The sequence below is a fragment of the Lysobacter claricitrinus genome (assembly GCF_045866565.1).
GTDB lineage: Bacteria > Pseudomonadota > Gammaproteobacteria > Xanthomonadales > Xanthomonadaceae > Cognatilysobacter > Cognatilysobacter claricitrinus.
On the sequence record NZ_BAAFZV010000003.1, the window covers coordinates 278,722 to 390,331 of the forward strand.

Consider the following 111,610-nt stretch of genomic DNA (forward strand, 5'->3'; position numbering starts at 1 on the left):
ATGCCGCGGGCGACGAGCCGCGCGCGCAGGATGTCGGTGAGCTGCTTGACTTGGAACTCGCTCGGCGCGGACAGGTTGATGGTCTCGCCCTCGAGCTCCAACTTCGCCTCGACCCCCTTGAAGTCGAAGCGCGTGGTCAGTTCGCGGTTGGCCTGGTCGACGGCATTGGTGAGCTCGTGGGCATCGACTTCCGAGACGATATCGAACGAAGGCATGGCGGATTCCCGTAAAGACCGCGACAGGTTAGCGCAGCGGTCGCGCGGCGACGACGGCGGCCGCGCAATGCTCAGCGGATGACGCCGGTTTCCTCGCGATCCACGTCCCCGTGCCGCTGCTGATCGCGCTCGCGCTGCTGGTGGCGGTGATGGCGCTGGGCATCGTCCTCGGCGTCGTCAGCCTGCTGCGCCGGCCGTTCCGGCGGCCGGTGTGGCAGCCCGTGTTCGGTCCGCCCCTCACTTTGCGCGCGGTGCTTCTCGCGGTCGCGCTGCTCATCGCGTTCGCGATTGCCGGCTGGCGGCATCCCGATTCGGTCACCGCGCTCGCCATGGGGCTGGGCGTCGGCCTGGTGCTCGGCGCGGGCGCCGGCCTAACCACCGACCTTCGACGCGACGGGCGTTTCGTCGAAGCGCGCCCGCACCGGCTCTTCATGGTGCTGCTCGCGGTCGCCGTGCTGGCGCGCGCCACGTTGTCTGCCGCGGGCGGTCTGACGGTGCTGCCGACGTCGATGCACACCACCGTGCCGATGCTCGGCGGCCTGCTGGGCGGCTATCCCTTCGCGCATGCGCTGGTGCTGCGCGCGCGGTTACGGCGCTTCGCAAGGTTGCGCGGAACGACCTAGCGCTCCATCGTGGCGGCCTGATTCCGGAGCCGTCGATGTCGACCCGTCCGTCCCGCGCCGTGTTGATGATGCTCGCCGCCGTCGCCAGTTTTTCGCTGATGGACGCGGGCCTCAAGCAGCTCAGCGCGCATTACCCGGCGTTCCAGGTGGCCGCGCTGCGCGGCGCGTCGTCGTTGCCGTTCGTTCTGGCGTGGGCGCTGCATCGCGGCGGTATCGCGCCGTTGCTGCGCGTGCGCTGGCCACTGCACCTGCTGCGCGGCGCGATGGGCGTGGCGATGATGGCGTCGTTCGTCTATGCGCTGAAGACGTTGCCGTTGTCGACCGCGTATTCGATCTTCTTCGTTGCACCACTGATCGTCACCGCGCTGTCGGTGCCGATACTGCGCGAGAGGGTCGGCCCGCGACGCTGGACCGCGATCGCGATCGGCCTGCTCGGCACGCTGGTGCTGCTGCGCCCGACCGGCGACGGCCTGGTCAGCATGTCCGCGCTCGCCGTTCTGCTCGCGGCGACGATGTATGCGGTGAGCGCGATCAGCGTGCGCATCCTGTCGCGCACCGACAGCACGCAGGCGATGATGGTGTGGCTGCTCGTGTTGATGGCGCTCGGCGCGGGCGCATTCGCGTTGCCGGACTGGCATCCGGTGCGCGGCGCGGATATCGCGGTGATCATCGGCGTCGGCGTGGCCGGCAGCATCGGCCAGTACGCGGTGACCGAAGCATTCCGGCTGGGCGAAGCCTCGTTGATCGCGCCGCTCGAATACACGGCGCTGGTGTGGGGCGTGATCCTCGACGTCACCTTGTGGGGCGTGCTGCCCGATGCGATGACGTGGCTGGGCGCCGCGATCATCGTCGGCAGCGGGTTGTATCTGTTGCGGCGCGAACGCGTGCATGCCACCGAAGCGGAAATCGTTACGACCCCGTGAAGCCGACAAGCGGCCGCATGTGCGCGCCGTCACAGGTTCATCCTCCGCGCACCACAACTCACGGAGGGGATGTCCATGGTTCGCATGACGACAACGGTTTCGCTGCTGGCACTGGTACTCGCCGGCGTGCTTGCCGCGCCGCAGGCCGACGCCGCGACGCGCCGGCCATCCAACGAACGCCGCGGGCTGGACCTGCTGCCGAGCAAGCAGGCGCTGCGCATGACGCGCGGCCACAAGAGCGTCGCCACGCCGACCATGGCCGCCGCCGCGGTCACCGTCGACGACGTCGGTGACGTCGACTCGTTCGGCCGCAACCTCACCTGGCTGGGCCTGACGCAGGGCGTCGTCACCCTCGACAGCGCCTGCGATCCGGCCAGCACCGATCCGTGCCAGGTGATCAGCAGCCCGACCGTCAACACCAACTTCTCGTTCACCGACATCGCGCACATCGCGCTGCCCGGCAAGGCCACCAAGTCGTTGATGTGCTACTGGTTCTCGCCGGTGATCAATGTCACCTACAGCAATACGGGCGCGACCAACGCGGTGTCGCAGCTGCGCTACAACCCGACGCTCACCGTGGAAAACCCGGTGCTGAACGACCCGGCGCTGATCGATCCAACCACGGGCGTGCCGTTCGGTGGCCATCTCACCACCAGCATGACGTCGTCGGAAATCTTCCAGGTGCCGCTGCCGCCGGCGACGTCGATCACCGAGCGCTATCGCGATTCCGCCGTCTGCATCGCGGGCTCCGTCAACCGCCGCACGCTCACCGACACGTTCGGCCTGACCGATGCGCAGGTCAACGAGTTCTTCAAGAAGCCGACGACGATCCGCCTGAACGTCAGTGGCGCCGTGCGCGGCGTCGAGTTCGCGCAGATGATCTTCGGCCTGCGCATCATCGGCGACTGACGCGTTTAGCCGGCTTCGGGGCGGATTTCGTCGCCCGCTTCGAAGCCGGCTTCTTCGATGGTGGCACGTAGACCGTGTCGCCGTAGAGCTTCTGGCAGGTATCGCACCAGAACGCGCGGCGTTTCTTGACGCCGAGATGGCGCTCGAAGCTCAGCGGCGTGCCGTCGCGCGGGCAGGTCTTCTTCGCGTGGACCTGCCAGTGCTGGCGCAGGGTGAACTCCTTCTTCCACTCGTAGAAGTCGAAGCTGTAGTCGCGCGCCTCGCGGATCATTTCGCCGAGCTTGCGCGACGGCAGGTCGCCCACGCGCGTGACGGGATGCACGCGGATGCGATGCAGCACTTCGTTCTTGATGATGTTGCCGACGCCGGCGAACACATCCTGCTCGAGTAGCGCGTCGGCGCAGATCGTGTCCGGCATGTCCTTGAGCTTGCGACGCGCGGCTTTCGGATCCCATTCGTCCGCCATGACGTCGGCGGAGAAGTCGTAGGCCTCGTCGAGCGGCTCTTCGATGTAGCGCACCGAGCACGAATAGAAATTGAGTTCGCGCTTGCGGGTGAAGCGCAGCGTCAGGCGCGGCGACTTGTCTTCCTTGCGTTCGTCGAGCGCGTAGCTCCCGAACATCAGCAGGTGGATGCGGATCGCGAAGTCGCCGAAATCCAGCAGCAGGTGCTTGCCCCACGTACGCACCGCGCGCAGCCGCGAGCCGGGCAAACGTTCCAGCGGAAGCTTGGTGTTGCCGGTGGCTTCGAGCACCTTGAGCCCGACCAGCGACTCGATGTGCTCGCGCAGGATGCGGATGGACGGGCCTTCCGGCATCGCTCAGCCCCTCAGGTTCTGCAGGCTGCCCTGCAATGCGGCGGCGAGCGCGGCGTCGCCGCTGAGCAGCGCCGTCCATGTCAGTTCGATGCCCTGGCGGCGCCCCTTCTCGACCAGGCGCAGGCCATCGGGATCGATCGTCAGTGTGTAGGCCTGGCCATCGACGTCGAGTTCGCGACGCAACGGCCCGTCGAGTTTCGTCGTCATCGCGGCGCTCCGGCGGTCGACCTGCAGGCTAGCGACGCCGCTACCGACGACGCGTGAATCCTCGCGCCCAAAACAGAACGGGCCCCGAAGGGCCCGCTCCGTTCCCGCTGTCGAGTGTTACCAGCGCGTGCCGATGCCCACGCCGACGACGACCGGATTCGCCTTCACCTCGCCGGCCTTCACGCCATCGACGGAGAGGTCGGAATTGCCGTGCAGGTACCGCACGTCACCGCGGGCGAACCAGTGCTCGCCCAGGTTGACGTCCGCGCCCGCCGTCGCCATCGCGCCCTGCGCGGTGTCGACGCCGACACGATGACCGGCGAGCGCCGTGCCCGCCTGCGCGGATTCGTTGTCGTAGTTCATCTGGTAATAGCCGAGGCCCACGAACGGACGCACCGTCTTGTCGGGCGAGCCGAAGTGGTACTGGCCGCTCAAGGCATACGGCTGCGCATCCACGCTGCCGGCCTTGCCGGCCGACGTCGTCATGCGATAGCCCGCCTTGCTTGCGCCCCAGCCTTCGATCGCGACGTTGTCGTTGATGAACCAGCTCGCGCCGAGGGTGCCGACGGCCTCACCGTCGAGATTTGTGCGCGCACCGCCGATGTCGGCATCGCCGGTCGGATTGTTCAACGCGGCGCCGGCGACGATCGCGACGTGCTTGCCGCTGGCGGACGCGGTGCCGTTGTCCTGTGCGAAGGCGCAGGGGGCGACGGCGAGAGTGCCCAGAAGGGCGAGAGTAAGGTGCTTCATGGAGTGGCCTCCTTGTAATCGTTTGCAGGAACCGGACGGCGCCACCGACCGGGAACTCAACCTAACCTCGTGCGACTGAACCCCGCTTGCCCTGCGGACGGTCGCTTCGACACGTACGCGACATCGCGTCCGCTATTCGCACGTGCACGCGACGTCCACATCGCGCATTTGGCGCAATCGTCGCCAGAGGCGAGAATGGCGGTTTGGCAACATTGACTGCGGAGCCCTGCATGGCTGAGCTGAAGGAAGCGCGCGTCCCCGACATCGGCAACTACGACGACGTCCCCGTCATCGAGGTGCTCGTGTCCGTGGGCGACACGGTGAAAGCCGACCAGGGCCTCGTCACGCTCGAGTCCGACAAGGCGACGATGGAAGTGCCGGCGCCGTTCGCCGGCGTCGTGCGCGAGATCAAGGTCAAGATCGGCGACAAGCTGGCCGAGGGCGCGCTCGTGGCCATGATCGAGCCGGCCGATGCAGGCGCTGCCGCCGCCCCGGGTCCATCGACCGATGGCGCGCAGCCGAAGGCCGACACCGCGCAGGTCGCGACGTCGCCCGCGCAGCCGCGCCCCGCCGAAACGCCGAATCGCGTCGAACCGGTCGCGGTTTCGGCCGAGCCCGACAAGCTCACCCAGCGCGACATCGCCGCGCACGGTGGCGTCGTCGCAACGGCGCCGATGCCGGCGGCCGAGCCGCGCACGCCGCCGGTCACGTTCGACGCCGGCGAGCTGATGCCCGATGCGGTGCCGTATGCGAGCCCGGCGGTTCGCCTGTTCGCGCGCGAGCTCGGCGTCGACCTGTCGCGCGTCGCCGGTAGCGCGAAGGGTGGCCGCATCAGCAAGGAGGACGTGCAGAACCACGTCAAGCAGGTGATGACGGGTGCTGCGTCGGCGCCGTCCGCGGGCGGCGCGTCGCTCGGTGGCGGCCTCAACCTGCTGCCGTGGCCGAAGGTGGATTTCGCCAAGTTCGGCGAGATCGAAACGCGCGATCTCACGCGTATCCAGAAGCTGTCGGGCGCGAACCTCGCGCGCAACTGGGCGATGATCCCGCACGTCACGCAGCACGACGATGCCGACATCACCGGCCTCGAAGAACTGCGCGTCGCGCTCAACAAGGAAAACGAGAAGAGCGGCGTCAAGGTGACGATGCTCGCGTTCCTGATGAAGGCGGTGGTCGCGGCGCTGAGAAAGTATCCGGACTTCAACGCGTCGCTCGATGCCAGCGGCGAAAAGCTGGTGCTGAAGAAGTACTTCCACATTGGCTTCGCGGCGGACACGCCGAACGGCCTCGTGGTGCCGGTGATCCGCGACGTCGACAAAAAGGGCGTGGTCGAGCTCGCCCAGGAAACGTCGGCGCTGGCCAAGAAGGCGCGCGACGGCAAGCTGTCGCCGGCGGAGATGACCGGTGGCTGCTTCTCCATCAGCTCGCTCGGTGGCATCGGCGGTACCAGCTTCACGCCGATCGTCAACGCGCCGGAAGTCGCGATCCTCGGTGTGTCGAAGTCGGCGATGAAGCCGGTGTGGGACGGCACGCAGTTCGAGCCACGCCTGATCCTGCCGTTGTCGCTGTCCTACGACCACCGCGTGATCGACGGCGCGTCCGCCGCGCGCTTCACCGCATACCTCGCGCAGTTGATGGCGGACATGCGGCGCGTGCTGCTCTGACGATGCCGCACGCGCAGACCGCGCGCGAATTGCACGAAGCGGGCGCGCGCGTGCGCGACGCCGCGCAGGACGGCTGGCAAGGCCTGCAGCCGTTCCTCGACTACGAACTCGTGCGCGTCGCAGGGCTCGATCTCACGGTCGGCGACCTCGCGTCGTCGATCCTGTTGCTGATCGCGTTCTTTGCAGCCTCGCGCTTCGTCGGTCGCGCGCTCATGCGCTATGGCGAGCGCGAGGGCGTCAACGCCGCATCGATCTACACGATCAGCCGCGTCCTGCGCTACGCGTTGCTGTTTCTCGGCGTGCTGGTCGCGCTGGAAGTCGCCGGCATCCCGGTGTCGAAGTTCACGGTGTTCGCCGGCGCGATCGGCGTCGGCCTCGGCTTCGGCCTGCAGGCGATCTTCAACAACTTCCTGTCCGGCCTGATCCTTCTGTTCGACCGCTCGATCAAGATCGGCGACTTCGTCGAGCTCGAGTCCGGCGTGCACGGCGTGGTGCGCGACATCAAGATCCGCGCGACGCGCATCAGCACCAACGACAACCTCAACATCCTCGTGCCCAACGCGGAGTTCGTGAGCGGTCGCGTGGTGAACTGGACGCTGCTGGAGGCGTCGCGACGCATGCGGATTCCGTTCGGTGTCGCCTACGGCACCGACAAGGAAATCGTGAAGAAGGCCGCGCTGGAAGCCGCGTGCGACGTGCCGTTTACCTTCGCCAAGGACGGGCCGCGCGGGCCGCAGGTGTGGCTGGTCGAGTTCGGTGAAAGCCGCCTCGAATTCCAGCTCATCGTCTGGCTCAATGCGGAAGCCACGCGGCGGCCGTCGGCGGTCAAGGCCGCGTACAACTGGGCGCTGCACTCCGCATTGCAGCGCTACGGCATCGAGATCCCTTTCCCGCAGCGCGACCTGCACGTGCGCAGCGTGTTCGGACACGAGGGTGTCGAAGCGATCGCCATGCTCAACGGACGCGTGGTGCCGTCGGACGACGATGAAGCGCCCGATGCGCCGCGGCCCACGCCGTTTGAGCGCGCGGCCCTCGCCGAGAATGACGCGCAACGCGACGTCGAACGCGAGATCCATGAAGATCCACCGGCCGCCCCCGTGGGCGCCGCACCGAATCCTGAGGAGGAATGATGGCGACCCCGATCGAAGTGAAAGTGCCCGACATCGGCGGCCACGACGACGTGCCCGTGATCGAGCTGCTGGTCGCCGTCGGCGATCGCGTGGCGAAGGACCAGGGCCTGGTGACGCTTGAATCCGACAAGGCGACGATGGAAATTCCGTCGTCGTCCGAAGGCGTGGTGCGCGAGTTGCGCGTCAAGGTCGGCGACAAGGTGTCGGAAGGCGCGGTGATCGCGGTGCTTGATGGCGAAGGCGCTGCAGCGCCGACGGAAAAGGCGGCATCGCCTGCCCCTGCAGCCACGCCCGCGCCTGCTGCCGCGCCAGTTGCTGCCCCGGCGCCTGCGGCGACGACCGCTCAAGCGACATCGGCACCGAAGGCCGCCGCATCGAGCGGACGCAAGCCCGATGTCGAGTGCCGCATGCTGGTGCTCGGTGCCGGCCCGGGTGGCTACACCGCCGCATTCCGTGCCGCCGATCTCGGACTCGATACCGTCTTGGTCGAGCGCTATGCGTCGCTCGGCGGCGTCTGCCTCAATGTCGGCTGCATTCCGTCGAAGGCGTTGTTGCATGCCGCCGCGGTGGTCGACGAAGCGCAGCACGCGAAGGATTACGGCATCGATTTCGGCGCGCCGAAGATCCAGCTCGATGCGCTGCGCACCTACAAGGACAAGGTGGTCGGCCAGCTCACCAAGGGGCTGGCCGGCATGGCCAAGCAGCGCAAGGTGCGCGTGGTGCAGGGCACCGGTCGTTTCGTGTCGCCGAACGAAGTCGAAGTGCAGGGCGAAGCCGGCACGCAGCTGATCCGCTTCGAGCAGTGCATCATCGCCGCGGGTTCGCAGGCGGTGAAGCTGCCGAACTTCCCGTGGGACGACAAGCGCGTCATGGATTCGACCGACGCGCTCGACCTCGCCGACATTCCGAAGACGCTGCTCGTCGTCGGCGGCGGCATCATCGGCCTGGAGATGGCGACGGTGTATCGCGCGCTCGGCTCGCAGGTCACCGTCGTCGAACTTGCTTCGCAGCTGATGCCGGGCGCCGACGTCGATCTCGTCAAGCCGCTCGCCGATCGATTGAAGAAGCAGGGCGTCGCCGTGCATCTCAACGTCAAGGCCTCGAGCGTCGAGGCGACGAAGGGCGGCATCAAGGTGACGTTCGAAGGCGAGGGCGCACCGGCGCCGACGGCGTACGACCGCGTGCTCGTCGCAGTGGGTCGCTCGCCGAATGGCGCGAAGATCGGTGCGGAAGCTGCCGGCGTGCAGGTGAGCGATCGCGGCTTCATTCCGGTCGATCGCCAGATGCGCACCAACGTGCCGCACATCTTTGCGATCGGCGACGTCGTCGGTAATCCGATGCTCGCGCACAAGGCGACGCACGAAGGAAAGCTCGCCGCGGAGGTCGCGTCCGGCGAGAAGCGCGAATGGGTTGCGCGCGTGATTCCGTCGGTGGCCTATACCGATCCGGAAATCGCGTGGGTGGGCGTCACCGAAACCGAAGCGAAGGCGAAGGGGTTGAAGGTTGGCGTCGGCAAGTTCCCGTGGGCCGCGAGCGGTCGCGCGATCGGCATCGGTCGCACCGAAGGGTTCACCAAGCTGGTGTTCGACGAAGCCAGCCATCGTGTCATCGGCGGCGGCATCGTCGGCGTGCATGCCGGCGACCTGATCGCGGAGGTCGCGCTCGCGATCGAGATGGGCTGCGAGGTCGCCGACATCGGCGTGACGATCCACCCGCATCCGACGCTCAGCGAGTCGGTGGGCATGGCGGCCGAGGTGTTCGAAGGCACGATCACCGATCTCTACATTCCCAAGAAGAAGTAGAACGGTCGCGCGCAGTTCGCCGCGCGCGGCACAAATAAAAAGCCCCGGCCGGAGCCGGGGCGTTCGCGTGCCAACGTCGACGAGGAGAGGCGTCCTGGCTGGCGCGGACACAGGATCGGACCGGGTCGCGGCGGAAAGGTTCCGCGATCGTGCGCGAAGGCGATGAGCGGTCGCAGGCGGCCGTTATCGACAGTGTCGACGACCTAGTCGGACGAGTTCGGCGGCTCCGCTGCGCGGACCCTCCGGCGTCGAGGCGAAACCAGCGTCTGCACTAGACGGCGCGGCCGGCGGGGCGTCGAGATTCGAATGGGGGGCGGTCGCGTTCAACGGTCGCCCGTCGAGCGGCCGTGGCTTCCGCCGGTTGCCCGGAAAACTCACGCCCTTTATACTTTTGGGGCTCCACAGGGCGCTTTCGCGCCGTCCTCCAGACCGACGATCCCCGCGTGCACGATCCATTGTCCGCAGGCCGCCGGCTGGCGTCGCGCGCGATCGTCTGGCAAGCCGGCGCGACGGCGTTGGCCACGCTGGCCTTCCTCCCCCTCGGTGTGCGCGATGCGCTCGCGACGGCGGTGGGTGGCGGCGCGGTCGTCGCGGCGGCTCTGGTGTCGATGCTGATCGCCCTCGGCGGCGGAATCGGCACCGCCGGTCTCGCGATGGCGCGACTCCTGTTGGGCATGGCGGCCAAGTGGGCCACGGTCGCCATCGTGATTTGCCTTGGCCTCGCCGTCTGGCGCCTGCCTCCGCTCGCCCTTCTGGTGGGCGTGCTGGTGGCGACAGTGGCGGCCGTCCCGGCCCAACTTCTGAATCGATAGGTGTCTTCAGTGAGCGAGCAGACCGGTTCCGGCGGCGGCCTGAACGAGTACATCCAGCATCACCTGACCCAGAACACCATCCAGCTGGGCGGTGGCGGCTTCCACATCGATACGTGGGTCGTCTCGCTGGTGCTCGGGCTGATCTTCGTCCTGTGGTTCGGCATGGCCGCGCGCCGCGCGACCGCCGGCGTGCCGTCGAAGGGCCAGGCCTTCGTCGAACTGATCCTCGAATTCGTCGATGGCCAGGTCAAGGACACGTTCCACGGCGACCGCCGCTCGATCACGCCGCTCGCGCTCACGATCTTCATGTGGGTCGTGATGATGAACTGCATGGACCTGCTGCCGCTCGATGCGCCGGGTTTCGCGGTCAAGAGCGTCGCTGGCCTCGAAGTCGCGCACCACACCTTCTTCCGCTGGGTGCCGACCGCCGACCTCAACACCACGTTCGGCCTGTCGGTGCCGGTGTTCTTCATCATCCTTTACCACTCGATGAAGGCGAAGGGCATCGGCGGTTTCGGCAAGGAGCTGCTGACCGCGCCGTTCCACGGCCACGGCGTCATGACGTTCGTGCTCGCGCCGTTCAACCTGCTGCTCAACCTCATCGAGTACGCGGTCAAGCCGGTCAGCCTCGCGATGCGACTGTTCGGCAACATGTACGGCGGCGAGCTGGTCTTCATGCTGATCGCCGGTCTGCTTGGCGGCAGCCTCTACACCTTCCTGCCGGGCGTGGCCTTCAACGTCGCCTGGGCGCTGTTCCACATCCTGATCGTGCTGCTGCAGGCCTTCATTTTCATGATTCTCACCGTCGTCTACATCGCCGGCGCGTACGAGAGCCACTGATCCCGATTCCGCTGTCGCGGTACCGCTCCACCCTTTCGTTCCACCCTTCAAACTTCACTTAAATCCGCAGGAGAAACACCATGGAATTCATCGCTCATCTGCAGGGCATGACCGCGATCGCGATCGGCATGATGGTCGGCCTGGGCGCGATCGGCGCCTGCCTCGGCATCGCGCTGATGGGCTCGAAGTTCCTCGAGTCGGCCGCGCGCCAGCCGGAGCTCGTTCCGATGCTGCAGGGCCGTATGTTCCTGCTCGCCGGCCTGATCGACGCGGCGTTCATCATCGCGCTCGCCGTCGGCCTGCTGTTCGCGTTCGGCAACCCGCTGCTCGGCGCCGTCACGGCCGCCGCGAACGCTGGTTGATCGCACGTAGTCCTGCTTCAAGGCCGCCCGCAGTCGCGGGCGGCTGACCGGGCGTTACTGCCCGACCCGCGATCACCGGAGCTGTCATGAATATCAACATGACCTTCTTTGGCCAGATGCTCACCTTCGCGGTGCTGATCTGGGTCACCATGAAGTTCATCTGGCCGCCGTTGAACGCGGCCATCGAGGAGCGTCAGCGCAAGATCGCTGAAGGCCTCGCCGCTGCGGACAACAGCCAGAAGGCACTCGAGCAGGCGCAGCACAGCGCCGACTCGGTCGTGCGTGATGCGCGCACCAAGGCGAACGAGATCATCGAGCAGGCGCACCAGCGCGCGAACCAGATCGTCGAGCAGGCGCATTCCGAAGCGGTGGCCACGGCCAATCGCCAGAAGGACGCCGCGCAGGCCGAGATCGACGCCGCCGCGAACCGCGCCCGCGAGGAGCTGCGTTCGCAGGTCGCATCGCTTGCCGTCACGGGCGCCGAGAAGGTGCTGCGTCGCGAGATCGACGCCAACGCCCACCGCGCGCTGCTCGACGAGCTGGCCGGCCAGCTCTGACGGAGATGCTTTGATGAGCCAGGCCCTGACCCTTGCCCGTCCCTACGCCCGCGCCGCGTTCAACGCCGCGCGGGACGAAGGCCGTGTCACCGCGTGGTCGCAGGCGCTGGCGTTTGCCGCCCGCGTCGCCGCCGACCCGCAGGCGCAGGCGGTGCTGAAGCATCCGCAGCTGACGTCCGAGAAGGCGTCGCGCCTGCTCGCGATCGACGGCGCCGATGCGGCCGTGCAGCGTTTCGTCGCGATGCTCGCCGACAACCGCCGCCTCGAGCTGCTGCCCGAGATCGCCGGTCTGTTCGAGCAGCTGCGCGCCGAAGCCGATCGCGTCGTCAAGGCGCGCGTGACCTCCGCATCGCAGCTCAGCGACGCCGAGCTCGTCGCGATCCGCGACGGCCTCAAGCGCCGCTTCGGCCGCGAGGTCGAGCTGGAGTCCGCGATCGACGCGTCGCTGATCGGCGGCGCGGTGATCGACGCCGGCGACGTCGTGATCGACGGCTCGGTGAAGGGCAAGCTCGAGCGCCTGCAGTCCGCGCTCGCCGCGTAAGCCCACGAATTCATCTACTCCCGGCGCCCGCGTCGGAACCAGGGAAACTCCCATGCAGAACACGCTCAACCCGTCCGAAATCAGCGAACTGATCAAGACCCGCATCGAGCAGGTCGGTCTGGCCGCCGAAGCCCGCAATGAAGGCACGGTCACGTCGGTCTCCGACGGCATCGTCCGCATCTTCGGCCTGGCCGATGTCATGCAGGGCGAAATGATCGAGCTGCCGGGCAACACCTTCGCCCTGGCACTGAACCTCGAGCGCGACTCGGTCGGCGCCGTCGTGCTCGGCGACTACGAGCACCTGCGCGAGGGCGCCGTCGCCAAGACGACGGGCCGCATCCTCGAAGTGCCGATCGGCGACCAGCTGCTCGGTCGCGTGCTCAATGCACTCGGTGAGCCCATCGACGGCAAGGGCCCGCTGGGCGCGTCGATGTCGGCGCCGGTCGAGCGCGTCGCGCCGGGCGTGATCTGGCGCAAGTCGGTCGACCAGCCGGTGCAGACCGGCTACAAGTCGGTCGACGCGATGATTCCGATCGGCCGCGGCCAGCGCGAGCTGATCATCGGCGACCGCCAGACCGGCAAGACCGCGATGGCCGTCGACGCGATCATCGCGCAGAAGGGCACGGGCATTAAGTGCATCTACGTCGCGATCGGCCAGAAGAACTCGACCGTCGCCAACGTCGTGCGTCGCCTCGAAGAGCAGGGCGCGCTCGCGCACACGATCGTCGTCGCGGCCACCGCGTCGGAATCGGCCGCGATGCAGTACATCGCGCCGTACGCCGGCTGCGCCATGGGCGAGTACTTCCTCGACCGCGGCCAGGACGCGCTGATCATCTACGACGACCTGTCCAAGCACGCCGTCGCCTACCGCCAGATCTCGCTGCTGCTGCGCCGCCCGCCGGGCCGCGAAGCGTATCCGGGCGACGTGTTCTACCTGCACTCCCGCCTGCTCGAGCGTGCGTCGCGCGTGTCCGAGGAGTACGTCGAGAAGTTCACCAATGGCCAGGTCAAGGGCCAGACCGGTTCGCTGACCGCGCTGCCGATCATCGAGACGCAGGCGGGCGACGTGTCCGCGTTCGTCCCGACGAACGTCATCTCGATCACCGACGGCCAGATCTTCCTCGAGACCGACCTGTTCAACGCCGGCATCCGCCCGGCCGTGAACGCCGGTATCTCGGTGTCGCGCGTCGGCGGCGCCGCGCAGACCAAGATCATCAAGAAGCTCTCGGGCGGCATCCGTATCGCGCTCGCGCAGTACCGCGAACTCGCGGCGTTCGCGCAGTTCGCGTCGGACCTCGACGAGGCGACCCGCAAGCAGCTCGAGCGCGGCCAGCGCGTCACCGAGCTGATGAAGCAGAAGCAGTACGCCCCGCTGCCGATCGCGCTGCAGGCGCTGTCGATCTACGCGGTCGACAAGGGCTACATGGACGACGTGCCGGTGTCGAAGATCGGTGCGTTCGAAGCCGGCCTGCATTCGCACTTCGTCAATACGCAGGGCGAGCTGTCGAACCGCATCACGCAGACGGGCGCGTGGGACGACGCGATCGAGAACACCTTCAAGCAGGTGATCGCCGAGTTCAAGCAGACGGGCAGCTGGTAATCCCAGCCGTCACGAGGGCGCGGTCCGCCGCGCCCTGATCCCGGTAGCAGCACACAAGCGAGCGAGCAATGGCAGGCGGACGCGAAATCAAATCGAAGATCAAGAGCGTGCAGAACACCCGCAAGGTGACGCGCGCGCTTGAGATGGTCTCGGCGTCGAAGATCCGCAAGGCGCAGGACCGCATGAAGACCTCGCGTCCGTACGCGCGGGTCATGAAGCAGGTGATCGGCCACCTCGCGCAGGCGAGCGGCGACTACCGTCATCCGTACATGGTCGAGCGCAAGGACGTGAAGCGCGTCGCGTACGTGATCGTGTCGAGCGATCGCGGCCTCGCCGGCGGCCTCAACAACAACATGTTCCGCAAGCTGGTCGGCGAGTTCCGTCGCTGGCAGGAGCAGGGCGTCGAGATCGACGTGGTGACGATCGGCCAGAAGGCGTCGGTGTTCTTCCGTCGCCTCAAGGTCAACATGATCGCGTCGGTCACACACATCGGCGACCTGCCGAAGCTCGAGCAGGTGATCGGCGTGGTGAAGGTGGTGCTGGACGCGTACGAGGCCGGCTCCGTCGACCGCGTGTTCGTCTGCTACAACCACTTCGTCAACACGATGGCGCAGGTGGCGACCTTCGACCAGCTGCTGCCGCTGCCGGCGGCGACCACCAAGGTCGCGCAGCACGACTGGGACTACATCTACGAACCCGACGCGCCCACGGTGCTCGACCACGTGCTGTCCCGCTACATCGAGTCGCTGGTCTACCAGGCCGTGCTCGAGAACGTGGCGTCCGAACACGCGGCGCGCATGGTCGCGATGAAGGCCGCGTCCGACAACGCGAACAAGCTCATCGGCACGCTGCAGCTCGTCTACAACAAGGCCCGCCAGGCCGCGATCACCCAGGAAATCTCGGAGATCGTCGGCGGCGCCGCCGCAGTCTGACCCTGCTGAGCGCGTCGCCCGCGCTCGCATCCAACGAATCGATTTGCCAAGGAAACAACCATGAACGCTCAGGTCACTCCCAGCACCACGGGCACCATCGTCCAGATCATCGGCGCGGTCGTCGACGTCGAGTTCCCGCGTGATGCGGTGCCGCGCGTCTACGACGCCCTGAAGGTCGAAGGCACGGCGATCACGCTCGAAGTCCAGCAGCAGCTTGGCGACGGCGTCGTGCGCACGATCGCGCTCGGCTCGACGGACGGCCTGAAGCGCAACCTCGTCGCGGTCAACACCGGTCGCGCGATCTCGGTGCCGGTCGGCGCCGGCACGCTGGGCCGCATCATGGACGTGCTCGGTCGCCCGATCGACGAGGCCGGCGACGTGCAGGCGTCGGACCATTGGGAAATCCACCGCGCCGCGCCGTCGTACGAGGACCAGTCCTCGGGCAACGAGCTGCTGGAAACCGGCATCAAGGTCATCGACCTGATGTGTCCGTTCGCGAAGGGCGGCAAGGTCGGCCTGTTCGGCGGCGCCGGCGTCGGCAAGACCGTCAACATGATGGAACTCATCAACAACATCGCGAAGGCGCACTCGGGTCTGTCCGTGTTCGCCGGCGTGGGCGAGCGTACCCGCGAGGGCAACGACTTCTACCACGAGATGAAGGACTCGAACGTTCTCGACAAGGTCGCGATGGTCTACGGCCAGATGAACGAGCCGCCGGGCAACCGTCTGCGCGTCGCGCTGACCGGCCTGACCATGGCCGAGTACTTCCGTGACGAGAAGGACGCGTCGGGCAAGGGCAAGGACGTGCTGTTGTTCGTCGACAACATCTACCGCTACACGCTGGCCGGTACCGAAGTGTCGGCGCTGCTCGGCCGCATGCCGTCGGCCGTCGGTTACCAGCCGACGCTCGCCGAGGAAATGGGCGTGCTGCAGGAGCGCATCACCTCGACCAAGACCGGCTCGATCACCTCGATCCAGGCCGTGTACGTGCCCGCGGACGACCTGACCGACCCGTCGCCGGCGACGACGTTCGCCCACCTCGACGCCACCGTCGTGCTGTCGCGAAACATCGCCTCGCTCGGTATTTACCCGGCGGTCGACCCGCTCGACTCGACGTCGCGCCAGCTCGACCCGAACGTGATCGGCAACGAGCACTACGACGTCGCGCGCAAGGTCCAGGCGACGCTCCAGAAGTACAAGGAGCTGAAGGACATCATCGCGATCCTCGGCATGGACGAGCTGTCGGAAGAAGACAAGCAGGCCGTGTCGCGCGCCCGCAAGATCGAGCGTTTCTTCTCGCAGCCGTTCCACGTGGCCGAAGTGTTCACCGGTTCGCCGGGCAAGTACGTCTCGCTGAAGGACACGATCCGCGGCTTCAAGGGCATCGTCGAAGGCGAGTACGACCACTTGCCGGAGCAGGCGTTCTACATGGTCGGCGGCATCGAGGAAGCGGTCGAGAAGGCCAAGAAGATCGCCGGCTGAGCCGACTGATCTCCACGGCGCCGATCTGAGTCGGCGCCGTCGCCCTCCGAATCAAGCGAGAAAGACATGGCATCCACCATCCGTTGCGACATCGTCAGCGCCGAGCAGGAGATCTTTCACGGCGACGCCGAGATGGTCGTGGCTACCGGCGAGCTGGGTGAGCTCGGCATCGCGCCGAAGCACGCGCCGCTGATCACGCGCCTGAAGCCGGGTAAGGTCGTCGTGACCCTGCCGGGCGGCGAGAAGCTCGACTTCGCGATCTCCGGCGGCATCCTCGAGGTGCAGCCGAGCGTCGTGACCGTGCTGGCCGATACCGCGGTGCGCGCCGAGGACATCGACGAAGCGGCGGTGCGCGCGGCGAAGGACGAGGCCGAGCGCATCCTCGCGCAGAAGGACCCGAAGATGTCGCTCGAGGAAGCGCAGAACCAGCTCGCGATGTCGATCGCGCAGCTGTCGGCGCTGGAGCGCCTGCGCAAGAACCTCAAGCACTGAGATTCCGCGCGACGCATGCAAAAACGCCGGCCTTGGGCCGGCGTTTTTGTTTGGGCGATGCGCTGCGGGATCGCGCGTCAGTCGACTGGTTTGAGCAGTCGCTCGTAGACCGCCAGGTCGCCTGCGGAGAAGCAGCAGAACACGACGTGCTGGAGGTGCACGGGTTCGAACGCCTGCACGGTATGCACGGCGATGGCCGCGGCAGGTTCGATCGGATAGCCGTAGATGCCGGTGCTTATGCCGGGGAACGCGATGGACGTGCAGCCGGCCGCGTCGGCAAGTTCGAGGCTTCGGCGGTAGCAGGACGCGAGTGCTTCGGGCTCACCGACGCCACCGCCGCGCCAGACCGGCCCGACGGTGTGCACGACATGGCGTGCAGGCAGGCGATGGGCGCCGGTGATGCGCGCGTCGCCGACCGGGCAACGGCCGATGCGCCGGCATTCCTCCACCAGCCCGGGCCCCGCCGCGCGATGGATCGCGCCGTCGACGCCGCCACCGCCGAGCAGACTGGTGTTCGCAGCATTGACGATGGCGTCGACGTGCAACGTCGTGATGTTCGCCTGGATGGCGTCGAGTCGCATGGTGGTCAACGCGCCGGGCCTTTGAGTTCGATGGTGTTGCCGTCGGGGTCGCGCAGGTACAGCGAGGGCCCGTCGCCTTCCGCGCCGAAATTGTCGGAGGTCGGTTCGGGGACGTCGATGCCGTGCGACGCGAGATGCGCGCGGATCGCCACATCGTCGAACGGTTCAATGCGCAATGCGATGTGGTCGACGTTGCGACGCGATTCGCCGGCCGCTTGCCCACCACGTGCACCAAGGCGGCCGTCGATGTCGACGAGATCGATCATCGACGCGCCGGCACGCAGGTGGACGAGGCCAAGGTCGGCCCGCTCTCGCGCGACGATGCAGCCGAGCACATCGCGATAGAACCGCACGCTTCGGGCCGTGTCGGCGACGCGCAGGACGACATGGTCGATGCGTTGCAGGTCGAAGGGTCGCATGGCGCTGTCCGTCTTCGGGACAGCGAGCATCGCGCCATGCGCAGGGGCGGGTCGAGGCTGCGCATGGATCGCCGTGTCGCGCGAACGGTCTCGGGCGCTGCGATCGCGGCCACGCACCGTATGTGACGGCGGCCGTTGGCGCGCGGCGTGCCCTGAGACGACCGACGGCGGCACGATTACGGCCGCTCAGTTAGTAATATTGCTAACAGAATGGCCGTCTCTCACCCCCTTTCCCTGTCATCGAGCGCCTTGCCGGAGCTGGGCCCTGCGGACGTGCATGCACTCGACCGCCTGCTGAAGGAACGCCCGATCTGGCGGGGCCGCGCGCCCTCCGCGCCGGCACGCGACGGCATCCCGACCGGCTTCGCGCACCTTGATGCCGTGTTGCCTGGCCAAGGCTGGATCGCCGCCGGCCTCAACGAAGTGCTGGTGGCTGGCGACGGAGTGGGGGAGCTGGACCTGTTGTGGCCGATGCTGGCGCAGGCGTCGCAGGAAGCGCCCGTCGCACTGATTGCCCCGCCTTATATGCCGTACGCGCCGGCCTGGCATGCGGCGGGCGTGCGTCTGGATCGCCTGCACCTTGTGCAGGCTGCGACGCGCGACGCCCTGTGGGCAGCCGAACAGTGCATGCGCTCGGGCGCGTGCGCGGCGGTGCTGTGCTGGCCCCCGATGATGGCCGACGACCGACCGTTGCGTCGCCTGCAGGTGGCGGCCGAAAGCGGTCGCTGCCGTGGCGTCGCGATCCGTCCCCTGCAGGCGGCGCGCAATCCGTCGCCTGCGCCATTACGGCTGGTGATGGAGGCCGCGCCGCGGCAGATCCGCGTGCTCAAGTGCCGGGGCGCGAATCCGCCCACGCAACCCGTCCCGTTTCCGCGCGCGCTGCAGTAGGTCGGTGATGCTGCCCGTCCATCCATCGTGTCGATGCTGCCGCCCGCGGAGCGCGCGACGTGATGCGCGATGCATCGTCGAGCGTACGGCGAAATCGCGTGCATCCCTTTGCCGCACATCGGTCGGCGTGCGGCCCGCATCCGCACATCGCGTTCGGTGAGCGGCGATGGACTGGGCCTGCCTATTCCTGCCGCAACTGGCGCTCGACGCCGTCCTTCGTGACGCCGAGGACTCCGACGCACCGACCGCATTGCTCGACGGCGCGCCGAACGCGCGCGTGCTGTATGCGGTCAGTCCGTCCGCGCGCCGCGCGGGCCTGCGGCCGGGAATGAAGCTCGCCGCCGCGCAGGCGCTGGGCGTGCCCTGCCGGTTCGTCGTGCGGGATGCGGCCCAGGTGGAACGCATGCGCGAACAACTCGCCGCATGGGCCTATGGGTTCAGTTCGCAGGTCAGTCTCGATCTGCCGCACGCGATCGTGCTGGAGATCCGTCGCAGCCATCGGCTGTTCGGCGAATGGCCGACGTTCGAGGCCCGCCTGCGTGATGGCCTGCGTGCGCAGCGCATCCGCCATCGCATCGTCGCCGCACCAAATCCACATGCCGCGCGTGTGTTGGCGAACGTGCATGACCGCCTGGCGGTCGATGAGCGCGGGCTGGACCGCGCATTGCGCGACGTGCCGATCGAACGCGCCGGTCTGTCGCCCGGGACCGCGCAGGCCTTCGCACGCATGGGCCTGAAGCGGCTCGGGCACGTGCTCGCCTTGCCGCGCGCATCGCTCGGCAAGCGGTTCACGCCCGAGCTGCTGCGTCATCTCGACCGTCTGCGTGGCGGCGCCGGGCCGCTGACGATGTACCAGCCACCGAACCATTTCGAAGCGCGCATCGAATTCGAGGCCGAGATCGAATCCAGCCTTGCCTTGCTGTTCCCGTTGCGTCGTCTCACCACGGATCTCGCGGCATTCCTCGTCAGCCGGGACGATGGTGTCGAGCGCTTCTCGCTATGGCTGGAACACGAACACTGCCCTGCCAGCGAAGTGCGCGTCGGCCTGCTCGCACCCGAGCGCGAGGCGTCGATGCTGTTCGAGCTTGCGCGGGGCCGCGTCGAGCAGGCCACACTGCCTGCGCCCGTTCGCGCCGTGCGACTGGAAGCACGCGAACTGCCGCGCTTCGTACCGGCCGCGCGCGACCTGTTCGATACGCGTGCGCAGCAGTCGATGCCTTGGGTGCGTCTGCGCGAACGCCTGCGCGCACGGTTGGGCGACGACGCCGTGCAGTCGGTGGGCTGGAACGCGGATCACCGCCCTGAGCGCGTGGCCGATGCCGCGTCCGCATCGATTCCCCGGAACCCGCCCGCGCTCATGCGCCCCGGCTGGCTGCTGGCGACGCCGCGTCCATTGCGCGAATCCATTGCACAGCGCATCGCAGGCCCGGAGCGCGTGGAATCAGGTTGGTGGGACGGCGACGACGTGCGTCGCGATTACTACGTCGTCGAAACCGTGGGCGGACAGCGCGCATGGGTGTATCGGCCCCTGCGCCGGTTGGGCGATCCGGTGCCGCCGTTCGTGCTGCACGGATGGTTCGGCTGATGGACGCCGCCAACGACGATGCGCCGCCCCGTTACGCGGAACTGCACTGCCTGTCGGACTTCAGCTTCCAGCGCGGCGCGTCGACCGCGAATGAACTGTTCGCGCGTGCAAAGGAACAGGGTTACGAAGCGCTTGCGATCACAGACGAATGCACGCTGGCCGGAATCGTACGCGCGCTGATGGCGTCGGAGAAATTCGAGATTCCGTTGATCGTCGGCAGCGAGATGCGCATCGAAGACGGCCCACGCTGCGTGTTGCTGGTCGAGTCCAAGGCGGGCTACACAGCGCTGTGCGGCCTGATTACCGAGGCGCGTCGACGCGCGGACAAGGGCGCGTACCGTCTGCTTGCGAGCGACTTCGATCGACCACTCGACGGGTTGCTCGCACTTTGGCTGCCCGATGACGTACCGCACCTCACGCAGGGACGTTGGCTGGCGCAGCGTTTTCCATCGCGCTGCTGGATGGCAGTGGAACTGCATTGCGGCCCCGACGACGCAGCGCGCCTGCAGGCCGTGCGCGACGCGGCGCGTGAGCTGGGGCTGCGCTGCGTCGCCAGCGGCGACGTGCACATGCATGTGCGAAACCGGCGCGAACTTCAGGATGTGATGACCGCAATCCGCCTGCGCATGCCGTTGAAAGAGGCGGGTTATGCGTTGTTTCCCAACGGCGAGCGGCACCTGCGCAGCCGCACGATGCTGGCGGCGGTGTATCCACAGGCGATGATCGACGAAACACTGGCGATCGCCGCACGTTGCACGTTCCATTTCAAGCGCGACCTCGTCTACGAATATCCGCGCGAGCTGGTGCCGTCGTGGCATACGCCCGCCACCTGGCTGCGGCAGTTGGTGGCGATCGGCCTGCGGCGGCGCTGGAAAGAGGTGCCGCCGGCGGAAGGGCATCGCCGCCTGACCGAGAAGCTGATCGAGAAGGAACTCGAGCTGATCGAGAAGCTCGAGTTCGAAAAGTTCTTCCTAACCGTTCACGACGTGGTGCGGTTCGCGCGCGTCAACGGGATCCTCTGCCAGGGGCGCGGATCGGCCGCGAATTCCGCGGTCTGCTACGCGCTCGGAATTACCGAATTGCGTCCAGGCCAATCAAACATGCTGTTCGAGCGGTTCATTTCGGAGAACCGCAAGAATGAACCCCCTGACATCGACGTCGACTTCGAGCACGAGCGACGCGAGGAGGTGTTGCAGTACGTCTTCAACCGTTACGGGCGTCGCCGGGCCGCGCTCGCGACCGTAGTGATCTCGTACCGGGGCAGAAGCGCAGTGCGCGACGTCGGGCGCGCGCTCGGCCTGCCCGAAGATCAGGTCGGCGAACTCGCGAAAACGCTGGATCGCTGGAGCTCGGAAGCACCGCTGCCGAACTACCTGCGCGAGAACGGTTTCGACCCCGATACGCTGCTTATGCGCAAGCTGGTCGAACTCACCAGCCAACTGGTCGGCATGCCGCGACATTTGTCGCAGCACCCGGGCGGCTTCCTGATCTCCGAGCACGATCTCGCGACCATCGTTCCCGTCGAGAACGCCGCGATGGACGACCGCACCGTCGTGCAGTGGGACAAGGACGACATCGAGTATCTCGGCATGCTCAAGGTCGATTGCCTCGCGCTCGGCATGCTTACATGCATCCGCAAGACGTTCGACCTGTTGCGCGATAGCGGTCGTCGCGACATCAACATGGCGCACATCGCGCGCTGCGACCACCGCGCGCCCGAAGGCGCCAAGGTGTTCGAGATGATCCAGGCCGCCGACAGCGTGGGCGTGTTCCAGATCGAGTCGCGCGCGCAGATGGCGATGGCGCCACGCCTGCGGCCGTCGACCTTCTACGACCTGGTGATCCAGATCGCGATCGTCCGGCCCGGCCCCATCCAGGGCGACATGGTGCAGCCCTACCTGCGACGCAAGATGGGTCGTGAGCCCGTCACCTACGTCAAGGACGAGCTGCGCCCGATCCTCGAGCGCACGTTGGGTGTGCCGCTATTCCAGGAGCAGGTGATGCAGATCGCCATGACCGCGGCGCGCTACACGCCGAACGAGGCGGACGATCTGCGGCGTGCAATGGCGGCCTGGAAGCGCAACGGGCGGATCGAAGAACACCGCCTCAAGTTGACCGAAGGCCTGCGGGCCAATGGGTATTCGGGCGAATTCGCCGAGGCCATCTTCAACCAGATCAAGGGCTTCGGCAGTTACGGTTTTCCCGAATCACACGCGGCGAGCTTCGCGTTGCTCTGCTGGCAGAGCGCCTGGCTCAAATGCCACGAGCCCGCTGCATTCGCCGCGGGCCTGATCAATTCGCAGCCGATGGGTTTCTACTCGCCCAGCCAGATCGTGCAGGACCTGCGCCGTCACGGCATCGACGTTCGCCCGGTCGACATCCGCTTCAGTAACTGGGATTGCACCCTCGAATTCCGTGGCGCACCGGACGATCCCACGCAGCAACCGGCGTTGCGCCTCGGTCTACGACTGGTCGACGGCTTCAACGAAGCCTGTGCGCATCGCATTGTCGACGCCCGCAACGAGCGCGCATTCACCGATGCCGCCGATCTCTGCAAACGTGCATCGCTCAATGCGCGCGAGCGCAACGTGCTGGCCGACGCCGGCGCACTGCGCGGACTTCTCGGTCATCGCCACAAGGCGCGCTGGCTGATGACGGGGGTGGAATCGAGAACGCCGCTGCTCGACGAAACCCTCGGCGCCCACGAAGCGCAGGTCGCGCTGCCGATGCCGCGCGTAGAGGATGACATCCGCACCGACTACGCGACGCTGGGCCTCACGCTCGGCCGGCATCCCTTGGCACTGTTGCGCAGCACGCTGACCAAGCGCGGCCTGCTGCGGTCTCGCGATCTGAAAGCGTTGCCGAACGCGACAAACGTGTCATTCGCCGGCATCGTCACCCTGCGCCAGCGCCCGGCTACTGCGAGTGGAGTCACGTTCCTCACGCTGGAGGACGAGGACGGGCTGACCAACATAGTGGTCTGGAAGCGCATCGCCGATCGCGATCGACGTGCACTGCTGGGCTCGCGCTTGCTTCTGGTACGTGGGCACATGGAGTCGGGCGATGGCGTGCAACATCTCATCGCCGGGCGACTGGAAAACCTCGACGCGCTACTTGGGCCGCTGTCGACCAGCTCGCGCGACTTCCACTGAGCAATTCGCTCCTGTGTCGAATCACGCTACAGCACGTGGCGCTACAGATTGACCTTTGTCATGCCATCCGCAGGATAGCGCGTACCCGCCGTCGGATGCGCGTCCAGCACCGCATCGATGCGCGCCACTTCGTTCGCGTCGAGTGCGATGTACGCCGCCTGTGCGTTTTCGTCGAGGCGCCCGACTTTGCGCGTCCCCGGGATCGGCACGATGTCGTCGCCCTGTGCGAGTAGCCACGCGAGCGCGAGTTGCGCGGGCGTGCAGCCACGCGCCTGCGCGAGGTCCTTGACCGCGTCCACCAGCGCCTGGTTGCGCGCAGCATTGGCCTCCTGGAAGCGCGGATGATTACGACGCGTGTCGTTCGGCGCGAGGTCCTGCGCGTTCGGTAAGGCGCCAGTGAGGAAGCCGCGGCCGAGCGGGCTGTACGGCACGATGCCGATCCCCAGTTCCCGACAGGTCGGCACGATGTCCGTCTCGATGTCGCGCGTCCACAGCGAGTATTCGCTTTGCAACGCGCTGATCGGATGCACGGCATGTGCGCGACGGATCGTCGCGGCCGAGGCTTCCGAAAGGCCGAGGTGCCGCACCTTGCCTGCTTCGACCAGTCGCGCCATCGCACCGACTGTTTCCTCAATGGGGACGTTCGGATCCACACGATGCTGGTAGTAGAGATCGATCGTGTCGACGCCGAGCCGGGCCAAGCTTGCGTCGCAGGCACTGGCGACGTAGTCGGGTCGACCGTTGACGCCCAGGTGCGCACCGTCCGGCGCGCGCATGTTGCCGAACTTCGTCGCCAACACCACCTCGTCTCGCCGCGACTTCAATACCTTGGACAGCAGCCGCTCGTTCTCGCCGACACCGTACATGTCCGCCGTGTCGAGGAAGCAGATGCCGCGATCGAGCGCATGATTCAGCACCGCGATGTTGGCGGCTTCTTCGCTCGGCCCATAGAAATCGGACATGCCCATGCAGCCCAGGCCGATCGCGGAAACGGTCAGGTCGTGGCCGAGGGTGCGGCGTGGAAAGGTGGCGGTCATGGCGTCCTCCAAACGTGGGAAAAGACTAGCGAGGCGCGCGACATGCGTTCGCGCATCGACCAAGCCTGTCCACCTATGACGCGGCTACTCCACCGTCACCGACTTGGCGAGGTTGCGCGGCTTGTCGACGTCGGTGCCGCGCGCGAGCGCTGCGTGGTACGCCAGCAGCTGCACCGGGATCGCGTGGACGATCGGCGACAGCACGCCGACATTGCGGGGCGTGCGGATCACGTGCACCTGTTCGGACTCGCCGAAGTGGCTGTCGGCATCGGCGAACACGAACATCTCGCCGCCACGCGCGCGCACTTCCTGGATGTTCGACTTCACCTTCTCAAGCAGTGAATCGTTCGGTGCGATGACGACCACTGGCATCGCCTCGTCGACCAGCGCGAGCGGGCCGTGCTTGAGCTCGCCGGCCGGATACGCCTCGGCGTGGATGTACGAGATTTCCTTGAGCTTGAGCGCGCCTTCCAGCGCGATCGGGTAGTGCATGCCGCGGCCGAGGAACAGCGCGTGCTGCTTCGGCGCGAAACGCTCGGACCACACTGCGACCTGCGGCTCCAGGTTGAGAGCGTGTTGCACGGTGCCCGGAAGCTGGCGCAGCGCATCGATGTACGCCGCTTCCTGCGTGGCATCGAGTTCGCCGCGCAGCTTGGCGAGCGTGCAAGTCAGCGTGAACAACGCCACCAGCTGCGTCGTGAACGCCTTGGTCGACGCGACACCGATCTCCGCACCTGCGCGCGTGTAATACACAAGGCGGCTCGCACGCGGGATCGCACTCTCGGGCACGTTGCAGATCGATAGCGTCTTGTCGTGTCCCAGGCTCTTCGCGTACTTCAGCGCCTCCATCGTGTCGAGCGTTTCGCCCGACTGCGAAATGGTGACGATCAGGTTCTTCGGGTTCGCGTAGGCCTCGCGATAACGGTATTCGCTGGCGATCTCGACGGTGCACGGCACCTTGGCGATCGCCTCGATCCAGTAACGCGCGGTCAGGCCGGCGTAATAGCTGGTGCCGCAGGCGAGGATCTGCACGCCTTCGACGTCGCGCAGCACATCCGCGGCGTCGCTGCCGAACAGCTCGGCGGTGAACGCGCCGTTGTCCATCAATGCTTCGATGGTGTCGGCCACAGCGCGCGGCTGCTCGTGGATTTCCTTCTGCATGAAGTGGCGGTACGGGCCGAGCTCCAGCGACGCCAGCGACACGTCCGACACGTGCACGCCACGGTCGACCGGCGTGCCGTTCGCATCGAACACGTGCACGGATTCGCGCGTGACGTCGGCCGTGTCGCCCTCCTCGAGGAAGATCACGCGCCGCGTGGCCTGGATGATTGCGGAGACATCGCTGGCGACGAAGTTCTCGCCGTCGCCAAGGCCGACCAGCAGCGGGCAGCCCATGCGCGCGGCGACCAGGCGGCCCGGCTCGCGCTTGCTCACCACCGCGATCGCGTACGCGCCTTCGAGTTCGCGCACGGCCGTCTGCGTCGCGGCGAGCAGGTCCAGGCCGCTTTGCTGGTGGAAATGGATCAGGTGCGCGATGACCTCCGTATCGGTCTGCGACTCGAACACGTAGCCGGCCGCGCGCAGGCGATCGCGCTGCTGCTCGTGGTTCTCGATGATGCCGTTGTGCACCACCGCGAGCTCGCCGAACGAGATGTGCGGGTGCGCGTTGGTCTCGGTGACGCCGCCATGCGTCGCCCAGCGCGTGTGGCCGATGCCGAGGCGCGCGTGGAAGTTCTCCTGCGCGGCCGCGTTCTCCATTTCGGCCACGCGACCGGTACGGCGCACGCGACGCACGTCGCCGCCGTCGATCACCGCGATGCCCGCGGAGTCATACCCGCGGTATTCGAGCCGCTTCAGGCCGTCGATCAGGACCGGGACCACATCGCGATCCGCGATCGCGCCGACGATGCCGCACATGGGGAAGCTCCTCGAAGAAGGCGCCTAGTGTAGCGGCCGGGTGTCCGTCCGGCGGACGCGGACGCTGTCCGCGGACGGCGTCCGTTCGGAATCCAGCGTTTCAAATCAAGACGTTACGGTTGGCACGATGCCTGCTTAAAGCCGCTGGCAAAGCCCCTCCCATTTCCCTGATCCCATGGCCATCCGCGATACCTCTGCACAGGACGTCCAGGTTTCCACCACCGAGCCCGGCCGTGGCCGTCGCCGGCTTTACCTGATCGGTGGCGTGGCGGCGGTCGCGCTGCTGCTCGCGTTCGGTGTCGCCGCGCGCTTCAGCGGCTCGCGGTCGGTCGACGGACAGCGGCTGCGCATCGCGGAAGTCACGCGCGGGACGCTGGTGCGGGACGCGCAGGTCAATGGCCGCGTCGTCGCGGCGGTCAGCCCCACGCTTTACGCGCCGGTCGCGTCGACCGTGGTGTTCGAGAAGCACGCCGGCGACACCGTGAAGAAGGGCGACGTGCTCGCCCGGCTGGTGTCGCCCGAACTCGAGAGCGAACTGGCGCGCGAGCGCTCGACGCTGCAGCAGCTCGAATCGCAGACCGGCACGGCGCGCATCGCCGCGTCGCGTTCGCGGCTCGACGCGCGCAAGGAGGCCGACGAAGCGCAGATCAACCTTCAGTCCGCCGAACGCGACCTGCAGCGCAACGAGCGCGGCTTCAAGGGCGGCGCGCTGGCCGAGATCGACTACCTGCGCGCGCAGGACGCGCTCAAGACCGCGCAGATCCGTTATCGCAACGCGGTGCAGGCCGCGCAGCTCACCGGAACCAGCGCCGGCTTCAGCGTGCAGACCAGCTCGGAAGAAGCGCAGCGCCAGCGGCTCGTCGTCGCCGAGGCGCAGCGTCGCGTCGACGAGCTCGAAGTGCGCGCGCCGATCGACGGCGTGATCGGCACCACGCTCGTCGCCGATCGCGCCGTCGTGCCGGCGAATGCCGCGCTGCTGACCGTGGTCGACCTGTCGCGCCTGGAAGTCGAACTCGAAGTGCCCGAGACGTACGCCGAAGACCTCGGCCTGGGCATGACCGCACAGGTGCAGGTCGGCGCGAACAGTGCGAACGCGACGATCTCGTCGATCTCGCCGGAAGTCGTCAATCGCGAAGTGCTTGCGCGCGTGCGCTTCGCCGGTGGCAAGCAGCCGCCGGGGCTGCGCCAGAACCAGCGCGTCACTGCGCGCGTGCTGATCGAAGAACGCCCGAATGTGGTGATGGTCGAGCGCGGTCCGTTCGTCGATGCCGCGGGTGGCCGTTACGCGTACTTCGTCGACGGCAGCAGCGCGACCAAGCGCCCGATCCGCGTCGGTGCCACCAGCATTTCCGCCGTCGAAATCCTCGATGGCGCCAAGCCGGGCGATCGCATCGTCGTCGCCGGAAGCGACCTGTTCGGCGACGCCGAAAAAGTCTCGATTTCCAGGTAATCCCTTTCCCGACATCCCGTAGCCCGAGGACATCCCGATGCTTCGCATGAGCCAGCTCAGCAAGGTCTACCGCACCCACATGATCGAGACGCATGCGCTGCGCGGACTCGACATCCACGTCCGCGAGGGCGAATTCGTCGCGGTGACCGGGCCGTCGGGTTCGGGCAAGACAACCTTCCTCAACATCGCCGGCCTGCTCGAGGATTTCACCGGCGGCGATTACAAGCTCGACGGCGTGGATACGCGCGGCCTCAACGACGGCCAGCGTTCGAAGCTGCGCAACGAGAAGATCGGTTTCATCTTCCAGGGCTTCAACCTGATTCCCGACCTGAACCTGTTCGACAACGTCGATGTGCCGTTGCGGTATCGCAGGTTGTCGTCGGCGGATCGCAAGAAGCGCATCGAGGATGCGCTTGCACAGGTCGGCCTGTCGTCGCGCATGAAGCACTTCCCGGCCGAGCTGTCGGGCGGCCAGCAGCAGCGCGTCGCGATCGCGCGCGCACTCGCCGGCAGCCCGCGCCTGCTGCTCGCCGACGAACCGACCGGCAACCTCGATTCGCAGATGGCGCGCGGTGTGATGGAGCTGCTCGAGGACATCAATGCCAAGGGCACGACGATCGTGATGGTCACGCACGATCCGGAGCTTGCCGCGCGTGCGCAGCGCAATATCCACATCATGGACGGACTGGTCACCGACATCAGCGCGGCATCCGCGCTGCATGCGGTGACGCATCCGGACGTGCAGGCTTCGGCTTGAGGACGCCGCCATGTTCAGCTACTACCTGAAGCTCGGCGTCCGCAACCTGCGGCGCAATCCCGTGCTCACTGCGTTGATGGTGCTGACGCTCGCCGTCGGCGTCGCCGCGAGCATGTCCTCGCTCACGTTGCTGTACGCAATGAGTGGCGATCCGATTCCGCAAAAGTCCACGCGCCTGATCGTGCCGCTGCTCGACAACGCACCGATCCACCAGCCCAACCCCAGCAAGGACCCGCCGACGCAGCTGACCTATCGCGACGCGACCGCGTTGCGCGCATCCGGCAAGAGCGCGCATTCGACCGAGATCCTCGGCATCGGCGGCGCGGTGAGCAGCAACAAGCCCGACGCACGTCCGGAACTGGTCGAAGGCGTCGCGGTCAACAACGACTTCTTCGGCATGTTCGACGTGCCCTTCGCCAGCGGCGGCGCATGGAGCGCGACCGACGACTCGCGCGGCGGCAACGTCGCTGTGATTTCCAAGGCGCTGGCCGGCCGGGTGTTCGGCGACACCAACCCCGTCGGGCGCACGATCCGCTTCGAGAACCGCGACTACCGCGTCACCGGCGTGATCGATCGCTGGAACCCGCTGCCGAAGTTCTATCGACTGGTGGGCGGCAACACGCTGGCGTTCGAGGACGTGTTCATCCCGTTCAACAACGCGATCGCCAACGAGATGGACCCGAACGGCAGCGTCGAGTGCAACACGAATGGCGAGATCAAGCCCGGCTACCAGGGCCTGATGGATTCGGAATGCGTCTGGGTGCAGTTCTGGGCGGAACTTGCCAGCCCCGCCGATCGCGCGAGCTACGCGCAATACCTCGACGACTACACCAACGAACAGAAGAAGCTCGGCCGTTTCGAGCGCCCGCTCAACAACCGCACCTACAACGTCATGGAGTGGCTGGACAAGCAGGAAGTGGTCGGCGACGACAGCCGCCTGCAGACCTGGCTGGCGTTCGGGTTCCTGCTGGTCTGCCTGGTCAACGTGATCGGCCTGCTGCTGGCCAAGTTCACCGCGCGCAGCGGCGAGATCGGCGTGCGTCGCGCACTCGGTGCACCCCGCATCGAAGTGTTCAAGCAGTACCTGACCGAATCAGGCGTCGTCGGCCTGGTCGGCGGCGGGCTCGGTGTCGCGCTGACGTTCGGCATCCTCGCGCTGATGGCGCACCAGTCGGCGCAGATCAAGGCGATCGCACACATGGACTGGGTGATGTTCGCCACCGCGATCGGCCTGTCGCTGCTCGCCAGCCTGCTCGCGGGCCTGCTGCCCACGTGGCGCGCCTGCCAGGTGCGTCCGGCCGTCCAGCTCAAGTCGCAGTAAGCGGAGAACATCATGGAAATCCGTCCCATTCTGTCCGCGCTGTTGCGCAGCAAGACCGGCGCCGTGCTGATCGCCGCGCAGATCGCGCTCACGCTCGCCATCATCGCCAACGCGCTGTACATCGTGAACGACCGCGTGGCGCGCGCGAACCGTCCCACCGGCCTCGACGAAGCCAACACGTTCTTCATCGACTTCACCGGCATCGGCAAGATGACCGACAAGGAAGCGATGCAGAAGCGCGACGTCGAGGTGCTGCGCTCGATCCCGGGCGTGGTCGACGCGGCGTGGATCAACCAGTACCCGATGACGCAGAGCGGTTGGGGCCTGGGTCTCACCACCACGCCGCAGGATGCGTCCTCGGGCACCGCCGGCGCCGCGTATTTCACGCCCGACTCGATCACCAGGACGCTGGGCGTCAAGATCGTCGAAGGCCACGACTTCAACGCGGATGACGTGCGCACCATCGATCCCGACGCGGGCCAGCTCTCGGCCGACAGCGTGCTGCTCACCAGGGCGATGGCGAAGAAGCTGTGGCCGGACGCGACCTCGTACGTTGGCCGCCCGGTATCGCTGGGCAGCGGCGCCGATGCGCAGCCGATGCGGGTGGTCGGCGTGATCGACCAGCTGATGTCGCCGTTCGCGCAGCGCTCCGACAACGCCTATAGCGGCTTCGTACTGCCCGTACGCTACATCGTCAGCGAAGGCAGTTACGCCGTGCGCACCGCGCCAGGGCAGCGCGACCGGGTGATGCGAGCTGCCGAAGACGCGCTGGTGAAGCTGCGCAACGACCGCGTGCTGACCAGCAACCGCTCGACGGACGAATATCGCGCGCGCCGCTACCAGGGCGAACGCTCCGTCGCCGGCATGCTGATCGCGGTGACGATCGGCTTGCTGCTCGTGACCGGCAGCGGCATCGTCGGCCTCGCCAGCCTGTGGGTGACGCAGCGTCGCAAGCAGATCGGCGTGCGCCGTGCGCTGGGTGCGACGAAGGTCGACATCCTGCGTTACTTCCTCGTCGAGAACGCGATGATCACGACGATCGGCGTCGTCATCGGCGTCGCCTTGGCGCTCGCGCTCAACCAGGTGCTGGTCAGCAAGCTCGAACTGCCGCGCCTGCCGCTGCAGTATCTCGGCTACGGCATGCTGACGCTGTGGGGCTTGGGCATACTGGCGGTGTACGGGCCGGCGTCGCGCGCGGCCGCGGTCCCGCCGGCGATCGCCACGCGCAGCGCCTGACGATCGCCGGGGCCACCCTGTCGACCACAATCGCCGCGCCCAATCCGGGCGCGGCCTACCGGGAAACGATGCACTGATGGCCCGTGTTCTCGTCATCGATGACAACCCGGCGGTGGCGACCGCGCTCGACGTCCTGTTCTCGCTGCACGACATCGACACCATGGGCGTGTCGTCGCCCGAGGAAGGCCTTGCGCTGCTCGATCGCGAGACGGTCGACCTGGTCGTGCAGGACATGAACTTCCATGCCGATACCACCTCCGGCGAGGAAGGCCGCGCGCTGTTCGCCGAGATCCGCGCGCGGCATCCCGACCTGCCAGTGATCCTGCTCACCGCGTGGACGCATCTGGATGCGGCGGTTGACCTGGTGCGTGCCGGCGCCGCCGACTATCTGGGCAAGCCGTGGGACGACCGCCGCCTGATGGCGTCGGTCAACAACCTGCTGGAGCTTTCGCAGGCGCGGCAGGAGATCGGGCGGCGACTGTCGTCGGAACGCCGCCGTCGCGAAGCACTGACGCGCGAGTTCGACCTGCGCGACGTCGTATTCGCCGACGCGATGACCGAGGCCGCGTTGTCGCTGGCCTGCCAGGTCGCGCGTTCCGAGTTGCCGGTGCTGATCACCGGGCCCAACGGTGCCGGCAAGGAAAAATTCGCCGAGATCGTGCACGCGAATTCCGCAGTCAAGGAGGGCCCGTTCGTCGCGCTCAACTGCGGCGCACTGCCGAGCGAACTGATCGAAGCCGAACTGTTCGGTGCGGAGGCCGGCGCCTACACGGGCGCGAATCGTGCGCGCGAAGGCAAGTTCGAAGCCGCGGACGGCGGCACGCTGTTCCTCGACGAGATCGGCACGCTGCCGCCGGCTGGGCAGGTGAAGCTGCTGCGTGTGCTGGAAACCGGGCGCTTCGAGCGACTTGGTGGCAATCGCGAACGCACGGTCAAGGTCCGCGTGGTCAGCGCGACGAATGCCGACCTGCACGCGATGATCGCCGCCGGCCAGTTCCGCCAGGACCTGTTCTATCGCCTCAACGCGGTCGAAGTGCGCGTACCCGCGCTCGCCGAACGCGCCGACGACATCATTCCGCTCGCGCGCCACTTCCTGCCTCGCGGAAAGCGCCTCGCCGCGGACGCCGAACGTGCACTGGTCGCGCATGCGTGGCCCGGCAACGTGCGTGAACTGCGCAATGTCGTGCAGCGTGCGGCCCTGTTGTCGCGCGGCGATGCGATCGAGGCGCGCGACCTCGGGCTTCCCGCGCCGGTCGCGGTCGCCGGTGCCGACGAACCGGATCGCGGCAGCATCGAAGCCGCGCTGACGCGGCATGCCGGCGTCGTGGCGCAGGCAGCCGCCGATCTCGGCCTGAGTCGCCAGGCGCTGTATCGCCGCATGGAACGGCTGGGGATCGCACGGCCGTGACGTGCACCCGCCACGTCCACCCGGAGAGCGCACGATGCGCCGGCGTCGCCTCCCGCTGACCGCCAGCTTCACGCTGACCGCGGCGCTGCATGCGCTGCTGGCGTCGACGATCGCGCTGGTGCTGTATCGCTTCGTGTTCCACCACTTCGGCGCGTCGATGCTGCTCGGCGTGCTGCTCGATATTCCGCTGCTGGCGTATCACGTACGCCGCCTGTTCGCGCCGATGCATTCGCTGTTCCGCGCGCTCGCCGGCACGGTCGCGAGCTATCGCGATGGCGACTTCAGCTTCGGCATCATCTGGAGCGGCGAGGGGGAACTGCAGGAGCTGGTCGACAGCCACAACGCACTCGGTGACGTGCTGCGCGAGCAACGCGTGGCACTCGTGCAACGCGAACTGCTGCTCGACACCATGGTGCAGAACACGCCGGTCTCGATGGTGCTGGTGGGTCCATCCGGCCACGTCGTGCACGCGAACCTCGCCGCGCGACGCATGCTGGGCGAAGGCAAGCGCCTGGAAGGTCGCACGTTCGTCGAGTTGCTGGACGATGCGCCCGAAGCGCTGCGCGACGCATTCGAGCGCGGCGGCGACGCGATGTTCACCGTTGGTGATGAAGACGACGAGGACATCTACCACCTCTCGCGCCGCCACTTCCGCCTCAACGGTCGTCGCCACGAGCTCGTGCTGCTGCGCCAGCTCACCGCCGAGCTGCGACGCCAGGAAGTGCAGACCTGGAAGAAGGTGATCCGCGTGATCTCGCACGAGCTCAACAATTCGCTCGCGCCGATCGCCTCGCTCGCGCATTCGGGCGCGGAGCTCGTCAGGCGCGGCCAGTACGAGCGCTTGCCGGTCGCGCTGTCGACGATCGAGGAACGCGCACGCCACCTCGAAGGTTTCATCCGCGACTATGCGCGCTTTGCCAAGTTGCCGGCGCCGCGTACGGAAGCCGTCGAGTGGTCGCGCTTCCTCGCGCAGCTGCACGCGCAGGTTCCGTTCAAGGGCGAGACGGATGTCGACGGCGTGGTGCGCATCGACCTCGCGCAGATGGAGCAGGCGCTGCTCAACCTGCTGAAGAACGCGCATGAGTCGGGTTCCGCGCACGAGGACGTCGAACTCGTACTGCGACGCCTGCCCGAAGCATGGCGCGTCGACGTGCTCGATCGTGGGCAGGGCATGAACGAAGCGGTGCTCGCCAACGCGCTGCTGCCTTTCTATTCGACCAAGCGCAACGGCACGGGCCTCGGGTTGGCGCTGGTGCGCGAGATCGCCGAAGCGCATGGAGGCCGGGTGTCGCTGGCGAATCGCAATGGTGGCGGGCTGTGCGTGTCGATGACGCTGCCGGCCTGATCGCGGTCTACGTCGCGCCGTAAACGTCCGGCGCGTAACGCTCCATCAGCGAGGCTGGTTTCACCGGCGGCGTGAAGCCGTAACGTGCGTACAGTGCATGCGCATCACGCGTGGCGAGCATGAAGCGGCGCAGACCCTGCAGATCGGGATGCGCGACGATCGCGTCCATCAGGCGCGTGCCGTAGCCGTGGCCCTGCAACTCATCGAGGACGAATACGTCGGCGAGATAGGCGAACGTCGCGCGGTCGGTGACCACGCGGGCGAACGCGACCTGCCGACCATCAAGAAGCCCGGCGAAGCAGAGTGAATTCGCGATCGAGCGTTCGACTGTCTCGCGCGGAACTCCCGCCGCCCAGTACGACTGCGTCGACAGCCAGCGATGCACGAGATCGACGTCGACCGACGCAGGATCGGTGCTGACGAGGAAATCGTCGCTCACTTCGGCGTCTTCGTCGGACGATGCCAGCCCTCGAGCGTGGCCTGCCGTGCGCGGCCGATGGTGAGTTCGCCCGCCGGCGCGTCCTTGGTGATCACCGAGCCCGCGCCGATGGTCGCGCCGGCGCCGATGGTCACCGGCGCCACCAGCGACGAGTTCGAGCCGATGAATGCGCCGTCCTCGATCGTGGTGCGGTGCTTGTTCGCGCCGTCGTAATTGCAGGTGATCGTGCCCGCGCCGATGTTGACGCCGCTGCCGACGACCGAGTCGCCAACGTAGGCGAGGTGGTTGGCCTTGCTGCCCACGCCCATCGCGGTCGCCTTGGTCTCGACGAAGTTGCCGATGTGCACGCCGTCGGCGAGCACCGTGCCGGGCCGCAGTCGCGCGTACGGGCCGATCTGCGCGGCGCCTTGCACCACCACGCCTTCGAGGTCGCAATGCGCGCGTACCACGGTGCCCGCACCGAGCTTGACGTCCTTCAATCGCGTGAACGGACCGATGCGCACGCCGTCGCCCAATTCCACTTCGCCTTCGAGGATCACGTCGACATCGATCGATACGTCCATGCCGACGCGCACGGTCCCGCGCTGGTCGAAGCGATTCGGGTCGGCCAGCGTCGCGCCGGCCACGCACAGCGCATGTGCGCAGCGTCGCTGCAGCGCGCGTTCGAGCTGCGCCAGCTGCCAGCGATCGTTCGCGCCTTCCACTTCGATCGGATCCTCGACGCGCACGATCTCCGCTGCGCCGAATTCGTCCGCCGCGGCGGCGAACACGTCGGTGAGGTAGTACTCGCCCTGCGCGTTGTCGTTGGTGAGGTGCGTCAACCAGCGGTGCAGCGGCGCGGCATCGGCGACGAGGATGCCCGTGTTGATCGTGGTGATCTCGCGTTCGTCGTCGGTGGCGTCCTTCTGCTCGACGATGCGCGCGACCTTGCCGGCGGCGTCGCGAATCACGCGCCCGTAGCCGTTCGGGTTGTCGAGTTCCGCCGCGAGCATCGCGATACGGCCCTCGGCTTCCAGCAGCTGTTGCAGCGTATGCGTGCGGATCAGCGGGACGTCGCCGTACAGCACCAGCACGCGCGCGTCCTGGTCGATTTCCGGCATCGCCTGCAGCACGGCGTGGCCGGTGCCGAGGCGTTCGGGCTGCTCGATCCAGTCGAGATCGGCCTGGCCGTCGAACGCCGCGCGTACCTGCTCGCCATGGTGGCCGTAGACCACATGGATGCCCGCCGGCTCCAGCACGCGCGCGGTGTCGACCACGTGCTGCAGCATCGGAATGCCCGCGACGGGCTGCAGCACCTTCGGCTTGGCGGACTTCATGCGCTTGCCTTCACCGGCGGCGAGGATGACGACGTGCAGGGGCGCGGACATGGCGGTCACTAACGGCGGGGTGGATGCCTGATTCTAGCCGCCGCGACGATGCCGCCTCGCACGTGCGGCTGCCCAATCGCGCAACGAGCCTCTACGATGCCGGCCGTGCCCGTATCGCTTTCGCCCCCGACGCCTGGTATTCGTTTCGGCGATGCGTTCGTCGCGGGAGCGCCGGACGATCATGGGCGTTGCCGCGCTGGGAATTCGTCCCCGGTGGAAGCTGACCGCGGCGCAACAGGCGTAGCGTCGGCGCGCCTGCTGCGCGTTGCCCGCACTGTCGCCCACCCGATCCTGACCATCGGCCCGGTACAGTGCTGGCGCCTTCCCGAACCCGGTCCCCGATGAGCCTCAGCCGACAAAGCCGCGCCTACCTCACCATCGGCCTGATCCAGTGGCTGGTCGACTGGGGCGTGGTCGTGGCGCTCAGCCACGCCGGCATGGGCATCGAGATCGCGAACGTGATCGGCCGCATCGCCGGCGCGCTGCTGGGTTTTCGCATGAACGGGCGTTTCACCTTCGGCGATGGCGACACCGCGCCGGGCGGCCCGCAATTCACGCGTTACCTCGTGATGTGGCTGTCGACGACCGTGGTCAGCACCTGGTCGCTGGGCGCGATCGACAACGTCGTCGGCCTGCATTGGGCGTGGCTGGCCAAGCCGGCGGTCGAATTCGTGCTCGGCGTCATCGGCTTCCTGCTGTCGCGGCACTGGGTCTATCGACCCTGACGCGCGTCGCGCTTTCGCCGCGTTCATCGGCGGCCGCGTAATCCTCGTCTCCAGTCGGCGCCGCGCGCGCCGATAGCCCGGTTGTGGGTCGTGGCGACGGAGGTGGGGGATGGTCGAGCTGCGTCGGGGTGCGCCTGCCGAGCTGTGGCAGTCGCTGGTGCACGAAGCGGGCGAGCGCGCCGGTTGCGCGCTCGACGAATCGCGCGAGAGCTACCTGGTCTTCGTGCTGTTGCGGCACCAGAACGACGGCCACCTGCTCGCGCGAACGCAGGCGATCGAATGGCTGCATGCGCAATCGCTTACCGGCCGCGGACGCGAGGATTCGTTGCGCGACGTCGGTGATCGCTGCCTGCTGATCGCCGGCCTCTATCCGACCCTGGCAGAGCGGCGAAGCGTGGACGTGCGCTACTTCATCGACATCGGCCGCAGCGCCTATGCCGGCATTGCCGAGGCCGGGCGCACCGCGTACGCGACGTTGTTCGCGCAGCTCGCCGACAGCTACGGCGAACTGGTGTGCACGTTGCGCGCGGTGCGGCCCGACATGACCGGGCTGTCGATCGACTACGCGAAACTCGCGCGACTCGTGCCCGCACCCGGCCGGCATTGACGCGACCGCCGGCACGCGCCGGCGGCCGCGTCGCGATCACGGCGTCGGGGCGTAGCGCAGGGTCACGAACAGGCCGCGGCCGGGCTGGCGGTAGTACTCGACCGTCTCGTAGGTGCGATCGAACACGTTCTCCAGTCGCGCCTGCAGTCGAAGCGCCGGCGTGAACGCGTATTCGGCGCGCAGGTCGAAGGTGGCGAACGCACCGAGTCGACGCGTGTTGCCGAGGTCGTCGTAACGCGCACCTTCGCCCGCTGCGGTGACGCCGAACCGGAATGCGCCGAAGTCGTGATCGAGGTCCAGCCGCGCGCTTTCGCGTGCGCGGCGCGGCAGCAGCAGGCCGTCGGCACCGTCGCTGTGGTTCTTGGCATCGACCCAGCTCACGCTACCGGACGCGACCCAGCCTGCGAGCGTCGTGTTGCCACTCAGTTCGGCGCCGCGCAGGCGCGCGCGCGAGATGTTCTCGGGGCGGAACGTGGCCGCGCTGTACGAGATCAGGTCGTCGACGTTGGTCTGGTACAGGTCCAGGCGCGCACCAGCGTTCGGCGAGTTCCACGCCAGGCCGGCTTCGATGCTGCGCGAGCTTTCCGGCTGCAGGTCGGGGTTGCCGAAGCCGAATGGGTAGTAGAGCTCGTTGAACGTCGGCGCCTTGAATGCGGTGCCCGCGCCGAGCGTGGCCCGCCACTGCGACGCGAACTCGAAGCCGACCGCGAGGTTGCCGGTCGAGTGGCCGCCGAACTGCTCATTGTCGTCATGACGTGCGCTCGCCTGGACGTCGAACGCACCGAAGTCGCCCTGGTACTGCAGGAAACCGGCGCGGTCGATGCGCTGCTTGAGGACGTAGTCGGTCGTGCTCTGCACTTCGTCGCGCTGCCATTCGACGCCCGCGCTCATGCGCTGGCCGGTCGCGACGGTGAAGTCGCCCTGCAACGACGCGGTGTCGCGGTTGCTGGCGAAGTCGCCGAGGAACACGTCGTTCGAGAAGTTGTCCGAGGCGTCGCGGTTGCGGCCGGCCTGCAGGTGCAGCGATGCATTCGTCGACGGCGTCCACGTCACGCCGCCGCCGACGACCTGCTGCACGACCTTCGAGCGGTTGTAGAAGCCGTCGTATTCGTTGTCGCCTTCGGCGCGGAGCGCGCTGGCATCGGCCTTCCAGGCGTCGTTGATGTCGACGCCGCCACGCAGCGACATCGAATCGCGTGTGTAGCCGTCGCGATCCGGTTCGTTCGCGAAGCAACCCGCGCCGTCGAACGTGACCGGATCAAGGAAGCCGCGGCACGAATCGAAGCCTCGCGTCTCCTGATGCGAATAATCCGCGCCGAACCAGCCGCGGCCGACGCGACCGCCGAACCCCGCGCTCGCTTCGTACGTATCGCGACTGCCCGCGCCGATCGACATGCGCGGCGTCGGCGCGCCGGCATCGCGCTTGGTGAAGATCTGGATGACGCCGCCGATCGCCTCGCTGCCGTACAGGCTCGAGCGCGGGCCGCGCACGATCTCGATGCGGTCGATCAGCTCGACCGGGATGTCCTGGAATGCGACGAGGCCGGACGTGGCCGATCCCATGCGCGCGCCGTCGACCAGCACCAGCACATGGTCGGACTCGGAGCCGCGCATGAAGATCGTGGTGAGCTTGCCGAGGCCGCCCTGGTTGCCGATCGAAATGCCGGCGCGGCCGCGCAGCAGGTCGGGCAGCGAACGCGCCTGGCTGCGTTCGATGTCGGCGCGATCGATGACTTCGACCGGCGCGAGCACGTCGCGCACGGCGACCGGCGCGCGGTTGGCGGTCACGACGACCTGGTCGAGCGTGGTCGCGTCGTCGGCGAATGCGGGCGTCGCCAGCGACGCGGCGATGGCGAGGGTGATGAGGCGGTACGTCATTGCGGTACTTCTCCTGCGTGCACGACCCCACGTCGTGCGGTCATAAGGAAGTCGCGAGGAGAAGTGCGCGGGACGACGACGCGGCGACGCCGCGGGCCGCCGCAATGCCCTCCGCATCGCAACCAGTCGACGATCGGGCCGGTCTCCGGACTCGCGAGTGGATGCGAAGCTCGCATCCCTCCTTGGCGCCTTCCCGTGACCTCACGTCACAGTGGCCGATGCCGCGGATCGACTCGCTTACCGTTGCGGGGGCAGTGCCGGGCTGGCGCAGGGCGCGTCACCGGCTTCCCGTTTCAACCCGCGATGCAAATCGCAGGTCACCCGAAAGCGGCGCGAAGTCTACGGGAAAGCGGGATTCGGCGCGCGGGATCGCTCAGAACGAAAGCGCATCAGGCGCTTCGACATCCACTTCGGGCTCGTGTGCGTCGCCCATGGTGGTCGTGACCTCGGATGCGGGAGGCCCACGCCGCGACGACGGCAGCAGCGCGACGCCGGCCTGCGCCTGCGCGGCCAGTTCCGCGCGGCGGTTGATGTCGACCTGCTGCCAATGGCAACCGGTCAGCGCGCCTTCCAGCGCATACAGAAGATTGAGGCTGGGCTTGAAGCCCGCACGCTTGACGCGCAGGTAGGCGTCGACCGCACCGATCGCGTTGACGTCGTCCCAGGTGCGCAAACCGACCTGTCGCAGCCACGCCGCGGACTTGCCGCCGATGTTGAGGAGTTTCGGCGCGTCGGTCATGGCTCAGCCCAGCGAGTCGACGAAGGCGTGCGCGATCGCTTCGAGACCGCGCTGGTCGTCGACGTCGAAACGATCGGGTTCCGGGCTGTCGAGATCGAACACGCCGATCAGCGAACCGTCGCGCGCGATCAGCGGGACGACGACTTCCGAACGCGACGCCGAATCGCAGGCGATGTGGCCGGGGAAGGCGTGCACGTCGGGCACGCGCTGCGTTTCGCGCGTCGATGCAGCCGCGCCGCACACGCCCTTGTCCAGCGGAATGCGCACGCAGGCCGGCAGGCCCTGGAACGGACCGACCACCAGTTCAGTGCCGTCGAAGAAATAGAAGCCGACCCAGTTGAGCGACGGCAACGCGTTGTAGACCAGCGCGGACAGGTTGGCCGCGTTGGCGATGCGGTCGCGCTCGCCATGCAGAAGGCCGTGCGCCTGCTCGAGCAGTTGCGCGTACTGTTCGGGCTTGGTGCCGTCGAGTCTGGAAGCGGTAAACGTCATACGCGAAGTCTAGCGCGCAGGCCCGCGGCCGAACGCGTCGCCTTCGTGCGTTGACTGTTTCGCATGCGTGCAACAACAGCGACCGTGCGTCGCCGCGCCCGATCGCGCATGACTTTTCGCCCGGGCAGCCGCTTCGTGCATAGCTATACTCCGCGGTGCACAAATTGGCCCTGCCGCCTGCGACCTCGTCGCCCCCACGACCCGGAGCCCTCCCGCATGACCTCCACCACGCGCCTCATCGTCGCGGCCGGCGTTCTGTCGCTTGGACTCGCTGCCTGCAAGGGTGGCGACGCATCGCAGCAGGGCGGCCCGGGCGGCGCGATGCCGCCCGCCGAAGTCGGCGTCGTCGCCGTGAGCCCGCAGTCCTTGCCGCTGGCGAAGGACCTGGTCGGTCGCCTTGCGCCGTTCCGTAGCGCCGATGTGCGTGCGCGCGTGCCGGGTATCGTCCAGCGTCGCCTGTACGAGGAAGGCGCGGACGTTCGCGAAGGGCAGGCGTTGTTCGAGATCGATCCGGCCGAACTGCGCGCGGCCACCGGACAGTCGCAGGCGGCCGTCGCGCAGGCCGAAGCCACGTACGCCAATGCCCGCGCGACCGCCGAACGCGCGCGTCGACTGGGCACCACGCAGTACATCTCCAAGTCCGACCTGGACAACGCACTCGCGGCCGAACGGTCCGCCGCGGCCGCCGTGCAGCAGGCGCGTGCGGCTCTCGCGAGCACGCGCATCAATCTTGGCTATTCGACGGTGCGTGCGCCGATCTCGGGTCGCGCGGGTCGCGCGCAGGTCACCGAAGGCGCGCTGGTGGGGCAGGGCGCCGCAACGCTGCTCACCACCGTCGACCAGATCGATCCGCTGTACGCCAACTTCTCGATCTCGGTAGCCGAGCTCGACCAGCTGCGTCGTGCGCAGACCAGCGGCGAACCCGCCGACCGCGACGTACAGATCGTGCTGCCCGACGGCAGCGTGAACGCGCAACGCGGCACGCTCGACTTCGAAGGCAGCGTCGTCGATCCGACTACGGGCGCGGTGTCGCTGCGCGCCCGCGTTCCGAATCCCGATCGCCGCCTGCTGCCGGGCACCTACGTCGGCGTGCGCGCCACGCTGGGCCTGCAGGACGCGGTGTATCTCGTGCCGCAGGCCGGCGTGCTGCGCGATGCGCAGGGCGCGTACGTCTATGTCGTTGGCGCGGACAACAAGGTGGTGCGCAAGGACGTCGCGGCCGATCGCCAGCAGGACGGCAAGTGGATCGTCGACCACGGCCTCGCACCGGGCGATCGCGTGATCGTCTCGGGCCTGCAGCGGGCGCAGCCCGGCGCGCAGGTCAAGGCGACGCCCTGGACCGAGGGCCCGGGCGGCGCGCCGGCCGCCGCCGCTCCCACGCCGCGCAAGGGCTGATCCGCCATGTCCCGCTACTTCATCAACCACCCCGTGTTTGCGTGGGTGATCGCGATCATGGTGGTGCTCGCGGGCCTGCTGTCGATCCGCGGCCTCGGCGTCGAGTCGTATCCGAACATCGCACCGCCGCAGGTCGGCGTGTCGGCGAGCTATCCGGGTGCGGACGCGCAGACCGTCGAACGCGCGGTCACGCAGATCATCGAGCAGCAGCTCACCGGTATCGACGGGCTTGATTACTTCAGCGCGTCGTCGAGCCAGGGTTCGGCGTCGCTCAATCTGACGTTCAAGCCCGGCACCGATCCCGACATCGCGCAGATGCAGGTGCAGAACAAGGTCTCGCAGGCCACGCCGCGCCTGCCGGGCGACGTCACGCAGCAGGGCATCGTGGTCGCGAAGGCGAACTCGGGCTTCCTGTCGGTAGTGGCGCTGAAGTCGAGCGATCCCGCGATCGGCAAGGACCAGCTGTCCGACCTGCTCGCGTCGAACGTGCTCGACCAGATCTCGCGCGTTCCCGGCGTCGGCGGTACGCAGTTGTTCGGCGGCGAATACGCGATGCACATCTGGCTCAACCCGGACAAGCTGCAGGCCTATGGTCTGTCGGCGTCGCAGGTGTTGCAGGCGGTGCGTGCGCAGAACGTGCAGTTCTCGGCCGGCCAGGTCGGCGGCGAGCCGTCGCCGGAAACGCAGATGTTTACGGCGACGGTGGCGGCTGAAGGGCGTTTCTCGTCGCCGCAGGAATTCGAGAACATCCTGCTGCGCGCCGATCCCAACGGCGCCGCGGTGCGGTTGCGTGACGTCGCGCGCGTCGAGATCCTCGGTTCCGCGCACGGCTTCGAACTGAAGTGGGACGGCCAGCCGGCCGCCGGCTTCGCCGTGCAGCTGGCGCCGGGCGAGAACGCGCTCGCCGTCGCCGCGGCGGTCAAGAAGCGCATGGACGAATTGCAGCCCAGCTTCCCGAAGGGCGTGCAGTGGTTCTCGCCGTACGACAGCTCGGACTTCGTGCAGATCTCGGTCGACGAAGTCATCAAGACGCTGATGGAAGCGATGGTGCTCGTCTTCCTCGTGATGCTGCTGTTCCTGCAGAACATCCGCGCGACGATCATCCCGACGCTGGTCATCCCGGTCGCGCTGCTCGGCACGTTCCTGGGCATGAAGATCCTCGGCTTCACCATCAACCAGCTGTCGCTGTTCGGCATGGTGCTGGCGATCGGCATCGTCGTCGACGACGCGATCGTGGTGATCGAGAACGTCGAACGCATAATGACCGAGGAAGGCCTGCCGCCGCGCGAAGCGACGTACAAGGCGATGCAGCAGATCACCGGCGCGGTCATCGCGATCACGCTGGTGCTGGCCGCGGTATTCGTGCCGTCGGCGCTGCAGTCGGGTTCGGCGGGCGCGGTGTATCGCCAGTTCGCGTTGACCATCGCGATGGCGATGCTGTTCTCGGCATTCCTCGCGCTGGGCTTCACGCCTGCGTTGTGCGCGAACCTGCTGAAGCCGAGCGCGCATCACGACAAGCGCAATCCGATCTTCCGCGGCTTCAACCGCGTGTACGACCGGATGGCGACGACCTACGTCGGCCATATCCGCAGCGCCGTGCAGCATGCGCCGCGCTGGATGGTGGTGTTCGCCGCGCTCGCGCTGCTGACCGGCTTCCTGTTCTGGAAGATGCCGGGCTCGTTCCTGCCGGAAGAAGACCAAGGCTACGCGCTCGCCATCGTGCAGCTGCCGCCAGGCGCCACGCTGCGTCGCACCGAAGCCGTGTTCGAGCAGATGCGCGAGCAGGTCAACAAGATCGACGGCTACGAAGGGATGATGCAGGTCGCCGGTTTCTCGTTCATCGGCCAGGGCGAGAACGTCGGCATGGCGTTCATCAAGCTCAAGCCGTGGAGCGAGCGAAAGATCACCGCGACCGAGTACATCCAGCAGGCCAACATGCGCCTGTTCCCGATCCGCGACGCGCAGATCTTCGTGATCAACCTGCCGACGGTGAACGGGCTCGGCGCCTTCGGCGGCTTCGACATGTACCTGCAGGATCGCAGTGGCCAGGGTCGCGAGGCGCTGCAGCAGGCCATGGGCACGCTGCTGGCGAAGGCGGGACAGGACAAGACGCTGGTGGGCGTGCGTCCGAACACGCTGGAGCCGTCACCGCAGTTGAAGCTCGACGTCGATCGCGTGCAGGCGCAGGCGATGGGCCTGTCCGTCGGCGACATCTACAGCGCGATCCAGATCATGCTCGCGCCGGTGTACGTCAACGACTTCGTGCAGGGCGGTCGCGTCAAGCGCGTGACGATGCAGGCCGACGCGCCGTATCGCACCGGTCCCGAATCGCTGTCGCACTTCTACACGCCCGCCCCGAACATGACCGCCGCCGACGGCACGCACACGATGGTGCCGCTGTCGAACGTGGTGCATTCGAAGTGGACGGTCGCGCAGCCCTCGCTGACCCGATACAACGGCTTCGCCGCGGTGGAAATCGTCGGTTCGCAGGCGCCGGGCAAGAGTTCGGGTGAAGCGATGAAGGCGATGGAGCACATCGTCAGCAACGACCTGCCGCCCGGTTTCGGTTATGACTGGGCGGGCCAGTCGCACCAGGAAATCCTGTCGGGCAGCCAGGCCACCATGCTGATGGTGCTGTCGATCGTCGTGGTGTTCCTGTGCCTCGCGGGCCTGTACGAGAGCTGGTCGGTGCCGGTGGCGGTGCTGCTGGTGGTGCCGCTGGGCGTGCTCGGTGCGATCGTGCTGTCGATGATGCGCGGCCTGCCGAACGACATCTATTTCAAGATCGGCCTGATCACCGTCATCGGCCTCGCCGCGAAGAACGCGATCCTGATCATCGAGTTCGCGATCGCCGAACGCGAGCACGGCAAGCCGCTTCGACAGGCAGTGGTCGAAGCGTCGAAGCTGCGACTGCGACCGATCCTGATGACGTCGTTCGCCTTCATCATGGGCGTGACGCCGCTGGCGATCTCCACCGGTGCCGGCGCGAACTCGCGGCATGCGATCGGTACCGGCGTCATTGGCGGCATGCTGTTCGCGACGTTCCTCGGTCTGCTGCTGATCCCGGTGTTCTACGTCGCGGTGCGACGACTGCTCGGCGACACGCTGGACGATCCGCCGAAGCTCGACCCCAACGAGATCCATCGCCAGATCCCGCTCTGACCCCACGTCACGGGAGCCCGGAAGCCTCCGCATTGCGGGGGCTTCTTTTTTTTTTGCGTCACGGGAATTGCGCCGTTACGCGTGTCGCCCCGGATGGTGAAACGAAGTCGCGGCATTGCGCGTCAACGGCGGGGCGTGACGTCGACCCGTTCCGTTACCCCGGCCCGTCGTTGCGGGTGACGCGCGATGCGGCCGCCGGTTTTCCCGGGCACAAAAAAACCCGGCAGCCTGAGCTGCCGGGTTCGGTTCCAGTGGGAGCTGGAGAGAGAGACTTACTTCGCAGCCTTGCCGGTCGCCGCAGCGGCGGCCTGCTCGGTCGCCTTCACGGCGCCGTTGGTGGCCTGCGTGAACTGGTCCTGCGCCTGGCGGACGGTGTCGTTGGCGCTGCGCGTCACGGCCTCGAGCTGGCCCTTGGCGATCTGCGCGACCGATTCCTGCACCTTGGCGACGCGGCCGAGGACGTCCTGGCCGGTGGTCAGCGTGCGCTCGATGTTCTCGCGGGCGATCTGCGCGCCGCGCGGCCAAAGGTTCTTGGCGCCGTCGAAGTCGCGGACCTGAGCAGCCTCGCCGAGGAAGGCGAAGGTCGCGGTGGTGCGCTCCTCGATGGCCGCCAGCTGCAGGCCGACGATGGCCTCGGCGTTCTCGAGGGTGAGGCGGTTGATGCGGGCGGCCGTGTCGGCGAACTGACGGGTGGCCGCGGCGAACTGCTCGTTGAACTGTGCGTACATGGCGGGCTCCTAGGCCTGGATGGCCGATACAGCGGGATGGTGCGATGCAGCATAGCCCTGGCCATGGTGCAGTGCAACAACCGCTGGTCGGCCGTTGTCAGCCCGTCAGGGACGTGAGCGGCTGTCGCCGGGCGCGCGGCGGTAGACGGAGAGGTGCGACTCCGGCGGCGCGATCCGACGCCGCGTGGCTTCAGCCCGCGGGCCCGCGGTACCGGCAGCCCGAGGTGCACGTCTCGTGGACGACGACCTCCGACAGCAGCGGCAACTCCGGGCTCAACCGCTCCCAGATCCAGGCGGCGAGTCGCTCGCTGGTCGGGTTGTCCAGCCCCTCGATGTCGTTGAGGTAGTTGTGGTCGAGCCGGTCGTAGAGCGGCTGGAACGCGGCCTTGAGGTCGGCGAAGTCCATCACCCAGCCGGTGTCCGCACCAGGCTCGCCCGACACGTGGATCTCCACGCGGAACGAATGGCCGTGCAGGCGCGAGCACTTGTGGCCCGGCGGCACGTTCGGCAGGCGGTGCGCCGCCTCCAACGTGAAGGCTTTAAAGATGTCCATCACAACCATTGTACGGGCGGCGTCCGGGCTGGCGGACTGCCCGGGACCCTCTGCTACCGTAAAGCCGTTGCGGCTTCGACCGGCTCCCGTGTCCGATTCCGTCCCGACCCCTGCTGCGCTCGACCGCACCCCGGCCCGCCGGGATCGCGGGGTCTGGACGACGCTCGCCGGCATCCTCGCGCTCGCCGCCGTCTACGCGCCGCTGGCGTTCATGGGCCTGCGCTGGGGGATGACGCGCGGCGTTGCATCGCCGTTGTGGCCCGCCGCCGGTGTCGCGCTGGCGGTATTCGTCCTGTGCGGGCGGCGGCTCTGGCCGGGCGTCGTGCTCGGCTATCTCGGCGGTGCGCTGCTCAATGGGTCGCCGAATCCGCCGTGGGTGCTGCTGCTGGTCGCGCTCGGCAACGCGCTCGCGACGTACAGCGGCCACGTCGCACTGGAGCGCACGCGCTTCAACCCCGCATTCGAATCGTTCCGCGACTTCCTGCTGTTCGCTCTGGTATCCGCATCGATCGCCGCGATCGCGTCGACGATCGGTTCGCTCTCGATCGCCCTGCCGCTGCATCTGGACGCCGACCGCGTCTGGCTGATGTGGAGTCACTGGTATCTGGGCGACGTCACCGGCGTGTTGATCGTCGGCACCATGGTGCTGGCCTGGGCGCGCAGCGGCTGGCCACGCACCGCGCAGTGGTGGGGCGAGTTCGTGGCCTGCCTGGCCATCTCCGCAGCGATCGCCGCGTACGTCTTCCTGCGCCACGACGAGCGCATGTACACGTTCATCGCGTACTGCCCGTTGATCTGGGCCGCATTGTCGTTGCGTCTGCGCGGCGCGAGCGCGGCGTGCTTCCTGATCACGATGATCGCCGTCGCCGGCACCACGCTCGGCTACGGGCCGTTCGCGATCGCCGACATCCACGCGCGCTACGTCGACCTGCAGGTGTTCATCACGGTCATGGCGGCATCGACGCTGGTGCTGGCGGTGGTGGCCGACGAGCGACGCGCGCAGCACGCATTGCGCATGAGCGAGACGCGACTCCGGCTCGCGCTCGAAGCGTCGGACACCGGTCTGTGGAAGATCGACCTCGGCACCGGCGCGATGGCGTTCTCGCCGGAATGCTCGCGCGTCACCGGCATCCCGGAAACGGCAATCGAACACACGCGTGCGGGCGCGGCGACGCTGCTGCATCCGGAAGACCTGCTGCGCGTGCGCACCACGCTGGTCGAGGCGATCGAACGCCACACGCTGTTCGAAAGCCAGTTCCGCGTACGCCGACCCGATGGCAGCGAACTGTGGGTGGAAGCCCGCGGGCGTGCGCTGTACGAGGACGGGATCCCGACCTCGGTGCTCGGAACGATCAGCGACATCACCGCGCAACGTCGCAACGAACGCCGCCTCGCCGAACAGGCGCGCCTGCTCGACCTCACCAGCGATGCGATCCTCATCCGCGACCTCGACGGCCGCATCACCTACTGGAACGACAGTTGCGCGCGGCTGTACGGCTATACGCAGGCCGAAGCGATCGGCCGCATCGCGCGTGACCTGCTCGATTCGCGCTTTCCGATGCCGCTCGTCGAAATCAGCGCCGCGCTGCTGGAGCGCGAACGCTGGGAAGGCGAAGTGGTGCATCACCGCAAGGACGGCGAGCCGCGCGTGATCCACGCACGCTGGGTGCTGACGCGCGACGCGACCGGCCAGCCACAGTCTGTCATGCAGACGCACACCGACATCACCGATCGCAAGCGCGCCGACATCGCCGCGGCGTTCCTCGCCGAGCTCGATCGCCACATCGGTCGCGCATCCAGCGCCGATGACGTCGCCGACACCGGTCTTCGCCTGCTCGGCAAGCACCTCGGCCTGCTGCGTTGCACGCTGTCGGACATCGACGTCGAACAGTGGCGCATCCGCACGCTGCACGAATGGACGAACGGCGCGCCGCGCGTATCGGGCAGCTTCGACGCACGCGAGTTCTTCACCAGCGAACTCGGCGCGACGCTCGCATCGGGCGAGGCGGTCGCGGTCCGCGACCTGCGCAGCGACCCGCTCACCGCACCGTTCGCGCTCAACTACCTGCCATACGGCACGGCCGCGCTCGCCGCAGCGTCGTATGTCATCGAAGGCCGGCTAGCGGGCACACTCACCGTCGCCGCCGGCGAACCGCGCGACTGGCGCGCCGACGAGATGCAGCTGCTGCGCGAAGTCGTCGCCCGACTGTGGCCTGCGATCGAACGTGCGAAGTCGCTGGTCGCGCTGCGTGAGTCGGAAGCGCGTTTCCGCCAGCTCGCGGACACCGCGCCGATCATGATCTGGGTCGCCGAGGCTGACGGACGTTGCAGCTACGTCAGCCGGCGCTGGACCGAGTTCACCGGGCGCTCGTACGAGGACGAGCTGGGCTACAGCTGGAAGGCCGTCGTGCATCCCGACGACCTGTACGGCTACTCGACCGCGTTCGAGGAGGCCGCGCGCGAGCAGCGTGCGTTTTCCGACGAGTACCGCGCGCTGCGCGGCGACGGCGTGTACCGCTGGCTGCACGTGTCGGCGCGTCCGCGTCTCGGGCCCGGTGACGAATTCCTCGGCTACATCGGCGCGGTGATGGACGTCACCGAACGTCGCGAAGCCGAAGAAGCGCTGCGCGAAGCCGATCGTCGCAAGGATGAATTCCTCGCCACGCTCGCGCACGAGTTGCGCAATCCGCTGTCGCCGATCCGGACGGGCCTGCAGGTCCTCAACCTCACCGAGGACGCCGAGACCGCGCGGCGCACGCGGAAAATGATGGAGCGCCAGCTCGGCCACATGGTGCGGCTGATCGACGACCTGCTCGACGTATCGCGCATCACGAGCGGCAAGGTCGTGCTGCAGCGCGATCGCATTTCGCTGCAGGACGCCGCGCTTGCCGCGATCGAATCGGCGCGGCCGCAGATCGAAGGCGCGCGGCATCGCCTGCACCTCGAGCTGCCGAACGCGCCGCTCTGGATCGACGCCGATCCAACACGCATCGCGCAGGTCATGGGCAACCTGCTCACGAACGCGGCGAAGTACACGCCGGACGGCGGCGACATCACCCTGCGCGTCTACGACTGCGACGAATGCGCCTGCGTCTCGGTGTCCGACACCGGCCTCGGGATTCCGCCGGATGCATTGGGCGCGGTGTTCGGCATGTTCGCGCAGGTCAACCGCACGCTGGACCGTGCGCAGGGCGGGCTCGGTATCGGGCTGGCGCTGGCGCGCCGACTGGTCGACATGCACGGCGGCACCGTCACCGCGCACAGCGAGGGCCTCGGGCGTGGCAGCACGTTCGTCGTGCGCCTGCCGCTGGCGCCGGATTTCGCCGCAATCGAAGCGGCGCCCGCGATGTCGACCGGCGCCCAGGCACGGCGTCGCGTCCTGGTCGTCGACGACAACCAGGACGCCGCGGAAACGCTCGGCATGATGCTGGAGCTCGACGGGCACGCCACGTGCGTCGCGTATTCGGCGCTGGATGGCCTTCGACTGGTCGACGAATTCCAGCCGGAGATCGCCTTCCTCGACATCGGCATGCCGGTGATGAACGGCTACGAGCTCGCGCGCCGCCTGCGCGCACGCGAGGGCGGTGAGTCGATGATGCTGGTGGCGGTGAGCGGGTGGGGCGGCGAGGCCGACAAACAACAGGCCGCCGCGGCAGGGTTCGACCTGCACCTGACCAAGCCGGTGAGCGCGGAAGCGGTGCAGGCCGCGGTGGACCGCATTCATCGCTACGCGTCCGCCGTGTCCTGACGGATTCCATAACGCTGCATTGATGTCGATTTCATGGCGCGCTGCGTAGAAGGGCATGGTCTCCGTGGAGTTGCGTGCCATGTCCGCCACGATGTCGTCCGACTGGACCCTCGATCTCGCCCACGCGACCGCGACGCACGTCTCCGGCGTCACGGTCGTCGCCCTCCGCGGTGGCGGACGCGGACGCTATCGCGCGGTGCCGCTGACGGACACCCTGCCCGCGCCGGGGCCGGGACTGTCGGACGATGACTGCGAGTTCGTGGCGCGCATCGTGGGCGAACGTGTCCGCGAAGGCGCCCGGCTCCTGCTGGAGCGCATGCGCCGCCGCCGCGTCGAGGGCGTGACCCTGCACTAGGGATCGCGACACAGCGCACCCCGCGCGCGGCGAAGATCGGTATACACTCGAGACTGTGCGCGCCATCACGGTCCGCGCCGGCATGCGGGAAGCGCCCGCCCGTCGGTCGTGCGATCGCGCGACCCAGGAGTCGAAGTGACGCCCCACCTGCTCCAGACCGCGACCGAGGCGATCGAGGGGAGCGACCAGGACCCGGCGGGTCGGGTCGATCGGGAGATCATCTGTCAGGTCGACCTCGATCGCGCGACCGCACTCATCGAACGCCGCAGCGCCTCCGGCCTGCTCGACGAGCTGGGCGCGATCGTGCAGGCCCTCGAGGTCGCCGATTCGCGCACCGCGCCACGCCGCGGCACGATCGTCGGACGCCTGCTCGGGCGTGACCTCTCCGCACAGGCGCGCGCGCGCCAGGCGCACGAGCATGTCCGCATCCGCCTGCAGCTCGCCGAGCGCCGCGCGCTCGACGTGCTTGCCCACGTCCGTGAACTCGACGAAGCCAGCGCGCATATCGCGCGCCAGCGCGCCCGTCTGGCGGAGATCGCCGAGCGCGGGCGCGAGGCCTACGACGCGTTCGCGGTCGACGCCAGCACGCGCCCGGACGCGATGGGGCGTCGGCTCGATCACCTCACCATGCTGGTCAGTTCGTGGGACGTCGCGATCGCGCACATGCGGCTGGTACGCCAGTACGACGAACTGCTGCTTGCCCGCTACGCGCATGTCCGTGACGTGGTCGTGCCGCAGTGGCTGCGTCGCGCCGATGCCGCGCTTGCGGTCGAGGACAACGCCGACGAGTACGACGGCCCGCAGCTCGGCGAACCGCTGCGCGAAGCGCTGGCCGTGCTGCTTCAGGTGACCGCGCCCGAGCCCGCGGTATTCCCGCGCGCCGAGGACGTGCGCGTCTGAATCAACGTGTCGGGCGGTCGAGCGTGTCCCGCGACTCGCGCGGTCCGCGCGGGTGGCGATTGCCTTCGAGCGGCTGATCGGCGACCACCGGCGGAGCCACCGTGCCGGGCGTAGCCTGCTTCCAAACCTGCGTTTCCAGCGCACCGAGCCCGACCAGGTCCGGCACGAGCGCGAGCAGCGGCGACCCGTCGCTTCGCGGCGCCGGCATCACGCGGCTGCCGAGCACGGCCGCGGTCGCGGCAGCGAGCAGGCCGTACATCATCAGCGTTCGCGTATTGCGGACCATGCCGACCTCCCGCTCCGGAGACCCGAGGCTCGCACGCAGCCACTGCACGTCGCGTCGACGCGACCGCCGAATCCGCGCCCTGTTCATCCCGGGTGCGGCTCAGTGACGCCGCGGTGACCTTGGTGGTCCCGACTGGAGCTTCAAGCGGCTGTAACCCCGGCGGCTCTTCGGCTACGTTGGAGTCGGGGACTTTCAACGGATCAGCCGCTCATGCGATCGCTCATCGCCGTACTCGCCTGCGCTTTCGCCGCCTTGCCGTGCACCGCACTGGCGCAACGCGACATCACCGCGCCACTCATCTCGACCGCGGACGCCGATGCGCCCGTCCGGCTGGAGCGGGCGTCGATCGCCGTGGAGCACGCGGGTGGCACGGTGCGCACCACGCTCGACATGACCTTCCGCAACCCGTCGGCGCGAACGCTGGAAGGCAATCTCGATTTCCCGTTGCAACCCGGCCAGCAGGTCGTCGCGTTCGCCCTCGACATCGACGGCCACATGCGCGCGGCGGTGCCGATCGAGAAGCAGCGCGGTCGGCAGGTGCTCGAGGCGATCGAACGTCGCGGTGCGGATCCGGGGCTGCTCGAGCAGTCGCAGGGCGAACATTTCCGCCTGCGCATCTATCCGTTCGCGCCGCATGGAACGCGCAGCGTTCGCGTCGTGTTGTCGGAAGCGCTGCCGGCGAACGGCACGTCGGTGCGGCTGCCGACCGCATTCGCCGCCGGTCTGGACGCGGTCCCGCTGCTGGTCCGCGCCACCGACGCGCCGCGCATCGAAGGTGCCGTACGCACGCTGGTGTTCGAACGCCGTGGGCGCGGTCGCTATGAAACGACCCTGCGCGCGGGTGACATCGCGCGCGGTCGCGCCGTGCGCGTTGTGTTCCCTGCCGTCGCAGCGCCGTTGGCGCAGGTGCAGACATGGCGCGGCGAGCGCTACTTCGCCGCGGATGTGCCGGTGGCATTGCAACCCGAATCGCGCGCGTTTCCGTCGAAGATGGTGCTGTTGTGGGACAGCTCGGCGTCCGGCGCGCATCGTGCGCACGACCTCGAGTTCGCGCTGCTCGACGAGTATTTCCACGGAACCCGATCGATCGACGTCGACCTCGTGCGCTTCCGCGACACCGTCGAGCCGGCCACGCACTTCACCATCCGCACCGGCGACTGGAGCGCGCTCCGCAAGGCGCTGGAAACGACGATCTACGACGGTGCGACCGCTCTGCGCGGCTGGACGCCGCCTGCTGATGCGGGGGACGTGCTGCTCTTCAGCGACGGCCTGTTCAACTACGGTGACGCGACATTCCCGGCATTTGGTGCACGCCAGCGCCTCTACACCGTGCAGGCGGGCGTTGCCGGCGATGCGGCGCGACTCAAGGCGTTGGCCGAGGCGCGTGGCGGCGTCGCGATTCGGCTCGACAACGTTGCGGACGTGCGGACCGCGCACGATGAGCTGCTGCAGGACCTGCCGCGCATCGTCGGCATCGACGCTGTCGGTGCGGGTGATGTGATCGCCGAGTCCGCGATCGTTCGCAACGGTATGCTGCGCATCGCCGGTCGCCTTACCGACGCGAATCCGCGAATCACGCTCGACGTCGCCCGTGGGTATGAGCACGCGCGCATAGACGTCCCGCTGAGCGACGCGGTCGAAGGCGAAGCCGCTGCGCCTTTGTGGGCGAACTACGACGTCGCGAAGCTGATGGAAGCACCCGAGCGCAACCGGGCCGCGATCGCTCGCGTCGGCAGCGACTTCGGAATCGTCACGCCGGGCAGTTCGCTGATCGTCCTCGAAAATGTCGACGACTACGTGCGCTACGCGATCACGCCGCCGGACGAACTCCGCGACGATTACGCGCGCCTCATGCGCGCGAACGCGACGCGACGCGACGAAGCGCGCAGCAAGCAGCTCGACACCGTGCGACGCCAGTGGAACGAGCGCATCGAATGGTGGTCGACGCCGTTCCCGAAGGGCGCGCCGCCGAAGCCGAAGCGCGAGGAGATGCGCGGCGCCGTTGGCTTCGCGCCGCCGCCGGCTCCCGCACCGTCCGCACCGCCGCCGCCTGCCGCGATGGAAATGGCACAGGCGGCCGACGCCGCGTCTGCGGCGCAAGCGGCGCAGGCGGAGCAGCGGGAGCGTTCGCAGCAGTCCGCGCGTCGCGCGGAGTCGCTGGATCGCGTGCAGGTCACCGGAAGCCGCATGAGCGACGCCGAACGTGCCGAGGCCGGCACCGAAATCGGCGTGCAATTGCAGCCGTGGACGCCCGATTCCCCGTTCGCGCGTCGCCTGCGCGGGCTGGATGCGGACGCCGCGTACGCCGCGTATCTCGACGAACGCGCGCGCGCCGAGCCGGGCACGGCGTTCTACCTCGACGTCGCGGACGTGCTGCTGGACCGCAAGCGCGACGACCTCGCATTGCGCGTGCTGTCGAACGTCGCCGAGATGGATCTCGATAACCGACACGTGCTGCGCGTGCTCGGCTACCGGCTGATGCAGGCGGGCCGCGCCGACCTCGCGGTGCCCGTGCTCGAACAGGTGCTTGCCATGAGCGACGACGAGCCGCAGAGCTACCGCGACCTCGCGCATGCCTACGCGGCGATCGGCGACCGGCAGAAGGCGATCGACCTGCTGTACGAAGTTGTCGCCGGAACCTGGGACGGCCGCTTCCCCGGCATCGAGGTGACCGCGCTTGCCGAACTCAACGCGCTGATCGCGACGTCGCCGAAGTCCTTGGATACGCATCGCATTCCGGCCGACCTGGTTCGCAACATGCCGCTCGACCTGCGCGCGGTGCTCAGCTGGGACGCCGACGACAGCGACATGGACCTGTGGGTCACGGATCCGAACGGCGAGAAGGCCTACTACGCGCACCGGCTGACGTACCAGGGCGGCCACATGTCGCTGGACTTCACCGGCGGCTATGGTCCCGAAGAATTCGCGCTGCGGACCGCCAAGCCCGGCCGCTACAAGATCGAAGCCAACTATTTCGGCGACCGCCAGCAGGTCGTGACCGGTGCGACCACGCTGCAACTCTGGCTGAGCACGCACTTCGGCACGTCGAAGCAGAAGGACCAGCGCGTCACGCTGCGCCTGCGCGACCAGAAGGAAACGATCTTCGTCGGCGAGTTCGAGGTGAAGTAGCGGACGGCGGCAGACCGGCCCGACGCGTTACGAGCGCGTCGGGCCGATAGCGCTGTTGTCGGAGTGCGCAGATTTTCGCGGGCGTCGCCATCGACAAACCGTCGCCGGGTGCATCGCATCGATGCCGTTCGGCGGCGCGCGCTCAGCGAATCGCGAGCAGCACGGCACCGACAAGGTTCGCCAACGCGAACGCGATCCCCAGCGAAGTCAGCAGGGCGGTGCGATTGCGGCGTAGGCGATGGGTGGACATCGGGTTTCTCCAGGGACGCCCCGGCACCGGCACGCTGCTCCTGCGTCCGTCGCCGTGTTCCCGGTCGGCTCGATCGCAGGCGCCGGGGCGAGGCTCATGCTCGGCCTCGCGTGGCGTCGTCGCTATCCGGCTATGCCGCGCCTGCGGGTAGGAAAAGTCCGAAGCCCGCACATGCGCGGAGCACGGTCTCGCTGCAGGCGTTGCCCGCGATCGTCACCCATCCCAGACCACGACGCTCGAACGCACACTGATGAGCGCAAGCGCGATGCCGCGTGTCGCCAACGGATCGTCATACCGTCGCGCCCGCTGCCGGCATCAGCGAATCGACCGGCCCGGCTAGTGGTACAGCGGATTGTCCAGCAGCAAGGCGCGCGGGACGCGGTTGCGCTTCACCCACAGCAGTGCGTCGACCGGGTCCTCGAACACGTGCGCCTGCAGCCCAAGTCGCGACGCCATGATCTGGCCGATGCGATCGCGATCCAGCAACTCTTCGCGGGCGGCGATGGCGATCGTGAACGAGGCGGGTGCGGCATCGGCCCATTCGCGCACGATCTCGAAACGTTCGGCCAGCGTGGGGATGGGTGTCACCTCCGCATCGCTGAAGTCGAACAGCACGCGCCGCACATCGAGCGACTTCGCCTCCCCGATCGCGTCGAGCGCGATGTGGCGTGCTTCGACCAACGTGAGCGGCCCGGCCGCGTGCACGACCAGGCAGTCGTCTTCGATGTGGTGGACGGTATCCATGCGGAGCCTCAGGAGTGCGTTGATTGCGCTGACGGTTGTTCGAGCCACCGTTTCGCTTCGGCACGGCCGGTGAATACGCGCGCGTCGAGGCCGAGGTGCGACGCGACGTAAAGTCCCGCGCGATCCGGTCGAAGCAGTGCTTCCGGCGCGGCCAGGCCGATGGAAAATCCGTCTGGCGCCGCTTCCGCCCATTCCTGCACGATGTCGATGCGCTGTACGAGCACTGGCGGTTGGTCGATACGCGCATCGAGCACATCGATCAGCAGCCGACGCAGGCCGCGATCGCGGCACGTCAACACGGCATCGAACGCGGCGGCGCGCACTTGCGCCAGCGATGCGTCGCCTTCGACGCGAAGAACGAGGGCATCGTCCTCGACACGGACATCGACGTTCATAGCGGCCTCCCGCGTCGAGGGTAGAGCTGCAGCCACGACGGCACCGACCGCCGGTCGCACATGCACCTTCGTGCAGCACAGCGCCACGCGTGTCCGTACAGCGCTTTAGCTGCAACGCATGCTGGTTAGACGGTGCATTGCGCTCGTTACACCGTGCCGATGTAAGCGCTGCTCGCCGCCCATTTCACCTGCGCGATCACTTCCTTCACGCGTCCACGGTCGATGAGCTCCGCGGGTGATGCATCGTCGCGCTTGGTGCATAGCCATCGCGCCACGGCGGCTTCGTCATGCCTCCAGAAGTCGAGAAGCAGCAAGGCGAGTTCCGGCGAGCGCGCCTTCACGAGTTCCCAGACGCGTTGCTCGGCTTCGCGGCACTGCGACTGCGCATGCCGCAGCAGCTCGAGTTCGAGGAACAGGTCGTCGGTGGTCCGCGGGCGGCCGGCCATGGGGCAATGCTCGCACGCTCGGCTAGTGGCACTGCTGAATCCAACGGCAATGACCGCGTGGGCCGATCGAGTGCCCGTGGGCACGATGCCGTGCGTGGCAGCGTGCTCCCGACGAACGGTCGCCGCGTCCGTGTCGACGCGTGTCGTATTGCAAGTCGGCGCCGCATTCGCCAGTGCAGCGTCATGCAACCCGAGCCCGCCATGCCCCCGACGCTCGACGACATCGACGCGCGGTATCGCTACCGGCTTCGTGCATGGATCGGTTGGATGTTCGTCGTCGAGCTGCTGCTCGTCGGGCGACTGCACGGGTGGGCCGGCCACGAGGCCATCGTTCTGATCGACGCGGGCTGGGTCGCATGCCTGCTCGCGGTGCTGGTCGCGGTCCACCGCTTTCACGCAAGCGCGGGGCCCGGCGACGCGCTGGTGCTGGTCAATGCGGTGTTCGCGTCGATCAACATGCACGTGGCCGGGATCAATGGCCTCGGCTGGGTGTTCCCGATCATCATCACCGCGTTCGCGATCAGTCGCCCGCGACTGGCGCTCGTCGTCTCGATCGCGATGCTGGTCAATGCGTTCGCGTTCACCGGGCCGTTCGGTGCTCCCGACGCCAAACTCGCGTTCGGTCTCTGCGGCGCGCTCATCACCGTGCTGTCGTACGTCGTGGCCAGGCATGTCGAAACGCTGAGGCACCTGCTCGGACGCCTGGCGACGCGCGATCCCTTGACCGACTCCGGCAACCGGCGCGCGATGGACGATGCACTGCGTAGCGCCATTCGCGCGCGGCATGCGCCGAGTGTTCTCGCCGTGCTGGATCTTGATCACTGCAAGAAGATCAACGATGCGTACGGCCACGCCGCGGGCGATCGCGTGCTTCGCGAGACCGCCGCGGCCATCCGTTCGCATCTCGGCGACAGCGGCCGTGTGTATCGGCTCGGCGGCGAGGAGTTCGTCGTGCTGTTGCCTGCGACGTCGCGTGGTGATGCCGGGACGCGGCTGCGCGCTCTCGGGGCCGCCATCCGCCGCGACGTTCGCCTGCGCGAAGTGCAGATCACCTGCTCGATAGGCTATGCAGCGAAGCGGCCGATCGACGATGCGGCCACGTGGCTCGCCCGCGCCGACAGCGCGATGCACCGCGCGAAGACGTCCGGCCGCGATCGGGTGGTGGATGTCGACGATCCGCTCGAAACGAACGTCGAGGGCGCCGCAGCGGGGTAGCGCGCACGAGCGAGAGAGCCCGCATCCGAAACGCGACCGCCAGGCAACAAAAAACCCCGCGTTCGCGGGGTTTTGCCGATCGACCGCTGGTGGCTATGGGTGGACTCGAACCACCGACCCCAGCATTATGAGTGCTGTGCTCTAACCGGCTGAGCTACATAGCCATGCGGTGAACCGCGAATTCTTCCGGTTCGGCCGCTGGCTGTCAATGACCGGTGTCGCGCTACGGCGTTCGCTTGTTGTCCACTGGCCCGCGTGGCAGAGTCGATCGCAATGGCTTAGTGCCTAAGCAATCGAGGTCCGCATCGTGATCGATCCGGACGGCTACCGCCCCAACGTGGGCATCGTGATCATGAACGCCGATGGGCGCGTGTTCTGGGCGCGTCGGGTGCATCGCGACGGCTGGCAGTTCCCGCAGGGCGGCATGAACACCGACGAGACGCCGCTCGAGGCGATGTATCGCGAGCTGCGTGAAGAGACCGGCCTGCTGCCGGAGCACGTCGACGTGCTCGCCGCCACGCCCGGCTGGCTGCGTTACCGGCTGCCGCAGCGCGCGATCCGGCGTCGCGATCGCCTGGTCTGCATCGGCCAGAAGCAGGTGTGGTTCCTGCTGCACCTCAAGTGCGAGGAATCGAACGTCTGCCTCGACCTCACCGACAAGCCCGAGTTCGACCACTGGCGCTGGGTCGACTTCTGGTATCCGCTCGATCACGTGGTGACGTTCAAGCGCGGCGTGTACTCGCGGGCGCTTCGGCACCTGGCGCCGTCGGCCCGGCAGATTGCCGGGGCATCCGCGATTCCGACACCGATGCCGGATCCGTACGACCCCCGCAACGCCCGCCCGCTGAGACGCCAGCGGCCGAGGTCGGGCGGCTACGGGCCGCTCCAGGCCGGGGCGCCCGAGCCCGCTTCCAATTGACAATCATTCTCATTCGTGTTGGACTTGTGGCGTCCCAACAGCGCTTCCGGCCCTCATGTACGTGTGCCTCTGCAACGGCGTCACCGACCGCGACATCCGCCAGGCGGCGGAAGCCGGGTGCCGCAGCATGCCGGAGCTGACCATGCGCACCGGCGCCGGCGCGACCTGCGGCAGCTGTGTCGAGATGGCGACCGCGATCCTCGACGAAACCACGGCACGTGCGCACGCCCTGCCGCTTCCCGTGCTCCAGGTCGCTGCCTGAGCCAACGCGGGCGATTCGCATTACGCCGCGGCCCGTCGCGCGGGTTTAGAGTTCGCGCTCCGCGTCGTGGAGCCTGCCCATGAAGGGCGATGCCAAAGTCATCGAATTCCTCAATCGCGCGCTCTACAACGAGCTGACCGCGATCAACCAGTACTTCCTGCACGCCAAGATGCTGAAGAACTGGGGGCTGAAGGAACTCGCCGATCACGAGTACCACGAGTCGATCGACGAGATGAAGCATGCGGACAAGCTGTCCGAGCGCATCCTCTTCCTCGACGGCCTGCCGAATTTCCAGGCGCTGGGCAAGCTGAAAATCGGCGAGAACCCACGCGAACTGCTGGGCTGCGACCTCGCACTCGAGTACGAAGCGCTACCCGTGCTGCGCGAGGCGATCGCGTACTGCGAGCAGGTCAGCGATTACGTCAGCCGTCAGTTGTTCGCGGACATCCTCGAGTCCGAGGAAGAACACATCGACTGGATCGAAACGCAGCTCGCGCTGATGGATCGACTCGGCGACGCGCTGTATCTGCAGTCGAAAATCGAGAGCTGATCAGGCGACGGGCCGCGGCGCTGCCGCTCCCCGCCGCATGACGCTGCGCACGCGGCGCCACAACCACGCGATCGCCAGGCCGACCAGCAGGCTGATCGCGAGCACCGCCACCAGCGCGGCCACCGGATGCGCGATGAGCAGCGCGAGCAGTCCGACGGTCGCGGCGTCCTCGCCGACCGAGGCGCCCCAGTTGGTGACCGGCTCCGGCGACAGGTTGAGCAACGCGCGTGTGCCGGACTTGAGGCCGTGGCTGGCCAGCGCGACGCCCGCGCCCGTGGCGAGTGCGCCCGCGCCGAGATGCCCGTCGGGCGACAGCGCGGCCGCCGCCAGGAACGCACCGACCGGTATGCGCAGCAGCGTGTGGACGAGGTCCCATGCCGAATCGACGCCCGGGATTTTGTCGGCGAAGAACTCGACGAGCGCGAGCGCGCCCGACACCCCGAGCACCCACGGCGACTGCGCGGCCTGCAGCGCGGGCGGCAGGTCGAGCCAGCCGAGCGCGCCGGCGACGCCGATACCGAACACGGTGAGATAGACGCGGATTCCCGCGAGCCAGGCGAGCACGAGACCAAGCGCGAACAGCGGGGCAGCAGGCATGACGGGCTCTCCGGGTCGCCACCGTCCATGGGACGTCGGGCGACGTGCAGGCGGCGTGGGCATACTGCAGCCACTGCCGCTTCGCCGAGGCCGCCATGTCGCCACGTCCGACGTCGTCCGCCGTCGCCCGCACCGGGGTCGGGCTGGTCGCCGCGCTGTTCGTCTTCCTGCTCGCGCTGCTGTTCGGCGCCTGGGGCGTGTGGCAGGTCGCGCGCGGCGGACGGCCACCGTCCGACGCCGGCGGGTCCAACGCCCTCGCGCAACGCGTCGCCACGCTCACCCGGTCGGACCAGGTAAGCCGCGAGGCCAATGCGCGCTTGCAGTCCACCTTGGCCGACCGCGAGGAGCAGATCGCGCAGCTCAAGGCCGATGTCGACTTCTACGAGCGGCTGGTCGGCGCCACCGGACAGCGCCACGGGCTGAGCGTCCACGACCTGCGCCTGCACCGGCAGCCGGGCGGGGCATGGCATTTCAGCGCCGTGCTGACGCAGAACCTCGACCGCGCCGCCGTCAGCAGCGGCACGCTGACACTTGCGATCGAAGGCAGCCAGCAGGGCCGGTTGCGCACGCTCGACTGGGCGTCGCTGCGCCAGCAGCCGCAGGCGCCCGGCGCGCCGTACTCGTTCCGCTACTTCCAGCAGGTCGACGGCGATGTCTTCCTGCCCGCGGGATTCACGCCGTCGCGGGTGACCGTGCACCTGCAGCCGCGCGGAGGCGCCGCCGTGGAACGGGCACTGACCTGGGACGAATCGACCGCCGCGGACACCGGCGTCGCCCGTTGAACGCAGCGTCGCTCCGCGTTGGCCGGGCGTTGCGACCGGCGCTGGTATCCTGAGCGCATGGAAATGATCGACCTGCCGACGGCGCCGGGCTATCAGTCGCTCGAGCGGCCGCTGGCGTTCACCTCCGCTGCGGCCGCGAAAGTGCGGCAGCTCATCGATGAGGAAGGCAACGAGTCGCTGAACCTGCGTGTGTACATCCAGGGCGGCGGTTGTTCGGGCTTCCAGTACGGTTTCGAATTCGACGAAGAACGCGGCGAGGACGACCTCGCGGTGGAAACCGACGGCGTCACCCTCGTCGTCGACCCGCTGAGCCTGCAGTACCTGATGGGCGCGGAAGTCGACTACACGGAAAGCCTGCACGGCGCGCAGTTCGTGATCCGCAATCCGAACGCGAAGACCACCTGCGGCTGCGGATCCTCGTTCTCGGCATGACGCCCCTGTCCGGCGCGCCGTACTCGCTCGTCGGAGAGAACCCTTGTGTCGCGCCGCTGGATCGCGCCGAGCATCTGCGCGGCGATGCGAGCGCGCTGGCAGCGCTCTGGCGCGATGGCCACGTGCTGCGCCTGGATGGCGAGGGACGCGCCGCCATCGATGCATCGGGCAGTGCGGCGGTAACGCGTGGCGATGCATTGCGTACGTCGCACGACGGCGCGTACTTCCTCGGGCTGGACGCGCGCGGCGAAGGATGGTTTGCGCAGACGCACGCCGATCTCGGCGATGCGCGCGTCGACCTGCGCACCGCGGCGGCGACATGGCCACTCACCGAAGCCAGCGCGTTCGCGACTGCGCATGCCCTGCACCACTGGCATCTGCGCCATCGCTATTGCGGAAGCTGTGGCGGGGACGTGGACTTCGTGCGCGCCGGTTGGCTCGGCCGCTGCCTGCGGTGCACACGCGAGCATTACCCGCGCACCGATCCCGCGGTCATCGTGGCGGTCGGCGAGGGCACGCGGCTGTTACTCGGTCGACAGGCGAGCTGGCCGGCGAAGCGCCATTCGTTGATCGCCGGTTTCGTCGAGCCGGGCGAAACGTTGGAGCAGGCCGTCGTACGCGAAGTGATGGAAGAGACCGGCGTGCACGTGCTCGCCTGTCGTTATCTTGGCTCGCAGCCGTGGCCGTTCCCGACGTCGCTGATGATCGGCTTCATCGCGGTGGCGCGCGCCGGCGAAGTACGCGTCAGCGATGAGCTCGAGCATGCGCGCTGGTTCGAGCGCGATGAGATCGTCGAAGCGCTTGCCGCCGAAGCGCGCGGCGACACCGAGAGCGCGCTGCTGATGCCGCCCGCGCGCTTGTCGATCGCGCACTGGCTGCTGCGCGAATGGCTGGAAGCGACGGCCTGATCAGCCCGGTGCGAGCGCCGTGAACGGCGCACACGGCAGATTGCGCAACACACCGAAGACGAGCGCGGCCGCGATCCACAGCCGGCCATCGAACGCGATGCGACGTGTCGCACCCTGCAGAACACGCCGATGCGTGGCCTGCTCGAACGCGAACAGCGCCAGCACGGGCAAGCCGATCAGAGCGAGCACGTTCATCGACGCCGCGGTCGCGATGTCGCCATGCACCACTGCATGCAGCATGCGCGTCATGCCGCAGCCCGGGCAGTAGAGGCCGGTGACTGCGTGGAAGAGGCAGCCCGGGAACGGGCTCGTCGCGGCGTTCGGATCGAAGCGGTAGAGCAGCCCGACGCCCGCGACCGCCGCCGCGCCGAGCGCGGTTACGGTCATGGTGCGTCGGGCGTCGATCGCGTTCATCGATGCTGCATGGACTGCAGTTGCTGCATCGTTTCCATGTAATGGGCGGCGCCACCGGTGATCACCCAGATCAGGTTGCAGATGATGCCGACTGCAACCAGGCCGGTGCCGATCCAGCACCACAGCTTGGCGGCGTCCGAATTACGCTTGGCTTCCGCAAAGTCGCCACGGTCGAGCGCGCTGTTGACCTTGCTGGCGAACACGATGCCGACGATGCCCGGAATCGAGCCGACGATGCAGCACAGGCAGAGGCCGAGGATCGTCACGACGATCGACCACGCCATGTAATTCGGCGTCGGAACGCCACCCGCCTGCGGCGGCATCGGCGACGGGGGCGGCATTACGGGCGGTGGTGTACTCATTGCGGGTCGTCCTTATCGGTGCGGGTCGGAACTGCGATATCGAGGTCGATGCTAGCAGGCGGGCCGATCAGGCCGCGCTGCCGCGAAGCATGCGGACACGCGCTTCGAGCGAATCGGCCGTCGCCACGGCGCCGTCGACCGGTGCATCGGCGACGACATCCACATGCGCGCGGAAACGGCGCGGCAGGCGTGCGCGGCCTAGGCGATCATCCCGACGGCTCCACATGCTCGACCACATGCCACGCAGCGCCATCGGCACCACCGGCACCGGCCGGCGTTCGAGGATCTTCTCGACGCCCGACTTGAACGCGGCGATCTCGCCATCCTTGGTCAACCCACCTTCGGGAAAGATGCCGACCAGCTCGCCCTCGGCAAGCGCGGCATCGATCTCGTCGAAGGCCTTCTGCATCAACGCGGGATCCTCGCGCGCGCCAGCGATTGGAATCGCCTTCGCGGTGCGAAAGATCCAGCGCAGCAGTGGCGCGTTGAAGATGCGGTAGTACATGACGAAGCGCACCGGCCTCGGAATGCTGCCGGCCAGGATCAGCGCGTCCATGAAACTCACGTGGTTGCAGACGATCAGCGCCGCGCCTTCATCGGGAATGCGCTCGATGCCGGTTGCGCGCAAGCGGTACAGCGAGCGCACCAGCACCCAGCTGAGGAAGCGCATCGCGAATTCCGGAACGATCGTGAGGATCCAGATCATCACCAGCGCATTCGCAATGGCGAGCGCGAGGAACAGCTGCGGGATCGTCCAGGCCAGCCAGCGCTGCAGCGCGATCGCGCTCAACGCGGCAATCACAATGAACACCGAGTTCTGGATGTTCATCGCCGCGATCACGCGCGACAGCTCGGCCTTCGGCGTGCGGCTCTGGATCAGTGCGAACAGCGGCACCACGAAGATGCCGGCCGACAGACCGACGCCGGCCAGTGCGATCGCAATGCGCACGCCGCCCGGCGCGGCGAGGAACTCGCGCAAGCCCAAGCCGGCAACGGGCGGCGCACCGGTGCGCGCGAAATAAAGATCGAGCAGGAAGGCCGTGATGCCGAACGCACCCACCGGCACGAGTCCGATTTCGACCGTGCGCGCCGACAGTTTTTCGCACAGCACCGAACCCACGCCGGTGCCGACCGAGAACAAAGCGAGCGCGAACAGGTACAGCGCGCCGTTGCCGAGGTTCACGTCCGCATACGCCGGCAATTGCGACGTGAGCATCGTACCGACGAACCAGAACCACGACACGCCGAGGATGGAGTTGCGCACCGCGAGCTGCTTGCGCGCCATGCGGATGATGCGCAGCGATTCGGGGAACGGATTGAAGCTGATGCGCAGGTCCGGCGCGTTGGCGTCGGAACGCGGAATCGAACGGCTCGTCACGTAGCCGAGCGCCGCGAGCAGCAACACCGCACCGGCCGCGATCATCGGTGCTTGCGCATGGCCCATCGCGAAGATGCCGCCACCTGCGAGCATGCCGAGCAGGATCGCCACCGACGTGCCCATCTCCACAAGGCCATTGCCGCCGGTGAGCTCCTGCGGTTCGAGCACCGCGGGCAGGATCGAATACTTCACCGGCCCGAACAGCGTGGCGTGCACGCCGGTGAGGAACAGCGCGGCCATCAGCACCGGCAGGCTCTTGAGCGCGAAGCCGGTCGCCGCTACCGCCATCACCGCGATGCCGAACAGGTTGACCGCCCGGATCAGTCGCGACTTCTCGTACTTCTCCGCGATCTGCCCCGCGAGTGCGGAGAACAGGAAGAACGGGACGATGAAGATCGCCGGCGCGAGGTTGGCGTACAGCGTGGTCTGCGCCGTGCCGACTGCGAGGAACGCGAGCAGCCCGATGATCGCCTGGCGGTACACGTTGTCGTTGAACGCGCCGATCGCCTGCGTCGCGAAGAACGGTGCGAACCGTCGCTGGCCGAGAAGCTCGAACTGCGAATGCTGTTTGACGTCAGGCGCCATGCGACGTGGTCTCCCCGGGACGCCGGGAGCCTAGCAGAGCGGCTGCGGCATGCGGCCGCGCGCGTTGCCATCACGCCCCAGCGCCTAGCGTGCGCATCCGCGGCGTCTTGCCGACACAGGAGTTCACGATGGCGACTAAGAAGACCGCCGGCCGCAAGCCGACCCGCACCGCCTCCGGCAAGGCCGCCGCCACCGGCGGCAAGGCCGCGTCGCGCAAGACCGACAGCGGGAGCGCGAAGGGCACGCCCAGCGGCACCGGCGACGCGCTCGCGGAAAAAATGGCGCAGACGCAGAAGGCCGCTGCGGCAATGCCGACGAACGCCACCAAGCCCGCGGAATTCGCCAAGCGCGGCGCGATGCCGGACGCGCCGGAGGGCGCGCACGTCGACATCGATCCCGCGGTGGGCGGCAGCACGCTCAGCGAACTGAACGTCAACGACAAGGTCGGCGCACCGGCGGGACTGGGTGAGAACCCGACGGTCGATCCGCTCGATCGCGTGCGCGTCGATTCGTCCGGCCAGGTGCTCACCACCAATCAGGGCGTGCCGGTTTCGGACAACCAGAGTTCGCTGAAGGCCGGCGTGCGCGGGCCGTCGCTGCTGAAGGATTTCATCCTCCGCGAGAAGATCACCCACTTCGACCACGAGCGCATTCCCGAGCGCATCGTGCACGCGCGTGGCTCCGGCGCGCACGGTTTCTTCGAGTGCTACGAGCCGCTTACCGATCTCACCATGGCCGCGCCGTTCCAGGGCAAGGGCAAGCGCACGCCGGTGTTCGTGCGCTTCTCCACCGTCGCCGGCGAACGCGGCAGCAAGGACACCGCGCGCGACGTTCGCGGTTTCGCGGTGAAGTTCTATACCGAGCAGGGCAACTGGGATCTCGTCGGCAACAATATCCCGGTATTCTTCATCCAGGACGCGATGAAGTTCCCCGACCTCGTGCACGCGGTGAAGCCCGAGCCGCACCACGCGATGCCACAGGCCGCGAGCGCACACGACACGTTCTGGGATTTCGTGTCGCTGATGCCCGAATCCACGCACATGCTGATGTGGGCGATGAGCGACCGCGCGATTCCGCGCAGCTATCGCACCATGCAGGGCTTCGGCGTGCACACCTTCCGCATGGTCAATGCGAAGGGACGCGCGGTGTTCGTGAAGTTCCACTGGACGCCTGTACTCGGCACGCATTCGCTGGTATGGGACGAGGCCGTCAAGATTTCGGGCGCCGATCCCGACTTCCACCGTCGGGATCTGTGGGAAGCGATCGAAGCCGGGCAATACCCGGAATACGAGCTCGGCCTGCAGGTGTTCACCGAAGCGCAGGCGGAGGAATTCAGCTTCGACGTGCTCGACGCCACCAAGCTCATTCCCGAGGAACTCGTTCCCGTGCAACCGGTCGGTCGCCTCGTGCTCGATCGCAATCCGGACAACTTCTTCGCCGAGACCGAACAGGTCGCGTTCTGCACGGCGCACGTCGTGCCCGGTATCGACTTCAGCAACGATCCGCTGCTGGCCGGCCGCATCCATTCGTATGTCGATACGCAGATCACGCGACTCGGCGGGCCGAACTTCCACGAGATCCCGATCAATTCGCCGATCGCGCCGGTGCACAACAACCAGCGCGACGGCATGCATCGCCAGGCCATCCATCGCGGGCGCGTGTCGTACGAACCCAACAGCCTTGGCGGCGGTTGCCCGTTCCAGGCGGGTGCGGCGGGCTTCGTCGCATTCCCCGAACCGATCGAAGCCAACGAAGTGCGCGGCAAGCCGGAGAAGTTCGCGGAACACTTCAACCAGGCGCGGCTGTTCTTCGACAGCCAGACGCCGGTCGAACAGGCGCACATCATCGCGGCGTTCCGTTTCGAGCTGTCCAAGGTCGGCGTGCCCGCGATCCGCGAGCGCGTGGTGTCGATGCTGGCGAATGTTTCGGACGCGCTAGCAGAAGGCGTCGCGGAAGGTCTCGGCATGGACGTGCCGGCGCCGATGCCACGCGTGCTCGCCAAGCCGCCGAAGCCGGAAGTCGCGTCGTCCGATGCGTTGTCGCTGCTCGCGCGCCCGGGCGACGGCAGCATCCGCACGCGACAGATCGCGCTGGTGGTGGCGGACGGCGTGGACGGCGCGACGATCAGTGCGCTGCAGGCCGGCCTGCTCGACGAAGGCGCGGTGCCGCGTCTGGTCGCGCCCCGCATCGGACCGGTGCGCACGTCCGACGGCGTAGCGCTGGATGCCGACGCCTCGCTCGAGAACGAACCCGCGTTCCTGTTCGATGCGATCGTGCTGCCGGACGGCGCGACGGCGGTCGACACGCTGCTCGCCAACGGCCACGCGCTCGCCGGCCTGAAGGACCAGTACCGCCACTGCAAGACCATCCTCGCGCTCGGCGATTCGCGCCGGCTGATCGACGCCGCCGGCCTGCCGACCGACCTGCCCGACGGCACGCCCGACCCGGGCCTGTTGCTGATGGACAGCGGCGACGTCGACGATGCGCTCGAGGCGTTCGTGCAGGCCGTGGCCATGCATCGCCACTGGGATCGCGAGACCGACCCGCCGCGGGTGTAAGCGCCACGTTCGCGTTGAACTGCCGACGCGAACCCGGCGAACGACGCGCTCACCGTGACCCGCGGGCGCGCGTCGCATCCCGCGTGCCGATGGACGGCATCCGCCGCTGTCGTCGCCATCGGATGATCCCCGGCGCGCGATCCGCGCATCCAGGGGACTTCCATGAAGGGCACGCTATTCCTGCGCACCGGCATCCTGCTCCTGCTGGGCGGCGTCGTGATGGGCATGGTCATGGGCATGCGCGAAGACTTCACCTACGCGCCGGTGCACGCCCACCTCAACCTCGTCGGCGGCGTGCTGATGATGGTGGCCGGCCTGTTCTACAACGCGCGGCCGGACCTCGCCGGCCGCATGGTCACCGCGCACTACGTCACCCACACGTTGGGCGCGGTGCTGCTGCCGATCGGCATCTACGGTTCGATCGCCGGCCGCGCGTGGGCAGGCCCGGTCGTGGGTCCGGGTTCGCTGCTGGTTCTGCTGGCGCTGATCCTGTTCGCGGTGAACCTGTTCAGGCGCGTGCCGCAGGCGGTAGCCGCCGGCACGCTCGATAGCGCGCGCGTTCCGTAGGGCAGCCCGATCGACGCGCCCGGCCGCCCGCAGCGGCCGGGCGTAACACTCCTTACACCGGCCGACGGGTATCCATGCTCCCCATGCGCTTTCTCGACGCCGAACTCCGCCCCATCGCCCCCACCGACGCCCTGTCGCCGCTGGTGACCGCCGCCGCGATCAGCGGCATGACCGCGCTGCTCAGCCTCGCGGTCGGCAGCGGCATGGCGATCGCACTTCAGCTGTTCCCCGGTGTGTTCATCGGTGCCTTGCTGGCGCAGGCCGGCGTGTCGCCCATGCGCACGCCGCGCGCGATGCTCGTCTGCCTGCCGGTGATCGGTTTGCTGATGGCCGGAAGCGCGGAGCTCGCCGGCGCGCTGGTGCCCTGACGGGGTAGCCGCACCATCACGGTCGGCGTCGACCCACCACCGCGCCGCGCGTCATCAGCGACGTCGCGCCAACCAGCGATCAATGCCCGCCGCGAACGCCTGCCGGTCGCGCGCATGGAACGGCGCCGGCCCACCGGTCTGCAGCCCGGCACCGCGCAACTCGTCCATGAAGTTCCGCATCGACAGCCGCTCGGCGATCGTGTCCTTCGTGTACGCCTCGCCACGCGGATTGATCGCGGTGGCGCCGGCCTCGATCACGCGCGCCGCCAGCGGAATGTCCTGCGTCACCACCAGATCGCCGGCACGTACCTGCGATGCGATCTCGGTATCGGCCACGTCCGGCCCCTGCGGCACCTGGATCGCGCGCAGCCATGGCGACGTCGGCAGCCTGATCCATTGATTCGCGACGAACACCACGTGCACCTGCGCGCGATTCGCCGCACGTACCAGGATGTCGCGGATCGGGCCCGGACACGCGTCCGCGTCCACCCAGATGCGCGCTGCGTCGCTCACATGCGGCGCACGCGGAAGCGGCGTGCCTTGATGCGGCCTTCCTGCAGGCGCGACAGCGCGCGCGCGGCGTGCTCGCGCTTCACCGCCACGTAGCTGCGCGTCGGGAACACATCGATCTTGCCGATCGCATCGCCGGGCAGGCCGGCGTCGCCGGTCAACGCACCGACGATGTCGCCCGGCCGCAGCTTGTCGGTGCGGCCGCCGTCGATGCGTAGCGTGTTCATTCCCGCGCGCCGGCCGGTGCCACCACGCAGCGGCGCGAGCGACGGTTTGCGCAGCACGGCATCAATGCCGAGTGCGGTTTCAATAGCGGCCAGCCGCGAACGCTCGCGCCCGGTGCACAACGTGAGCGCGACGCCGCCACGCCCCGCACGCCCGGTACGACCGATGCGATGCGTGTAGGTGTCCGGATCGCTCGGCACATCAAAGTTCACCACCAGCCCGAGATCGTCGATGTCCAGCCCGCGCGCGGCGACATCGCTGGCCACCAGCACGTCGCAACTGCCGTTGGCGAAGCGCACGAGCACTTCCTCGCGGTCGCGCTGTTCGATGTCGCCGTGCAACGCGAGCGCGTCGAAGCCCAGGTGCGCCAGCGACGACGCCACTTCATCCGCATCGCGCCGCATGTTGCAGAACACCACGGCGCGGCCGTCGGGCTGCGCGAGCAATGCGCCGGCCAGTGCAGCGACCTTCTGTGCGGGTCCCACTTCGACGAAGCGTTGATCGATCGCCGGTGCATCGGCCTCGCCCTGCACGTGCACTTCCACCGGCTCGCGCATGGTCGCCTGCGCCACCTCGCGGATCGCATCGGGAAACGTCGCCGAGAACAGCAGCGTCTGCCGCGTGCGTGGCGTGGCCTTCACGATCTCGCGAATCTGCTCTTCGAAGCCCATGTCGAGCATGCGGTCCGCCTCGTCTAGCACCAGCACGCTGACATCGCGCAGCTTCAGCGCCTTCTTGCGCAGCAACTCCTGCACGCGGCCGGGCGTGCCGACGATCACGTGCGGCGCGTGCTGATCCAGCGACGCCAGCTGCGGCGCCAGCGCCACGCCGCCGGTGAGCGTGAGCAGCTTGAGGTTGGGCACGCCTGTGGCGAGCTTGCGCAGCTGCCGCGCCACCTGGTCGGCCAGCTCGCGCGTGGGGCAGAGCACCAGCGCCTGCACCGCGATGCGCGAGGCGTCGATGCGGTGCAGCAGCCCCAGCCCGAACGCGACCGTCTTGCCGCTGCCCGTCGGCGCCTGCGCGATCACGTCGCGCCCCTCGATCAGCGCCGGCAGGCTCTGCGCCTGCACGGGCGTCATCTGCACGTGGCCGAGGGCGTCGAGGCCGGCGAAGAGGCTGGGGTCGAGGGGGAGGTCGGAGAATTCAACGGCGTCGGTCATGCCACATGATACGGGGCGGGGTCAGCGGGCCCGGCCGGCGGGCGTCGGCACCTGCGGCACAGGCGGCTGTGGGCGCGAGCGGCAGCAGTAGCGCCGGGCGCGGCATGCGTGCCGCGGCGAGCGGCAGTCGACGCGCTCCGCGCGACAGCGGCGGCGGGTTACACCTCAACGTTGACAAAAAAAGCGCCACGCATGCGGCCCGATTACGTGAGGTGTCTCTCGTGGGACGACCACAGCATCGCGAGTGCCGCGCAGCACCCGCAATCAGAACACTGAGATTACATCTGCTCATCCAAGCTGTTGGTCATGGCCGAGAAGATCAGCCCTGAGACGCGTTCGCGAATGATGTCTCGCATCCGGGGCGCCAACACCAAGCCGGAACTGCTGGTGCGCCGCTACCTGCACCGGGCTGGCTTCCGTTTTCGGCTCTTCGCGAAAGATCTGCCAGGGCGGCCTGACGTAGTCCTGCCCAAGTGGAAGACTGTGGTACCGGTCCACGGTTGCTTCTGGCATGGCCATAGGGGCTGCCGCTACTTCCGGCTGCCCAAGACACGCGCAGAATGGTGGTCGGCCAAGATTGAGCACAATGCCGCGCGTGACGCTCGTGCGGAAGCCCAGCTGCTCGATGCAGGATGGCGCGTAGCGGTGGTGTGGGAATGTTCATTGCGGGCACATCCTGATCAAACGCTTGCAGCGCTGGAGGCTTTCATCCGCAGTGATGAGCCAAAAGCCGAGTTTGCGGAAGGCGCGGCTACGCAAGAGCCTCGTGAATGACCGACGCGATCTGCTGAGCCAAATAGGGCGGGACGGCATTGCCCACTTGTTTGCGCTGGCTTACCGCCGGCCCTTCGAACAAGTAGTTGTCCGGGAAGGTCTGCAACCGTGCAGCTTCGCGCACGCTCAGGCTACGCAGCTGGGCAGGGTCGGGATGGATGAAGTAGTGCCCGTCTTTCGCCAGATGGCTGGTAATGGTTGAGGAGGGCGCCTCCGCTCGCTGCACCTTGAAGCGATCGACGAAGTGGCTGCTCTTCTTCCAGCTCTCGTGGTTGGGGTGGAGCGCAACCGGGAATTCGGCCGCACCACGTGGCGAGCGACCATGCTTGCTTGCATAGGCTGCCGCGAAGCCATAGCGCATGAGGTCCGACTGCATCTGCCCGCGGGTGAAGTGCTGCAGCACACCTTTCAGGCGCGGGTCGTGCATCAGGGGCTTCAAGTGAGCGGGAAGGGGCGTGGAAGGCTTGCCCGGCACCCAGCGGCCGCCGGTGCCTGCGTCTGGAGAGGACACTGCGCGCTCAGCCAAGTCCGCCAGCAACTCACTGGTAGCCGCATCGGTCTTGGCGGCGGCCTTGGCCGTCTTGGCCAGCAGTTTCGAGGCAAAGGTCGGCCAGTCCCGGGGCGTTGCGTCGGTGAGCGAACTGCGCAAGGGCGGCAGCCCGCCAATCATGTCGGCGACCGTTGCGGACGCGTCCGACGGGGTGAGCGGCTTGATGCGCGGGAACTCCGGGTCCAGGACACCGATGAGAATGACCCGGTGTCGCGTCTGGGGCAGGCCAAGCGCCTCGCCGAACACTAAGAAGTCGCTTGCCTCCCAGACCAGCCCGGGCACCTCGGGCACCACAAGCGGCTCGATGCGATAGCGCGGCCCTTTGGGCCCACCCGGACGCTGTAGCTGGCGGAAGATGTCGTCGAACAACAGCTCGCCCCAGATGCGGGAGGACAGCATGCCGCGCACGTTTTCCAGCACGAACGCCGCTGGGCGATAGCGGGAGAGCAGTCGCAAGTAATGGCGGTAGAGGAAATGCCGCTCGTCGTGCTCAGGGATATAGCCTTCGTTGCCAAGGTTCCGGGCTCGGCCTGCCAGCGAAAACGCTTGGCACGGCGGCCCGCCGACCAAGACCCAAGGCGTGCCGTTCTGCTTGGCCTGCTCCGCAACGTCAGCAATTCGGGCATCAAGAAGCGCATCGTCGCGCTTGTTCCCCAGCTCGACCTGAATGACTTCGCGTTGCGCGGCGTCCCACTGGAGTTTAGTGGCGTCCGTCCAAGGGAAATCGCCTTTGCCCGCGGCATAGGCGTAATAGCTCTCCGGCGCTTCGCCACGCGGAAACTGGTGAAAGAACGCACGTGTCCGCAGGGTGCGCACGGCGCTGGCGTCCATTTCCGCGGACAGTGTGACGCGGAACGGGCCTTGGGCCGCGCCTCGCGGCCGGTATGCTGCGAAACCCTCACCCAATCCGCCGGCGCCGGCAAAGATGTCTACGACGGAAATTGCAGGCACAGCAGAAAGTCCCGGGCCGGAGCGGCCTTCAAGCAAGGCCGCCAGGATGGCAAGGCGCCATGCCTGTTGTCAAAATAAGCGAGGCGCATTGTGGCGCCGAGAATGGCATCGGCCGAGCCCGCTCCTATAGCTGCGGGGGAGGCTCTACGTTCGAGTTGGAGCGCAGTTGCCACTGCACCCGGGGAGCGGTGCCTTGAGGTACGAGGCCGAAGAGGTGCTTCGGTCAAGCGCGGCCCGCTGGAGGCGATGCGGGGCATCGGCTATTCCCTTGACAGCGTCTCGGCCGACATCGTCGACAACAGTATCTCGGCCGGTACCACACACATCGCTATCGTCAACGATTGGATGACGAAGCGCAGCCCTACTTCGACATTCGCGACGAAGATGCGGCATGGACCCCGAGGCATTGACCGAGGCAGTGCGCCACGGCCGTCGCCGCCAGCGTGACGTCCAAGGGCGGCGCACCTTGACTGCTTTGGTCTAGCGCAACCCCTCATGAGCCCGGTTGCGGGTCGCGGCTCAGTCAAACGTCAGGCCCTGTTCCGCCATTCGTTCGAGGACGCCGATCGCATGCTTGCATTGCAACTCACTTGGGATCAGGCGTGGCACGGACGCACACACCGTGAGAATCTGATGATCCTTCGCAGTTAATTGGCGTGCCTCAGATCCCTTGGAAATCACGGTCTGCCAAAATTCGGCACCGCGCTTGACGACCTCTGACTGGGCGGTAATCCCGTCAATTTCGCGTTTCTTCTTGCGCTCGTCGCGTTCGCTTGTTTTCGCAGCTTCTTTCAATGTCAGGCAGCTGTCGAACTCGGCTCCGTACTCGACGTAGCGTTCCGCCAATGCGTTCCAGCACGCCTGCTGCTTCGCCCATTCCGACATGTTCCGCATGCCTGCTGCCGGATGCGTAATGACCTCATGAGCTTCTGCCGCCGCGCGCAGCAGGGCGCGTAGAAGAGGAGGGGACACGCTCTGCCTTCTTGCAATCGTGTCGAGGTCAAGCACTTCATTTTCGGTCGTCGCGTCATGGAACACCTTAGCCATGGCGTAGGTCACGATGTTGGCGCGGTAGCCGCCCTCGTACCAAGATTGCCTCGGAACCTCGGCCTCGAGTGTCCGAAAGATGATCGCTTTTGAAACAAGCCGCCGAAACCAGAGTTCGTCGAATTTTCCTTCGCTCTTCGACCATGCGTCGCCAATTTCCCTCGCAAATTCGGCGAAGTTCTTCTGTGCTCCGCGCGACACGATATGCGGCCTAGCTGTCGCCGAGAACTCGAACTTCGCAAGGTCGGTCTTGCTGAACAGTTGTACCTTGGGGAATTCTAGGTCGAACCTCTTCTGCTGCGCTGACGTGAGGCCGCTCCGCGCATTGATGTACTGGCCGCGGGAGCGTTCGTAGAACCACTTGCTGTCATGGCGAACGCCTTCACGCGCGGCGAAGATGACCCTGCGCGAGAACTGTTCCATCCGGATGTGGAACGGGTGGTTCGAAAAGAAGTCGGCGGCGTTTACTTTGTTCTGTGTGTTCGCATATTCCGAGATCTTTGGCACGATCGTCTCGGAACGTTCGCTGGGTACGACCGTTAGCTTCATCTGGACAAAAACGCGGGAGAGTTGCTCTTTTGCTCCTTTGAGCCCCGCGTGGATCGACCCCGTGGTCTGCGCGCCGTTTACGATCTGCAGGTTGCTGATCGCGGATATGGCGAGACCGTCGTTCGTGCGAACGCACGTCACCCCTTCAGCGGTTGCGGAAAGACCGTTGTTGTACGGGAAGAAGAGCTCAGGTTCTTCCTTGATTGTTTTCTGGATTCCCTTGTTCGTTTTCGCCCGCGCTTGGAGGAAAGAACGGACATTAGCCTCCAGAAGGCGCGCGCCCCATCGGTCGTATATGGCCGCCAACTGCTCACCCGGGGCAATGACGAGATAGCTGTCCAGACCGGCACCGGCTTGGGACGCCTTGAGTGCCGGCAGAGCCGCCCCGAATTCGTTCGCGAGATCAATCACGATGTCCTCGCGTGCCTGCCCAGAGCGATCGAATCGTTCGAACCGTGCAAGATCCCATACGGACCAAGTGACCGGCACGTCGCCCAGCTCGGCGAGCCGGACAGTGTCATCGCGGCCGATGTAATGCCGGTTTGAGATCAGGATCAGCTTTACTTTTGTCACCTGCGACCAAGTGCCGATGATCAGGTCGGAAATCTGGAATGCGGGGTTGACCTCGTTCAGGGAGTCGCGGAACTCTTCCGTCCGGGCCTTCTTTAGAAATCGGACCAGCGGATTGAGAATGGGCGGAACGTCGCCCTTGCCGAACGACTGAACTTCGCCGCCTTCAACGAAGTCACAGACGATGAGGCCTAGTACGCCCTCGCTCGAGCGGGGATCGCCCGCGTAGCCATCGATGCGCAGCTTCTGGGCTCCGTCGCCGCCTTGGAAGTACGCCCGGTCGGCGACCTCGAGCTCGCCCGCTTCGGTCAGTCTCTCGGTCATCCGCTCGAAGAACGCCTCAACCATCATGATGCCGCTCGTATCCGCTTCCCGGCGGATATCTGCCATCAGGTCCTGGTGGTACGCGTGCAGGTCGCTCATGACTTTTCCTGACTGAAGAGATGGGGACGCACAGCTTCCCAGGAGGTTCGGAAGGGCGCACAGGCGGATAGCGAGAGGGCATACGTGACGCTTGCGACACCAAGGGGAAGCGGAGCTACGACCCGCGGAAAGCCGTCTGTAACGGCATGGAACTCCGGGGCTCCCACAAGCCAGTGCCAAGCGGAGTAGTCGTGCTCGCCGTCGAAGCCTGCCTCCGTGAGGTGCAGCTCCCAGTCCATGAGCGCCGAGGGTTCGATTTGCTCGAGGAGTGTGGTGACCTCGCGGACATGTTCCGTCAGCGTCAGCCCATGCGGCGGCTGCACCTGGTCCACAGCCAATACCGCAAGCCAGAGCCGGCGGCCGGGCACGTCCGCGAGCTGGTATTCGCTGGAAATCTTCACGAACGGCTGCGAGGCGCCGCGTCGTGCTTTGACCTCGATGCAATCCTGTGTCAACTCGAAATCCTTCGGCGCGCCTGACGGTCCCGTCCAAGCACCGAGTGCGGCCTTCGCACCGAACGCCTCGATAAGTAGTTTCAGCACGTGGATCTCACCCGCCAAGCCCTTTTGCGCTTCCTCCGTCAACGCTTCGGGCTGCGCTCCCTTCAGCAGCGAGTGCCAGCGGAAGGTACGCCGGATCGCTCGATTGAGGGCTTCACACTCGCTTGTCGCAACCTCGCCCGCGGCCATCACATCACGGCACAGAGTTTCAAATAGTTCTAGGTGCGCAAGGTCCTTGAGTCGGATGTACAGAATCGGGCCACCGGGAAGCGTCTGGAACCGGATTTCGAGGTTTCGAAGTCGTGGCAAGTCGGCGACAGGATCCGGAAGCTCCGAGAGCTTGAGGACAAGTGCAACGTCATGTCGCGGCAAGACCGCCCAGAACCAGTCCCATGTGGCCGACGCATCGACCCGGCGCGTGTCAACCTTGCCGGCCTCCAAGCCCGACCAAGGCGTGTCATTCGGTATCACCCAAGGCCTCCTCTTCCATTTCGTCTTCCCCGAACATCTCGCGCAAGCGAATGGTGTTGACGACGTACTCAACCGTGCCGCCTTCAACGTCTGAAGGTGGGAAGCAGATGCTCCATGCGAGTACGGGGTCCGGCAGCCTGCTCTTCAGTTGCTCGTCTTTTACAACCGGGGTAACGAACCGCAGGATTGCAAGCGGCCTACGCCCACGGACTTCGCAGAAGATCCGGGGTGGAAGCGTCTGCGGCAGGGCTTTGCCGTCACGCTCGCGCTCTTGTTTGAACGCGTCGGTGGCACTCTCTATCTGCGAGGCGCTCAGGCCAACCTTCTCGTCACCCGGAGAGCCGACGCGTCTGCTGGTGCCGCTAATGGCGAGGATGCCGTTCCGCAGAGCCTCTTCCCCAACCGACCGGACATACGAATTCATGCGGTGCGCTGCGAGTGTTTGTGGCAGCCCCTCACCTTTCTGCGCGCTTGCAAGAAGCACATCCCACTCTTTCAGCTCGCTGTCGGCACGCGCGGCGATGTAATCGCCCATAAGACGGGGATCCGTCAGCGGGTCCGCCAAATCGGCGCGGTAATTCCGCAGAAAATCACGTATCAGCTCAACGGGTGCCTTCTTGTAAAGGGTGCCACGGGTCGGGTGCTCTGCCTCGATACCGCTCGCCACGATTGATTTAACGAGCGCCTCTCCGGCTCTCACGTTCCGATCGAGCTGTTCGACGTCGACAGGGATCCTCGTCGTCTCAACGAGTTTCCCGGCGAGTCCGACTTTGACGGGTAGTGACTTGCCCGAGCCCATCTTGTTTCGGGCGGTCACGATCAGCGACTCGGGATGGCTTCGCACCGCGAGGCCGAATTGCTCCGGTGTCGCCTTCGCCAGCTCCATCCGCTTGAGCTGCGCCTGCAGGTCGTCCGTCGCCTCGTGGATATGGGTGTACCAGCCGACGCCGTCGGCTGGCATCCAGACGCGGCACAGATCCTGATAATCGCGCCTGTAACCGAACCAGCGGCCCATCTGCATCAGCGTGTCGTACATCACCGAGTTTCGGAGAAAGTAGCTGACTGTCAGTCCTTCCAACGTCAGGCCTCGGGACAGTGAGAAGCCGCCGACGGCGATGACGGTAACGCCGTAGTCGCCGCTCTGATCGTAATCAAGCGGCTCGGAACGTTTCGACGCGTTCACCTCCACTACCCGGGTCCCTGCCAGCACCTCGTACAGGCGCGCCTGTACGGCCGGCCAGTCGCCTTTCTCAGCGTCTGAGTATTCCTGCTGCCACGCGGCGTGGAGAGCCTTGATTTCAGTATTACGGAGCGCGCCAGCCCCTTTGGCCCCGTCCACGGCCACGGCATCGCGTACGCGACTGACGAGGTCCGACACCTGTGCACGCAGGCGCCCCTGCACGTCTGTGAAACGTGACGCGTTAATCAACATCGAAGCGTGCGCCGAGCGCTGCCCGCGTGCGTTGCGGATGGCGCGCGCGACGATGAAGGCGCGCACAGCGCGAACAAGACTGTCCGGCAGCCGGTCGACCGGATGATCGATCTTGTGCTTCATCGGCAAATCGTCTTCGTTATCGTCGATCAGCCGGACGTGACGGTCCTGGGCGTCAAGAAATACAGTCTGCGCGCCGAAATAGTTTGAAGGTGCGTCGAGTCCGATAATGAAGTGACGGGGAAACAGGTCCTGCTTCAGCGCATCGTCGTCGGTGTCCGGGTCGATGAAGATATTGGCGAACGGCGTCGCGGTGTAGCCGACGTAGCAGCTGCGATGGAACAGCGAAAGCAACTCGCGGATCTGACCGTTGATGCGCGTGACCTCATCCCGGGCATACGCCGTGTTGATCGACGCATTGTCGGCCTCGTCGTCGATCAGGAGCATGGGCTGGCTGACCATCTGCGTGCCTTGGTGGACGGAGTGCTCCTTCAGCCATTCGAGCAGGTTCTTGAGGGTGCTCGAGTTCTTCTTGATCACCAGAACCACCGGCACGTTGTACTGCCCGATCTGGCTCGTGTTCGTGGTTGCCGTCGCCTTGTTGAAGTCGCGAAGCGTATTGGTAAGCGAAACTGGGAACTCCCGCTGGTCAAACGTGCCGACCCCGATGATTTTTTGCCTCTGCGCCTTGTTGGCGTGTCCGAGCCGCCCAGTGTCGCGCCCGATAAAGCCCTCGTCGATCCGTGCCTGGGTCTGATTCCGAAGGTTGTTGTGGATCCCCGCGATCACCACGATGAGGCGGTAGCCCGCATCGGCCGCTTTGCAGATGAGCCCGGTGTAATTTGCCGTCTTTCCGCTCTGGACGTGGCCCACGACCATGCCCCTTCGGCTCCACGGGCTGTTGTTCCCGGGATTGCCTAGACGGTCAAGAATGCGGTCGGTCACGTTATCCGTGGCATCCACTACCGACTTTGGCAACCCTTTCAGGCTGAGCAGCCTGCGATAGCGGCTCCAGTAAAAATCGCCCATCTCGCCGTTAATGCGGGCCGCGCTCAGCCACGGCCGGAAGTCTTCCGCATCCACAACTGCACCGAGCCCCATGCTGATGCCGTGCTTTTCCTCGATCAGTCGCGCGAGTGCCTCGGCCTCGTTTTCGTCGATCTTCCCTGAAAACATCGGCGTAGCGCGAAGCTGCGCGACAATCTGACGGATCGACTCGGCGGTATGAGGCCCGGGTTGCGACGCCATATACATCGACGTCATACCTTCCAGGCTGCTGAGCATTGGGTTCACGGCTGTCCCTCGTTCTCGAGTGTGCTAGCGACGATCCGCTGAGTGTCCTCCCAAGCTGACCGGAACGGATCGACGTCCTTCATCAGCGCCATGATCTCTGGGAGATTCTTTCGCGCCGCCAGAAGTACAGAAAGGGTCGACTGCACCGCTTGAGCCAGCGTGTCTTCATCTACCTGGTCCGCCACAATCTGCTCGGGCACGCCGGCGAGGTCCGCGTGGAGAGTCTCGATCGGAAGTGACGCTCCGACGAGCGCAATGCAATTGAAGAATCCACGCTGTAAGTCGGGTGGGAGTCGCGCGGCAAAGTCGGCAAACGCGGGGTGCTCGGTGTTTGGGCGGTACGAGATCTGGCCCTCCGCACGTATGCGGTTCCACATAGGCAGTCTTTCTTGGTCGACCAGTTTCTGCCCGCGCTTCCGATAGGTACGCTTCGACCCGTCCTGGATGCGCTCGATCACCTTTTTCAACCGATCGCGAACCACCGGCGGCAGCTGCGCGGACGACTTCTTGACGTCGATCTTCCAGTCCGCGTCCATGCTGTTGGGGATGTCAATTCTGACGCGCGAGAGTTTGGTCAGCTCCGACTGTCGACAGAGCCCGAACCAGGTTCCGTGAAGGATGAGCCGCCTGCCACGGTAGAGATAAAACCCTTGCGACTTAAGATGACCCTCGGGGCCGGCGATGTCCTCCCAGTCCACGGTACTCATCTGCTTATGGTGGGGTAGGGTAAAGCTCTGGATCTCGAGGTTTCCGCCAGTGAGAGGAAGTTTCTCTTCGGGGTCGGGAATGGTTGCCGGATTTGTTCGCCCGAAGGGATCCAAAGGTCGTAGCAGACGCCCGTTCAACAGGATCCGAAGGGGTTTGGCGTCGTCCATGAAGCGATGGAAGACAAGGCGGAGGTGCCGTTCCGTTTCGGCAACCCGATGATTTATGACTTCGGCGCGTTTTACGGGATTGTCCGCAATGCCTCCGGTCAGTCGGTCGAGCTTTTGCCAGAGCACAAGTGTGCCCACCGGCCCGAGGCGGTTGACATGAGGGATTCCGGCGAGGTCATTGGGCAACTCGACGGCCCACTCATTGCGCGCGGCAACATCATCGAGATCCCAGACTGCCGCACTGGTCTTGCCGTACTTCCGAGACACGACTGTAAGACGCCGGCATTGCGAAAAGCTGGCGCTTTTCAAACCGAGGCCGAAACGCCCGAGATCCGGCGCGTCGCGCGTGGCGAGCGGGTTCCGGCTGCCCGGACGCATGGCCGCGATCAGTTCGTCCTCGGTCATCCCTTTCCCGTCATCGACGACAGCGATCAATGGCTGATCCGCACATGCGTCGGTAATGATCTGGATATGCCGCGCTTCAGCGGTAATCGAGTTGTCGATAATGTCCGAGATAGCGGTCTCGAACGAATAGCCGATGTCTCTCAGGCCCTCGATCAGCGAGGCTGCATGTGGGGTTGCGTCGGCTCTTCTCGGGCCAGGGTGCGTGGACATGGCGTCGCTCGATATTTCTACCGAGTCTAACCAGGGCGAGTGTCCTCCGTGCCGGCTGCCGTAGAGCTGAGCAGCATGGCCGCGGCGCTCGCTTTAAGACTCTTCCCCGGACTGGCAATAAGCATGCGATTCATTCGACGCAAGACGCGGAAGCTGCGCTATTCGGCCTGCCATCGGAGTGAGGGCTTCAAGATCAAATTACGTTCGGGGAATGGGTGCGCACGAGCAGTACGGTTAAGGCCCCCAATTCATCTGGCAGGAAATGGGGTCAAGTTGCATTTCTGCTGGGATTGACCTGACGGCCGCTAGGGCGCCCCTGCATGGCAAGTACCGTGCTCACGGTTTTGCGCCTGGCATGCCCCGCGGTAATCGATGAGGTTGCTAGGCTCGTGCGATGACGCCCGAAGCCGACCCCCGCGTCACCGCACTCCAACGCCGCAAGCGCTTCGCCGCCGCGCTGCTCATCTTCGCCGCGCTCGTCCTGCTCGCAGCCCGCATTGCCCAGCAGCACGCGCCCCACTGGTCACTCAGCCTCCTCGCCGCCATGGCCGAAGCCGCCCTCGTCGGTGGGCTCGCCGACTGGTTCGCCGTCGTCGCGTTGTTCCGCCATCCGCTCGGCCAGCACTGGATTCCGCACACGGCGATCATCCCGACGCGCAAGGACGCCATCGGCGAGAGCCTGGCGGACTTCATCGCGAATCATTTCCTCGGGCGCGAGCAGGTGGCGGAGAAGTTGCGCGAGGTCGACATCGGTGCGGCGCTCGCGCGTCGATTGACGGATGCGGATACGTCGCGCGCAGTGGGGCGGGCGATGGCGCGCGGGTTGGCGCGGGTGCTCGACGTGCTGTCCGACGAGCGCCTGCTGCGCTTCGCGCACGACATGTCGCGTGAGCGGTTGCGGGGCCTCGATCTCTCGGGCCTGGCGGCGCTCGGCATCGAGCGGTTCACCGCGGACGGCCGCCACCAGGCGCTGGTCACCGACGTGCTGCGGTTCCTGTCCGACAAGCTGCAGTCGCCGTCGGTCCAGGACGAGGTGAAGCGTCGCGTGGGCCGCGAGGTGGGCCGCGTGCTGCGCTGGCTGGGCGCGGACGAGTACGCGTCGAACCGGCTGATTTCGGCGGGCATCGAGCTGATCGGCGAGATGGCGGAAGACCCCGACCACGAGCTGCGCCAGTACGTCGAAGGGCAGGTGCAGGCGTTCGCCGCGCGCCTGCGCACCGACGAGCGCCTGCGCGCCGAGGTCGAGGCGTTCCGCGATCGCCTGCTCGACAGCGACGATTTCCGCGCCTACGTGCGTTCGCTGCTGGGCGACCTGGTGCGCTGGGTCGACGAGGACGCGGCGCGCGACGACTCGGTGATCGCGTCACGCGTCGCACAGGGCCTGCAGGCCGTCGGCGAGCGCTTGCTCGAGGATGCCGATCTGCGCGACTGGGTGTCGTCCAGCGTGCGCGATACCGTCGAGCCGTTGATCGACGAACATCGCGATGCGATCCGGCGCTTCATCGTCGACCGCATCCATCGCTGGAACGCCGAGGAGATGACGCGCGAGCTGGAGCTGGCGGTCGGCAGCGACCTGCAGTTCATCCGCTACAACGGCACGGCGGTGGGCGCGTTGATCGGCGGGCTGATCTTCGGCGTGACGCAGCTGATCGCGCGCATCGCCTGACGCTCAGTCGCGGTCGGCGTCGCCCGTTGCCGCGGTGCCGAGCAGCGCGTGGTACTGCGCCGGTGAGAGCTTCGGTACCGTTTTGAGGAACGCGACCAGCGACCAGATCTTCGCGTCGTCGTGCGTGCGGCCCCACGCGGGCATCGCGCTCATCTTGATGCCGTGCTTGATGATCCAGAACGCCTCGGCATCGTTGTCGATGCCGTCCTCGGCGAGGTTCGGCGGCTGCGGGTACAGGCCGGCGCGCAGTTCGCTCGAGGTCTTGCCCGGTGCGAGGTGGCAACCCGTGCATTCCTCGGCATATTCGTGCGCGCCGGCGGCGATGCGGGACGGGTCGGCGAGGTCGTTGGGCACGGTCACGTCCTTCGCTGCGCGTTCGGTCGATGCGTCGCGCAGGCGATCGATCATGTGCAGCGTCATCGGCGTATGCGCGACATCGGCGCCGATCGGATACAGCCCGGAGCCGGCGTAGGCGAAGCCACCAATGGCGACGACCAGCAGCGTGACGAGGACGCCGAGCAGGAAAGCGCGAACGGACGGGCTCATGGCTGGACTCGCGTATTGGGGTCGGCCGAGTCTCCGGCGGCTGCCGTGGCGGGTGCGTCATGACGGGTGCCGCGCCCGGACGCCGGTCTCGGCACGCACGCGCGGGGCCGTCTACGCTTGGGCGATCGTTTCCCGAGGCTCCCGCCATGCGCCGCACGCTCCCCGTACTCGCCTTGATGCTCGCCACCCCGGTCTTCGCGGCCGACGCGCCGCAGCCGCCCGCCGGCAACCCGAAGCTCTACGACATCGGCTCGGCGCCCTCCGCCGCCCGCATCGAAGCCGATGTCCGCAAGCTCGTCTCGTTCGGCACCCGGCACACGCTGTCGGACCAGACCTCCGACACGCGCGGCATCGGCGCGGCGACGCGCTGGATCTACGCGGAGTTCCAGAAGATCTCGAAGGATTGCGGCGGTTGCCTCGACGTGCGCTATGTCGAAGGCACGGTGCAGGGCGAGCCGCGCATCCCGGGGCCGCTGAAGGTGATCAGCGTGATCGCGATCCAGCGCGGTACGAGCGATCCGAATCGTTACGTGATGATGAGTGGCGACATCGATTCGCGCGTGAGCGACGTGATGAACGCGACGGCCGATGCGCCGGGCGCGAACGACAACGCTTCGGGGATGGCCGGCACCATCGAAGCCGCACGCGTGCTGACGAAGTACAGGTTCCCGGCGTCGATCGTGTACGGCGCGCTGTCGGGTGAGGAGCAGGGCCTGTTCGGCGGCAAGTTCGTCGCGGCCGAGGCGAAGAAGAACGGCTGGCGCCTGGAAGCCGAACTCAACAACGACATGATCGGCAACTCGTCGGGCATCAATGGCGTGGTCGATAACACCACGGCGCGCGTGTTCTCCGAAGGCGTGCGCATCGTCGAGACGGCGGATGAAGCCAAGCAGCGCCGCTTCGAAGGCGGCGAGGACGATTCGCCGTCGCGCAACCTCGGGCGTTACATCGACCGCATGGCCGACTACGTGCCCAACCTCGACGTGATGATGGTCTACCGCCTCGACCGCTTCGGTCGCGGCGGCCACCACCGCCCGTTCAACGAGGCGGGCTATCCGGGCGTGCGCGTCATGGAGACGAACGAGAACTACGATCGTCAGCACCAGGACCTGCGCACCGAGAACGGTCGCAAGTACGGCGACGTGATCGAAGGTGTCGACTTCGCTTATGCGGCCAAGCTGACCGCTCTCGATGCGGTGAGTCTCGCGGGCATGGCGTGGGCACCGCCACCGCCGGCAGGCGTCAAGATCGAAGGCGCGGTGACCGCCGACACCACGCTGAAGTGGACGCGCCCGGATGCGAAGCAGGCGCCGAATCTCGCGGGCTACAAGGTGTACTGGCGCCTCACCACGGATTCGCAGTGGACGCATTCGCGCTACGTCGGCGACGTCACGGCGTACACGCTGAAGAACGTGGTGATCGACAACTACTTCTTCGGGGTGGCCGCGGTTGCGAAGGACGGCACCGAAAGCCCGGTGGTGTTTCCCGGCGCGGCCGGAAGCTTCGGCGCGTATTGAGCGCCCATCGCCCGGTAACCGCCCGCGGTGACGGCGCATCTGTGCGCGGCCGCGGGTGGTCGGCGACGCGCGTTTTTACGAGCGTTCGCCGAACGGTCCGGGTTGGCGCAGCGCGATGTCGATCATCGCGTCGTCCATGTCGCTGGCGACGCCGAAACCTGTGAGCGCGATCGACTGCGACAGCTCCGGCGAGAGCGCCGAGAACGCGAGCACGATGCCGCCGAGCGAGCTCAGCGGACCCTCGCGTGCGAGCGCGTGCGGTTGCGGCAGGATCGCGGGCACGAGCAGCCGCAATCCGTCGGCCCGTCCGTAGATATCGAAGTGCATGCAACCTCCCACGGCGGGCACGCCGGTGTTCGTGCAGATGGCAAAAAGCCCCGCGTCGCGACCGGGGCTTCCGTTCTGCCTTCTCCCTTTTGGCACCTTTTCGCAGGTGCTGCGGCCAGGAGGACGCCGCATCCCCACCCTCTGCGCCTTGCTGTTACTTGAGCGTGACGCCACGCCGCCGTTGATGCGCCTTGCGTGAATTGCGAACCGTCGCGTGCACGTAACGCGCGCAGGTCGACGGTGGGATGCGCGCACCGCGCGCGCGATCCGATGAGCGTGCCATGACCAGCGATCCACCCGGCATGGACGCCGCCGACCCGGGCCAGCAGGGCCTCGACGACATCCAGTGGCATTGCGCCACCAACGAGGGATGGCGACATCCGCCCGAGTGCGCTGCGCCGCTTCCCGCACCGCCTGCACGCGTGGCGCCTCGCGCGGCATTGGCCGTGCCCGGTCGCGTGGTCGACATGGCCACGTGGCGCGAACGGCGCGGCGACCGGCAGGGCGCGCGCGGCGCGCAGGCATCGCCATGATCGAGATCAGTGGGCACTGCATCAACACGCGGCACGTGGCGGTGGTGGGCGCGGTCACGCGTACGCGCGGCATGCGTTACGCGTTCGAGGTGATGTTCGCCGGCAACGAAACGCCACTTCGCTTCGTGTTCGACAGGGATGACGACGCAGCGCTTGCGCGCGAATCGCTGATCGCACGCACCGAGTCGGACGACGACGCGCTTACCGCGATAAGCGCGCCACGCGTCGGGGTCGCAACGCCCAGGACCGCCGATGCGGATCGCCCGATCTCGGTGATTCGACGGTCGACCGATGCGTCGGCAGAAGGTGCGCGCGTAATGTGATCTGACTATGCGTTCGGTGCTGCTCGCGCGTGCACGAACGCCGTCGCTGTCACGCCCTCGTCCCGCGGCGGCGCGCACTCTGCGCCTGCACCGATTCGCCAGCAACGATCCCGGCAGCACCCGACACGTCGCAAACGCGGCATCGGGTCTCGAACGCTTCCATCGAAGCGCCGGCCCATTGGCCATCTACGGCAACTGCCGTCACCGGGACACTTCCTATGAATGCTCCAAACGACACCAGCACCCAGAAGCGCGACAACTCGAACCTTACGGACAAGTCCGGCACTGTCGGCGCGCGCGTCGATGCACCGAGCAAGGACGCGAACGCGAAGGACGCGTCGACCGTCAAGTCGGGTTCGCCCGCTACCCCGCAAACCGGTTCCGCGTCAGCAACCGGCAAGTTCGGCGCCAGCGATCATTCCAAGCGCTGATTCCGTGTTCCATCGATGACGAAGGCGGGGCGAAAGCCCCGCTTTTTTCGTGTCCCGCACGCGGCTGCGAGCTCTTTTTCGGTCTCATTCGACGAGCTCCGATCCCCCGAAGTGGTATCGAGGTACCGGGGCCCACCGCATCGCCCGATGCCTGAACGAATCAGTCCGCCCGACTGGCGGGCGACGCTTTCCGGCAAGGCGGGCGCGCCCCGTTCATACTGTGCGCGGTCCGCCATAGGGTGCGTTCGTGTCCGTCCGTTTCGATGCGCTGTTCCAGCACTCGCCCAACGCCTACATGGTCGTTGATCGCGAACTGCGCTTTCTCGACGCCAACCAGGCCTACGAGCTGCTGACCGGCCTGTCGCGCGAGCAGCTGCTGGGCCGTGGCCTGTTCGACGTGTTCCCGGGCGCGACCAACGATGACGGCAGCTCGCAGTCGGCAATCCTGCGGCGCTCGCTGCAGCGCGTGTTCGACACTGGCGAGCGCGACACGCTGGCCCTGATCCCCTACGCGATCACGATCGACACGGCCGACGGCCCGGTCACCGACATGCGCTACTGGAGCGCGACGCATACGCCCATCGTCGACTCCGATGGCCATGTGGCCGCGGTGATGCAGCACACGATGGACGTGACCGAAATGCACCGCCTGCGCGAGGAGCTGCAGCGTGCGCGCGCGGCGACCGGCGTGACGCAGGAGCAACTCGAGGAAGGCGTGCTGTCGCGCGCGGCGGCGGTGCAGCGCGACAACCAGCGGCTCACCGCGCGCCACGCGTTCCTCACCGACCTGTTCGCGCAGGCGCCCGGTTTCATGGCGGTGCTGCGCGGGCCGGATTACATCTTCGAACTCGCCAACGAAGCGTACGAGCGCCTGGTGTCCCGTTCGGACTTCGTCGGCCGGCCGTTGCGCGAGGTGCTGCCGGAAGTCGCCGACCAGGGCTTCGTGCAGCTGCTCGACCATGTCCGCATCACCGGCGAGCCCTTCGTGGGGCGCGGCATGCCGGCGGCATTGCGCGATGCGGAAGGCGTCGAGCGCACGCGCTTCGTCGATTTCGTGTACCAGCCGGTGCGCGACGCGAACGGGCAGATCGATGCGGTCTTCGTGCAGGGCGCGGACGTCACCGATCGCGAGGTCGCGCTGGCCGACGCGCGCAACAGCGAGGCGCGCTTCCGCACCATCGCGGACCTGGTGCCGCAGATGATCTGGTCGACGCTGCCCGACGGCTATCACGACTATTACAACCGGCGCTGGTACGACTTCACCGGCATGCCGGTCGGTTCCACGGACGGGGAAGCCTGGGCCGGCATGTTCCATACCGAGGACCAGCCGCGCGCCTGGGCGCGCTGGCGTCACAGCCTCGAGACCGGTGAGCCGTACGAAGTTGAATACCGGCTGCGCGATCGCAATGGCGACTACCAGTGGGTGCTCGGCCGCGCGTTGCCGGTGCGCGACGCGACGGGCGCCATCGTTCGCTGGATGGGCACGTGCACCGAGATCGACGACATCAAGCGCACGCAGCAGATGCTCGAGCGCAGCGAAAACGCGTTGCGCGCCGCGGACCGGCAGAAGGACCAGTTCCTCGCCACGCTCGCCCACGAATTGCGCAACCCGCTCGCGCCGATCGTCACTGCCGTGCAGCTGCTGCGCATGGCGCCGGAGCGTGAGGCCACGGTGCGGCAGGCGACCGAGATCATCGATCGCCAGGCCGTGCACCTGCGCAACCTGGTCGAGGACCTGATCGACGTGTCGCGCGTCACGCGCGGCCTGTCGCGGCTGCAGACACGCGAGGTGCGGCTGTCCGACAGCGTCGCCGGTGCGATCGAGCAGACGCAGGCGCTGATCACGCGTCGCGGCCATCACTTGCAGGTCGATGACACCGGTCCCGGCGTGACGCTCGATGCGGACCCCGTGCGGCTCACGCAGATCCTCACCAACCTGCTCAACAACGCCGCCAAGTACACGCCGCCCGGCGGCACGATCACGGTCGAAGTCGCTGTCGAGAACCACGATGCCGTGGTGCGCGTGCGCGACACCGGCGTCGGCATGGACGAGGCGTTGCTGGCCCGCGTGTTCGAGCTGTTCGCGCAGGCGGAGGAAACGCCGGAACGCGGGCATGGCGGGCTCGGTATCGGCCTGTCGCTCGCGCGCAGCCTGGCGCAGCTGCATGGCGGCGACCTGACCGCGTGGAGCGCCGGCCCCGGCATGGGTTCGACGTTCGAACTGCGCATTCCGTTGCAGCCGGCCGTCGCGCTCAACGTCTGAGCTCGCCTGCGCGCCGCCCACCGCCGCTTCATGGGCGCTACACACCCGCGCCCCGAAGGTGGCGGCTCGTTTCCCGCGCGAAACCGCCATGCCGTCGCCGAGTCCCGCGTCCACCGGCCCGCTCGAAGTACGCCTTGCGCGATCGGCTGACGAGATCCGTGCCGCGCAACAGCTGCGCCACGTGGTGTTCCGCGGCGCCACTGCGCGTACACGCGCAGGCGCGCTCGATCGCGACGACTACGACGCGCGCATGGAGCACATCGTGGTGGTCGACCCGGCGTATGCAGGCAATGACGCCGGCGTGGTCGGCACGTACCGCGTCGCCACGCACGCCAACGCGGTCGCCGCGTTGCAGGGCTACGCCAGCCAGGAATTCGACCTCGCGCCGTTGGCGAACGTCGACGGGCCGCTGATGGAGCTCGGCCGCTCGTGCGTGCTGCCGCCGTATCGCACGCGTGGCGTGTTGAACCTGCTCTGGCGTGCGATCGGCGACTACGTGGCTGCCAATCGCATCGCGCTGATGTTCGGCTGCGCGAGCATTCCCGGCACCGATCCGGATGCAGCACGTCGACAACTCGCGTACCTGCACCGCCACCACCTCGCGCCCGCGGCGATCCGCCCGCGCGCCCGCGGCGACGGCGCGATTCCGCTGCCGGCCAGTTCGTCCACCACGCTCGACGACCACCGCACGCTGTTCTCGCTCGAGCCGTTGATCAAGGGCTACATCCGGCTCGGCGCGCATATCGGCGATGGCGCCTACGTCGATCACGACTTCGGCACCATCGACGTCTGCATCGTTCTGCCCACGGCCGCGCTATCGGCGCGTTCCGTGCGTCGCTACCGCCCGCACGCGCAGGCGGCGGCACGCGCGGCCTGCATCGGCGACGACTGACGCATGCGTCGCCTGGCGCGACTGGTCGCGTTGCTGGCCTGCGCGCTGGTATTGGGCATCGCGCAGGCGGTCGTGCTGTGTGTCGTGCGCGGCGACCACCGCGTCGCGACCGTGCTGCCGATGCGGTTCCATCGCGCGGTGGTTCACCTGCTGGGGCTGCACGTGTGCGTCGACGGCGTCGCCAGCGATGCACCGCGTACCGCGTGGGTGGCGAACCATTTGTCCTATCTCGACGTGCCGGTGCTGGGCGCGCGGCTGCCGGCGCGTTTCGTCGCGAAGGACGAGGTGCGTGGCTGGCCATTGTTCGGCGTGCTTTCACGCCTGCAGCGCACGGTATTCATCGGCCGCCGCCGCACCGACGCGGCCGCCGCGCTCGACGCGATGTCGCGCGCGCTCGTAGACGGCCCCGGGCTCGTGCTGTTCGCCGAAGGCACCACCAGCGACGGCCGCGACGTGCGTGCGTTCCGTTCGCCGGTGTTCGCCACGCTCGCCGCAGTGGGCGACGTCATGGTGCAACCGGTCACGCTGGCCGTGGCGGGGCCAGATGCGGCCGCACGACGGGCGTATGCCTACATCGAGGACGACATGATCGCCTCGCACCTGTGGCGATTCCTCGGTCGCGCACGCACCGAGCTACGCCTGACGCTGCACCCGCCGGTGCGAGCGGACGCGTTGGGCAGCGACCGCAAGGCGGCTGCGGCACATGTGCGCTCGATCGTCGCCGCGGCGCTGACCGCGCACGATCCATGACGCCACGCCTGCTCCGTGGCATCGGCATCGCCGCCGCCACGTTCGTGGCGGCATGGACGCTTCGCGAGCTCGTCATGCAGTTGCGCATGCTGGACGCGCATGCAATCCGCGCGGCGATAGCGCTATTGCCGATGCGCGACGTACTCGCGAGCGTCGCGTTCACCGCATGCAGCTTAGGCGCGCTCGCCGTGGTGGAGCTGCTGGCCTGCCGCGCGGCCTGCGGCGACCGCGTGCCCGCACGACGGGCATTGCGCGCGGGCGCCATGGCACACGCGCTGTGCAACACGCTCGGCTTCCACGCCGTGCTGGCGCCGACGCTGCGCGTCGCGCTGTACCGCCGCGATGGCGTGGATGCATGGGCCGTCGCCAGAATCGTCGTCATCGTCGGCGCGGCGCTGGTGGCGGGTACGGTGATCGCGGTCCTGCTCGCTGCGGCGATGCAGTGGGGCGGCGCGGTGGCGCTGGTCGTCGCCGTGATCACGGCGGTCGCCGTGCTGGCGTCGTTGCGACGGTTGCCGCGTGTCGTGACCGGCCGCATGCCGACGTCGAACACCGCATTGGCGCCGCCGCTGGCTACCGTCGCCTTCGTCGAGGCCATGTTCGCGATGGCTGCGCTATTCGTGCTGATGCCCGAGCAGATCCGTGCGATGCCGGCGCATTTCGTGCTTGCCTTCGTCGGGTCCGCCACGCTCGGCGTGGTCAGCCACGCGCCGGGCGGGGTCGGGGTGTTCGAGGCGGGGATGCTGGCGTCGTTGCCCGGCGATCGCGCGCGCATCCTCGCGGCGCTCCTTGTGTTCCGCGTGGTCTACAACCTGCTGCCGGCGAGCGTTGCGGGACTCGCGTTCGTCGTGCAGCTGCGCGGTCGCGGAATCAGTTCGACGGCGGATACGCGCGGATTGCACGCTGCTGCGCGAGATACAGGCGCGCCAGTGCGAACGCGCCGATCGGCCGACGTCCACGCCGGCGGTTCGCATCGCTGATACGGAACAGCAAGCGCTGCTTGGCGAACACGATGCGATAGACGTCGCGGATCGAGTACTTAGGGTCCCACGCATGTACGGCCTCCGAGCCCGCGCCGTTGACTTCCATGATGGTGAAGCGGCCCTCGCGGAGCGCGTCGAGCGAGTCGTAGCGCACGTCGAAGCGACCCACGTGGAATTCGCCCATGTCCTGCGCGATGGCGTCGACGCGTGCGAGCAGCGTGGACGTCGCATGCTGGCTGCCGTCCTCGTAGGCGCCGCCGACGCGCGTCGATGCCACGGTCGACAGGCGCACGTGCTCGCCGGGGGCAGGCACGCGCGAGGGGTCGACGCGCAGCTCGTGGCCTGGCGCGCGCAGCGCGCGTTGCAGGCGCGCGTCGCGTTGCACGAGGGTGGTGATGCTGTCGCGACCGTTACCGGTGATCGCCGGATAGTGGCGCAGCAGGATCCCGAGCAGGCGCCCGTTCGCGGCGCCGGGTTCGCGCACGTAGAACAGGCCCGCTTCGCCCGGCGCAGGCAGGTAACGCTGCAGCAGGAAGCGATGGCCGGCGGGGAAACGCGCCAGGTAGTCGTCGAGATCGGCGATACCGTGCAGCAGTCGCACGCCGTAGCCGCACCAGCCGACGTCGGGCTTGGCGACGATGGGGAACGCCAGCCCGGCCGCGTCCATCCGGGCGACGACGTCAGCGCGCGTGCACCGTCCCGCGACGACGTCGATGCAGTCCGCCGTCGCGGCGCGCGCGAGCGGGCCCATCGCCGCGAAATATTCGAGCTTGCCTTCGCCGACCAGCCCGCCGGACGTGATGCCGGGATTCGCGCACGAAGGCAGCGTCACGCTGCGGTAGCGCAGGCCCAACCACAGCCACTGCGCGACCATCGGCACCAGGTTCAGCGATTTCGGCAGCTGCTCGAACCGCCCCGTCGCGGCGGGCGCGGCACGTGCGGCGGCGGGTTCAACCGCGTCCACGTTCGATCCGGTAATCGATCGGCTTGTAGCGGAAGTTGTTGGATTGCCCCGCCGAGCATGCGGTCATGCCGACCACCAGCGGCATGCGCGCGCGCAGGCGCAAATGATCGCCAGCGCGACTGCGCGGCGGCAGCACGCGGATCACGCCGTTGTCGGCATCGACCGCCACATGCATGAACACGTTGAACGCGATCGGGATGCGGTCGACCTCGATGCCGTAGGGCGCGAGCGCGCCCGCGAGGTTGCCTTCGCAGCCGGGGCGGCCCTCGGTTTCGCCATAGATGATCGAGAACGTGTCCTTCGAACACGGCGTCAGCGTGAAGTCGTGCCGGCCGCAGGTGTCCTCGACGATGTCGAACATCGGCCGGCTGCGATTGGAATACAGCACGTCGCCGGTGGTGAGGAACAACCGCGACGCATAGTCGATGGAGCGGCCCGACGAGAGGTATTCGCGGGTGTCGTCGCGTGCGAACGCGACGAGGTCGCTGACCTGCTGGCCTTCCGGGTCGATCACGATGAGCTCGTCGCCGGCATCGAGCTCGAACGCCTGCGCGGAACACGCGTCGATGCGATGGGTCTGCGCCATCAGTGCGGCTTCCCGGTACGGATGTGCAGCGGGCAGCGCCAGTCCGGTTCGACCGCGCGGCCGCTGTACTGGCGGGTTTCCGCGGCGGTGCCAAAGTCGGCGAGGTTGGGGTTGGTCGAGCCCTGCAACGCGACATCGCGCGCACGCGTGGCCGCCTGCATGCGCGCATAGCGGCCATCGGCGCGCAGGCGGTCGAACTGGCGATGCGAGTTGAACACCAGCGCCGGGCGCTCGAAGCGACGCGCGATGCGCGACGCACCCGGATGCAGGCCGATCACGAAGAACGGATGCCCGGCGATGCTCAGGCTGAAGCGCGGATCATCGGGATCGGTCGCGACGTCGTCGGCCCACGCATTGCCGCGTGCGCGATCGATGTCGTGCAGCTGCTGCAGATGCGCCCACAGCAGGCGGTCGAACGTGGCTTCGTCGGTGCGTTCGGGTGTTTCGAACACGGCGACGAAGGTGCGCAGCGTGCTGTCGTCATCGGTGGCGTCGACGACATCGGCGAACGATGCGAGCGCATCCACCAGCTGCGCCGCGTCGCGTGGACAGCCGAGCGCGCGGAATTCGCGGATGCGCATGGCGCCGCGGTTCAGCGCGGCCTTGGCGCCGACGCAGGGAAACGCGGCGTCGGCGACGTGATCGAGGAAGCGCGCGGCGAGGCCGTCCTCCACGTCGGTCGGGAAGGCGTCGATCGCGTCGACAGGTTGGAGAGGCTGGAAGTCCATGAGGTCCCGGGCGGCAGTTCGATCGCCACCCTACGGACCGCCGTGCATGGACACCGTGGACACCGGCGGCGGCCGGCGTCACCCGCTACGGGCGGGTTCAGCCGATGGCAGCGCGCTCGCGTTCGATCGCGCGCCAGCCGATGTCGTGGCGATGGAATTCGCCGTCCCAGGAGATGCCGGCGACCAGCGCATATGCGCGTTGCTGCGCCTCCGCGACGGTATCGCCCAGCGCGCAGGCGCACAGCACGCGGCCGCCCGCGGTTTCGACGTGTTCGCCGACCAGTCGCGTGCCCGCGTGGAAGACCTTCGCACCCGGCTCTTCATCCGGCACGTCCCACTGGTTGATGACGTCGCCCAGGCGCGGCGCGTCGGGGTAGTTGGCGGCGGCCATCACCACGCCGAGCGAGGCGCGCGGGTCCCACTCGGCCTGCACAGCGTCGAGCTTGCCGGCGATCGCCGCTTCGACGAGATCCACCATGTCCGACTGCAGGCGCAGCATCACCGGCTGCGTTTCCGGATCGCCGAAGCGCACGTTGAATTCGATCACCTTGGGCGCGCCGCTGCGGTCGATCATCAGGCCCGCGTAAAGGAAGCCGGTGAACGGCACGCCGTCGGCCGCCATGCCGCGCACGGTGGGCTCGACGACTTCACGCATCACGCGCGCATGCACCTCGCGCGTCACCACGGGCGCGGGCGAATACGCGCCCATGCCGCCGGTGTTCGGGCCGGTGTCGCCGTCGCCGACGCGCTTGTGATCCTGGCTGGTCGCCATCGGCAGCGCGACGCGGCCGTCGACCATCGAGATGAAGCTGGCTTCCTCGCCGTCGAGGAATTCCTCGATCACCACGCGCGAGCCGGCCGCGCCGAACGCGTTGCCGGCGAGCATGTCGCGCACCGCGTCCTCGGCTTCGGCCAGCGTCATCGCCACGATCACGCCCTTGCCGGCTGCAAGCCCGTCGGCCTTGATGACGATCGGCGCGCCGTTCGCGCGCACGTGGGCGAGTGCGGCGTCGACGTCGGTGTGCACCGCATAGTGCGCGGTCGGGATGCCGTGGCGTGCAAGGAAATCCTTGGCGAACGCCTTGCTGCCTTCGAGCTGCGCGGCCGCGGCGGTGGGGCCGAAGATGCGGTGGTTGGCCGCGCGGAAGCGGTCGACCACGCCGGCTACCAGCGGCGCTTCAGGCCCGACGACCGTGACCGAGATGCCTTCGCGCTCGACCAGCGAGAGCAGCGCGTCGATATCGGTGGCGCGCACGTCGACGTTGCGGCACTTGGCCTCGCGCGCCGTGCCGGCGTTGCCGGGCGCGACCAGCACCTCGGAAACGCGCGCGGACTGCGCGATCTTCCACGCAAGCGCGTGCTCGCGGCCGCCGGAACCGATAACGAGGATCTTCATGCGTGCGCGTTCGGTTTGCGGGGGAGGCCGCATTTTACGGGACGCGCTATGGCCGGCGGGCGGTGCGGCTCATTCGGTGGCGTCGCAACCGCGCGATTTCAGGTCGCGCGCCGACACGCGGTAGCCGTAGGCGTCGCGCGGGATGTCGATGGTGCGCTCGACGATGTCGCCGCGCCGCGTGCCGGTGACCTGCAACTGCAACAGGTAGAAGCCGTTGTCGATGTGCGAAGCATTGGCCTGCAGCGTGCATTCGAGTTCGAGCAGGCGCTTGCTGCAGTGGCGCGAGGTCATTGGCGTGCACGCGCCGCGATTGGTCACGACCGACGTCACCGCCAGCATCTCGCGCAGCTCGCCGGCGACTTCGGCGTACAACGACTGGATCGCGCGCTGCGGCGTCGCGTTCGGATTGTGGCGCGTGATGACGAAGCCGGTGTCGGCGGGGCCGAGCGCGAGGAAACCGACGTCGCCCGACTTCGCATCCACGCCACGCGCGTCGATGCCACGGAAACGCGTGCGCAATTCGGCGGGGTCGCGACGCGTGGCGCCCGCGCGGATCACGAACAGGTCGATGCGCGACGCGCCGCCCGGGTTCGTGGCCGCGGGCGACGTACACACCGCGATGCGCCGCTCGCGTGGTTGCGCGCCGGAGTCGGCGCAGACGCGGCGCGTCGAGGCGGCATCGCCTGCGGCTTTCCAGTCGCCCTTGATGCGCGCGGTCTCGTGCTCGTACTCCGACGACAGCACGCGCGCGGCCTCGCGATCGGACACGACGACGTCGACCGGCGCGGGCGGCGGCGTGCGGGCCGACGCCGCGGAGGCGACGACCAGGAGGAGCAGGGGCGTGCGGGGCATGCGCGCAGTGTCCGTAGACCGCGCGAAGCCGGCGTCAGTGGCGGAAGTGGCGGATTCCGGTGAACACCATCGCCAGTCCGTGTTCGTCGGCCGCGGCGATCACCTCCGCGTCGCGCATCGAACCGCCCGGCTGGATCACCGCCTTGATGCCCGCGGCCGCGGCGGCGTCGATTCCGTCGCGGAACGGGAAGAACGCGTCCGACGCCATCACCGACCCCGGCACGACCAGCCCGGCCTCGTCGGCCTTGAGGGCGGCGATCTTCGCGCTGACCACGCGGCTCATCTGGCCGGCGCCGACGCCGACGGTGCGGTGGTCCTTCGCATAGACGATCGCGTTGGACTTCACGTACTTGGCGACGCGCCATGCGAACAGCAGGTCGGCCATCTGCGCGTCGGTCGGCGCGAGCTTCGTCACGATCTTCAGTTCGTCGCGCGTGACTTCGCGGATGTCGGCGGTCTGCATCAGCAGGCCCGAGCCCACGCGCTTGACGTCGACGTTGTTGCGGCCTTCGCCGTGCGGGATGCGCAACACGCGCACGTTCGCCTTCTTCTTCGCATAGGCGAGCGCCTCGTCGTCGTAATCCGGCGCGATGAGCACTTCGACGAACTGGCGGTCGAGGATGGCTTTCGCGGTCGCGCCGTCGAGCGTGCGGTTGAAGGCGAGGATGCCGCCGAACGCGGAGGTGGGGTCGGTCGCGTAGGCGAGTTCGTAGGCGTCGCCGCAGCCCGTGCCTTCGGCCACGCCACACGGGTTCGCATGCTTGACGATCACGCAGGCCGGGCGCTCGAACTGGCGCACGCATTCCCACGCGGCATCGGCGTCGGCCAGGTTGTTGTAGCTGAGTTCCTTGCCCTGCAGCTGCGTGAACGTGGCCAGCGTGCCCGGCACGGGATACAGGTCGCGATAGAACGCGCCCTGCTGGTGCGGGTTCTCGCCGTAGCGCAGGTCCATCACCTTGATGAAATTGCTGTTCTGTTGCGTGGGGAACACGGCGCGCGCACCGTCGTCCTGCAGCGACGACAGATGGTTGCCGATCGCGGCGTCGTACTGCGCCACGCGGTCGAACGCGGCGACGGCGAGCCTGAAGCGCGTTGCGCCGGACAGCGCACCGTCGTTGCCGTCGAGTTCCGCGACGAGCGCGCCGTACTGCGCGGGATCGGTCGCCACCGCGACGCGCGCGAAGTTCTTCGCGGCCGAGCGCAGCATTGCCGGGCCGCCGATGTCGATGTTCTCGATGACGTCGTCGAACGAACTCGACGGATCGGCCGACACCTTCTCGAACGGATAGAGATTCAGCACCAGCAGGTCGATCGCGCCGATGCCGTGCTGCGCCATCACCGCGTCGTCCGTGCCCGCGCGACCGAGCAGGCCGCCGTGCACGATCGGGTGCAGCGTCTTGACCCGGCCGTCCATCATTTCGGGGAAACCGGTGAGCTCGCTGACGTCGCGCACGGCGAGGCCGGCGTCGCGCAGGGCTTTGGCAGTGCCGCCGGTGGAAACGAGTTCGACGCCGTGGCGCGCGAGCGCCTGTGCGAGCGGCAGCAGCCCCGCCTTGTCGGAGACGGACAACAGGGCGCGGCGGAGCTTCACCGACGGGCCGTTCAGGGCTGCAGTCATGGCGATTGGGCACGACGTGGGGAAGCGCGAATTATAGCGGCGCGCTGCCGGCCGGCCGGGACTGCGGTAGGGTCGCCATGCCGCGCAACGCAGCGACGCGAGGACCGGCCCCGGCAGTTGCGCCAGACCGCCGCGCTAGACAAACGAACCGGCGACAGCGTCGCCAAGGGACGTCCGATGATCTTTCGCCAGCTGTTCGATCCGGTGTCGTCGACGTACACCTATCTCGTCGGCTGCGAGGAAACCGGCGATGCGGTGCTGATCGATCCGGTGCTGCCACAGTGGCAGCGCGACCTGCAGGTCGTGAACGCGCTCGGCCTGCGCCTGGCGATGACGATCGACACGCACATCCACGCCGACCACATCACCGCGGCGCTGACGCTCAAGCGCGAAACCGGCAGCCGCATGGCGTTCCCGGGAATGGACACGCTGCCGTTGACCGACGTGCCGCTGGCCGAAGGCGTTCCGCTGCGGATCGGTTCGCTGCAGCTGCAGCCGATCCATACCCCGGGCCATACCGACAGCCACTTCGCGATCGCGGCGGGCGACCGCGTATTCAGCGGCGACGCGCTGCTCATCGACGGCTGCGGACGTACCGATTTCCAGAACGGCGATGCGCGTGTTCTGTATGCGAGCGTGCACGACAAGCTGTTCCCGCTCGGCGACGACGTGCTCGTCTATCCCGCGCACGACTACCAGGGGCGTCGCGTGTCCAGCATCGGACAGGAGCGCGCGCGCAATCCGCGGCTGGGCGGCGGGCGTGGCATCGATGAGTTCGTGCAGATCATGGCCGGGCTCAACCTGCCGTACCCGAAATTCATCGACTACGCGGTGCCGGGCAACCGCGCCTGCGGCGTATGCCCGTCCGATATTCCGGATGAATTGGCCGATTACTGCCGCGTTGCGGAGCCGATGCCGACCGTTTGATCGGCCGGCGCAACAGCGCGCTTCTCAGCCCTGCGCGAGGCCGTATTCGCGCAGCTTCTTGCGCAACGTCGCGCGATGGATGCCGAGCAGCTGCGCGGCGCGGCTCTGGTTGCCGTCGCAATGGCGCAGCACTTCCTGGAACAGCGGAATCTCGAGTTCGCGCAACGCGACTTCGTACAGGTCACACGTGTCGCAGCCGTCCAGGTCACGCAGGAAGCGGCGGATCGAAACGGCAACGTGATCACGCAGCGGCGTGCGTGCGCCGGGGCGGATGTCGGTGACGACGGAGGGGGCGAGATCGGATGCAGCGGCGCTCATGGCAGTTCGACAACCCGCGGTCTGCGCGGGCGGACGCGGAGTCTAGCCCGACCACGTCGCGCACAACGGGGCGACACACGCCCGTCCGTCGCCATGCGGACGAACGGCCGTAAGCCCGGCGGACGAACGGCGTTATTGCAGCTGGAAGTCGTACGACTCGACGCGCGCACCCGGCTCGCGCACGTCGAATGCGACGTCCAGGCTGTCGCCCGGCGCGACCAGCGAGACCACGCGCTGGCCATAGTCGCGCGGCGTGACCTGGCGCGCGCCGACGAGGCGGCCGTCGAGGTCGGACAGGCTCAGCACGATGACCGGCGCCGGCTGCGCCCATCGCGCATCGTTGCGTACAGTGGCGGTGACGTGCAGCACGCCGGGCTTGCGCGGATTGGGTCGCACGTTGCGCGTCACCATGCGATACGCCTGCGGCTCGCGCCATGCGGGCACGTTGCAGCCGAGCACGCCGCACGCGTTCAACACCAGCGGCCGCCAGCGTGCATCGGCCGCCAGTTCGGTGCGTTGTGCGAGCACCAGCTGCACCGCGAACAGCAGGGCGAGGGTGCAGATCGCGGCGAAGATCGGCCAACGTCGGCCGGTCGGGTGCGTCGTGCGACGACGCACGAAGCTCGGCCCGTCGTGCGTCGCGCGGCGTTCGTCGACGGCGGCGTCGAGTGGGGCGGGTGCGACGTCATCGTCGATGTGCCTGGCGTCCTCCACATCGACGATCGGCGACTCGTCCACTACGTCGGAAGGCGGTGTGCGGGTCGATTGCGCGCCGTGCACCGGCAGCGCGTTGATCGCGACGTCGCGCGTATCCCCGTCGGAGTTGGGCGTCGGCGCGTCCATCGACGCGGTGTCCCGGGCCGGCTCGCCGCGCGCGGCATCCATGCGTCGGCGCTGCGGCTGGTCATCGGCCGCCTCGAGCGGTTCGTTCTCGGCAACGAGCGCGCCGCCGCAGCGTGGGCAGCGTTGGCTGGCTTCGCGTCCCGCGATCAGGGCGACGAGGAATCCGCAGGTCGGGCAGGGCTTGAACATGGGCCTATTCCACCATGCCTCGCGCCCGGAATGCGACGTGGTTCACAGGCGGCGCGCGCTCAGCGGCGACGCCCGCTCACCCGCATCCAGTCCTCGAGCTGTTCGACGCGGATGTCGTCCAGCACGTCGGTATAGGCCGCGGCGACTTCGCCTTCCTGCCCGGCGAGGATGCCGGACATCGCGAGCACCGCGCCAGGCGCGCAGCGCGCGGCGACCACGTCGCGCAGCTCGATCAGCGCGGACGCGAGGATATTGGCGACGACGACCGGATACGTCGCGACCGGTTCGTCCTGCGGCAGGAACACCGACAGGCGATCGGCCACGCCATTGCGCTCGGCGTTGTCGAGCGTCGCGGTGACCGCCTGCGGGTCGTTGTCGACGCCGACCGCCGACGCCGCGCCGAGCTTCAGCGCGGCGAGCGCGAGGATGCCGGAGCCGCACCCGAAGTCGAGCACGCGCGCGCCGTCGAGCATGCCGCCTGAGGCGAGCGCGTCGAGCCATTGCAGGCACAGCGCGGTGGTGGGATGGGTGCCGCTGCCGAACGCGAGCCCGGGATCGAGGCGCACCACCGCCGCATCCGGCGCGTCGGCGCCGTCAGGCAGCTCGTGATTCCACGGCACGATCCAGGTCCGCGCGCCGAATTTCAGCGGCTCGTACTGGTCCATCCATGCGCGTTCCCAGTCCTGGTCCTCGACGTCGCGGAATTCGGTGCGCGACCAGTCGAGCCCTTCGTCCTGCGCGGCGAGCGCATGCAGCAGGGGTTCGCGCGGGGTACCGGCCTCGAACAGCGCAGTCAGCACCATGTCGTGCCAGAGCGGTGTTTCGCCGACGCCAGGCTCGAAGATGGCCTGTTCGTCCGGCGCATCCGCGTGCGCGTCGACCAGCGTCACCGCCAGCGCGCCGACATCCTCGAGCGCCCGTTCGTAGCGCGGCTGCAGCGCTTCCGTGCAGGGCAGGGAGAGTTCGAGGAACGGCATGGGCTCAATCCTGGGCGAAGGTGAACGGCACGCGCGCGGCGATGCCCTGCTGGGCGCCCTCGGGCATCGATACCCACCAGCGGCGCGCGGTGTCGACGGCCGAGCGGTCGATGTCGCGATTGCCCGAGGACTCGTACACGACCGCTTCGCGAACCCGTCCGCAGGGATTGGTGTGGATCTGCAGCACGACGCGTCCGTGCGCCTCCTGACGCAGTGCCGATGGCGGATACGGCGGCGCGGGCATCGACCGGGCGTGCGGCGTACACGATTCGCGTGCGACCACCTCCAGCCATCCACGGTAGCGCGCGTCGTTTCCGGTATCGCCCGTGACGATCGGACGCGGCGCCGGCGTCGCGACGACCGTCGCGCGATAGGCGTCGCACGTCGCCGGCGTGTCCGAGCACAGCACGCGCGCCACCATGCCGTACGCGTCGCCGGGCGCATTGCGCCAGACGGTCGCGCGGGTTGGCCAGGACCCCGTGGTGGGCTCGTCGAACGACCAGCGCTCGATGACGCCGTCGGCACCGGCGATGTCGGCAAGAGCAACCGGAACGAAGTCGTGCTGCGCGATGTGCTCGCGCATCTGCGACTGCGTGATGCGCGGCGTAAACGCCGACTCCTGCCGCAGGCGCAGCTCGAGATACCGCGACGCGATCTGGTCCGCGTCGACGTGCTCCGTCGAAACGGAGAGCCAGGCTGTCGAGGGCGCGGAATGCGGCGAGGCGACCGGCGACGTGGACGGCGCCGTTGCCGTCTGCATCATGGCCGCCGTCGCGAGCATGGCGACCAGCATCGGATTACTTGCCGACCAGCTGCACGGCGTCGACGGTCTTGTAGCCCGACGACACGTTGTTGGCGAAGGTCAGCTTGACCGACTTCACCGGGTACGGCGTGGCGTCGAACGTGCGCACGAACCAGGTGCGCGACCCGCGTTCGTCGCGGCCGGTGTCACTGACGCCGCTCCACACGGTGTGCGCCGCACCGTCGACGCCGATCAGTTCGACCTTGGTGATCGACTTCACCGCGTTCTCGTCGAGCACCGCGCGCACCGCTGTCGCCGACACCGGGCGTTCGTAGTCGAGCTGCAGCCAGTCGAAGCCAATGTCCTGGTTGTCATTGGTCCACTCGTCGCCGTTGACGGCGCCGGTGGCCTGCCAGGGCGTGTTGGAGTCGTGCGAATCGGGCGGCTGCTTGCCGGCGTCGCCGAACGAGGAACTGGCCTTCGCCGCGATCGCCCACTGCGCGTTCGCATCGTTGATGTAGCCGTCTTCCATCGTCGCGTAGTCGAGCTTCGCCTGCGCTTCGGACTTCTCGCCATCGGCGGGCGCGGATGGCGCGGCGGGCGCAGGCGTCGTAGTCGCGGCGGGTGCCGGTGCCTGCGCGGCGGTGGTGTCGGCCGGCGCCTCGGCGTCGTGCTTCTTGCAGCCGGCCAGCGCGGCGAGCGCGATCAGCGAAGCGGTCGCAATTCCCTTGTGCATCGTGGACTCCTGTAGTGAAAACCGTTGGCAACGCACGATGCGGCGATCGGATGACCGCCGTGCGCCGCGATGTGGACGGGTGCAGCGATCAACCGATCGCAATCGCCTTTTCCTTCTGCTCTTTCAGGCGCTTTTCCAGGTAATGGATGTTCTGCCCGCCCTGCTGGAAGCCGGCGTCGGACAGGATGCGCTGCTGCAGCGGGATGTTCGTCTTGATGCCGTCGACGACCATCTCGTTGAGCGCCACGCGCATGCGCGCAATCGCAATTTCGCGCGTCGGGCCGTGCACGATCAGCTTGCCGATCATCGAGTCGTAGTTCGGCGGCACGCGATAGCCCTCGTAGATGTGGCTGTCGACGCGCACGCCGGGGCCGCCCGGCGCATGGAAATGCTGGATCAGGCCGGGGCAGGGCATGAACGTGTCGGGATCTTCCGCGTTGATGCGGCACTCGATCGCATGGCCTTCGAGGACGATGTCCTCCTGTTTCAGGCGCAGCTTCTCGCCCGACGCGATGCGCAGCTGCTCGGTCACGAGGTCGATGCCGGTGACGAGCTCGGTCACCGGATGCTCGACCTGGATGCGGGTGTTCATTTCGATGAAATAGAACCGCCCGTTCTCGAACAGGAATTCGAACGTGCCCGCGCCGCGATAGCCGATGCGGACGCACGCTTCCACGCAGACCTTGCCGATCTCCGCGCGCAGTTCCGGCGTGATGCCCGGCGCCGGCGCTTCCTCGACCACCTTCTGGTGGCGGCGCTGCATGGAGCAGTCGCGCTCGCCGAGGTGGATCGCATTGCCCTGGCCGTCGGCGAGCACCTGGATCTCCACGTGGCGCGGGTTTTCCAGGAACTTCTCCATGTAGACCATGTCGTTGCCGAACGCGGCCTTGGCTTCCTGCTTGGTCGTCTGGATCGCGGTCACCAGCGCGGCTTCGGTGTGCACGACGCGCATGCCGCGACCGCCGCCACCGCCCGCGGCTTTCACGATGATCGGATAGCCGATGTCGCGCGCGATGCGCACGTTCTCGGCAGCGTCATCGCCGAGCGGTCCGCCACTGCCGGGGACGCAGGGAACGCCCGCGGCCTTCATCGCGCGGATCGCTTCGACCTTGTCGCCCATCAGGCGGATCGTGTCGGCCTTCGGTCCGATGAAGATGAAGCCGGACTGCTCGACGCGTTCGGCGAAGTCCGCGTTCTCGCTGAGGAAGCCGTAGCCCGGATGGATCGCCTGCGCGTCGGTGACCTCGGCGGCTGCGATGATCTGCGCCATGTTGAGGTAGCTCTGCGCGCTCGGCGCCGGCCCGATGCAGACGGACTCGTCCGCCATCGCGACGTGCTTGAGGTTGCGGTCGACGGTGGAATGCACCGCGACCGTGCGGATGCCGAGCGCGTGGCACGCGCGCAGGATGCGCAGCGCGATTTCGCCCCGGTTTGCGATTACGACTTTGTCGAGCATGGGTGGTTCCAAGGCGGCTGGGAGCGTGGGAGCGTCCTGCCCTTGGGCCGCGCGGCCGAAGGGCGTTCGCAGGCCGGCGGCAGTGCCGCCGGAAAGCTCCTGCTCACCCAATAACAAACAACGGCTGGTCGAACTCGATCGGCTGGCCGTTCTCGACGAGCACCTTGAGCACGGTGCCGGAGACGTCGGCTTCGATCGGGTTGAACATCTTCATGGCTTCGATGATCGCGAGCGTGTCGCCGGCCTTGACCGACTGGCCGACGCTGACGAACGCCGGCTTGTCCGGGCTGGGCGACGCATAGAACGTGCCCACCATCGGAGCGCGCATGACGTGGCCTTCGGGCAGGTCGGCGCCAGCCTTGGCGCTGCCACCGGACGCGGCCTCGGTCGGGCTCTGCATCGGCATAGGGCGCTCGGCCTGCGGCGGCGGGGGCATCGCGTAGGTCGGCGCCGGCGCGTAGGCGATCTCGCGGGTCGGCGTGCGCGCCAGGCGCACGGTTTCCTCGCCTTCCTTGATCTCGATCTCGGAGAGATTGCTCGCCTCGAGCAGGTCGATCAGTTTCTTGATTTTCCGCAGGTCCATGTCGGGCCTCGTGGTGGGATGCAGGGTCGATCGCGGCGAAGTCGCCGACGATTCCGAAAATGTCAGGAACGGTTGGCGTGCGCTGCCGCGCGCTTGTCGAGCCAGGTGATCGCGGCGTCCATCGCGAACCGGTAGCTGTCCGCGCCGAAGCCGCAGATCACGCCCATCGCGAGGTCGCTGAAATAGCTCTGCTTGCGGAACGGCTCGCGGGCGTGCGGGTTCGACAGGTGCACTTCGATGAAGGGCAGGTCCACCGCGGCGACCGCGTCACGCAGCGACACGCTGGTGTGGGTGAGCCCGGCGGGATTGATGATCAGGAAGTCGGTGCCGTCGGCGCGCGCGGTATGCAGGCGGTCGATGAGCTCGTGCTCGGCGTTCGACTGCATGGAGTCGAGCGTGTGCCCGTGCGATTCGGCATCGAGCTTGAGTGCGCGGTCGATCGCGGCGAGCGAGGTGCGCCCGTAGATCGTGGGCTCGCGCTCGCCGAGCAGGTTGAGGTTGGGGCCATGCAGGACCAGGAGCTTCGCCATGGCGTACCCGTTGCGACGTCGTGGCCGGGCAGTCTGCGCCTCGCGACGAAGGCTGTCCAGACGTTCGCTACCGTATCGCCGACGTTGGACGAAATTCAATCGCGCGTTCGAGGCGCGGCCGCGGCCCAGTTGGTCAGGTCCGCCGGCTTCAGCGGGCCGGCCCACCGGCGAACGATCCGGCCGTCCGCGCCGATCAACACGCTGTAGGGCAGGACGCCGCGGGCGTTGCCGAGACGCGCGCCGGCGTCGCCCGCGCCCGGAGTGTCGATCAGGATGGGATAGGCGACCGGATGCGCCTTCAGGAACGCGCCCACGGCGTCGGCGTCGTCCAGCGCGATCCCGACCACTTGCACGCCGTTCGAACCCTGTTGCCGGGCGAACCGGTCGAGCGCCGGCATCTCTTCGAGGCAGGGACCGCACCAGCTGGCCCACAGGTTGACGAGCAGCGGCCGGCCGCGGGCGAGGTCGGCCAGCGCATGACGGCGGCCGTCGGGGCCGGGGAGTTCGATGCGCGGGGCGGACTGGCCGAGCGCGCCGGACGTCGACGTCGCCCGCTCCACGGTCCGGCCAAGGCGGGTGCTCGTGCGCCAGTCGCGATTTGTCGCCAGGTTCGCCGCGATGCCGAGCGCACCGGCGAGTAAGGCGACGATGACGACCGTTCGCGTCCTCATCGCGCCGCGCTGGCCAGGGCGTCCGCCACCATGTCCGGCGTCAGCAGCGTCGGCAGCACCTTCGGTTCGCCGCGCGGCGGATAGACGACGTAGAGCGGCACGCCGACCGCGCCGTGGCTTTGCAGGAAGGCGGTCAGGGCGGGGTCGACGTCGGTGTAGTCGCCGACCAGGTAGGTGGCGTTCGCGGCGCGCAGCGCCTCGCCGAAGGCCGGGCGGCCGAACACGGTGCGTTCGTTGGCCTTGCAGCTGACGCACCAGTCGGCGGTGATGTTCACGAAGACCACGCGGCCCTCGGCGCGCAGCGCGGCGAGGCGCGCGTCGCTGAATGCTTCGTGGGCGGCATCTGCGGCGGGCGCCGCGGTGGGCCGCGGCAGGCGATGCACGGTCGCCAGCGCCATGCCTGCACCCACGAGTGCGACGACGAGCGCCGCAACGCCCCACGCCCGGCCACGGTGATGCGTGCGGTTCCATGCCCAGGCCGCGAACGCCACGGCGACTGCTGCGGCGAGCGTCCATGCGATCGCATCCGGCCCACGCTGGCGGCCAAGCACCCACAACAACCACGCACAGGTCAGGTAGAGCGGGAAGGCGAGTGCCTGTTTCAGCGTTTCCATCCACGCGCCTGGCCGCGGCAGCAGCGCGGCGAGCCCGGGCAGCAGCCCGATCAGGATGAAGGGCAGCGCCAGCCCGAGGCCGAGCGCGACGAACACCGCCAGCGCGAGCATCGTCGGCGCCACGAACGCCCACGCCAGCGCGGCGCCCATGAAGGGCGCGGTGCACGGCGTGGCGACGACCACCGCGAGCACGCCGGTGAAAAAATCGCCGGCGATGCCGCTGCGCTGCGTCAGCGAATGGCCGGCGCCCGTCCAGCGCCCGCCCGCATGCCACACGCCGGACAGGCTCAGGCCCAGCGCGAACATCACCAGCGCCAGCACCGCGACTACCACCGGCTCCTGCAGCTGGAAGCCCCAACCCAAGGCGCGCCCGGCATGGCGCAGCGCGAGCGCGAGCCCGCCCAGCGCGAGGAAACTCAACACGACGCCGGCGGTGTAGGCGAACGCATGGCGGCGCGCGACGGTCGGCGAATGGCTTTCGGCCAGCGACAACGCCTTCAGCGACAGCACCGGCAGCACGCAGGGCATCAGGTTGAGCACGAGACCGCCGAGCAGCGCGAGCAGCAACGCCGACATCGCGCCGCTTGCGGCGACCGTGCGTGCCGCGGGTGGCGCCTGACGCGCGGGCAGCAGGGTCGGTGCCTCGGTTTTTACGGGTGTGGCAGCGTTGGTGACGTCCGTCGATACGGCCGACGTGGTCGCGACAGCGTCGCCCGCTGTCGCGACTGTCGTGGACGTCGATGTATCGGACGTCGGCGCAGGACCGTCTCCCTCCGCCGGCAGCTCGACGTAGACCGTGCGCTGCATCGGCGGATAGCAGATGCCGTCGGTCTGGCAGCCCTGGAAACGTGCGGTGATCCTGATCGTGCGTGCGTTCGAGGCGGTGCGCGTCACCGGCAGCGCGAGGTCGACCGGATCGAAGTAGACCGACACGTCGCCGAAGTGCTCGTCGTGATGCGCGCGCGCCGGCGGCCAGCGCGGCGCGCCGAGCGCGAATCCGGCGGCGCGCGACGCGGTGTCCAGGCGGAACGTCGTGCGGTCCCGATAGAGGTAGTAGCCGGGCGCCGGTGAGAAACGTGCCAGCACTGTGTTCGACGTGCCGGGAATCGCTTCGAAGCGGAACGCGGCGTCCGCCGGCAACGGCGCCGCATCTACGCCGGCTGCCGCCCCGCGCGCAAGCGCGAACGGCGAACGCCCGAGCGCAGTCGCCGACGGCGACGTCGCGGCAGGCAGGTCGACGGTCAATCGACGCGTCTGCGGCGGGTAGCAGACGCCGGCGTCGGCGCAGCCCTGGTACTTGATCGTCACCACCGTGCTCGCGGCGGATGGCGTCCCGGGCAGCGTAGCGACGAGTGCGTCGCGATAGGTTTCGACGTCGCCGAAGAATTCGTCGTGGTGCGCATCGCCCTTGGGCAGGCGCACCGCGCCCGCGTCGAAACCGGCGTCCGCCTGCACGCCGATGCGGTGGCGGTAGAGGTAGTAGCCCTTTGCGATCGTCCAGCGCACTTCGATCGCGCCGTCCGTGTAGCGCGCGCTCGGCACGAATACGCTGTCGACCGGCGGAAGCTGGTCGGGCGTGATCGCATGCGCGCGCGGCGCCCATGCGGCGAGCAGGAGAAGGCAGGTGCCGGCGATCCGGCGCAAGGTGTCAGGCATCGGGACGGCTCTGGGCAACGACCCAGTCGAGGTAGGCGGGCGCGCCGTCGCTGGCGTCGAGCGCTAGCAGTTCCGGCACGTCGTAGGGGTGCAGCGCCTGTACGCGGGCGATGGCGGCGGGGATGCGGTCATGCGCGGTCTTGATCAGCAGCAGGACTTCGTCGGCACGCTCTACACGGCCTTCCCACCGATACGTCGAGCCCACGCCCCGCAGCTGCTGCACGCAGGCGGCGAGGCGTTCGTCGACCAGTGCGGTCGCGATGCGATCGGCGCTCGCCGCGTCCGGACAGGTGCAATGAAGGACGACGACGTGCATCCGGCGATTGTAGCGAGCGGCTGCGCCGGGCCCTCAGACCTCGCGACGCGCGCTTCGCGAACGCCCGGTGCGCAAGGCGGCCATCTGCTCCATCAATTCCACGAGCGGCGCCTGGCTCCGCGGCGGCAGGCTGCGGAACGCGTTGAGCATCCGCAGCTCGAGCGGCTCGTCGACCATCGTGGCGTCGACCGCGGCTACGCCGTCCATGGTGTCTTCATGCGACAGCGCCATCCGTCCGCGGCCCGTCGCCAGCCATTCGAACTGCACGCCGGTAACGGTGGCGACGCGCCGCAGGTTGGACATGCTGGGGCTCTTGCCCTGCACGGCCTCCCAGTGGCTCACGGCGCTGCGCTGGACGCCGACGGTTTCGGCCAGTGCCGACTGCGACAGGCCGGCGTGGCGTCGGGCGAGGCGTATCCGCTGCTGCGAATTCATCGGAAGTGACGCTCCGCGTCAGTTGAAATGACGCTGCAAGGCCGAGTCTACCGGTTTTCACCTCGCTACCAATAAAACCTTCATGAGGTGCGCTTCAGGTCACAGTCTTGGATGAAGAGTCGATGAAATCGGGTAATGAATACGATTTCATAAGTGTCCGGTTTCCATCCGCTACCGGAATCGGACGTTTCTATCGGTAGCGGCGGGGTAGCGCGGGTGACGTGAACCGCCCACAATCGCCCCACGTCGACACGGACCGTCGACTGACATGGGGTCACGGGTTCTTGGGGAGACGCGCCGGATTGCGCGAGCTTGGATGGCCGTCCTCAAAAACCGAGAGCGCGTTTCTTCGGGACGCGCTCTTTTTTTGCCTGCGCGTTTCGTGCGCCCGCGGCCGCTGCCCGGCGCCGCCACTCGATCTTTTTCGCGCCGCCGCCCTTGAAAGCCGCGCCGCGCATCCCATATCCCGCCCCGTCCGCGATGCGGGCGCAGTACGCCGCGGGTTTGGCACTCGCGACGGTCGACTGCTAAAATTCCCCGTCTTTCGCTGTTATTTCAACCACTTAAACCCTCAGCCGGAGGTTCGTGCATGAACATCAAGCCGCTCTACGACCGCGTGGTCATCAAGCGCATGGAAGAAGAAAAGGTCTCGGCCGGTGGCATCGTCATCCCCGATTCGGCCACCGAAAAGCCGATCAAGGGTGAGGTTGTCGCGGTCGGCGAAGGCAAGGCCTTCGACAACGGCAACGTGCGCGCGCCCAAGGTCAAGGTCGGCGACAAGGTGCTCTTCGGAAAGTACAGCGGCACGGAAGTGAAGCTGGACGGCACCGAGTACCTGGTGGTGAAGGAAGACGACATCTTCGCGGTCCTCGGCTGATCGCGGCCTTTCTTCGAATCACCGCATTCCCTTCTGAATTTTTCTTTTTGAGGTAACTGCTAATGGCTGCCAAGGAAATCCGTTTCGGTGAGGACGCGCGCGCCAAGATGCTGCGCGGCGTCAACGTGCTCGCCAATGCCGTCAAGGCAACGCTCGGCCCGAAGGGCCGCAACGTCGTGCTCGAGAAGAGCTTCGGCGCGCCGACGATCACCAAGGACGGCGTGTCGGTCGCGAAGGAGATCGAGCTCGCCGACAAGTTCGAGAACATGGGCGCGCAGATGGTGAAGGAAGTCGCGTCGCGCACGTCCGACAACGCCGGTGACGGCACCACCACCGCGACCGTTCTCGCGCAGGCGCTGATCCGCGAGGGCATGAAGGCGGTCGCCGCCGGCATGAACCCGATGGACCTCAAGCGCGGTATCGACAAGGCGGTCACCGCCGCCGTCGCCGAGCTGAAGAACATCTCCAAGCCGTCGTCGACGAGCAAGGAAATCGCGCAGGTCGGTGCGATCTCGGCCAACTCCGACCAGAACATCGGCGACCTCATCGCGCAGGCGATGGACAAGGTCGGCAAGGAAGGCGTGATCACCGTTGAAGACGGTTCGGGCCTGGAGAACGAGCTCGACGTCGTCGAGGGCATGCAGTTCGACCGCGGCTACCTGTCGCCGTACTTCATCAACAACCAGCAGTCGATGCAGGCCGAACTGGACGACCCGTTCATCCTGCTGCACGACAAGAAGATCTCGAACGTGCGTGACCTGCTGCCCGTCCTCGAGGGCGTGGCCAAGGCCGGCAAGCCGCTGCTGATCATCGCCGAGGAAGTCGAAGGCGAAGCGCTGGCGACACTCGTCGTCAACACGCTGCGCGGCATCGTCAAGGTGTGCGCGGTCAAGGCGCCGGGCTTCGGTGATCGTCGCAAGGCGATGCTCGAGGACATGGCGATCCTCACCGGCGGCACCGTGATCTCCGAGGAAGTCGGCCTGCAGCTCGAGAAGGCGACGATCAAGGATCTCGGCCGCGCGAAGAAGGTGCAGGTCTCGAAGGAGAACACCACGATCATCGACGGCGCCGGCGAAACCGGTGGCATCGAAGGCCGCATCAAGCAGATCAAGGCGCAGATCGAAGAGACCTCTTCGGACTACGACCGCGAGAAGCTGCAGGAGCGCGTGGCCAAGCTGGCCGGCGGCGTTGCGGTGATCAAGGTCGGCGCGTCGACCGAGATCGAGATGAAGGAAAAGAAGGCACGCGTTGAAGACGCGCTGCACGCGACCCGCGCTGCGGTCGAGGAAGGCATCGTTCCGGGCGGCGGCGTTGCGCTGCTGCGCGCCAAGGCTGCGATCAAGGGCCTGACCGGCGCCAACGAAGACCAGAACCACGGCATCCAGATCGCCCTGCGCGCGATGGAAGCGCCGCTGCGCGAGATCGTGACGAACGCCGGTGAAGAGCCGTCGGTCATCGTCAACAAGGTCGTCGAGGGCAATGGTTCGTTCGGCTACAACGCCGCGACCGGCGAGTACGTCGACATGATCGAGGCCGGCATCCTGGATCCGACCAAGGTCACCCGCACCGCGCTGCAGAACGCCGCGTCGATCGCCGGCCTGATGATCACGACCGAAGCGATGGTCGGCGAGCTGCCGAAGAAGGACGAGCCGGCCATGGGCGGCGGCGGTGGCATGGGCGGCATGGGCGGCATGGATTTCTGATCGCTGCCGGGCCGCGGTCACGCTCGCTTTCGGGTTACTCCAGCGCGCCGCCGCGCGCCACGGGAACCCGCTTGCGATCACGACTGTCCCGCAAGACGAAAAGCCCCGCTTCGGCGGGGCTTTTTCTTTGCGCGAATCGCCGGGGGGATCGACGCCGTTGCCGACCGATGACGACCGCTGGCGCCGGCTCGGCGCGCCCGCCGGAAGTTGGCCTCCGCGCGCTCATGAACCTGTCCGACCGTTCGTCGCAGGGCGACAGGAATGTGACCCAAGTCGCGTTTCGTGAAGATAGGCTAAATCTCGGCCCCCACCCCGTCCTGTCCCGGCAGGGGGCTGCGTTCAACCACCGTCCAGTGGCTCCTATCCCCCCGAACTGACGAGGTTTGCCGTGAAGAAGTCTTCCACCCTGGCTCTATCCGTCCTAGCGTGTGCCTGCATGGCAGCGCTCGCCGCGGACGGTCTCCCGGTCACGTTCCTCCAGCCCGACGCGCCGTCGCCGACCGTCGACCCCAACGCCGCTCCGGTCGACGAGTCGCCGCAGCGCTGGTTCGTCGAACTCAGCAACGCGCCGCTGGCCGACCGCGGCTCCGCGGCGATGCTTGCGAGCGAGAAGCAGACGTTCCGCACCGCCGCGCGCAACGCGGGCGTCAAGTACGTCGAGAACTACGCGTTCGACAACCTGTTCAACGGCTTCTCGGTGACGGTGTCGCGCGCGCAGCTGAGCACGATCGCGCACATGCCAGGCGTCAAGGCGATCTATCCGGTCGAGACGATCGCGATGCCCGAGACCACGCCGGGTTCCACGTCGGATCCGGACCTCTACACCGCGCTGCAGATGACAGGCGCAGATGTCGCGCAGAGCAGCCTGGGCCTCGATGGCACCGGCGTGCGCGTGGCGGTGATGGACACCGGCATCGACATCGACCACCCGGCGTTCGGCGGTGGCGGCGTCAATGGCGGCACCGCATTCCCGAGCGCGCGCGTGGTCGCCGGCTGGGACTTCGTGGGTGATGCGTACGACGCGGGCACGAACCCGGTCCCGGTGCCGGATGCACGTCCGGACGACTGCGCGGGCCACGGCACGCACGTCGCCGGCATCATCGGCGCGAACGGCCAGGTCAAGGGCGTCGCACCCAAGGTGTCGTTTGGCGCGTACCGCGTGTTCGGCTGCGCGGGTTCGACGTCCGCGGACATCATGCTTGCCGCGATGGAACGCGCGCAGGCCGACCACATGCAGGTGCTCAACATGAGCATCGGCTCGGCCTACCAGTGGCCGCAGTATCCGACGGCGCAGGCTGCGTCGCGCCTCGTCGACCGCGGCGTCGTGGTCGTCGCGTCGGCCGGCAACGACGGCGCGACCGGCATGTACTCGCTCGGCGCGCCCAGCGTCGGCGACAAAGTCATCGGCGTCGCGTCGTACGACAACATCGGCATCGCGCAGCCCGCGTTCGCAATCTCGCCGGACGCCACCAAGGTCGGCTTCAACGCCGCCACCGGCGCGCCGCCGCCGCCGACGTCGGGCAGTGCGCCGCTCGCGCGCACGGGCACGACGTCCACGCCCGACGATGGCTGCGCGGCGCTGCCCGCCAACAGCCTCGCAGGCAAGGTCGCGCTGATCCGTCGCGGCACGTGCTCGTTCTACATCAAGGCGTCCAATGCACAGGCCGCCGGCGCGATCGGCGTGCTGCTCTACAACAACGCCGCGGGCGCGCTGAATCCGACCGTCGCCGG

General features: G+C 67.6%; 106 protein-coding genes, 1 tRNA gene and 1 riboswitch (2 of these 108 running past the window's edge). Of the genes, 56 read left to right on the plus strand and 51 right to left on the minus strand.

The window, feature by feature from the left end; translation table 11 throughout:
* On the minus strand, positions 1 to 215 hold the beginning of the coding sequence (locus tag ACKTTN_RS13185; RefSeq protein ID WP_407910357.1) for a YajQ family cyclic di-GMP-binding protein. The gene continues 268 nt to the left of window position 1, outside the view; only the first 215 of its 483 coding nucleotides appear in the window; it begins with the start codon at positions 213 to 215; its stop codon lies off the left edge, out of view.
* A gap of 110 nt (positions 216 to 325) precedes the next feature.
* Here ACKTTN_RS13185 and ACKTTN_RS13190 point away from each other — a divergent pair, with 110 nt between their 5' ends.
* The 3 genes from ACKTTN_RS13190 (at position 326) to ACKTTN_RS13200 (ending at position 2,670) form a co-directional block, all read left to right on the plus strand.
* A complete protein-coding gene (locus tag ACKTTN_RS13190) occupies positions 326 to 838 on the plus strand; it encodes a hypothetical protein (RefSeq protein ID WP_407910358.1) in 513 nt (170 codons plus the stop codon).
* A gap of 35 nt (positions 839 to 873) precedes the next feature.
* Positions 874 to 1,761 carry a DMT family transporter gene (locus tag ACKTTN_RS13195; protein WP_407910359.1) on the plus strand — a complete coding sequence of 296 codons (888 nt, stop codon included), beginning with the start codon at positions 874 to 876 and terminating at the stop codon, positions 1,759 to 1,761.
* A gap of 84 nt (positions 1,762 to 1,845) precedes the next feature.
* A complete protein-coding gene (locus ACKTTN_RS13200; protein ID WP_407910360.1) occupies positions 1,846 to 2,670 on the plus strand; it encodes a hypothetical protein in 825 nt (274 codons plus the stop codon).
* On the opposite strand, the gene ACKTTN_RS13205 is transcribed toward ACKTTN_RS13200, so the two are convergent.
* From ACKTTN_RS13205 to ACKTTN_RS13215, 3 genes are all read right to left on the minus strand, one after another.
* Positions 2,657 to 3,487 (minus strand): DNA-formamidopyrimidine glycosylase family protein, encoded by an 831-nt coding sequence (locus ACKTTN_RS13205; RefSeq protein WP_407910361.1) that lies wholly within the window; start codon positions 3,485 to 3,487, stop codon positions 2,657 to 2,659. The genes ACKTTN_RS13200 and ACKTTN_RS13205 overlap by 14 nt on opposite strands.
* Positions 3,488 to 3,490: 3 nt before the next feature.
* Positions 3,491 to 3,694 carry a hypothetical protein gene (locus ACKTTN_RS13210; RefSeq protein ID WP_407910362.1) on the minus strand — a complete coding sequence of 68 codons (204 nt, stop codon included), beginning with the start codon at positions 3,692 to 3,694 and terminating at the stop codon, positions 3,491 to 3,493.
* Positions 3,695 to 3,811: 117 nt separating this feature from the next.
* The gene (locus tag ACKTTN_RS13215) at positions 3,812 to 4,444 is read right to left on the minus strand and encodes an OmpW/AlkL family protein (RefSeq protein ID WP_407910363.1); all 633 of its coding nucleotides are present in this window, start codon (positions 4,442 to 4,444) and stop codon (positions 3,812 to 3,814) included.
* A gap of 122 nt (positions 4,445 to 4,566) precedes the next feature.
* On the opposite strand from ACKTTN_RS13215, the gene ACKTTN_RS13220 reads away from it, so the two are divergent.
* The 12 genes from ACKTTN_RS13220 to ACKTTN_RS13275 all read left to right on the plus strand — a co-directional run bounded on the left by ACKTTN_RS13220 (position 4,567) and on the right by ACKTTN_RS13275 (position 16,655).
* Complete coding sequence (locus ACKTTN_RS13220) at positions 4,567 to 6,105, plus strand: dihydrolipoyllysine-residue acetyltransferase (protein ID WP_407910508.1); 1,539 nt, start codon at positions 4,567 to 4,569, stop codon at positions 6,103 to 6,105.
* A gap of 2 nt (positions 6,106 to 6,107) precedes the next feature.
* A complete protein-coding gene (locus tag ACKTTN_RS13225) occupies positions 6,108 to 7,235 on the plus strand; it encodes a mechanosensitive ion channel family protein (RefSeq protein ID WP_407910364.1) in 1,128 nt (375 codons plus the stop codon).
* Entirely contained in the window at positions 7,235 to 9,037 is a 1,803-nt protein-coding gene (gene lpdA, locus ACKTTN_RS13230; protein ID WP_407910365.1) for a dihydrolipoyl dehydrogenase, read from the plus strand. The genes ACKTTN_RS13225 and lpdA overlap by 1 nt, the downstream gene beginning before the upstream one ends.
* Before the next feature lie 443 nt (positions 9,038 to 9,480).
* Complete coding sequence (locus tag ACKTTN_RS13235) at positions 9,481 to 9,849, plus strand: hypothetical protein (RefSeq protein WP_407910366.1); 369 nt, start codon at positions 9,481 to 9,483, stop codon at positions 9,847 to 9,849.
* A 9-nt stretch (positions 9,850 to 9,858) separates the two neighbouring features.
* Positions 9,859 to 10,689 (plus strand): F0F1 ATP synthase subunit A, encoded by an 831-nt coding sequence (atpB, locus tag ACKTTN_RS13240; protein ID WP_407910367.1) that lies wholly within the window; start codon positions 9,859 to 9,861, stop codon positions 10,687 to 10,689.
* A gap of 80 nt (positions 10,690 to 10,769) precedes the next feature.
* Positions 10,770 to 11,051: a F0F1 ATP synthase subunit C gene (gene atpE / locus ACKTTN_RS13245; protein ID WP_115647218.1), complete on the plus strand. Its 282-nt coding sequence runs from the start codon at positions 10,770 to 10,772 to the stop codon at positions 11,049 to 11,051.
* Between the two features lie 86 nt (positions 11,052 to 11,137).
* On the plus strand, positions 11,138 to 11,608 hold the full coding sequence (locus ACKTTN_RS13250; protein ID WP_407910368.1) for a F0F1 ATP synthase subunit B: 471 nt from the start codon (positions 11,138 to 11,140) through the stop codon (positions 11,606 to 11,608).
* Positions 11,609 to 11,621: 13 nt separating this feature from the next.
* On the plus strand, positions 11,622 to 12,149 hold the full coding sequence (locus ACKTTN_RS13255; RefSeq protein ID WP_407910369.1) for a F0F1 ATP synthase subunit delta: 528 nt from the start codon (positions 11,622 to 11,624) through the stop codon (positions 12,147 to 12,149).
* A gap of 52 nt (positions 12,150 to 12,201) precedes the next feature.
* The gene (atpA, locus tag ACKTTN_RS13260) at positions 12,202 to 13,749 is read left to right on the plus strand and encodes a F0F1 ATP synthase subunit alpha (RefSeq protein ID WP_407910370.1); all 1,548 of its coding nucleotides are present in this window, start codon (positions 12,202 to 12,204) and stop codon (positions 13,747 to 13,749) included.
* A gap of 68 nt (positions 13,750 to 13,817) precedes the next feature.
* Positions 13,818 to 14,681, plus strand: coding sequence for a F0F1 ATP synthase subunit gamma (atpG, locus tag ACKTTN_RS13265; protein ID WP_407910371.1), 864 nt, complete (start codon positions 13,818 to 13,820; stop codon positions 14,679 to 14,681).
* A 60-nt stretch (positions 14,682 to 14,741) separates the two neighbouring features.
* Positions 14,742 to 16,163: a F0F1 ATP synthase subunit beta gene (gene atpD, locus ACKTTN_RS13270; protein WP_407910372.1), complete on the plus strand. Its 1,422-nt coding sequence runs from the start codon at positions 14,742 to 14,744 to the stop codon at positions 16,161 to 16,163.
* A 66-nt stretch (positions 16,164 to 16,229) separates the two neighbouring features.
* Positions 16,230 to 16,655 (plus strand): F0F1 ATP synthase subunit epsilon, encoded by a 426-nt coding sequence (locus tag ACKTTN_RS13275; protein ID WP_407910373.1) that lies wholly within the window; start codon positions 16,230 to 16,232, stop codon positions 16,653 to 16,655.
* Positions 16,656 to 16,732: 77 nt separating this feature from the next.
* On the opposite strand, the gene ACKTTN_RS13280 is transcribed toward ACKTTN_RS13275, so the two are convergent.
* Together ACKTTN_RS13280 and ACKTTN_RS13285 are read right to left on the minus strand one after the other, a co-directional pair.
* Positions 16,733 to 17,236, minus strand: a complete 504-nt coding sequence (locus ACKTTN_RS13280) for an O-acetyl-ADP-ribose deacetylase (protein ID WP_407910374.1) — start codon at positions 17,234 to 17,236, stop codon at positions 16,733 to 16,735.
* A 5-nt stretch (positions 17,237 to 17,241) separates the two neighbouring features.
* Entirely contained in the window at positions 17,242 to 17,655 is a 414-nt protein-coding gene (locus tag ACKTTN_RS13285; RefSeq protein WP_407910375.1) for a VOC family protein, read from the minus strand.
* A 210-nt stretch (positions 17,656 to 17,865) separates the two neighbouring features.
* Between ACKTTN_RS13285 and imuA the strand changes: the two genes are divergently transcribed.
* The 3 genes from imuA (at position 17,866) to ACKTTN_RS13300 (ending at position 23,280) form a co-directional block, all read left to right on the plus strand.
* Complete coding sequence (gene imuA / locus ACKTTN_RS13290) at positions 17,866 to 18,543, plus strand: translesion DNA synthesis-associated protein ImuA (protein ID WP_407910376.1); 678 nt, start codon at positions 17,866 to 17,868, stop codon at positions 18,541 to 18,543.
* A gap of 166 nt (positions 18,544 to 18,709) precedes the next feature.
* Complete coding sequence (locus ACKTTN_RS13295) at positions 18,710 to 20,128, plus strand: Y-family DNA polymerase (protein WP_407910377.1); 1,419 nt, start codon at positions 18,710 to 18,712, stop codon at positions 20,126 to 20,128.
* On the plus strand, positions 20,056 to 23,280 hold the full coding sequence (locus tag ACKTTN_RS13300) for an error-prone DNA polymerase (RefSeq protein ID WP_407910378.1): 3,225 nt from the start codon (positions 20,056 to 20,058) through the stop codon (positions 23,278 to 23,280). The genes ACKTTN_RS13295 and ACKTTN_RS13300 overlap by 73 nt, the downstream gene beginning before the upstream one ends.
* Positions 23,281 to 23,321: 41 nt before the next feature.
* Here the strand turns inward: ACKTTN_RS13300 and ACKTTN_RS13305 are convergent, their stop codons facing one another.
* The gene (locus ACKTTN_RS13305) at positions 23,322 to 24,317 is read right to left on the minus strand and encodes an aldo/keto reductase (RefSeq protein WP_407910379.1); all 996 of its coding nucleotides are present in this window, start codon (positions 24,315 to 24,317) and stop codon (positions 23,322 to 23,324) included.
* 84 nt (positions 24,318 to 24,401) lie between these two features.
* Positions 24,402 to 26,234 (minus strand): glutamine--fructose-6-phosphate transaminase (isomerizing), encoded by a 1,833-nt coding sequence (glmS, locus tag ACKTTN_RS13310; protein ID WP_407910380.1) that lies wholly within the window; start codon positions 26,232 to 26,234, stop codon positions 24,402 to 24,404.
* A gap of 175 nt (positions 26,235 to 26,409) precedes the next feature.
* Here glmS and ACKTTN_RS13315 point away from each other — a divergent pair, with 175 nt between their 5' ends.
* The 6 genes from ACKTTN_RS13315 to ACKTTN_RS13340 all read left to right on the plus strand — a co-directional run bounded on the left by ACKTTN_RS13315 (position 26,410) and on the right by ACKTTN_RS13340 (position 33,751).
* Entirely contained in the window at positions 26,410 to 27,684 is a 1,275-nt protein-coding gene (locus ACKTTN_RS13315) for an efflux RND transporter periplasmic adaptor subunit (RefSeq protein ID WP_407910381.1), read from the plus strand.
* Between the two features lie 37 nt (positions 27,685 to 27,721).
* Complete coding sequence (locus ACKTTN_RS13320) at positions 27,722 to 28,441, plus strand: ABC transporter ATP-binding protein (protein WP_407910382.1); 720 nt, start codon at positions 27,722 to 27,724, stop codon at positions 28,439 to 28,441.
* A gap of 10 nt (positions 28,442 to 28,451) precedes the next feature.
* The gene (locus ACKTTN_RS13325; RefSeq protein WP_407910383.1) at positions 28,452 to 29,762 is read left to right on the plus strand and encodes an ABC transporter permease; all 1,311 of its coding nucleotides are present in this window, start codon (positions 28,452 to 28,454) and stop codon (positions 29,760 to 29,762) included.
* Between the two features lie 12 nt (positions 29,763 to 29,774).
* A complete protein-coding gene (locus ACKTTN_RS13330) occupies positions 29,775 to 30,998 on the plus strand; it encodes an ABC transporter permease (RefSeq protein WP_407910384.1) in 1,224 nt (407 codons plus the stop codon).
* Positions 30,999 to 31,074: 76 nt separating this feature from the next.
* A complete protein-coding gene (locus ACKTTN_RS13335) occupies positions 31,075 to 32,406 on the plus strand; it encodes a sigma-54-dependent transcriptional regulator (protein WP_407910385.1) in 1,332 nt (443 codons plus the stop codon).
* A 34-nt stretch (positions 32,407 to 32,440) separates the two neighbouring features.
* Positions 32,441 to 33,751, plus strand: coding sequence for a sensor histidine kinase (locus tag ACKTTN_RS13340; RefSeq protein WP_407910386.1), 1,311 nt, complete (start codon positions 32,441 to 32,443; stop codon positions 33,749 to 33,751).
* A gap of 7 nt (positions 33,752 to 33,758) precedes the next feature.
* Here the strand turns inward: ACKTTN_RS13340 and ACKTTN_RS13345 are convergent, their stop codons facing one another.
* Entirely contained in the window at positions 33,759 to 34,190 is a 432-nt protein-coding gene (locus ACKTTN_RS13345) for a GNAT family N-acetyltransferase (RefSeq protein ID WP_407910387.1), read from the minus strand.
* Positions 34,187 to 35,557, minus strand: a complete 1,371-nt coding sequence (gene glmU, locus ACKTTN_RS13350) for a bifunctional UDP-N-acetylglucosamine diphosphorylase/glucosamine-1-phosphate N-acetyltransferase GlmU (RefSeq protein WP_407910388.1) — start codon at positions 35,555 to 35,557, stop codon at positions 34,187 to 34,189. The genes ACKTTN_RS13345 and glmU overlap by 4 nt, the downstream gene beginning before the upstream one ends.
* 341 nt (positions 35,558 to 35,898) lie before the next feature.
* Here glmU and ACKTTN_RS13355 point away from each other — a divergent pair, with 341 nt between their 5' ends.
* Complete coding sequence (locus ACKTTN_RS13355) at positions 35,899 to 36,282, plus strand: GtrA family protein (RefSeq protein WP_407910389.1); 384 nt, start codon at positions 35,899 to 35,901, stop codon at positions 36,280 to 36,282.
* 109 nt (positions 36,283 to 36,391) lie between these two features.
* Entirely contained in the window at positions 36,392 to 36,889 is a 498-nt protein-coding gene (locus ACKTTN_RS13360; protein ID WP_407910390.1) for a hypothetical protein, read from the plus strand.
* 36 nt (positions 36,890 to 36,925) lie between these two features.
* On the opposite strand, the gene btuB is transcribed toward ACKTTN_RS13360, so the two are convergent.
* From btuB to ACKTTN_RS13375, 3 genes are all read right to left on the minus strand, one after another.
* A complete protein-coding gene (gene btuB, locus ACKTTN_RS13365; RefSeq protein ID WP_407910391.1) occupies positions 36,926 to 38,767 on the minus strand; it encodes a TonB-dependent vitamin B12 receptor in 1,842 nt (613 codons plus the stop codon).
* A gap of 119 nt (positions 38,768 to 38,886) precedes the next feature.
* A riboswitch (cobalamin riboswitch) is annotated at positions 38,887 to 39,107 on the minus strand.
* Between the two features lie 33 nt (positions 39,108 to 39,140).
* Complete coding sequence (locus tag ACKTTN_RS13370; RefSeq protein ID WP_407910392.1) at positions 39,141 to 39,506, minus strand: TfoX/Sxy family protein; 366 nt, start codon at positions 39,504 to 39,506, stop codon at positions 39,141 to 39,143.
* 3 nt (positions 39,507 to 39,509) lie between these two features.
* Entirely contained in the window at positions 39,510 to 39,998 is a 489-nt protein-coding gene (locus ACKTTN_RS13375) for a GAF domain-containing protein (protein WP_407910393.1), read from the minus strand.
* Between the two features lie 216 nt (positions 39,999 to 40,214).
* On the opposite strand from ACKTTN_RS13375, the gene ACKTTN_RS13380 reads away from it, so the two are divergent.
* Both ACKTTN_RS13380 and ACKTTN_RS13385 read left to right on the plus strand, forming a co-directional pair.
* Entirely contained in the window at positions 40,215 to 41,393 is a 1,179-nt protein-coding gene (locus ACKTTN_RS13380; protein ID WP_407910394.1) for an efflux RND transporter periplasmic adaptor subunit, read from the plus strand.
* Between the two features lie 6 nt (positions 41,394 to 41,399).
* Complete coding sequence (locus ACKTTN_RS13385; protein WP_407910395.1) at positions 41,400 to 44,555, plus strand: multidrug efflux RND transporter permease subunit; 3,156 nt, start codon at positions 41,400 to 41,402, stop codon at positions 44,553 to 44,555.
* Between the two features lie 272 nt (positions 44,556 to 44,827).
* Here the strand turns inward: ACKTTN_RS13385 and ACKTTN_RS13390 are convergent, their stop codons facing one another.
* Complete coding sequence (locus ACKTTN_RS13390; RefSeq protein ID WP_407910396.1) at positions 44,828 to 45,283, minus strand: phasin family protein; 456 nt, start codon at positions 45,281 to 45,283, stop codon at positions 44,828 to 44,830.
* A 190-nt stretch (positions 45,284 to 45,473) separates the two neighbouring features.
* Positions 45,474 to 45,836, minus strand: coding sequence for a 6-carboxytetrahydropterin synthase QueD (queD, locus tag ACKTTN_RS13395; protein ID WP_407910397.1), 363 nt, complete (start codon positions 45,834 to 45,836; stop codon positions 45,474 to 45,476).
* 88 nt (positions 45,837 to 45,924) lie between these two features.
* On the opposite strand from queD, the gene ACKTTN_RS13400 reads away from it, so the two are divergent.
* The 3 genes from ACKTTN_RS13400 (at position 45,925) to ACKTTN_RS13410 (ending at position 50,839) form a co-directional block, all read left to right on the plus strand.
* Entirely contained in the window at positions 45,925 to 49,584 is a 3,660-nt protein-coding gene (locus ACKTTN_RS13400; protein WP_407910398.1) for a PAS domain S-box protein, read from the plus strand.
* A gap of 79 nt (positions 49,585 to 49,663) precedes the next feature.
* A complete protein-coding gene (locus tag ACKTTN_RS13405) occupies positions 49,664 to 49,939 on the plus strand; it encodes a hypothetical protein (protein ID WP_407910399.1) in 276 nt (91 codons plus the stop codon).
* Positions 49,940 to 50,074: 135 nt separating this feature from the next.
* Positions 50,075 to 50,839, plus strand: a complete 765-nt coding sequence (locus ACKTTN_RS13410) for a hypothetical protein (RefSeq protein ID WP_407910400.1) — start codon at positions 50,075 to 50,077, stop codon at positions 50,837 to 50,839.
* 1 nt (position 50,840) lies between these two features.
* Here ACKTTN_RS13410 and ACKTTN_RS13415 read toward each other — a convergent pair whose 3' ends face one another.
* Complete coding sequence (locus ACKTTN_RS13415; protein WP_407910401.1) at positions 50,841 to 51,125, minus strand: hypothetical protein; 285 nt, start codon at positions 51,123 to 51,125, stop codon at positions 50,841 to 50,843.
* A 210-nt stretch (positions 51,126 to 51,335) separates the two neighbouring features.
* Here ACKTTN_RS13415 and ACKTTN_RS13420 point away from each other — a divergent pair, with 210 nt between their 5' ends.
* Positions 51,336 to 54,254 (plus strand): VIT domain-containing protein, encoded by a 2,919-nt coding sequence (locus tag ACKTTN_RS13420; RefSeq protein ID WP_407910402.1) that lies wholly within the window; start codon positions 51,336 to 51,338, stop codon positions 54,252 to 54,254.
* A gap of 586 nt (positions 54,255 to 54,840) precedes the next feature.
* On the opposite strand, the gene ACKTTN_RS13425 is transcribed toward ACKTTN_RS13420, so the two are convergent.
* The 3 genes from ACKTTN_RS13425 to ACKTTN_RS13435 all read right to left on the minus strand — a co-directional run bounded on the left by ACKTTN_RS13425 (position 54,841) and on the right by ACKTTN_RS13435 (position 56,089).
* Positions 54,841 to 55,248: a hypothetical protein gene (locus ACKTTN_RS13425; protein ID WP_407910403.1), complete on the minus strand. Its 408-nt coding sequence runs from the start codon at positions 55,246 to 55,248 to the stop codon at positions 54,841 to 54,843.
* An 8-nt stretch (positions 55,249 to 55,256) separates the two neighbouring features.
* Positions 55,257 to 55,643, minus strand: coding sequence for a hypothetical protein (locus tag ACKTTN_RS13430; protein WP_407910404.1), 387 nt, complete (start codon positions 55,641 to 55,643; stop codon positions 55,257 to 55,259).
* A gap of 146 nt (positions 55,644 to 55,789) precedes the next feature.
* Positions 55,790 to 56,089, minus strand: a complete 300-nt coding sequence (locus ACKTTN_RS13435) for a hypothetical protein (RefSeq protein ID WP_407910405.1) — start codon at positions 56,087 to 56,089, stop codon at positions 55,790 to 55,792.
* Positions 56,090 to 56,290: 201 nt separating this feature from the next.
* Between ACKTTN_RS13435 and ACKTTN_RS13440 the strand changes: the two genes are divergently transcribed.
* Complete coding sequence (locus ACKTTN_RS13440; RefSeq protein WP_407910406.1) at positions 56,291 to 57,304, plus strand: GGDEF domain-containing protein; 1,014 nt, start codon at positions 56,291 to 56,293, stop codon at positions 57,302 to 57,304.
* 87 nt (positions 57,305 to 57,391) lie between these two features.
* Here the strand turns inward: ACKTTN_RS13440 and ACKTTN_RS13445 are convergent.
* A tRNA-Met gene (locus tag ACKTTN_RS13445) sits at positions 57,392 to 57,468 on the minus strand.
* A 143-nt stretch (positions 57,469 to 57,611) separates the two neighbouring features.
* Here ACKTTN_RS13445 and ACKTTN_RS13450 point away from each other — a divergent pair.
* The 3 genes from ACKTTN_RS13450 to bfr all read left to right on the plus strand — a co-directional run bounded on the left by ACKTTN_RS13450 (position 57,612) and on the right by bfr (position 59,035).
* Positions 57,612 to 58,223 carry an RNA pyrophosphohydrolase gene (locus ACKTTN_RS13450; protein ID WP_407910407.1) on the plus strand — a complete coding sequence of 204 codons (612 nt, stop codon included), beginning with the start codon at positions 57,612 to 57,614 and terminating at the stop codon, positions 58,221 to 58,223.
* Positions 58,224 to 58,278: 55 nt separating this feature from the next.
* A complete protein-coding gene (locus tag ACKTTN_RS13455; protein ID WP_407910408.1) occupies positions 58,279 to 58,485 on the plus strand; it encodes a bacterioferritin-associated ferredoxin in 207 nt (68 codons plus the stop codon).
* A 79-nt stretch (positions 58,486 to 58,564) separates the two neighbouring features.
* A complete protein-coding gene (bfr, locus tag ACKTTN_RS13460; RefSeq protein ID WP_407910409.1) occupies positions 58,565 to 59,035 on the plus strand; it encodes a bacterioferritin in 471 nt (156 codons plus the stop codon).
* On the opposite strand, the gene ACKTTN_RS13465 is transcribed toward bfr, so the two are convergent.
* Positions 59,036 to 59,632 carry a DUF4126 domain-containing protein gene (locus ACKTTN_RS13465; RefSeq protein ID WP_407910410.1) on the minus strand — a complete coding sequence of 199 codons (597 nt, stop codon included), beginning with the start codon at positions 59,630 to 59,632 and terminating at the stop codon, positions 59,036 to 59,038.
* A gap of 95 nt (positions 59,633 to 59,727) precedes the next feature.
* On the opposite strand from ACKTTN_RS13465, the gene ACKTTN_RS13470 reads away from it, so the two are divergent.
* The 3 genes from ACKTTN_RS13470 to nudC all read left to right on the plus strand — a co-directional run bounded on the left by ACKTTN_RS13470 (position 59,728) and on the right by nudC (position 61,754).
* The gene (locus ACKTTN_RS13470; RefSeq protein WP_407910411.1) at positions 59,728 to 60,414 is read left to right on the plus strand and encodes a DUF6776 family protein; all 687 of its coding nucleotides are present in this window, start codon (positions 59,728 to 59,730) and stop codon (positions 60,412 to 60,414) included.
* A 63-nt stretch (positions 60,415 to 60,477) separates the two neighbouring features.
* Complete coding sequence (gene erpA, locus ACKTTN_RS13475) at positions 60,478 to 60,846, plus strand: iron-sulfur cluster insertion protein ErpA (protein ID WP_407910509.1); 369 nt, start codon at positions 60,478 to 60,480, stop codon at positions 60,844 to 60,846.
* Entirely contained in the window at positions 60,843 to 61,754 is a 912-nt protein-coding gene (nudC, locus tag ACKTTN_RS13480) for an NAD(+) diphosphatase (protein ID WP_407910412.1), read from the plus strand. The genes erpA and nudC overlap by 4 nt, the downstream gene beginning before the upstream one ends.
* Here the strand turns inward: nudC and ACKTTN_RS13485 are convergent, their stop codons facing one another.
* From ACKTTN_RS13485 to ACKTTN_RS13495, 3 genes are all read right to left on the minus strand, one after another.
* The gene (locus ACKTTN_RS13485) at positions 61,755 to 62,141 is read right to left on the minus strand and encodes a DUF2752 domain-containing protein (protein ID WP_407910413.1); all 387 of its coding nucleotides are present in this window, start codon (positions 62,139 to 62,141) and stop codon (positions 61,755 to 61,757) included.
* Positions 62,142 to 62,164: 23 nt separating this feature from the next.
* Complete coding sequence (locus ACKTTN_RS13490) at positions 62,165 to 62,530, minus strand: CD225/dispanin family protein (protein WP_407910414.1); 366 nt, start codon at positions 62,528 to 62,530, stop codon at positions 62,165 to 62,167.
* Positions 62,531 to 62,597: 67 nt separating this feature from the next.
* The gene (locus ACKTTN_RS13495; protein WP_407910415.1) at positions 62,598 to 64,493 is read right to left on the minus strand and encodes an MFS transporter; all 1,896 of its coding nucleotides are present in this window, start codon (positions 64,491 to 64,493) and stop codon (positions 62,598 to 62,600) included.
* Between the two features lie 128 nt (positions 64,494 to 64,621).
* Here ACKTTN_RS13495 and ACKTTN_RS13500 point away from each other — a divergent pair, with 128 nt between their 5' ends.
* The 3 genes from ACKTTN_RS13500 (at position 64,622) to ACKTTN_RS13510 (ending at position 67,986) form a co-directional block, all read left to right on the plus strand.
* Complete coding sequence (locus ACKTTN_RS13500) at positions 64,622 to 67,051, plus strand: catalase (RefSeq protein WP_407910416.1); 2,430 nt, start codon at positions 64,622 to 64,624, stop codon at positions 67,049 to 67,051.
* A gap of 162 nt (positions 67,052 to 67,213) precedes the next feature.
* Positions 67,214 to 67,618: a hypothetical protein gene (locus ACKTTN_RS13505; RefSeq protein ID WP_407910417.1), complete on the plus strand. Its 405-nt coding sequence runs from the start codon at positions 67,214 to 67,216 to the stop codon at positions 67,616 to 67,618.
* An 83-nt stretch (positions 67,619 to 67,701) separates the two neighbouring features.
* Positions 67,702 to 67,986, plus strand: a complete 285-nt coding sequence (locus tag ACKTTN_RS13510; RefSeq protein WP_407910418.1) for a hypothetical protein — start codon at positions 67,702 to 67,704, stop codon at positions 67,984 to 67,986.
* 54 nt (positions 67,987 to 68,040) lie between these two features.
* Here the strand turns inward: ACKTTN_RS13510 and ACKTTN_RS13515 are convergent, their stop codons facing one another.
* Both ACKTTN_RS13515 and dbpA read right to left on the minus strand, forming a co-directional pair.
* Complete coding sequence (locus ACKTTN_RS13515) at positions 68,041 to 68,499, minus strand: YaiI/YqxD family protein (protein ID WP_407910419.1); 459 nt, start codon at positions 68,497 to 68,499, stop codon at positions 68,041 to 68,043.
* Positions 68,496 to 69,881, minus strand: a complete 1,386-nt coding sequence (gene dbpA / locus ACKTTN_RS13520; RefSeq protein ID WP_407910420.1) for an ATP-dependent RNA helicase DbpA — start codon at positions 69,879 to 69,881, stop codon at positions 68,496 to 68,498. The genes ACKTTN_RS13515 and dbpA overlap by 4 nt, the downstream gene beginning before the upstream one ends.
* Before the next feature lie 306 nt (positions 69,882 to 70,187).
* On the opposite strand from dbpA, the gene ACKTTN_RS13525 reads away from it, so the two are divergent.
* On the plus strand, positions 70,188 to 70,655 hold the full coding sequence (locus ACKTTN_RS13525) for a very short patch repair endonuclease (RefSeq protein ID WP_407910421.1): 468 nt from the start codon (positions 70,188 to 70,190) through the stop codon (positions 70,653 to 70,655).
* Here ACKTTN_RS13525 and ACKTTN_RS13530 read toward each other — a convergent pair.
* The 5 genes from ACKTTN_RS13530 to ACKTTN_RS13550 form a co-directional block, all read right to left on the minus strand.
* Positions 70,633 to 72,036, minus strand: a complete 1,404-nt coding sequence (locus ACKTTN_RS13530; RefSeq protein WP_407910422.1) for a DNA cytosine methyltransferase — start codon at positions 72,034 to 72,036, stop codon at positions 70,633 to 70,635. The genes ACKTTN_RS13525 and ACKTTN_RS13530 overlap by 23 nt on opposite strands.
* A gap of 639 nt (positions 72,037 to 72,675) precedes the next feature.
* Positions 72,676 to 74,745: an AIPR family protein gene (locus ACKTTN_RS13535; RefSeq protein WP_407910423.1), complete on the minus strand. Its 2,070-nt coding sequence runs from the start codon at positions 74,743 to 74,745 to the stop codon at positions 72,676 to 72,678.
* Complete coding sequence (locus ACKTTN_RS13540) at positions 74,742 to 75,716, minus strand: PD-(D/E)XK motif protein (protein WP_407910424.1); 975 nt, start codon at positions 75,714 to 75,716, stop codon at positions 74,742 to 74,744. The genes ACKTTN_RS13535 and ACKTTN_RS13540 overlap by 4 nt, the downstream gene beginning before the upstream one ends.
* Positions 75,703 to 78,432, minus strand: coding sequence for a Z1 domain-containing protein (locus tag ACKTTN_RS13545; protein ID WP_407910510.1), 2,730 nt, complete (start codon positions 78,430 to 78,432; stop codon positions 75,703 to 75,705). The genes ACKTTN_RS13540 and ACKTTN_RS13545 overlap by 14 nt, the downstream gene beginning before the upstream one ends.
* A gap of 5 nt (positions 78,433 to 78,437) precedes the next feature.
* Positions 78,438 to 79,931: an ATP-binding protein gene (locus tag ACKTTN_RS13550; RefSeq protein WP_407910425.1), complete on the minus strand. Its 1,494-nt coding sequence runs from the start codon at positions 79,929 to 79,931 to the stop codon at positions 78,438 to 78,440.
* Between the two features lie 394 nt (positions 79,932 to 80,325).
* Between ACKTTN_RS13550 and ACKTTN_RS13555 the strand changes: the two genes are divergently transcribed.
* Positions 80,326 to 81,597 carry a DUF445 domain-containing protein gene (locus ACKTTN_RS13555; RefSeq protein WP_407910426.1) on the plus strand — a complete coding sequence of 424 codons (1,272 nt, stop codon included), beginning with the start codon at positions 80,326 to 80,328 and terminating at the stop codon, positions 81,595 to 81,597.
* 3 nt (positions 81,598 to 81,600) lie between these two features.
* Here ACKTTN_RS13555 and ACKTTN_RS13560 read toward each other — a convergent pair whose 3' ends face one another.
* Complete coding sequence (locus ACKTTN_RS13560) at positions 81,601 to 82,143, minus strand: c-type cytochrome (RefSeq protein ID WP_407910427.1); 543 nt, start codon at positions 82,141 to 82,143, stop codon at positions 81,601 to 81,603.
* A gap of 146 nt (positions 82,144 to 82,289) precedes the next feature.
* On the opposite strand from ACKTTN_RS13560, the gene ACKTTN_RS13565 reads away from it, so the two are divergent.
* Positions 82,290 to 83,660, plus strand: a complete 1,371-nt coding sequence (locus tag ACKTTN_RS13565; RefSeq protein ID WP_407910428.1) for a M28 family metallopeptidase — start codon at positions 82,290 to 82,292, stop codon at positions 83,658 to 83,660.
* Between the two features lie 75 nt (positions 83,661 to 83,735).
* Here the strand turns inward: ACKTTN_RS13565 and ACKTTN_RS13570 are convergent, their stop codons facing one another.
* Positions 83,736 to 83,987 (minus strand): hypothetical protein, encoded by a 252-nt coding sequence (locus tag ACKTTN_RS13570; protein WP_407910429.1) that lies wholly within the window; start codon positions 83,985 to 83,987, stop codon positions 83,736 to 83,738.
* A gap of 281 nt (positions 83,988 to 84,268) precedes the next feature.
* Here ACKTTN_RS13570 and ACKTTN_RS13575 point away from each other — a divergent pair, with 281 nt between their 5' ends.
* The 7 genes from ACKTTN_RS13575 to ACKTTN_RS13605 all read left to right on the plus strand — a co-directional run bounded on the left by ACKTTN_RS13575 (position 84,269) and on the right by ACKTTN_RS13605 (position 90,159).
* Complete coding sequence (locus tag ACKTTN_RS13575) at positions 84,269 to 84,520, plus strand: hypothetical protein (protein WP_407910430.1); 252 nt, start codon at positions 84,269 to 84,271, stop codon at positions 84,518 to 84,520.
* A complete protein-coding gene (locus ACKTTN_RS13580; RefSeq protein WP_407910431.1) occupies positions 84,517 to 84,843 on the plus strand; it encodes a hypothetical protein in 327 nt (108 codons plus the stop codon). Before ACKTTN_RS13575 ends, ACKTTN_RS13580 begins: the two co-directional genes overlap by 4 nt.
* Before the next feature lie 218 nt (positions 84,844 to 85,061).
* Positions 85,062 to 85,274 carry a hypothetical protein gene (locus ACKTTN_RS13585; RefSeq protein ID WP_407910432.1) on the plus strand — a complete coding sequence of 71 codons (213 nt, stop codon included), beginning with the start codon at positions 85,062 to 85,064 and terminating at the stop codon, positions 85,272 to 85,274.
* A gap of 247 nt (positions 85,275 to 85,521) precedes the next feature.
* Positions 85,522 to 87,537, plus strand: coding sequence for a sensor histidine kinase (locus ACKTTN_RS13590; protein ID WP_407910433.1), 2,016 nt, complete (start codon positions 85,522 to 85,524; stop codon positions 87,535 to 87,537).
* 88 nt (positions 87,538 to 87,625) lie between these two features.
* On the plus strand, positions 87,626 to 88,429 hold the full coding sequence (locus ACKTTN_RS13595; RefSeq protein ID WP_407910434.1) for a GNAT family N-acetyltransferase: 804 nt from the start codon (positions 87,626 to 87,628) through the stop codon (positions 88,427 to 88,429).
* Between the two features lie 3 nt (positions 88,430 to 88,432).
* Complete coding sequence (locus tag ACKTTN_RS13600; protein WP_407910435.1) at positions 88,433 to 89,179, plus strand: lysophospholipid acyltransferase family protein; 747 nt, start codon at positions 88,433 to 88,435, stop codon at positions 89,177 to 89,179.
* Positions 89,176 to 90,159: a putative bifunctional lysylphosphatidylglycerol flippase/synthetase gene (locus ACKTTN_RS13605; RefSeq protein WP_407910436.1), complete on the plus strand. Its 984-nt coding sequence runs from the start codon at positions 89,176 to 89,178 to the stop codon at positions 90,157 to 90,159. Before ACKTTN_RS13600 ends, ACKTTN_RS13605 begins: the two co-directional genes overlap by 4 nt.
* On the opposite strand, the gene ACKTTN_RS13610 is transcribed toward ACKTTN_RS13605, so the two are convergent.
* From ACKTTN_RS13610 to purH, 6 genes are all read right to left on the minus strand, one after another.
* Entirely contained in the window at positions 90,050 to 91,126 is a 1,077-nt protein-coding gene (locus ACKTTN_RS13610) for a hypothetical protein (RefSeq protein ID WP_407910437.1), read from the minus strand. The genes ACKTTN_RS13605 and ACKTTN_RS13610 overlap by 110 nt on opposite strands.
* Positions 91,113 to 91,712 carry a DUF1989 domain-containing protein gene (locus ACKTTN_RS13615; protein WP_407910438.1) on the minus strand — a complete coding sequence of 200 codons (600 nt, stop codon included), beginning with the start codon at positions 91,710 to 91,712 and terminating at the stop codon, positions 91,113 to 91,115. Before ACKTTN_RS13615 ends, ACKTTN_RS13610 begins: the two co-directional genes overlap by 14 nt.
* A complete protein-coding gene (gene gntA, locus ACKTTN_RS13620) occupies positions 91,712 to 92,440 on the minus strand; it encodes a guanitoxin biosynthesis heme-dependent pre-guanitoxin N-hydroxylase GntA (RefSeq protein WP_407910439.1) in 729 nt (242 codons plus the stop codon). Before gntA ends, ACKTTN_RS13615 begins: the two co-directional genes overlap by 1 nt.
* A gap of 97 nt (positions 92,441 to 92,537) precedes the next feature.
* Positions 92,538 to 93,836 (minus strand): phosphoribosylamine--glycine ligase, encoded by a 1,299-nt coding sequence (gene purD / locus ACKTTN_RS13625; protein ID WP_407910440.1) that lies wholly within the window; start codon positions 93,834 to 93,836, stop codon positions 92,538 to 92,540.
* 69 nt (positions 93,837 to 93,905) lie between these two features.
* Positions 93,906 to 94,688 carry a hypothetical protein gene (locus ACKTTN_RS13630; protein WP_407910441.1) on the minus strand — a complete coding sequence of 261 codons (783 nt, stop codon included), beginning with the start codon at positions 94,686 to 94,688 and terminating at the stop codon, positions 93,906 to 93,908.
* Between the two features lie 34 nt (positions 94,689 to 94,722).
* Positions 94,723 to 96,306 carry a bifunctional phosphoribosylaminoimidazolecarboxamide formyltransferase/IMP cyclohydrolase gene (gene purH, locus ACKTTN_RS13635; RefSeq protein WP_407910442.1) on the minus strand — a complete coding sequence of 528 codons (1,584 nt, stop codon included), beginning with the start codon at positions 96,304 to 96,306 and terminating at the stop codon, positions 94,723 to 94,725.
* 177 nt (positions 96,307 to 96,483) lie between these two features.
* On the opposite strand from purH, the gene ACKTTN_RS13640 reads away from it, so the two are divergent.
* Positions 96,484 to 97,233, plus strand: a complete 750-nt coding sequence (locus ACKTTN_RS13640) for an MBL fold metallo-hydrolase (RefSeq protein WP_407910443.1) — start codon at positions 96,484 to 96,486, stop codon at positions 97,231 to 97,233.
* A 24-nt stretch (positions 97,234 to 97,257) separates the two neighbouring features.
* On the opposite strand, the gene fis is transcribed toward ACKTTN_RS13640, so the two are convergent.
* The 12 genes from fis to ACKTTN_RS13700 all read right to left on the minus strand — a co-directional run bounded on the left by fis (position 97,258) and on the right by ACKTTN_RS13700 (position 107,299).
* Complete coding sequence (gene fis / locus ACKTTN_RS13645) at positions 97,258 to 97,551, minus strand: DNA-binding transcriptional regulator Fis (protein ID WP_407910444.1); 294 nt, start codon at positions 97,549 to 97,551, stop codon at positions 97,258 to 97,260.
* 132 nt (positions 97,552 to 97,683) lie between these two features.
* The gene (locus tag ACKTTN_RS13650; RefSeq protein ID WP_407910445.1) at positions 97,684 to 98,583 is read right to left on the minus strand and encodes a DUF3426 domain-containing protein; all 900 of its coding nucleotides are present in this window, start codon (positions 98,581 to 98,583) and stop codon (positions 97,684 to 97,686) included.
* A gap of 59 nt (positions 98,584 to 98,642) precedes the next feature.
* Positions 98,643 to 99,560: a 50S ribosomal protein L11 methyltransferase gene (gene prmA, locus ACKTTN_RS13655; RefSeq protein ID WP_407910446.1), complete on the minus strand. Its 918-nt coding sequence runs from the start codon at positions 99,558 to 99,560 to the stop codon at positions 98,643 to 98,645.
* 4 nt (positions 99,561 to 99,564) lie between these two features.
* Positions 99,565 to 100,353 carry an energy transducer TonB gene (locus tag ACKTTN_RS13660; RefSeq protein WP_407910447.1) on the minus strand — a complete coding sequence of 263 codons (789 nt, stop codon included), beginning with the start codon at positions 100,351 to 100,353 and terminating at the stop codon, positions 99,565 to 99,567.
* Positions 100,354 to 100,357: 4 nt separating this feature from the next.
* On the minus strand, positions 100,358 to 101,038 hold the full coding sequence (locus ACKTTN_RS13665; protein WP_407910448.1) for a hypothetical protein: 681 nt from the start codon (positions 101,036 to 101,038) through the stop codon (positions 100,358 to 100,360).
* A gap of 88 nt (positions 101,039 to 101,126) precedes the next feature.
* Entirely contained in the window at positions 101,127 to 102,494 is a 1,368-nt protein-coding gene (gene accC / locus ACKTTN_RS13670; protein WP_407910449.1) for an acetyl-CoA carboxylase biotin carboxylase subunit, read from the minus strand.
* Positions 102,495 to 102,597: 103 nt separating this feature from the next.
* Complete coding sequence (accB, locus tag ACKTTN_RS13675; protein WP_407910450.1) at positions 102,598 to 103,077, minus strand: acetyl-CoA carboxylase biotin carboxyl carrier protein; 480 nt, start codon at positions 103,075 to 103,077, stop codon at positions 102,598 to 102,600.
* A 62-nt stretch (positions 103,078 to 103,139) separates the two neighbouring features.
* Positions 103,140 to 103,607: a type II 3-dehydroquinate dehydratase gene (gene aroQ / locus ACKTTN_RS13680; protein WP_407910451.1), complete on the minus strand. Its 468-nt coding sequence runs from the start codon at positions 103,605 to 103,607 to the stop codon at positions 103,140 to 103,142.
* A 95-nt stretch (positions 103,608 to 103,702) separates the two neighbouring features.
* Entirely contained in the window at positions 103,703 to 104,278 is a 576-nt protein-coding gene (locus ACKTTN_RS13685; RefSeq protein ID WP_407910452.1) for a TlpA family protein disulfide reductase, read from the minus strand.
* Positions 104,275 to 106,548 carry a protein-disulfide reductase DsbD domain-containing protein gene (locus ACKTTN_RS13690; protein ID WP_407910453.1) on the minus strand — a complete coding sequence of 758 codons (2,274 nt, stop codon included), beginning with the start codon at positions 106,546 to 106,548 and terminating at the stop codon, positions 104,275 to 104,277. Before ACKTTN_RS13690 ends, ACKTTN_RS13685 begins: the two co-directional genes overlap by 4 nt.
* Complete coding sequence (cutA, locus tag ACKTTN_RS13695) at positions 106,541 to 106,864, minus strand: divalent-cation tolerance protein CutA (protein ID WP_407910454.1); 324 nt, start codon at positions 106,862 to 106,864, stop codon at positions 106,541 to 106,543. The genes ACKTTN_RS13690 and cutA overlap by 8 nt, the downstream gene beginning before the upstream one ends.
* A gap of 33 nt (positions 106,865 to 106,897) precedes the next feature.
* The gene (locus ACKTTN_RS13700) at positions 106,898 to 107,299 is read right to left on the minus strand and encodes a helix-turn-helix domain-containing protein (protein WP_407910455.1); all 402 of its coding nucleotides are present in this window, start codon (positions 107,297 to 107,299) and stop codon (positions 106,898 to 106,900) included.
* Between the two features lie 589 nt (positions 107,300 to 107,888).
* Between ACKTTN_RS13700 and groES the strand changes: the two genes are divergently transcribed.
* The 3 genes from groES to ACKTTN_RS13715 form a co-directional block, all read left to right on the plus strand.
* The gene (gene groES / locus ACKTTN_RS13705) at positions 107,889 to 108,176 is read left to right on the plus strand and encodes a co-chaperone GroES (RefSeq protein ID WP_027083774.1); all 288 of its coding nucleotides are present in this window, start codon (positions 107,889 to 107,891) and stop codon (positions 108,174 to 108,176) included.
* A 62-nt stretch (positions 108,177 to 108,238) separates the two neighbouring features.
* Entirely contained in the window at positions 108,239 to 109,879 is a 1,641-nt protein-coding gene (groL, locus tag ACKTTN_RS13710; protein ID WP_407910456.1) for a chaperonin GroEL, read from the plus strand.
* A 436-nt stretch (positions 109,880 to 110,315) separates the two neighbouring features.
* Positions 110,316 to 111,610, plus strand: partial view of a S8 family serine peptidase gene (locus tag ACKTTN_RS13715; protein ID WP_407910457.1) — the 5' portion only. 1,258 nt of this gene lie beyond the right edge of the window; 1,295 of the gene's 2,553 nt are visible here — the first part of the coding sequence; it begins with the start codon at positions 110,316 to 110,318; its stop codon lies beyond the right edge, outside the window.

Bases quoted from the DNA above. Each gene is read 5' to 3' on its own strand.
- ACKTTN_RS13195 (WP_407910359.1), top strand. From the start codon at position 874: ATGTCGACCCGTCCGTCCCGCGCCGTGTTGATGATGCTCGCCGCCGTC.
- ACKTTN_RS13200 (WP_407910360.1), top strand. From the start codon at position 1,846: ATGACGACAACGGTTTCGCTGCTGGCACTGGTACTCGCCGGCGTGCTT.
- ACKTTN_RS13205 (WP_407910361.1), bottom strand. From the start codon at position 3,487: ATGCCGGAAGGCCCGTCCATCCGCATCCTGCGCGAGCACATCGAGTCG.
- ACKTTN_RS13210 (WP_407910362.1), bottom strand. From the start codon at position 3,694: ATGACGACGAAACTCGACGGGCCGTTGCGTCGCGAACTCGACGTCGAT.
- ACKTTN_RS13215 (WP_407910363.1), bottom strand. From the start codon at position 4,444: ATGAAGCACCTTACTCTCGCCCTTCTGGGCACTCTCGCCGTCGCCCCC.
- ACKTTN_RS13225 (WP_407910364.1), top strand. From the start codon at position 6,108: ATGCCGCACGCGCAGACCGCGCGCGAATTGCACGAAGCGGGCGCGCGC.
- lpdA (WP_407910365.1), top strand. From the start codon at position 7,235: ATGGCGACCCCGATCGAAGTGAAAGTGCCCGACATCGGCGGCCACGAC.
- atpE (WP_115647218.1), top strand. From the start codon at position 10,770: ATGGAATTCATCGCTCATCTGCAGGGCATGACCGCGATCGCGATCGGC.
- ACKTTN_RS13250 (WP_407910368.1), top strand. From the start codon at position 11,138: ATGAATATCAACATGACCTTCTTTGGCCAGATGCTCACCTTCGCGGTG.
- ACKTTN_RS13255 (WP_407910369.1), top strand. From the start codon at position 11,622: ATGAGCCAGGCCCTGACCCTTGCCCGTCCCTACGCCCGCGCCGCGTTC.
- atpA (WP_407910370.1), top strand. From the start codon at position 12,202: ATGCAGAACACGCTCAACCCGTCCGAAATCAGCGAACTGATCAAGACC.
- atpG (WP_407910371.1), top strand. From the start codon at position 13,818: ATGGCAGGCGGACGCGAAATCAAATCGAAGATCAAGAGCGTGCAGAAC.
- atpD (WP_407910372.1), top strand. From the start codon at position 14,742: ATGAACGCTCAGGTCACTCCCAGCACCACGGGCACCATCGTCCAGATC.
- ACKTTN_RS13275 (WP_407910373.1), top strand. From the start codon at position 16,230: ATGGCATCCACCATCCGTTGCGACATCGTCAGCGCCGAGCAGGAGATC.
- ACKTTN_RS13280 (WP_407910374.1), bottom strand. From the start codon at position 17,236: ATGCGACTCGACGCCATCCAGGCGAACATCACGACGTTGCACGTCGAC.
- ACKTTN_RS13285 (WP_407910375.1), bottom strand. From the start codon at position 17,655: ATGCGACCCTTCGACCTGCAACGCATCGACCATGTCGTCCTGCGCGTC.
- imuA (WP_407910376.1), top strand. From the start codon at position 17,866: ATGGCCGTCTCTCACCCCCTTTCCCTGTCATCGAGCGCCTTGCCGGAG.
- ACKTTN_RS13295 (WP_407910377.1), top strand. From the start codon at position 18,710: ATGGACTGGGCCTGCCTATTCCTGCCGCAACTGGCGCTCGACGCCGTC.
- ACKTTN_RS13300 (WP_407910378.1), top strand. From the start codon at position 20,056: ATGGGTGTATCGGCCCCTGCGCCGGTTGGGCGATCCGGTGCCGCCGTT.
- ACKTTN_RS13305 (WP_407910379.1), bottom strand. From the start codon at position 24,317: ATGACCGCCACCTTTCCACGCCGCACCCTCGGCCACGACCTGACCGTT.
- glmS (WP_407910380.1), bottom strand. From the start codon at position 26,234: ATGTGCGGCATCGTCGGCGCGATCGCGGATCGCGATGTGGTCCCGGTC.
- ACKTTN_RS13315 (WP_407910381.1), top strand. From the start codon at position 26,410: ATGGCCATCCGCGATACCTCTGCACAGGACGTCCAGGTTTCCACCACC.
- ACKTTN_RS13320 (WP_407910382.1), top strand. From the start codon at position 27,722: ATGCTTCGCATGAGCCAGCTCAGCAAGGTCTACCGCACCCACATGATC.
- ACKTTN_RS13325 (WP_407910383.1), top strand. From the start codon at position 28,452: ATGTTCAGCTACTACCTGAAGCTCGGCGTCCGCAACCTGCGGCGCAAT.
- ACKTTN_RS13330 (WP_407910384.1), top strand. From the start codon at position 29,775: ATGGAAATCCGTCCCATTCTGTCCGCGCTGTTGCGCAGCAAGACCGGC.
- ACKTTN_RS13335 (WP_407910385.1), top strand. From the start codon at position 31,075: ATGGCCCGTGTTCTCGTCATCGATGACAACCCGGCGGTGGCGACCGCG.
- ACKTTN_RS13340 (WP_407910386.1), top strand. From the start codon at position 32,441: ATGCGCCGGCGTCGCCTCCCGCTGACCGCCAGCTTCACGCTGACCGCG.
- glmU (WP_407910388.1), bottom strand. From the start codon at position 35,557: ATGTCCGCGCCCCTGCACGTCGTCATCCTCGCCGCCGGTGAAGGCAAG.
- ACKTTN_RS13355 (WP_407910389.1), top strand. From the start codon at position 35,899: ATGAGCCTCAGCCGACAAAGCCGCGCCTACCTCACCATCGGCCTGATC.
- ACKTTN_RS13360 (WP_407910390.1), top strand. From the start codon at position 36,392: ATGGTCGAGCTGCGTCGGGGTGCGCCTGCCGAGCTGTGGCAGTCGCTG.
- btuB (WP_407910391.1), bottom strand. From the start codon at position 38,767: ATGACGTACCGCCTCATCACCCTCGCCATCGCCGCGTCGCTGGCGACG.
- ACKTTN_RS13370 (WP_407910392.1), bottom strand. From the start codon at position 39,506: ATGACCGACGCGCCGAAACTCCTCAACATCGGCGGCAAGTCCGCGGCG.
- ACKTTN_RS13375 (WP_407910393.1), bottom strand. From the start codon at position 39,998: ATGACGTTTACCGCTTCCAGACTCGACGGCACCAAGCCCGAACAGTAC.
- ACKTTN_RS13380 (WP_407910394.1), top strand. From the start codon at position 40,215: ATGACCTCCACCACGCGCCTCATCGTCGCGGCCGGCGTTCTGTCGCTT.
- ACKTTN_RS13385 (WP_407910395.1), top strand. From the start codon at position 41,400: ATGTCCCGCTACTTCATCAACCACCCCGTGTTTGCGTGGGTGATCGCG.
- ACKTTN_RS13390 (WP_407910396.1), bottom strand. From the start codon at position 45,283: ATGTACGCACAGTTCAACGAGCAGTTCGCCGCGGCCACCCGTCAGTTC.
- queD (WP_407910397.1), bottom strand. From the start codon at position 45,836: ATGGACATCTTTAAAGCCTTCACGTTGGAGGCGGCGCACCGCCTGCCG.
- ACKTTN_RS13405 (WP_407910399.1), top strand. From the start codon at position 49,664: ATGTCCGCCACGATGTCGTCCGACTGGACCCTCGATCTCGCCCACGCG.
- ACKTTN_RS13415 (WP_407910401.1), bottom strand. From the start codon at position 51,125: ATGGTCCGCAATACGCGAACGCTGATGATGTACGGCCTGCTCGCTGCC.
- ACKTTN_RS13420 (WP_407910402.1), top strand. From the start codon at position 51,336: ATGCGATCGCTCATCGCCGTACTCGCCTGCGCTTTCGCCGCCTTGCCG.
- ACKTTN_RS13425 (WP_407910403.1), bottom strand. From the start codon at position 55,248: ATGGATACCGTCCACCACATCGAAGACGACTGCCTGGTCGTGCACGCG.
- ACKTTN_RS13430 (WP_407910404.1), bottom strand. From the start codon at position 55,643: ATGAACGTCGATGTCCGTGTCGAGGACGATGCCCTCGTTCTTCGCGTC.
- ACKTTN_RS13435 (WP_407910405.1), bottom strand. From the start codon at position 56,089: ATGGCCGGCCGCCCGCGGACCACCGACGACCTGTTCCTCGAACTCGAG.
- ACKTTN_RS13440 (WP_407910406.1), top strand. From the start codon at position 56,291: ATGCCCCCGACGCTCGACGACATCGACGCGCGGTATCGCTACCGGCTT.
- ACKTTN_RS13455 (WP_407910408.1), top strand. From the start codon at position 58,279: ATGTACGTGTGCCTCTGCAACGGCGTCACCGACCGCGACATCCGCCAG.
- bfr (WP_407910409.1), top strand. From the start codon at position 58,565: ATGAAGGGCGATGCCAAAGTCATCGAATTCCTCAATCGCGCGCTCTAC.
- ACKTTN_RS13465 (WP_407910410.1), bottom strand. From the start codon at position 59,632: ATGCCTGCTGCCCCGCTGTTCGCGCTTGGTCTCGTGCTCGCCTGGCTC.
- ACKTTN_RS13470 (WP_407910411.1), top strand. From the start codon at position 59,728: ATGTCGCCACGTCCGACGTCGTCCGCCGTCGCCCGCACCGGGGTCGGG.
- erpA (WP_407910509.1), top strand. From the start codon at position 60,478: ATGATCGACCTGCCGACGGCGCCGGGCTATCAGTCGCTCGAGCGGCCG.
- nudC (WP_407910412.1), top strand. From the start codon at position 60,843: ATGACGCCCCTGTCCGGCGCGCCGTACTCGCTCGTCGGAGAGAACCCT.
- ACKTTN_RS13485 (WP_407910413.1), bottom strand. From the start codon at position 62,141: ATGACCGTAACCGCGCTCGGCGCGGCGGCGGTCGCGGGCGTCGGGCTG.
- ACKTTN_RS13490 (WP_407910414.1), bottom strand. From the start codon at position 62,530: ATGAGTACACCACCGCCCGTAATGCCGCCCCCGTCGCCGATGCCGCCG.
- ACKTTN_RS13495 (WP_407910415.1), bottom strand. From the start codon at position 64,493: ATGGCGCCTGACGTCAAACAGCATTCGCAGTTCGAGCTTCTCGGCCAG.
- ACKTTN_RS13500 (WP_407910416.1), top strand. From the start codon at position 64,622: ATGGCGACTAAGAAGACCGCCGGCCGCAAGCCGACCCGCACCGCCTCC.
- ACKTTN_RS13505 (WP_407910417.1), top strand. From the start codon at position 67,214: ATGAAGGGCACGCTATTCCTGCGCACCGGCATCCTGCTCCTGCTGGGC.
- ACKTTN_RS13510 (WP_407910418.1), top strand. From the start codon at position 67,702: ATGCGCTTTCTCGACGCCGAACTCCGCCCCATCGCCCCCACCGACGCC.
- dbpA (WP_407910420.1), bottom strand. From the start codon at position 69,881: ATGACCGACGCCGTTGAATTCTCCGACCTCCCCCTCGACCCCAGCCTC.
- ACKTTN_RS13525 (WP_407910421.1), top strand. From the start codon at position 70,188: ATGGCCGAGAAGATCAGCCCTGAGACGCGTTCGCGAATGATGTCTCGC.
- ACKTTN_RS13530 (WP_407910422.1), bottom strand. From the start codon at position 72,036: ATGGACGCCAGCGCCGTGCGCACCCTGCGGACACGTGCGTTCTTTCAC.
- ACKTTN_RS13535 (WP_407910423.1), bottom strand. From the start codon at position 74,745: ATGAGCGACCTGCACGCGTACCACCAGGACCTGATGGCAGATATCCGC.
- ACKTTN_RS13545 (WP_407910510.1), bottom strand. From the start codon at position 78,432: ATGCTCAGCAGCCTGGAAGGTATGACGTCGATGTATATGGCGTCGCAA.
- ACKTTN_RS13550 (WP_407910425.1), bottom strand. From the start codon at position 79,931: ATGTCCACGCACCCTGGCCCGAGAAGAGCCGACGCAACCCCACATGCA.
- ACKTTN_RS13555 (WP_407910426.1), top strand. From the start codon at position 80,326: ATGACGCCCGAAGCCGACCCCCGCGTCACCGCACTCCAACGCCGCAAG.
- ACKTTN_RS13560 (WP_407910427.1), bottom strand. From the start codon at position 82,143: ATGAGCCCGTCCGTTCGCGCTTTCCTGCTCGGCGTCCTCGTCACGCTG.
- ACKTTN_RS13565 (WP_407910428.1), top strand. From the start codon at position 82,290: ATGCGCCGCACGCTCCCCGTACTCGCCTTGATGCTCGCCACCCCGGTC.
- ACKTTN_RS13570 (WP_407910429.1), bottom strand. From the start codon at position 83,987: ATGCACTTCGATATCTACGGACGGGCCGACGGATTGCGGCTGCTCGTG.
- ACKTTN_RS13575 (WP_407910430.1), top strand. From the start codon at position 84,269: ATGACCAGCGATCCACCCGGCATGGACGCCGCCGACCCGGGCCAGCAG.
- ACKTTN_RS13580 (WP_407910431.1), top strand. From the start codon at position 84,517: ATGATCGAGATCAGTGGGCACTGCATCAACACGCGGCACGTGGCGGTG.
- ACKTTN_RS13585 (WP_407910432.1), top strand. From the start codon at position 85,062: ATGAATGCTCCAAACGACACCAGCACCCAGAAGCGCGACAACTCGAAC.
- ACKTTN_RS13595 (WP_407910434.1), top strand. From the start codon at position 87,626: ATGCCGTCGCCGAGTCCCGCGTCCACCGGCCCGCTCGAAGTACGCCTT.
- ACKTTN_RS13600 (WP_407910435.1), top strand. From the start codon at position 88,433: ATGCGTCGCCTGGCGCGACTGGTCGCGTTGCTGGCCTGCGCGCTGGTA.
- ACKTTN_RS13605 (WP_407910436.1), top strand. From the start codon at position 89,176: ATGACGCCACGCCTGCTCCGTGGCATCGGCATCGCCGCCGCCACGTTC.
- ACKTTN_RS13615 (WP_407910438.1), bottom strand. From the start codon at position 91,712: ATGGCGCAGACCCATCGCATCGACGCGTGTTCCGCGCAGGCGTTCGAG.
- gntA (WP_407910439.1), bottom strand. From the start codon at position 92,440: ATGGACTTCCAGCCTCTCCAACCTGTCGACGCGATCGACGCCTTCCCG.
- purD (WP_407910440.1), bottom strand. From the start codon at position 93,836: ATGAAGATCCTCGTTATCGGTTCCGGCGGCCGCGAGCACGCGCTTGCG.
- ACKTTN_RS13630 (WP_407910441.1), bottom strand. From the start codon at position 94,688: ATGCCCCGCACGCCCCTGCTCCTCCTGGTCGTCGCCTCCGCGGCGTCG.
- purH (WP_407910442.1), bottom strand. From the start codon at position 96,306: ATGACTGCAGCCCTGAACGGCCCGTCGGTGAAGCTCCGCCGCGCCCTG.
- ACKTTN_RS13640 (WP_407910443.1), top strand. From the start codon at position 96,484: ATGATCTTTCGCCAGCTGTTCGATCCGGTGTCGTCGACGTACACCTAT.
- fis (WP_407910444.1), bottom strand. From the start codon at position 97,551: ATGAGCGCCGCTGCATCCGATCTCGCCCCCTCCGTCGTCACCGACATC.
- ACKTTN_RS13650 (WP_407910445.1), bottom strand. From the start codon at position 98,583: ATGTTCAAGCCCTGCCCGACCTGCGGATTCCTCGTCGCCCTGATCGCG.
- prmA (WP_407910446.1), bottom strand. From the start codon at position 99,560: ATGCCGTTCCTCGAACTCTCCCTGCCCTGCACGGAAGCGCTGCAGCCG.
- ACKTTN_RS13660 (WP_407910447.1), bottom strand. From the start codon at position 100,353: ATGCTGGTCGCCATGCTCGCGACGGCGGCCATGATGCAGACGGCAACG.
- ACKTTN_RS13665 (WP_407910448.1), bottom strand. From the start codon at position 101,038: ATGCACAAGGGAATTGCGACCGCTTCGCTGATCGCGCTCGCCGCGCTG.
- accC (WP_407910449.1), bottom strand. From the start codon at position 102,494: ATGCTCGACAAAGTCGTAATCGCAAACCGGGGCGAAATCGCGCTGCGC.
- accB (WP_407910450.1), bottom strand. From the start codon at position 103,077: ATGGACCTGCGGAAAATCAAGAAACTGATCGACCTGCTCGAGGCGAGC.
- aroQ (WP_407910451.1), bottom strand. From the start codon at position 103,607: ATGGCGAAGCTCCTGGTCCTGCATGGCCCCAACCTCAACCTGCTCGGC.
- ACKTTN_RS13685 (WP_407910452.1), bottom strand. From the start codon at position 104,278: ATGAGGACGCGAACGGTCGTCATCGTCGCCTTACTCGCCGGTGCGCTC.
- ACKTTN_RS13690 (WP_407910453.1), bottom strand. From the start codon at position 106,548: ATGCCTGACACCTTGCGCCGGATCGCCGGCACCTGCCTTCTCCTGCTC.
- cutA (WP_407910454.1), bottom strand. From the start codon at position 106,864: ATGCACGTCGTCGTCCTTCATTGCACCTGTCCGGACGCGGCGAGCGCC.
- ACKTTN_RS13700 (WP_407910455.1), bottom strand. From the start codon at position 107,299: ATGAATTCGCAGCAGCGGATACGCCTCGCCCGACGCCACGCCGGCCTG.
- groES (WP_027083774.1), top strand. From the start codon at position 107,889: ATGAACATCAAGCCGCTCTACGACCGCGTGGTCATCAAGCGCATGGAA.
- groL (WP_407910456.1), top strand. From the start codon at position 108,239: ATGGCTGCCAAGGAAATCCGTTTCGGTGAGGACGCGCGCGCCAAGATG.